This window comes from Tengunoibacter tsumagoiensis, from assembly GCF_003967535.1.
GTDB lineage: Bacteria > Chloroflexota > Ktedonobacteria > Ktedonobacterales > Ktedonobacteraceae > Tengunoibacter > Tengunoibacter tsumagoiensis.
The window spans coordinates 346,029-461,371 of record NZ_BIFR01000002.1; the positions used below are offsets into that span (position 1 = coordinate 346,029).

Consider the following 115,343-nt stretch of genomic DNA (forward strand, 5'->3'; position numbering starts at 1 on the left):
AACAAAATGAATATGACATGCACCGGTTTTTCTATAATCCCGCTCCTCCAGTAGAGTTTGGTGCTCCAGGTATAGAGGTACGTGTTCCCTGGCAGAACCATAGCTGGATTATGGCAACTGGCAATAGTTTTGCTGCCCCTCATATTACGGGTATGATTGCCAGTATTCTGGGCAAACATCCGGGTATAACTCCTTTCCAGGTAAAGAGCCTTTTGCGCTCGCTGTCTGCTAATTCAACTGTCTACAGGCAGAGAGGGCGCTCAGGTGATAGTTAAAGCGCACGAAGAGAAATAAGAAGGTAGCTCAAGGTTGGATTGAAGAAAAGGAGCGTCTATGGATACTATACAGGAGGTTCGCTCTCAGGAGCGTCCAACGAAGTCACCCTGGCTTATTAATCGTAATTACCGCCTATTATTCTTTGGTCAGGCTATTTCACTCATTGGTGATCAGTTGTCTGCCTATACCCTGTTGCTCTGGATTGTCCTTATTATCGCCCGAGACCAATCCTGGGCTCCAGTAGCCACTGGTGCGGTCCTTGTTGCTGGTATGGTGCCCAATCTTACCATTGGTCCGCTGGCAGGGGTATTTGTGGATCGTTGGAATCATCGTCTCACCATGCTGCGTACAGATCTCCTGCGGGCCATCTGCACGCTCTTTCTTCTCCTAGGGACCGGGATCGTCTCCATTCCATTTTTAACGTATAATCGTTATTCTTCTTTTGTACAACTGGCCATCTTGATTGTGGTGGCCTTCTTTATCAGCGCCTTCTCACAATTTTTTGCGCCTGCCTACACAAGCCTTATTGCTGATATTGTTCCGGATAAGCAGCGTCCGCAAGCGGCTGCCTATGGTCAGGCAATGACATCTTTTGCGATGATTATTGGTCCTCCTCTAGCTGCTCCATTGCTTATTACCTTTGGTTTACAATGGGCTCTTTTCATTGATGTCTTATCGTATGTTGTTTCCCTTCTTACGTTATGGGCTATTCGGCCTCCTGTTATGTCAACAGCGCAGGCGGCAAAGCATGGCAGTATCAAGCAAGAATTTGTAGCGGGGCTGCGTTTTTCCTTTGGTCATGAGATCATTCGGATGTTGATTGTGGTCTCGGTCATCACGGCTTTTGGTGTGGGAGCCTTTGAAAACCTGTACCTCTACTTCATTAAGCAGAACTTACATACTGATGTCAAGATGATCGGTTTAATAGGTGCAGTGCTTAGTTTTGGCACAATTATTGGAGCCCTGTTTGCGAGCAGACTATGTACTGCCCTTGGATCGAGCAAGACGCTTTACTCTGCATTGGCTGTGTTAGGCTGTATTATCATGGTGCTTTCGCGTATGACTAATTTTATCAGCGCTGTGATTGTTATTTTTCTGCTGGGCCTGGTTGCTTCATGCTTGCGGGTTGCAGTGGCCCCCCTGATGTTAGAGGTCACGCCAAAGCAACTGATCGGGCGTGTTGTGAGTGTGATGAACCCCCTTGCGGCTGTTGCTTCCTTGCTCTCCGCTGTCATTGCAGGCATTTGTGCAGGCGTATTGCTTGTTCATTTTCAGGCTACTCTATTCTGGTTTCATTTTGGGCCAATTGATACTATTTTTATTGGTGTTGGCCTTCTGTTCCTCATTGCGGCCTGTTACGCTTATCTATCGACACAAAGAAGGAGCAATAGCGATGCTTAGCATGCCGTCTCACACCCCTTCGCCCCAGGGAGATAGCAGACAGACACCCGTCTTACTGATCAGCATGCCGTTTGGCCTCCTTGATTATCCTTCGCTCGCTCTTGGTCTATTGCAAGGATCGTTGCAGCCGTTACAGATACCGACCTCGACACTCTACTTCACGTTTAAATTTGCAGAGATGGTTGGGAGTATCTTTTACCAGCAGATTGCCAAAGGGCGTCCGATGATTCAGGATTTTATTGGCGAATGGATCTTTTCTGCGGCCCTTTTTGCTGAGAACAGCGAGACTGAAGCCTATATTCGCAATGTTGTCTATGGGGATATGGAATGTCATAACACTATCTATAAAACGGGTAAGGGTATCACAGAAGATTTTATTCAGGATATTCTTGCTGCGCGTGCAAAAACAGAGCTTTTTCTAAGTGAATGTGTAGAAGAGATCCTCCAGCATAATCCCGCTATAGTAGGCTTTACCAGTGTGTTTCAGCAGCATGTTGCATCTTTAGCTCTGGCAAAGCGTATTAAGGCCCGCAGTCCTGAGACTTGTATCATGATGGGTGGCGCCAATTGTGAAGGAATTATGGGTGTTGAACTTATAAAACAGTTCTCATTTGTCGATGTCGTGGTCTCTGGCGAGGGAGATCAGATCTTTCCTGATCTGGTTAAGCGCATTCTGGCCGGGCAATCGATCTCTCATTTGCAGGGAGTGTACACCAGGCGGAATGTACAGTTGCTCACAGCAGGGAAGAGCATCATGAATACTCCCTCTATTCGGAATTTAGATGCCCTGCCTTTTCCTCTGTTCGATGATTTTTTTGAGCAGTTGTCTCGTACCAGCATACGGCAGACAATCACGCCAGGCATTACATTTGAAACGTCGCGTGGCTGCTGGTGGGGAGAAAAGCACCATTGTACGTTTTGTGGACTGAATGGTTCTACCATGACCTATCGTAGCAAAACGGCTCAGAGAGCGATGGAAGAATTGCTGTATCTGACCAATAGCTATCCTGATTGCGCTATCAGTGTCGTCGATAATATTCTTGACATGAAATATTTTAAGGATTTTATTCCTTCGCTTGCCGCTCTGCCAGGAAATTTGCGTCTTTACTATGAAGTCAAAGCGAATTTGCGGAAAGAGCAGGTAAAATCTTTACGTGAAGCTGGCATCCTAATGATCCAACCTGGGATTGAAAGTTTAAGCAATCATGTTTTAGATCTGATGCGCAAAGGTGTCAAGGGTTTACAGAATATTCAGCTTCTCAAGTGGTGTAAAGAGTATGAAGTTGATGTGACCTGGAACTTGCTTTGTGGTTTTCCTGGTGAAGATCCCGCTGAATACAGACATATGGGCGAGATTTTGCCGCTTCTGACTCATCTGCGTCCGCCTTCGGGCATTGCTCCGATTCGTCTGGACCGTTTTAGTCCAAATTATGATGAAGCAAAGGAGCATGGCTTTTATAATGTACGCGCCTATCCATCCTATCAGTATATTTATCCTTTTTCGCCAGAAATCATCAACAATCTGGCATACTTTTTTATTTACGATTATGCTGACGAGCGGGATGTTGCCAGTTATACGCTTCCCATTGCTCAGTTTATGGTCATGTGGCATCAACAACATAGAAAGAGCCAGCTTTTTTTCCTGGATTATCAGGAGTATCTCATGATCTGGGACCTTCGTCCGGTGGCCACAGAGGCATTGGTAATTCTTACAGGTTTACAGAGGAGCCTCTATATCTTTTGCGATACGATTCGTAATCATCATCACTTGCAACAATTTGTTACAGAGCATGCAACTCCAGAGGAAGAAGGGAAACCATTTGAAGAGTTCCTTGAGCCACTTATTCAAAAAGGCTTGATGCTTCAGGACGGTCATTCCTATCTGAGCCTGGCTGTTCAACGTCGACGTGAGTCGGAACGGCTGACCCAGCCTGCTGTCAAGCAGCTCCAGGCGTAGCCAGTTTGTGGAGAAGGCAAGAGGTGATCAAAGCGATGCGCGCAATATCTTAATCAAGTATTGCGCGCATCGCCCTCTTGTTTGTCCTCTTCGTCTGGAAATTTTTAAGAAAGAGTGTGATCAGCGAGCATAACAAGTGCCCTTATGGCACAGCGTATCCTTCTTATCCTTGTTGTGCTTCAATTACGACCGCTGTACCATAACAGAGAACCTCTGTGACGCCCTGTGTGAGTTCCGTTGCGTCGTAGCGTACGGCAATAATTGCATTTGCACCCTGTTGGATAGCATGCTGGATCATCCGTTCATAGGCATCACTGCGTGTATGCTCACAGAGCTCAGTGAAAAGAGTAATATCGCCACCGGCTAGCGTTTGTAAGGCTGCCCCTAAAGTTCCAGCAATACTGCGCGAACGGACAACAATGCCGCGTACGATACCCAGTGTTTTGACGATTCGATATCCCTCCAGCTGATTGGCTGTGGTCACGAAATAGTGAATATTATGTTCTGTTGCTTGTTCCTGATACATGCTTTGTGCCTTTCAATGCTTTATAGAGGTGAAAATCACAATACAATTGTAACACTTATAGATACATTTTTGGAGTCTTTTTATGGCCAAATTTAAGAAAAGTGCTGATAACATCCTGTGCTTTATTACTATCTACAGGATCTAAAAGCTCTTCATTATCTTCAGAAGTTTCTTCGTGAGCTTCCCATGTGCCGCAGTAATCAACGATGGCTTGCCAACGTTGTTGTAAGGAGAAGGTGATAGCTCGCACGAATTCAAGATACACAAATCTTTCAAGCCAGCCTGGATGAGCGTGGCTGGTAAGCACAGCTCGTGGTCGAGCATTGGGGATACGGCTAGTTGTGATGCTTAGCATGCCATAATCTGATTGAAACAATGGGGATGGCGGTAGATCGTCTAAGCCAGCGGCATGAATCTTCACAAGATAATCACCATCTGGCGGTATATAGAGCAGATCGGGGGTCACTGCGCGAAATTGTTTCATTGCCCCCAGGCTGTGATCCACTGTGAATGGCTGTGTCAGATATGCTGGCAATCGGTAAGCCCGCCCCAGATACTGCTCAGCGCTCTCTACTTCTTTCCTATCAAAGGCATAATAGAATGTATCTTTCCAGGTTGAGGTAATCTCCTCTTTAAAAACCTGGATCTGAAAGCCGAGTTCTTCAGCAATACCTTTCACCGAAGAAATTTCCCCTAGCGCTCCCTGTCCAATCTGTGCCTTTGGCCCCAGCCATAGCTCTCGTGGTAGAAGTTGTTGGTGTAATTGGGCGAGAAACTGATCGGCTGGCATCACTGCAATCTCTTTTGTAAAATTGAGTGTCCCAACATAATCAATTCCCAACGCTTTAATTAAGCGAATAGTTTCATCTTGCGCAGTTAAATATGGGACGGGGATTGTGCCTCGTGTCTCAACAGGCCTGGGGCGGAAGATAAGTGCTACAGAGACTGTGTTGAGCTCTCTTGCCCGCTTTTGAACGTGTTTAAGGATATTCTGTTGACCTGGAATAAGGCCATCAAAAACGCCAAATGTTAAGATGCAGCCCCCAACCTCTGAAAAAAAAGAGCTATGAGGAAGCCCTTCAATGTCGAAGGAGACTATTTCCACTTCTTTTCCATCCGATTTATCCTGTACTTTAGATACGTCGTTCACAGGCTATCTACTCCTCCCTATGATTATTTTTCGCTCTATGCAAATAATGAATCTAATGGATGGATACTTTTCTGGCACCCTTTTCCTTCTGTTCATAGTGTAATCAAAATCAATAGAAATGTCAATAACTTTGTGTAAGTTTGGATAAGCTTTAGGAAGGTGAGGAAAGTTTTGAAAATGTATGCAAAATTTGCAGGGGGCCAGGGCTTCACTCTCCTGATAACGTGTTCATACCCAGGGTTCACTCCGCAATGTAAAAATGGAGCCTCCAGAAGAGAAGCGTGTGCAGAGATCATCTTCTGCGAGGAAACCTCATGAGAGGCTTCTCATGGAGGTTTTTTTAGTGTAAAATTTTAAAAAGTAAGCTATTTAGCGACATTTACTTACAATATCACAAGGGAAATAGAATATGGCTTTACCAATGAATGAAAAATTATTGGATGAGACTGGCTGGCTGTTGCTGCAAGAATTACAACAGAATGCGCGTCTTTCTTATAGTGAATTGGGACAGCGTGTGGGACTGTCATCACCAGCGGTGGCTGATCGTATGCGTAAGATGGAGGAAGCCGGTATTATTACTGGCTATCGTACTGAGATCAATCTTGGGAAGCTCGGTTTGCCTATGATGGCCATCATTCGCCTGGGAAGCTTTGCGGGTCAGAGTTGCAATAGTGTGGCTGCACAGGTAGGCCAGATTCCTGAAGTACTTGAATGCTATCGGGTGACAGGGAGTGATTCGGTGATTGCGAAGGTTGTAGCAGGTTCGGTCGAGCATCTGGGGAAAGTCGTCGATCAACTCTCTCTCTATGGCTTGCCAACCACATCACTGGTCATCTCCAAAGGCCGCGAATCCCGTTTGATTACTCATGAGATAGTTAAGTGCGTAGAGTGAACTATATCTATACCATAAGACATTGGAAACTTGACAGTGTGATTGTGAAGTGACCTTTGCAGAATAAAGTCTGTGAGCATTGACGAGAAGATCCTTGTTCGCTCTATTTGCCATACACAAAGCCATACAGAAGCTGGGATGCTTCAATTCTAGATCCCGGCTTCTGGCTATCAGACCTGAGTTGCACTCAATCATCCTCATCAAAAAAGCCTCTCAAATTCTAAAGCCATTTCTCGAATTTTCTTTCATAATCAATGTTATTGCCCTGAATTGCTTTCGATTCTCCCTGTATTTTAGCACAAAAAGACGATACACTAGAAGCATCACAATGTTCTCTTATCTCATAAAAAAAAGGCAAGGGCTCGCAATGATTATTCTTCTAACTTCTCTTGGTTTGTTGCTTTTATTGGATATTGCTGCACTACGCTGGGGTGTGGATAGTCGAGATAGTATTGAGAGTAACGAGTGGGAACACCGGTTGGAACAGGTTCGTAAACAACTCTCAGAAGCGTGCTAACTCTGCAAGAGAGAGCTCAATTTGAGCTCTCTCGGGTTCTTGGGTCGGGCCCACTTCCTGATGTTCTTCCGATGCGCAAAGCTCAGGCATCGAGATGGAGAAGATGAGGAGCTACTAATAGACCCATGGGTTTAAGCTGGTATTCATAGGCCCAATCTTTTCCCTCAGAGCGCCAGAATTCAGGACCACACCACTTTGCTTTCTCATTGGTATTGTGCAGACCTCCAAAGGCATTGACGCGATTGCCAAAGGCAGTGATCGCAAGTGTATGCTCTCCTGCGGAGATAAAACCCAGCTCGCATTGAAATGGAGCGAAGGCAATCTTCCCACGAACCTCTCCGTCAAGCGCAATCGAGAGCAGAGGAGTCTTAAATTTGGGCGTAAAGAGAGCCATCTCTGCATCATTGCCAGTAAGTGGGCAATGATACGTCACATTACCGGCGTAGAAAGGCAGCCCCTGCCGCGTCCAGTCGCCAAAGGCAAGCTGTCGCACAGGCTTGATAATTCGTGCCTCACGACCGCGTATCTCAACGCCAAAGTCTCCTAGCAGATAGCACCATTCTAGATTCGTCTGTCGTCCAAATGGCAGTTCGAGGATCAGCTCATGCGTCCCAATTGAAAGATCTGGCAGACGAAGCGTCTGGATTGCTTCATCAACAAACCAGCCATCAATCTGCTTTGAGACAAGCTGACCATTCAGGTAGATTGACACATTCGTGGCATCTTCCAGAGCCAGTTGCGGTGCCGTGACTTCAACTGTGGTCTGAATAGTGAAAGCAAGGCTCACTTGATGTTCGGCTGGTCGATGCTCTTTCTCGATCCAGGGCTGTGCAAAGGCCTCAAATTTTAAAGGATAGCCAAGACGCTGGCGGAGCATATTATCAATGCGGAGGACTTCTTCTACCTCCTGCCAGGGCTCATCGTCTAAGTGATAGCGAGCCTGATCGAGCAAAAGAACATTGGGTTCAGAGAGCGTTACAGGGACCTGACTATGATTATAATCATAGATCTCAGCCTCGTCCCTGGCATGCCAGCGTTTTTGTGCCTGTCGTTCTCCCCCCTGGGTCCAGCCAGGTTCAAGGTGAAGCAGCAGACTTCCATGAGCAGGGAAGTTCCAGGCGATACGCGTTTTTCCATCCTGAAAAGTTGAGGCAAGCGTGAACTGTTCTCCTGTGAGCGTCTCCAGAACAGTGACTGTCCAACTGCCCGCCAGATAAATGTGGGTATTGTCGCACGCCTGAAATTTATCAGTATTACAAATAAAGACAAACCGGTTCTCGCCATCCTGACGTATCTGATGGAGTAAAGTATCGCTGGCTCGTCCATTGGCCAGATGTATCTCTATCTCGCGCACTTTTGAGACGCTTTCCAGCAAGCGTCGACGAGTTAACGGAATATGGACACATCGTGCAGCCAGTTTTTCGGCGCGATCAGATGGTTGAGCATCTACGAGCGAAGGAATCTCTCCTGCAAAGACAATCTTGCCCCCATGAGCGCAGAAGGACTCAAGCCGCTCCAGCGTCGTCGCCCGAATGGTTCGCATAGACGGAACAATTACCACATCATAACGCCCCTCACCAACCGAGAAACGCGCTTCGGTCTGCTGATGAGAAAGAGAGGGTAAAAGCGACTCAGCGATGAAATCAAAATCAATGAGTCCAAAGAGCAGCCAATTTGTCAGATCATCGAAGTTCTGTTCGCGCTCTTCGCGTTCTGCTGCTGTCTGTTCAAGAGGGCCATAACAGAGCCAGAACGACTCAATTGGATGGATCACACCAACACGAACATGAGCCTTACCGCGAGTCAGAGCGGTATTGACGCGTGCAAAATGATTTTCGACAAGAGGGTACTCACGATACCAGGGAGATTGATAATTAATCGATGCGGGGTAATCGCGTTTGGCCTCACCAGCCATCGAGACCCATGAAAGATGATGAACGCGCACAGTGATCCCCAGCGCAGCCTGCCAATCGCCCTGAGCTTTATGACCCACGAAATCAAAATCCCAGTTGGTGACCCCATAGAGCTCACTCAAGACTCCTGGACGTCCATACTGGTGGGCAGCACTTTGAGCCTGTTTGGCAGTTGTATATTCATGAGAATCGCAGAGGATATCAATTCCAGGCAGCTCAAAACCGCGATAAGAGCGCATAGCTTCGCCTAACGCCTGCGTCTGAGATTCAAGCGTCTTCTCCTCCATCATATGCCCGGTCAGAGCCAGATGATGTTCCTGGCACCAGGCTCCCAGCGTATCAGCAAATGCCTGCGAGAAGCGTTCGGCGATATGATCGTGATAGTGGTAGCGTGCAAGTGAGGCTTCTCCCTCTGGCAGCTCCCAGAAGAGCTCAGGCAGACGATCTTCCAGGTGATAACCATAAGCCTGTGCAAAGGTCGCCAGAAAATCGTCTGTCCAGGGTAGATAGAGATCCGTCAGTTCTTCGGCAAAGTGGAAGGCCTCTTTATGTGCAAATTGTGGCTCATCAGTGAAGATTGCAGGGACAACGGAACCAAAAAAATCACCAATGGTCTGGGCATAGCGTTCATGTGTGACGGCAATAAAGCGTTCAATGGCAGCTTTCTGGAGCGTATCGACATAGGATTGATTATTGAACCAGGGAGAATTGCGAGCGATCTCGAGATATGCATACCAGATCACAGCATCCTGGGGTGCAGGCTCATTCTCCTGCAAGCGTTGATAGCTCGTCAGATATCCTCGTTCCAATGTGACCGCATAGCGTGCGAGTAAGCGTCCTTTTTCGGTGCGGGAAGCTCGAGCGCTACTATCCTGTTTCCCAGGAAGGCGACTGGTTGGACTGCCATAAGGAGCATAGGTAAAAAGGAGATGTCTGGCTCGAAACTGTGGATCAACCGTAACCAATCCTCCAGCAGCGCCGGAAGGCCAGCGATCCTCATCATAGAGCCAGGCCAGCATCTGTTCCTGCTGAGCCTTCTCCACGCATGCACGCACTAACGCGAGATATTCTTGACCGAGATATTCTGTCTCCAGGCCAGTACGCACATGGATATGAAAGCCCCCAAGCCCCATCTGTTTAAAAACCTCAATCTGATGGAGGAGTTGATCTCGTTTGAGGGCCGTGTTCCAGGCCCAGAAAGGCGTACCACGATAAGCAGCCGTAGGGTGTTGAAACAGCTCGAAATTGAATTTTTCTGCATTCTTTTGCTGATAAAGTTCCATTAAATCCCCCCTTCATTGGTTGGATATACAACAAATTATAGAACTGATCGAGCTACCTTTTGATTGAATAGATTTCGTAGTGGAGCATTCAATTTCTAAAAGGAAGCAAATGAAAGTATATTGATGCAATTATAACGGAAAGAATCGGTGTTGCCTAGCTTTTGACCTTATCCATCAAGGTACTCCAATGTGGAGCATCAGCGAAGCATTGGAGCAGCAGGCGTCGCTCCGCTGATCCCACACTGGTGCCACCTCTGCACACAGGTGGATAGTCCGTGTAGACCTGATTTGAGAGAGGATGTGTTCCAGGAATATGGTATGCTTAGATGAGATACTGTTTGTAACGACAGCTTTTTGTTGCTGGAGTGCATACTTTCTGCATACTTCAAAGAGGATGTATACCTATGGCACGATCATACCACACCAACCAGGTTTTATCTTCTCCAGAGCCGCTGATTGGTTCAACCTATCTAACCCCGACCTATCGTGTTGACCTTCGTCCAACGCACACCAAAGATGTGTTTTTTGATGCAAGCCCTGTTTCAGATTGGCGTACACTCTCCTGGAAAAAGATTGGGCGTCCTTATCGAGTAGAGCGCTGGTCTAAAGAGAAGAAACAGTGGGAGCGAGAGCATGGTCAGGAATTGCCCCCGCAGACCTCCTGGGAGATGTTCAATCGCTCATTTCAGCAGCTCTTTGACGCCGATGCCCTTGCCAGCCGCAAAGAAGCTTTACGCTCGCTGGGTTATGAGTTGAGCCACGGAGATCTCCATGAAGCCTGGGAGGCTGTAGAAGAGATGGTGCAGGCAACCGTATGGAATAAGATTCATCGGATTGAAGATGCCGTCTGGGACCCTCGTGGCAAGCGAGCACTCTTCGAAGGTCTGGACGTTAAAAAGCCCGAAGTCCTTTTTCTAGGGGCGGCAGATGGCTATGAAGCGATGCAACTTTTAGCGATGTATCCAGGTGGTCATGCAGTATTAGTAGATTATGATGACTATTGTCGTACGCACCGTTTTGGCCAATTTCCTGCGGCCTATCCATTCCTTGGCGTCAATGAAGCGACCGGCGCACCTGCCGTCTGGTATCGAGAAGAGATGAACATCGATTTTGAGGTAGTTGATATTCGAGACCTCAACTATGGACGTGAGTTCGATATTGTCGTGAGTATTGGTCTTATTGAGCACTTCCCTGATGAGTATAAGCCATTAGCATTTGATATGCATCGCCGTTTTCTCAAACCGGGAGGGTATGCGATTATGACCACGCCTCGTTTGCAGTTACAGTCCAGATTGTTTTACACTTTATTTGCAGACATTATGAACTTTGCCTATCGTGAATTGATGGATGTGACCCATCTGGGTCTCTATGCTTATGAGAATGGGTTCGAGATCCTGCGCCATGGGCGTATCAAGGCCCATAATGGCATTATTACCCGCGCACGTTAATACGAGAGAAAGCACAAGGTTTCCCGGTATGGTAGTACAAAGAGATATTGAAAATCGTGAAGATATCGCCAGATTGATTCGTGGCTTTTATACCCATGCAATGCAAGATGAGCTCATTGGCCCTTTCTTTACCGAGATTGCAGCCATCAACCTTGAAGAGCATCTCCCAGTTATGTACGATTTCTGGGAGAACCTCTTATTTCAGACCGGAGCGTATCGAGGAGGAATGATGTATAAACATATACTGCTCGATCGCCAGAAGAAGCTTGAAAAGATCCACTTTGCTCGCTGGCTGGAGCTCTTTGAGCAAGAAGTAGATCAGCATTTTAATGGACCAGTGGCCGAGGATGCGAAGAGTCGAGCTCGCTCGATTGTCCCTTCTCTGTATCTCAAGCTGAACCCGGCTTTTCTGCCAATGACACGAAAAGAGTAGCAGCAAAAGCAATGCTACTCATGTTATGAGTCGATACGTTTCTTGCTACAAGCAAGCCTCGTCTCCGTGTGAAACTGCTTGTCCATTAGCGACCCCAAAAGCTTGACTCTCCCCTTAGAGGATACTCTATACTTCTGATTGTAGAAGGTTCTTGCAGAAAGTTCTCGCGGAAAGTTCTTCTATTTAGAAAGATGTAGCTATGTTTAAGATTGGCGATTTCTCAAAGTTGAGCCAGGTCTCAATCAAAACGTTGCGCTATTACGATGACTTTGGTCTGTTGAAGCCCGCTGCGGTAGATGAAGAGAGTGGCTATCGCTATTACGAGGGAAGCCAATTAGGGCGATTGAATCGTATTCTTGCACTAAAAGATATGGGATTATCACTCACCCAGATCGCACAGGTCTTGAAGGAGAATATCACCCCTGATCATCTCAGAGGAATGTTGCACCTTAAGCAAATGGAATTGGAGCAACACTTACAGGATGAGCAGTTTCGTCTACATCGAATCGAAGCCTGGTTACAACAGTATGGAGGAGAAAGTACAATGCCCCAATATGATGTCGTTATTAAGTCATTGCCAGAGATCCGGGTTCTTCAAAGACAGGCAGTTGCTCCAACTCAGCCTGAGTTGGGTCCAACGCTTGATCGTTCATTTGATAGTGTTATGGATGCTCTGTCTGCTCAGGGAGCGAAACCACTGGAGGCTCCTACAACAGTCTACTACAATGAAGAATACTGTGATATCAATATCCACGTGGGAGCGTGTACCCCCTTTGAAGGGAAGCTTAACCCTGAACTTCTTCCACAGGAATGTGAGATTATCACCCTTCCAGCGGTCAAAGTTGCCTCAACCATCCATCATGGCAGTTTCGCCACAATGCATCAGGCCTATCAAGCGATACTGCAATGGATCGAGAGCAACGGTTATCAGATCTGTGCTCCTAATCGTGAACTTAACCTTGTCTATCAGCGCAATGGAGATCAAGCGAACTTTGTGACGGAGATTCAGTTCCCTGTCCAGATTGGCTAAAAAGGATTGTTTAAACGTAAGTATCGCAGGAGAGGTTAAATCTATGAATCCATCACAGATTGTTTATGTTGGAAACGCACATTATTGTTACGCCAATTCAGCTGCGATGTTACTTGCAGCAAGTGGGGAAACGGTTTCACCAGCTTTGATCGAAGTACTGACAGGCGTTGGTCTGGGAGCTCTTCTGATCCCTGGAGCCCCGCCCTTATTTAGTATGCATGCACCAGATGAGGGGCTTTCGCAGGCGCTTACACTATTGGGATATGACTTCATAGAGCAGACTGCACCGCCAGAAGATCCAATCGCATCATTACGTTCACAACTTCAGCAGGGACCAGTGGTGTTAGGACCATTAGATATGGGACACCTGCGCTATCTCCATGACTATGAATATCTGGGTGGTGTAGATCACTACGTATTGGCGTATGAGCTTAATGAGCAGGATATCCACCTGCACGATCCTCAAGGATGTCCATACATCTCGCTGGATCTGGAATCATTTCAGCAGGCCTGGCTGGCAGAACAGATCTCCTATCGACGAAGTCCCTATCGGTTATGGCATGGACCGGTGCGTCAGCGCGTAGTGCCTCAGGAAGAACTGTATAGTCAAGCAATCTCTGCGTTCCAGAGGATCTATCGCAAGGCTGAGAACTTCACGGTCCAGCGGCACTGGTTGACTGGCGCTACCGCTATACATGCTTTTGCAGAGCAACTGCAAGGTGCAGGCGTGCGCGCTTCTTTGATAAGCTTCTCACTGCCCTTAGGAGCCAAACGAGCTCATGATTATGCAGCCTTTTTTAAGCCCTATCATCCTGAACTGGCCCGTTTAAAAAGTGCCCAGAGCCAGTCATTTGGACATCTTCATTCGCTCGTTGCCCAGAACCGCTGGCCTCAATCTGTATCAGAGCTAAATGTATTAGCAGATCTTGAAGCAGAATTTCAAGATTGTTTGCTGCAAGTCTGATAGGATCAGCGCGTTTAAGGGGATCAAACAGATCATGTGAGCCGGCAGATGACCTCATTCCTGGAGACGAACCAACATATGAAACCGTTGGTCGAGCTAATCCGTGAATGAACTACGATAAAGATAATGAAGATCCAACCCTGTTGGTATCTGATGATTGATAAACTTCATTGCTTTAAAAAGGTTTAATCGGAGAAGTCGAAAGGAATTGCAGATGAGTAAGCCGGCTGCACAGATCTCAAATAAAGTAAACGGTGTTGGACGGAGAGTACACGGAGCTGCGACCAGCCCAGGAATGGTCTTGCTTGCCCGCTGTGGCTATGCGGCCAAAGGTCTGGTCTATGTCATTATTGGCATCCTGGCAGTACAACTTGCCTTTGGCCTGGGGGGATCAGCGATTGACCAGCGTGGAGCGCTTCAGACCCTGAGCGAACAACCATTTGGAAAATACATGCTGATCATCGTCGCCGTTGGCCTTCTGTTATATGCCATCTGGTCTTTTATTCAAGCCATCTTTGATACAGAGCGCAAAGGGAAGCAAGCTAAAGGGATAGTCGCACGTCTTGGATATGCGGGCGTGGGGATCTCCTATGGACTGCTGGCCTGGGGATCATTCCAGGTCATTGCTGGATCGGGAACTGGATCAAAAAACTCAACCGCCTCTGCGCAGGACTGGACTGCTACCCTGCTTAAGCAACCTTTCGGAGTTGGACTGGTAGTCGTACTTGGCTTGATCGTCCTGGCTATTGCAGGGGCATTATTTGCTAAAGCCTATAAAGCGAAGTTCCAGTATCGGCTTAACCTGACCAACGTGAGAGCCTCATTAAGAAAAGTGCTCGTGAACCTGGGGCGTGCGGGATATACCTCGCTTGGTGTCGTGTTTGTCATTGTGGGAATCTTTTTTATCGTTGCCGCCGTCCAACACAATGCGACTGAAGCGAAGGGACTGGATTCCGCTCTTCTGACATTAGCTCAACAGCCCTTTGGTCAGTTTTTGCTGGCCATCGTCGCGCTTGGTCTCGTTGCGTATGGTATCTATTCCTTTGTTGAAGCACGTTATCGTCGCCTGGGATAAACGAGGCAGATCGGCAAAGAACCTGTTAAAGAACCTGTTCTGGTACGTTTTCAAAGAACCTGTCCACACAATCATTGGAGCGCGAATGTGGGCAGGTTCTTTTTGTGCGTGATGAGCACCCAAACAAAACATTAAAGCCTGGATGATTGCTGAAATAACGGTGAATAGGGAGAATATGGAGAATTCATTACTAAGGTCTAAATTTAATAACTTTATCTACACCAAATTATAACCGTATTTAGATGAATAAAATGCCAATATCGTTTATACTTTGTAAAGTTGCACGTATATTGGGGGGATAAAGAAGCGAAATTGAGTGTATTATCAGGATTTCGGTACTCAATGATTTTCAATGAGTGTTATAAACGTTGTTAAGAAATGACGTCAAAAGGTGACAAATACGTAAGAATGTGTTATCATGGTGGTATGAAATTAAGCCAGTACGCGAAACAACAAGGGATTAGTTATCGCACCGCGTTACGCTGGTTTCGAGATGGAACCATTCAAGGGTATCAGGCTCCATCAGGAACGATTATCGTGACGGAAAGCCGCGAACCAGCGCAAGCCGTTCAAAAAGTTGCCATTTATGCGCGAGTTTCATCCTCAGAGCAGCGGGAGGATTTAGAACGGCAAGCCGAACGTTTGAGCCAGTATTGTACCGTACGCGGGTATCACGTGGCGCTGGTTGTCAAAGAAGTGGCTTCTGGGGTCAATGACAGTCGGCCAAAATTGCTGAGTCTTTTAAAAGATGCCAGCATCACGCGGGTGGTTGTCGAACATCGCGACCGTCTCACGCGTTTCGGTTTTCAGTACATTGATGCGCTCTTTTCGGTACAAGGTCGGGTGATTGAAGTGGTCAATCCCGCCCAAAACGATACCGAAGAATTGCTGGCTGACTTGACCAGCATTATCTACTCGTTTTGCGCCAGACTCTATGGACAACGGAGAGCCAAACACAAAACAGAGAAAGTGGTGCAAGAGTTACAGGAACAGGGGGATGCCTGATGCGGCTGGTTGAACGTCATCTCGTTCGCGCAACTGATCCACGCTTTGCTGCCATTGATGCAGCGGCGTTTGCATCCAAAAACCTGTACAATCAGGCGAACTATCAGATCCGGCAAGCCTACATTCCTCATGGGAGGTATTTGCCCTATGCCGAAGTGTTCCACCTCGTCAAGGGCATGGGCTGCTACAAAGCGTTGCCAGCCAAGGTCGCCAATTCCATTTTGATCCTGCTGCATAAAAACTGGGTATCGTTTTTTGAAGCTCTGGAGTCATACAAAGCTGATTGCTCTCGCTTTACCGGACGCCCTAAACTACCAAAGTACAAGGACAAGGAGAAAGGACGCAACATCCTTCTTTATGACACACAAGCTCTGGGCAAACGCGCTTTTAAGAAGACGGGCAAGCTTCTCCCTTCAGGATTACCCATAGAGATTGAGACCTGCATCCCCGAGTGGTGGCAAATTGCTCAGGTACGTATCGTGCCACGCTCCAATGAGTATATGATAGAGGTCGTGTACGAGCAGCCTGAGGAGCAGGCCGATGTGGACAGGAAACTGGTTGCGGCTATTGATGTAGGCGTGAATGTCCTGGCGGCATTGACCTCCAATAAACCAGGATTGGCTCCCCGTCTGGTCAGCGGCAAGCCCATTAAGAGCATCAATCAATACTACAACAAACAACGCGCCGCCCATCAAAGCCATTTGAGTCACGAAAAACGGTTCACCTCTCGCCACCTGGATCGCATAACGACGAAGCGCAATCGCCGTGTTGACAGCTATCTGCACACGGCAAGCCGTCGCATCATTGATCTGCTGGTGCAGGAGGGCATCGGAGTGCTCGTCATTGGCAAAAATCCGCTCTGGAAGCAGGAAGTGAATATGGGAAGCAAAAATAACCAGACTTTTGTGCAGCTTCCTCATGCTCGTTTCATTGAGCAGTTGACCTACAAGGCCAAACTGGTAGGGGTCCAGGTGATTATCCAGGAAGAGAGCTATACCAGCAAAGCGAGTTTTCTGGACGCTGATCCGCTCCCAACCTATCAGGCCGATCGTTCGGAAACGATCGTTTTTTCTGGCAGGCGCATTGCCAGAAGTTGGTATCGAGCCAGTGATGGGACAACTATCCACGCCGATATTAACGGGAGCTTGAACATTCTGCGGAAAAGTAACTCCGACCTTTTGCAATTGGGGCGAGGAGTAGAGGGCGCTGCAGTTCGCCCAAGGCGGCTGGCCGTCTAAACGGATGACCGATAGGCATATTTGTCGTCATTTTAAGAAACTGTAAATCAACGTAAATACTTTCTTGTTGGAAAAAGTTTTGAATGTGAAAAGATGCAAAGTGGTATTGGTGGAAATTCTGTGATGGTTGGAATGGCATCTATCCAATAATCCAGGATTGTGAGAGGTAGAATTAATGAATTTACAGCGTCCCTGTACAACATGTATACCTACTTCCTCTTCAACAAAGGGGTTTTCTCTTCAAAAATGGCGTTTCGGTCTCGGAGTCTTTACCCTTGTGGCCTGTATGGGTGGTATGTTGGCCTGGAGTGGTTTTTCCTTGCGATCTGCTCAGGCAGATACTATTGCGGCGGGAAGCGATAATTTGCAGACGGGCTGGTATGCGAACCAGTCAGGTTTAACGCCGGACCAGGTGGGAGGTGGAACATTTGGGAAACTCTTTAGTGCCAATGTTGTTGGACAGGTCTATGCTCAGCCGTTAGTCTCGCAGGGAACATTACTGGTGGCGACGGAGATGAACAATATCTATGGCTTAGATCCTGGTACAGGAAGCCAGAAATGGACGCGAAATCTCGGAACGCCTTTTAACCCGGCTGATGTGACCTGTTCGGATCTTATCCCCCGGGTTGGGATTACTGCAACGCCAGTCGTTGACTCTAAAACAAATGTCGCATACTTTACCTCAAAATCTTATCTGAATGGAACATCTGGCCCCGCCGTCTGGTATATGCATGCGGTGAGTGTTGCAAACGGGGCAGAGCAGAAAGGTTTTCCTGTTCAGATTCAGGGAGTGGCCGGGAATGATCCCACCATCAAGTTTGATCCTACAAAGCAGTTACAGCGCCCTGGCTTACTGCTCATGAATGGGGTTGTCTATGCTGCCTTTGGAGGACATTGTGATCGCAAGCCTTATGAAGGATGGATTATTGGGGTCTCAACAGCAGGGAAAGTAAAAACGCTCTGGACCAATGAGCCAGGTCAGCCGCTAGCGAATAATCCTCTGGGACCGGGTGGTGGTATCTGGATGCCAAGCAGTCTCTTGTCTGATGCTGATGGTGATATTGTGTTTAGCTCTGGTAATGGGAAAGTTCCCGATGTGACGGCGGGCTCGAATGCGGCTCACCAGACGTTAGCACAATCTATTGTTCGTTTGCATGTACAGGCTGATGGTTCGCTCAAGGCGACTGACTTTTTTGCCCCCTATGATGCGGATCTTTTAAATAAAAATGATTCTGATGTTGGATCTGGAGGAGTTGTAGAACTGCCATCGCAATACTTTGGTACAAAGAAATATCCTCATGTTATTCTTCAGGTAGGGAAACAAGGCTACATTTATCTGCTGAATGCGGACAATCTGGGTGGACGTGGTCAGGGCCCCAATAATTCCGATGCCGTTATTAATCGTGTTGGACCGTTTGGTGGTGTCTGGGGCAAGCCGAGTGTCTGGCCAGGAAATGGCGGCTATGTTTATATCACTACTGCTCAAGGTGGTGGTGGCAGTGGGAAGCTCAAGGTTTTCCATTCCAGCGTTGATGGAGATGGCAAGCCAACTTTAAGCTATGTTGGTGCTACCTCGGACACATTTGGGTTTGGTTCCAGTATTCCAGTGATAACCTCTTCGGGGGTCAGTTCTGGCTCTGCACTGGTCTGGGTGATCTGGTCGCCTGATGGAAGTGGAGTTGGTGGACAGTTGCGCGCGTATGATCCAATTCCTGTGAATGGGGTCTTGCATTTGCGCTATAGCGTTCCTGTCGGGACTGCGACAAAATATTCACCGCCTGGTGTCGATGCCAATCACTTATATGTGGGGACACGCGATGGACATGTTCTGGGATTTGGATCTCCCGTAAATACTCCATTGAGTGGTGAAGCATTGAACCTTGGTCAGGTAGTTATTGGGAAGAAACATACGGAAACATTAACAATCAAGGCGAGTACACATATTATTCTTACTGGCAAAATGATTAGCAACCCTGATTTTAGCATTAAGAAGAGTAAAGTAAAATTCCCCATCACTCTGAATGCAGGCGATAAGCTCTCTATGCCTGTGACTTTCGCACCAACCTCAGTGGGATTAGAGGCAGCAAATGTAACATTTACTACTTCACGTGGTGAGATTCCTTTTAGCCTTTCAGGGACGGGCGAGTCGAAGAAGGGAACGTTGACCGTCTCACCATCTCCCATTAGCTTTGGTGGGACCAGTGTAGGTGGCACTCCACTGACATCAACGACAACTTTGACGAACTCTGGTGCAACTCCAATTAAGCTGGAAGGGTATGATCTTCCAAATGCACCGTTTCATGTGAGTGGATTGCCTGCTTCACACTCAACTCTGGCACCACTGGCAAGTGTAACGGTGACAATAACCTTTTCACCACAGAAGATTGGAAGCTATACAAGCGTCTTTCGTATTTATACGACTGGTGGGGTGGCCACTGTCCCCTTATCAGGGAATGCAGGGTCTCCAGCTAACCTGGTGATCGATGCTACGACAATTCATGTTGGGAATGTCCCTGTAGGAAAAACCGTTGTAGTCTCGTTTACCTTGCAAAATACTGGCGGGAGTCCGTTAGAGATTACAATTTCAAAATCTCCTAGCAGCGACGTTGGCTTCAGTGCAGTTACCGATCTACCAGAAGGAACAGTGATTGCTCCGGGGCAGACGTTGACTGTAAAAGTAGACTTTTCACCAACTATGAAAGGTACCGCTAAGGACACATGGTCGTTTAACTCCAATGATAATACTGGCGAGAAGGTCGTCACGTTTGTTGGGAATGGAGTAGCTGCTTAAGAGCTCCTCTATCTTGACTGAACGAATAACCGTAAAAAGCCCCTCCCTCAGATCTTGAGATCTTGAGAGAGGGGCTTGACAGTTTGCTTTCTTTTCTCTACAATGCGTGTAACAATAGTTACATTAAATGATCGAGCGTTCATCCCTCGATCCAGCTTTGAAGATGGAGTATTGATTAGTATGGTTCACAGTATTCAGCGTCCACCTGCTCCGAGGCCATATGGTTCAGGCTACTATGAGCACAATGATAAAAGATTCATTCAGACAATTCCGCAACGTGCGTCTAGATCTTTGAAGGTGCAAAGCTCCGTTGCTCTCCACCACGATGATCTGAACTATGTAACAAAAGTTACCTCTATTTTGCCTGTTAAGACTATTTCTCTGACCTCAAATGATCTCATCCTCAATCCTCTCTCCATGTGCACCTCCCTTATGTGTACCCCCTATATGCAATATACCTCCTATATGTGTTGTTAGACACTTTTTTTGACAACCAGTAGTAAGAGGCTTCTATTATTCTGCTCCCATGCTCCTAAAAGCTGAGATGCTGTGCTCAAATAATCGTTGAAGCCCCTGATACTTCCCCATTTTGTATGGAAGTGCTTGTTGGTTGCACTTCATTATTAATCGCTTCGTGCTGTTTTGAACTGAAATTTTTTGCATTTATAAAGGATGAGCTTCTATGATTAGTCAGATTGCAACAATCACTCCTCTTCAACCAGATAATTTTCTTGTTCATCATCGTAGTCAAGAGCAGAGAGATCTCGTCATTTTGAAGTACATGGCGCGTAAGGTCTCTCATCACTTCCAACTTTCACCGATCCAGGTAGAAACCTCTTTTCCGCTTCGTCGCACATTAGAAGAGAGACGCGAGCGAGAACATCATACCGTCATTTTTAATCCTGCTGAATTAGTCAAGATACGTGATTTTGCGTTTGTCGGGTTTGTAGGAACTCGTCAGCAAGCCATCAGCAGTAGTGTCTACAATGAGTTGCTTCAGGCTGATCGGCAATTAGTGGCTGAGATCTCACATATGCCGGGTTTTCTTGGCTATGCCTCCTTAGAATTACGGCCAGGACTCTGGTATAATCTTGTTGTCCTTGAGGATTATGAGCTGAAGTCTCATCTTCTTGGAAGCGAGGCTCACAAGTATGCTGCGCACCAGCTGGCTCCTCGCTATTATGATTGGATTCGCTTACACAGTGGTGTGATCCGCAATGGTTTAGCCAGCGGTGATTTTGTGTTACAGCGAACCAAATTTTATCACTTTCCTGGCGGCTTACAAGCGGTTAGTCAGGCTTCAGCAGTGCAGCCGCATAATTAGTAATGAGAGAAAAAGGGAAGATTTATGAAGATCTCTTCGCAGCAACAGAATGGTTTACGATTTGCAAACTTCCTTTCTCCACTCATGCAAGAGACGTATCAGCGGATTGCGGAAGAGGTAGGGAGGCGCCTGGCGATTACCACCTCGCTCCATACAGGCGCTACCCTTGACGAGTTTGAAGCAGGAGAGGCTGATCTTGGTTTCTTATGTGGCTTGCTATATGTTCGTTTACGACAGAGATCTGATTGTCCTGTTGACATTCTCGCTGCTCCTGTACTGTCAGGTGAGCGCTACCAGGGCAGACCAATCTATTTTTCAGATGTGATTGTGCGCAAAGCCAGCGTTTATACATCCTTTGATGATCTTGCTGGCTGTCGCTGGGCCTATAATGAGCGCGCTTCACATTCAGGCTGTAATGTTGTATCTTACAGCCTGCTTGAACGGAAGAAAGATCCCAACTATTTTGGATCCTTGCTTCAGACTGGTTCCCACTTGCAGTCAGTGCAGGCTGTGGTAGAGGGAGAGGCTGATGCCGCAGCGATTGATTCTCATGTCTTAGCGGTATTTTTGCAGCGAAATCCTCAGATTGCAGCAGATTTGCGCACTATAGATGTGATGGGACCCTCAAGCGTTCCACCTGTTGTAATCTCTAAGCGGATAGCTCCTGAGCTGAAAAAGCAGCTACAGACCATTTTCCTGAGGCTCCATCAAGATGAGGGGCTGCGACCTTCTTTACAGGCGGGCTTGATCGAGCAGTTTGTTGCCGTTGAAGATAAGCAATATGGAGATATAGAGAGCATGCTTAAAAAAGTAGAGGCAGTCTCGTTTCCTTTTGTCTAAGCGAAAAGGAAGTCTGATGGAACCAGCGAGAGACTGCCAGACGCCCTGAATTGTGCAAGCAGGCTACGCATGAACATGTCTGTTTGGATGGGATTGGCTGGTAGCAGCAGAAGCCTGGTGTTGTCTGGCTGAGCACTCAACACACAGTGAAAACAGAACATGGCTATGGAGACGTCGTACCCTACAGGCATGGTGATTACAGATAGTTTTGCCGCATTGTGAGCAATTCTGGACGTCCCACCATTTAAGAGTAGCCTGACAACAATCGCATGATTTCTGGTTTTCAAAAAGTTTCATCGCTCGATCCCTCTGCGCATGTAAATGCTTCATTGTTAACCTCTCAAGCTAACCTGGGCAATCTCTTTTCTTGTTGCCTCTGGCTCTTGTTAGCTATGAGTGCAAAGGCGCTGTATATCCTACCAATGCACTCAGATATTAGCACACCCTAATGAAAAAAACAAGGCTGTAATGATGCTGATAATGACCGATATGGTCAAAGAATAGAAATAATATAAAGAGATGCACTTACATAGTGAAATATTTTATTGTAAAATAAGCTCGTCTTTTTTTATAAGAGTATGTCTTAAGATAAACGCAAAGGCCTAGAAAGGAGCCAAACGCGTCAAAAAGAGACGGATCGCAGCGATCTGGATAAGAGCCTCACTGCTCGAAGGGAGACCCTCATAATCGCGCGCCAAGCGACGAAACCGCGTGAGCCAGGCAAAGGTGCGTTCAACAACCCATCGTTTTCGTTGAACCTGAAAACCGCCTTTTGGTTTGGCAATCTTGACCGGTTCCCCATTGACGAGCACCCAATCGCTCTGGGAGTCGTTGTGTTCATGAGGGACAATCTCCGGTTCCCAGCCAAGGTGCTCTTTGATCCAATCAAGAAGCGGCCCAGTGTATCCCCGATCAGCGAACAGATGCGAAACTCGTGGGAAGTATTCTTTTTGCCCGGCCAACAGCAGAGGAGCGCTCTTGCGGTCGGTCAAGCCCGCGGTATGCACTTTGACCGCCAGAACGAAGCCTTGCGTGTCAACGAGAAGATGTCGTTTACGACCCCAGATTTTTTTTTCCCGCATCGAACCCACGCTCGATGCCTCGGACGGGACTGGTTTTGATCGATTGGCTGTCGATGATGACCGCACTGGGTTCCTCTTCTCGGCCAATGGCCTGACGGGTTTGTTTGCGTAAGCTGGTCATGGCAGTCTCCCAAACCCCGCTGTGTTTCCACTGACGCAAATAATGGTGCAGCGTCTTGCCGTTGGGCAAATCGTGGGGTGTCAGTCTCCACGAACAGCCTGTTCGCAACACGTAGAGGATGCCGTTGACGATCTCGCGCCTGGGAATGGTCTCTTGGGTAGCATTGGGCGAGACATCTGGGATGAAGGGAGCCAGCAACTCCCATTGGGCATCCGTCAGATCGGTGGCGTACGGCTTTCGCGTGATGCTTCTTTCCATTGGCTGTGATCCTTTCTGATCGCTTGTTTGACTCCTTTCTTTTTTCTATCGGCTACTTACTGGTTTTAGGACACACTCTAAGAAAGAGGAGATCTTTTATGGTGCGCCATTTTTTTCACTATCTTTTCTCTCATCGTTGGAGTTTGCTGCTCTGCGGATTGCTGTTGTTGACCCTGGGCCTTTTAATTGGCAGTACGTCGCATCAGATAACCTATCAATCGACTCAGTATGAAGCCATGAAGCATTATTTGCATTCAGATAATAATGCTTACCTGCAATTAGAGGATGATTCACTGTATTTCTTGTATCCGGATGATCTCAATCCCACATTTACGCCTGATGTATTACAGGGCTACTCATTGCTTGTCGTAACGTATGATACTCAGGATATGCTGACCATTGATAAAACGGCATTTAATACTGGAACAAACCTGAATGGAAGCGCCTATCATGTCGTACAGATTGCCGTATACGACGAAAATAAGAAGAACCCTCTGATTTTTACAAGTGATGCATACCAGAAGAACCCTCATGGACCATATAAAAATAACTGGTTTGCAGGTGGTTTTTTTATGTTACTGGGGTTAGCCTTTTTCATTCGCATCTTCTTCTTACCCAGGCCTATCAAGAAAAAGGAGGCCGTAGAGGAGGCTATGGAACAACTGGGAATGTCTTTACCTGTCGCAACCTCTCAGTTCTATCAGAAAGCAATGGTGCAGGAATCCTGGCCCCCTCAAGAGCTGCCATCTACTCATGAGTAGACTTTCATGAAAGGGTTTCACCACCCTGTATGCAACCTTTCTTTTCAGAAGAGAAGACAGAGCAACAACGCCTGATTGACCTGAGCAATCTCATCGATACAATGACGTTTGTGCATGTTCAGCACGATTGGCTATCAATCGACCAGAAAGGAAAGAGAGAACTTCTTCTTTCTTCTGGTTGATTGATAGCCAGGCAGGATTAAAGCTGAGCGTTTTTGAATTGGTACCAGAGCCGTTCTGTAAGCTGTCGTGAGTCTCGTTGAATGCCATAGCGGCCAATGTATTTACAGAGATTGTCGATATCACGCGCTAATAGATTGAATGCATGAGGATTGAAGCGTGGATCGACGGCCTGAGGGAAATCAATAATCGTTGCACGTCCCTGCCAATAGAGAATATTATACGCCGATAAGTCACCATGGATAATATTATGTTTGAGAAAGAGCTGTACATTATCCATCAGGCGAGCAAAGACAGCGTAAGCCTCTTGTGGATCAAGCTCTGTATGATGAAGGGATGGAGCAGGAGCTTCCAGGTTACCAAAGTACTCCATCAGAATCGCATTATCCGTTCGAGAGATTGGCCTGGGAATATCGGCTCCCTGAGCATGCAGCAGCGTCAGCGTCTCGTATTCATAGCCAATCCAGAGGCTAAACTGGACCTCGCGACCGAATGTTGACTTATTTTGAACGGCTCGCCGTATGCGATGTGGACCAATCACGCGACCTTCTTGATAGACAGAATCATTTTTGAAGCCGCGATTATTGCGCGAACGATAGACCTTGGCTGCTAAATAGGGAACATTTTGTGAGGGATGTGCTCGACAGCAATAGACCGTCGCTTCTTTGCCACTTTTTACTTCGTCGAGCACCTCTGTAATCAGACCGCCGGCCAGGAAAGGATCTAAGAGAGCTTGAATCGGATCGCCATGTTGACCAGCTAAAGCTGCCAGCGCTTCTTGTTCTTCGATCTCATCCATTGCGCGGGCCAATTTCCGTTTAGACATGAAAAGCTCCTTGTGGGTAGATAGTCACAAACAACAACATTGAAGGTATTCATCGAGTGTTTCATAGAGCACCTCTCTCTCGTATCCTGTGCAGGACAGAAAAAAGGGCCGCAAGCATTGCGACCCTTTTTTGCGTATAAAAAAAGACCACCTCCATTGAGGTAGCCACAGCTTATTTCATGCTAAAACAGGTGAATCGATCTTAGCAGATAGTGTGGACCGTCTGGAGTCGCAATGCATAGTAAACAGAATGTATACTTTTTGTTTGCATTGGACACCTCTCTCTTTATGGCGCAAGTCTTATGAGCTTGTCACCAGCACACTATTTCTATATCCTACTATACCAGAACCTTGTTCGCTTGTCAATAAATTCTTCTTTTTCTGGTCACCAAAAAATACTTGACAATCACGTGTTTTTCATGTCACTCTATACATAAGTTTATCACCTGCAAAAAACAATAGCCTTGCTCTGTGTTCAATTCAAATTTTCCATAGCTCTTTCAAGTGGTGATAAATCAATACGCACCATCGAAATAAGGAGTTTTCTATCAACGATGACAAAGATAACTTTTCTGGGCGCCGGAAGTGCGGTATTTGCCCGCCAGCTCATCACGGATGTCTTGCATATTGATGGGTTAGAGGAAGGGACATTTGCGCTTGTAGACATTGATGCCCCAAGATTAGAGACTGCTCATCAGATCGCCGAATTATTAGTTCAGCGCAGTGGAAAGAAGTGGCAGGTTCAATCTTCAGTTGAGCGTCGCGATGTTCTGGCTGGAAGTGATTTTCTGGTGAATACCATCGAAGTTGCTGGTATGGCGAATGTTCGTCATGACTATGATATTCCTTTAAAGTATGGGGTCGATCAGTGTATTGGCGATACAATTGGACCGGGCGGTATTTTTAAAGCTCTGCGAACAGGCCCGGCCTGGCTTGATATTTTGCGAGATGCCGAAGAGCTGTGTCCAAATGCCTGGGTACTCAATTATACCAATCCTATGTCCATCCTGACATTGACTGCTCTGACTGCAACAAAGATGCGTACCGTTGGGCTCTGTCATAGTGTCCAGGGCAGTTCAAAGCAGCTCTCTCAATATCTGGATGTGCCTTACGAGGAACTGGAATGGAATTGCGCGGGTATCAATCATAATGCCTGGTTCACCGTTCTCCGCCATAAGGGCGAGGATATGTATCCTCGTCTGCGTGAGCGCATGAAATTGAGCGAGGTGTATGAGAAAGATCCTGTTCGTCTCGAGATGATGCTTTACTTTGGCGCATTTGTCACAGAGAGCAGCGGACATTTCTCTGAGTATGTGCCTTACTTCCGTAAACGTCCAGACCTGATTGAAAAATATTGCCGCAAGGGCTATCTGGGTGAAAGTGGTTTCTATGCCACTACCTGGCCTGAATGGCGTGTGAAGAGCCAGCAGACCATACTTGATATGATTGAAGGTCGAACGGAGATTCCTTTCAGCCGTAGCCACGAATATGGATCAGATATTATTGAAGCAGTGACGCAGCATCGCCCAACCGTTATTTATGGAAATGTGCGCAATACAGGGTTAATCGATAACCTTCCTGATGGATGCGTTGAAGTCGCCTGTCTGGTTGATCGCAATGGCGTGCAGCCCACACACTTTGGCCCATTGCCTGAGCAGCTAGCTGGTCTTAACCGCTCTCACATGACGGTTCATACGCTGATGCGAGATGCCATTGTTAATAAAGATAAAGAAGCGGCTCGCTATGCTCTCATGATGGACCCGCTGACGGCCGCCGTCTGCTCGCCCGCTGAGATTCATGCCCTGTTCGATGAAATGTGGGAGACGGAGCGAGAATATCTTCAGCCCTTTGCGTAAAAACTGTCTGTAACAATTGATTGTATCAGGAGATATAAGCATGTCTTGTATCTCCTGATCTTATATGTAGATATGATTGAGGATACAATCGCGTGCGCCCAGATTTTAGCGCAAATGAAGTTCTAGTTGTACTGTTGTAAAAGTGTGACAATAAGTGGATAGAGTAGAATCTCTTTTTGATCTGTCCATGCAATTTCACGTGCCACGCTCAGCGCCTTTTTCTGCGTGTTTTTTGCTATTGCCCTGGTGAGTATGATAGAGAGTGCGGATGGTACGCTTCATCTGATCCATAATTCAGCATGAAGATAGAATCATTCGCCAAAGCTTGCTAGTTGATGATGCGATGCGTTCAACGAAATCTTCCAGAAGGAGGAACTCTCTATGTCCTATCCAGGGAACGAAGATCAGTGGTCACAGCAAGACGACCTGAATTCCCCAGAGCGATTAACACACTCGAGCAATGAACCCTTACAGCCACCCGTTGATCAATCACAGCAGCCTCAGCAGACTGGTTATGTTGACCAATCGCAGCAGGCGGCTAATCCAAAGGATGAGTCCCATTCGATGGATCAGGTCCGCAGCCAGACTGAGCAGCAGATTGACAATGCTATCGACAATCTGGCAAACAAGATACCCGGTGCTGGAAAGTATGTTCAGCAGGCCAAAGACGCTGCCTCGGGCATTCTGGATTCATTAGAAGCGCAGGCAGAGAAGAGACTGGGTGGTCTGGGTGGAATCTTTGGTGGGAATAAGGAGAAGGATAAATAAGCTCCTTTGTGTAGAAGTAGCGTTTGCCCAATAGAGTCAAGCACGTTCATTGTTCACAAGGACGATGTCTGTGCTTGACTCTGTTGCGATTAGAGAGACTGCATCTGTTTTTTGCTGAGAGCAGACTGAAGTACCTGCGCCATAGACTGTATCGTTGCATGCATCTCCTGTTGATTTACCGAGGGATATCCAAAGAGCAGGCCATTGTAAGCAGGCAGAAGAGTTGTGTATGTTTTCACAGCGGGTGCAATGATATCGTGTTGTGCAAGAAGCTGTGATAGGTGGACAGCATCGAGATCATCATTGAGAAGGCCTACAACATGCATTCCTACCTCAGCTGGTCGGAGCGTAATGAAGCCTCCAAGCTCACGTGCGACCTCTTCTTGGAGGCATTGCAGGCGCTCATGATAGAGGGTGCGCATACGCCTGAGATGGCGTGAGAAATGCCCCTGGACCATAAATTCTGTGAGAACGAGTTGATCAAGAATGGGCGGCTGTCGATCGGCAATGGCACGTGCGGCTGTAAAGGCATCAATGAGATCGGGTGGAACAACGAGGTAACCGAGCCGTAGCCCGGGGAAAAGAACTTTGCTCATGGTCCCGACGTAGATCACCCTGCCATTGCAGTCCAACCCCTGTAATGATGAAAGAGGGCGTCCAGTATAGCGATACTCGCTATCATAATCATCTTCAAGAATCCAGGCACCCGACTGGTTGGCCCACTGGAGCAGGGCCAACCTTCGTGAGAGACTCATAGTGACCCCCAGTGGAAACTGGTGTGAAGGGGTAACACTGACCATTTGCGCGCCTGGTGCCCGTCTGATACCTTCCGTTACCACCAGCCCTTCCTCATCGACAGGAATCGGTACAATCTGTGCTGAAGTTGCCTGTAGGGCTCCTCTCGTCCCGAGATAACAAGGATCTTCAAGCCAGACCTGATCATCTGGATCTAAGAGCAACCGAATGGCAAGATCGATACCTTGTTGGGCACCTGAGACAATAATGACCTGTTCGGCAGCACACCGAACGCCTCGAGCCGCCTGAACATACGCAGCGATCTCTGCTCGCAACCCAGGATAGCCAGCTGGATGAGTATAGTTCAGAAGATGAGCGGACAGATTGCGTCCGCACTGCGCCATCAATCGTGCCCAGATATCAAATGGAAAATGTTCCAGAGCTGGAAGCCCGAGACGGAAGGGCTTACTATATTTGTCATCCCAATAGCGCCTGGGCGAGACTCTTGTTCCTGCAATCACCTGGCCTCGTCTGGAGAGACTACGGTGTGTATCGAAGTCAGGGAGAGCATGCTCAATCTGTGCAGGAAGATGGAGGAGCTCATCAGGAAGATCGGGAGCGACATAGGTTCCGCTCCCAACCTTACCATAGATATAGCCCTCTGCATACAACTGCTCAAACGCGGTGAGAACGGTTAGACGTGAAAGATCCAATTTTTGTGCAAGTAAGCGTGTCGAAGGAAGACGCTGGTTAGCGCTTAATTTTCCAGTGAGGATAGCTTGACGGAGCTCTCTATAAAGTTGTTGATAAAGAGGCATTTTGGCGGACGTATCCAGAGTCAAGAACAGATCGCTTTCCGTATATTTTGTCATATATGCTCAATTCGCTGAATTTTGCTGAGATAAAAAATAGTATGAAGATTGTAACGAAAAATAGTCTTATCCGCAAGTTCAATCTTCAATGAGTAAGATTACAGCCTGTCAGGGCCCCTCGCACAAGAAGAAGAGACATAGAAGGGAACAGAATCCCTTCTATAGAAGATTTTCAGAAGATTTTCGGAAGGTTTTCATCTCTACTGATGGGAAGGAAGAGGAGAACAGATAATGACGGCTCTGTCTCCCCTCCTGTTTGGATGTGGAATCAGCCTTTGACGAGTGACGAGGCACCATCAATATAGATCTCGCTACCAGTAATATGGCGAGCAGAGTCAGACATCAAAAACGCAGCCAATTCTGCCACATCATTCGATTCAGCAGGTTTTCCTTCACCAAATGGAATATTCCCAACGGGATAGTGAACAGGAAACTGAATCTCATGCATATTTTTAAGCTCCGTATTGTGCTGAATCTCCGTTCTGGTCTCGCCAGGACAGATCACATTCACCCGAATATGGTGGCGAGCCAGCTCAACTGCCAGCATCTTAGCCATCGCAACCTGCCCTGCTTTCGTTGTCGAATAAGCCGTAGCGCCAGTATTACTAAAGATGCGTGTTCCATTGATGGATGAATTGATGAGGATATTCCCCCCTTGCTTTTTTAGATGAGGGACTGCATATTTGATTGTCAAAAAGGTTCCAGTGAGATTGATTGTTATCGTACGATTCCAATCGTCCAGGCTTAAATTTTCAATAGAGGTCCAGACGCCATTGATGCCAGCGTTGGCGAACACGATATCGAGCCTGCCCCAGGTATCGATAATAGTCTGCATCGCCTGTATGATCTGCGCTTCATTGGCGACATCGGCCACGAGAGCCATCGCCTCACCCCCCTCGTGTTGGATTTCAGTTGCAGTCTTCTCCACTTCTGTGGCTGTTCGGCTAAGAGCTACTATACGGATGCCTTGTTTTGCCAGAAGATGTGCAGTTGCTTTCCCAATGCCGGAGCCTGCGCCTGTAATAAGTGCAACTTTGCTTGTCGATGTCATGATCATCCCTTCCATGAATGATAAGTTGAGTGGAAACCATTTGTGTGTGCAGATTGACGAGATATCCGTGAGTGCTTCCAAGGTACGGCATTGTATGATGCAATGGACGCGCTTTATTATAACCTTTTTTTGCGAAGATTTGTACAAAATACGAGATCCACATAGCTGCCAGAGAGGACAGCCATGTGGACCCCATGCAATCGCTTTGCGCAAAGATCCTTTTCGGGTCAGCTAATTAGAGCACCTGTGTCAATGGAGCATACGTGATCTGAATCTGCTGAACACCGGTTAAAGGCAGTTGGAAATCTACATAATAGGATTGTTCAACCTGTGTTCGCACAAAATCAACCTCCTGACCATTAACCTTGACAGAAATGGCCTGTCCGGTCTCGGCGGGCAAGAGAATATGAGCGTTGCAGCGTTCTCCGCTCCCGGCCACATCAAACGTGAGCAGTCCTCGTTGTTGATCATGGTGGTATGCATAGGCCAGATAACCACCTGACTCAGGATAAGTAATCGTCGTTGAGACCTGCGTAGTAGTAGTAGCAGTCCACCGTGGAGCTAACGTCACCTGTTGATAGGCCTGAGTCTCATCAACAATCCCGACCAGTCCTTCAACCAATGCATAGACGATAGCCGCAGCCCCCCAGCCGTCTGGAATACCAAACGAGATGGGATTTGTTGGGAAAGAGACTGCCTCAGCCCCCAGCGTAATCCCTAGAATGCCCCAGAAGGCACCGGTTTCAGAAGCTTCGAGAACAAGCTCGGCAATTTCACGTTCGGGATGCGGGTTCGCCAGACCATAAGCCAGCAGGCCAATATTTTTGCAGTAAGCATTCTCGCCCCTCCATGCGACGCGCGTGATAGAGGGATCGGTCTGCTCAGGAAGCCACCAACCTTGAGCATTGTAACCGCGCACAATATATTGAGTGAAGGCGCTCCCATCAGCATACTTTATGATCGCCTTGCCACTCACACCGCCACCAATATTGTGTGCAACCGTATGCAAAAAGTAGATTGAGCGGGCGGTTGAATGGACTGGCAGTGTAACCTTTTGTACATAGCCCTGTCGTTGGCTGAGACCAATCGCAGCCCGGCGGTGATTGGTAGCTGGATCAGGAATCAAGAACGGGATCTCCGCCAATGTCTGCTCGCCTGTTGGAACTGTATGGAAGTCGTTATCTCCTTCGCCGGTCCAGCCAGGAACGCCGTCAGCGCCAGCGCCAGCGACATCGATATTAGCAATTGAAGAGATATCAAGAGGCGTAAATGACCGGACGGGCTGCGCAGGCAAGGAGCCAGTATAGGCATTATGATAGCGGCTGCCATGCTTTTTTCCAAGCGCGTGAATGCGCTGTAAAATGTCAACTGCGTATGCTTCATAACCATGTTGGAAGGCACCATGAGCCAGCTCACCGGCAACAATGGTCACAACGCCACCATTCATATATTGCCAGAGGCCATTATGACCGCCAAACCCCTTTAAGAAAGGCGGATAGATAGTGTACCATTCGCCAGGGGAACCTTCAGGGAGCTGCTCTTTTATACCAAGATATGTCTCAATAATTGCAGTCGCCTGATCATGTTCAATATGTCTATTGATAGAATAGGAGTTAGAGAGTGAGACCTGCGTGCTTTCATCAACGCCCAGATCGCGTTTTCGTTCGGGATGTTCGGGGACATGATGTGTAAAGAAACGACCATTCCAACTAACTTCATTTAAGCGTTGGCGGATCGCATCAGCGCGTTGACGGAACCTCTCGGCTTCCTCTAGACGTCCGATATGGGCCAGCATCTCTGCCAGGTAGTCACAACTGGCGGCATAACCAGTATTATCACCAAACATCACGCCAAAATGAGTTTTCTCCAGATCGATCTGCATCGCATCATGTACAGCTGCACTATCTGCCTCCGTCTGGAAATCCCACGTATCAATAGTATATCCTCGTTTAAGCAATTGATATTTGTCGGACCAGCGATAGGGGCTGTTGATTGTATAGTCAAGAGCCTGGATGGCAGCATCAAGAATAGTGCTCATCCAGCCAGAGTCATTTGTCGCTTTCCATGTATAATACAGACCCTCAACAAAAAGATATTCAACATCATTCTCGACAGGGATACGTTTGAGTTCTGAGTGTCCATCATTGATTTGACGAATAAAATCGCCCTTGGCAAAGCGGGTATCCCAGAAATTGGGTTCTGGACTACGATCATAGATATTATCCCAGATCATTCCATCTTCGCGTTGACTGTCGCGATAGAGTTCAATTGCAGATTTTAACCCATTTGCAAAATACTTTTTCCCTTTAAGTACATGGACATGATCGCGGAGCCAGCAGATAAAAAAATGATAGACCTTCCCATTGTAGCGATTATAATCTAAATGGACCTCTTTAAACATAGTATAGTAGAGCATTTGGAGGAGTTCGGTATAGAAACCATCCTGGTCATGAAGCTCTGTGGTGGCTTGCACCAGAAATGTGATCTTCTCTTGTACCTGAGCCAGAGTATTTTCGAACGTAATACTTTGTATACCACCAGCACCAGCGATGGTAAACTCAAGTGTTGGATGCGCTCCCAGACGAGCGTATTCTCTCCCCAACCCATCCCGTACGACGATACTGCCTTCCTGCTCGGTAGGAATATCAATCAGAGTCACACGTTCCAGGGGTTTTAGTGCTTCACCAGGGTATTTATGTGCTAATTTCATAAAACGGTCAGCTCCTTCTCATCTTTGGTCTAGTAACTGTGCTGTACTAGTCCAAGTATAAGCAGAATAAATGCATGAGTCAAGGTTTTTTGAGGTGAAAATGAAATGGTTATTAGTATTTGGGAAAGAAAAAGAAAGAAAGAGAAGGGAATCGAAAGGTTATAGACAAGTTTTGCCAGGGTAGAGTTCAGTGTTGGAGGTAATCACAGACCTTATGAGATGGTCTCTCCACTGGAATCATTCTTCAACAACCTTTTGAAGAGAATGGTTCCGGCGGATACCCCATCTCATAAACGGGATTTTGTGCGAGGATGTAAGGAATTACCTTGTTGTGATCATGAATCAGGCCTTCTGTAATTCCTTAAGGTGCATAAGAGCATCTACCGCCTTCTGTGCTCCGCCAGCCGTACGGACAGTCTCCTGCATAGCCAGTGTCTGCTGCCGATAGGTAGGATCGGCCAGAATCTTTTCCACGCTTGCCCGAAGAACCTCGGCCGTAACAGACGCTGCATTAAGCGCGATACCAAGACCTAATTCCTGAACGCGTTTTGCATTCATCGCCTGTTCGGGCATCTGTGGAATCCCAATCAGGGGCACGCCATAGTAGAGGCTCTCCATCGTACTGTTCATACCACAATGAGAGATAAACACAGAGCTATGAGCCAGCACATCGAGCTGTGGAATATGAGGGGCGACCAGGAAATTTTCAGGGATTGCATCCAGTTCAGAGGGATCGATATTTTTGCCATACGCCATAACTACTTGATAGGGAGAATCTTTAAAGGCAGCAAAACACTGATTGAAGAATTGTGTCTGACTATTAAAGACAGTCCCAAGGGAGATATAGAGCGTTGTTTTGCCATGTAAACGTTCTAAAGGAAAATTGTTATCATGAAGTCGTGGTTGGAGCGCTGGCCCTACAAACACAAAACGCTCATCGAAGCTCTCTGCAAAGGGCTGAAAACTGCGTGGGATAAAGACGATATTGAGAGGTTCTGGCTGAGCAAACATGTCCATCACATTCAGGGTTGGGATATGGTATGTCTCGCAGATCTGCGCCAGGGTGGCATCAAGTTTTTTGAATATCTCGGGTGGGGGGCCTCCGGCCTGTGATTGTTGACTGCGCATTATACTTACGAGATTAAACTGAGCGTTCATCGCATAGGAGGGCCGTAAGGCAATGGCAGGGACATGTAAGATCTGTGCAAGTAGTTTGCCCCACAAGCACATCATATCATAGAGAATATAGTCTGGCTGTTCAGCGCGAATGCGATCAAGCAATTGCGGAATCATGACTTTACTCTCTTCAATCATGCGCAATGGCATCATATTCTGCATTACAGCGGGATCGTTGAGATTCCAATTGGTTGGTGGGCGCATTGCAGGCATAGAAGAAGTATAGGGTTGGAAGACCGCCCCGGTTGCTTCAATCGGAGCACGAAAGTCTTCAGTTAAGTAATAGCTCACTTCTTGTCCGCGGTTCACTAATTCCTGGGCCACTGCCAGCGTAGGATTCACATGCCCATGGGCAGGTACATTCAAGAAAACATATTTTGGCATCTATTTCCTCATGTAGATCATCACTGATAATAGGTATCTTCGCTGAAAAAAAACTGGAGAAGATGGGAACGTTCAAAAGCCTCTCCATCAGAGTCTATTATAACCAAATAGTTTGATGACGTCAAACTATTTAGCAGCATTAGCAGAAACGAAGGTAAAGGAAGAGTCTTTTTACATGAAGCATTGACTTTTCATTTTTGCATATGGTATTCTCTGTTGAGAAGCGAAAATGATTTGTAATAAACGAAAGGAGGCAGAGAATATGGTCACTGTTAAAACTGGTGTAGTGTTGCACAGGATGATCAAAGATATTCCATTTCTGATCGCGAGGGAACAGACAAAATAAGTACCTGCCTGTACTATAGGCAGCAGGTGTCTTTGAGAAAGACCACTCGATATTTTTGTTCGCCCTCAAGCCTCTTCAATGGATCTTCCTCTGATCTTTCTGTTTTGCTCACCACCTCCCAGTGCCAGAATAATTCCCCGACCGTATCTTTGTGCGCCCAATTTAGTACCAACAACGCACCACACCTCCTAAAAGGATGTTTCATGAGCAAAAAGATCGACATTAGCTTTGAAGACGAAGAATCTCTATCCACCCATTTGAAACGAAGAAAAACACGACCTCAAGTAAAGAAGCCAGTAGTAAAGCAGAGTTATGAAGCCAATGCCGATGTTCAGCGTTGGCTGAATACTCAAACGATTGACCAGAAAGATCTCACCAAGCCTCCATTTGCCCCCACCTTTCTTGCAGGGCAACGAGATGCCTCGTGGATTCTCTCATCGCTGAGCAGTTTTTATGAGCAAGATCTTATTACAGATGTCCTGCACGTTGTGAAAAGTGGGAAGGAGGCGACCGTCTATTGTTGTCTCGCCGATCCCTTAACCGGGCTTGAGTATGCAGCGGCCAAAGTGTATCGGCCAAGAATGTTTCGTAGCTTGCGTAATGATGCCGTCTATCGTCAAGGTCGTACCCAGCGAGATGTCGAGGGGCACGTTGTCCGCAATAGTTCACATCACCAGGCTGCCTTCAAAAGTCAGCGTGGGCGAGCCATGCAGGTCTCATCCTGGATCGAATATGAGTTTCAGACGCAACTGCACCTGTTTGCGGCCGGAGCAAATATCCCCCGACCGTTGGCACAGGTAGGCAACTCTGTCTTGATGGAATACATTGGAACTGTTGGTGAACCTGCCCCTTTGCTCCAGAATGTCATTCTGGATCATGAAGAGGCACCTGCTCTGCTTGCAAGCATCTTGAATGACATGGAGCTGTTTCTTGCGCATAATCGTATTCATGGAGACCTATCGGCCTACAATATTGTCTATTGGGAGGGAGAGGTCAAGATCATTGATTTTGCGCAAGCGGTTGATCCTACACAGAGTGAGGGCACCTTCCCCATTTTCCTACGAGATGTTGAGCGAGTAGCCAGCTACTTTGCGCAATATAATCTTGTTATTGATGCTCTTGCCGTCGCAACAGAGATCTGGACCAGACAGCAAGGGGCCTTCTAATCAGATAGTCCTGTTTACCGACAATTGGAAAAAGCGGCCTCCTGTACACTGAGAAAACTGTGGACAGGGGGCTGCTGAAAAATCTCCCCACCTTTATCTATGCGTATAATATCCTGCTGTACCATCTTCTTAAGTAACAGTTATACCAGCAATCCCTGCCGATTCTCAGAAACATAGCCGCCCCTCTCATACGCATCCATGCCCTCTAGCACCTGCATAGTGTACAGAGCAGGCAGAATTTCTCACCTTTGTTTTTGAAAGCGAATGAAGCCTACAGAAGCCAGGTGAAGAAACGCTACCAGATAGCAGCAGGAGAGAGCAAGGCCTGGACAGATTGAGCAGATAGTCCAGGCAACGAATCTGCCAGGAATGATTATGTATCCAGAGGATTATTCAAGGAGAGTAGAGCATATAACAATTACCTCAAACTGAGTGCTGAATCTAAGAGTGCAATGCTCGACAGAAAAAGGCAATGTAAGAATAGAACAATGTTAATACACTGTATAAACAATGTATGTGAGTATTCTCATTCAAAAATTTAGCAAAGAGGAGGATGAAAATGCTTTTCTCTCGCGCCACCTATTGCGGTTTGCCTGCTTTTATAGTAGAATTAAGCTCCAACAGACGTAAAGTAGAAATATATTCATCCAGGAAGAGTCGTATGAAAAGGACCTGCTTCCCATTTGTTTAGGGATGTAGCCCTTTTTCCGCCTCTATGGTTGATTATATAAGTAAGGGCCTGTGACCAAAATGGGTGCCGGGTAGTGATCACATTTCACTGTATGAGAATGAAGGTTCATCTAGCATTTATTCAGTTAATGTGCTGAGAAGGCTAGATGTGAGAGTGAGAGCTATCCTATTTAATGATTAGTGCTAAAGTATGAGGAAAAATTTTAACAGAACATCATCTTTTTAGAAAAAAAGGTTCGTGGAATGTTAGAATTGTTACTCTCTTTTGCGTTTAAATAAAAGGAGAAGAATTCGTTGATTTAGAAAGCAAGAATATTACTATGTATGATGAATGTATATTTTTGCGAGAAAATATGAACGAATTTGTTACTACTCCTGACCATTTTTCTCATTACGTATCTTTACAAATTGACAACATTGTATTACAATATATTGTGTACTAGAGTTCTTTTATAAGGCTTACGCGCTTTATCACGTCTGTTAATCCGAATGCAAAAGTGAATATGCCTGGTTCCCAGAGGAAGGAAATGTCAAATGAGTAATAGCGATCTGTTAACGGTAGCCGAAGTCGCTCGTATCCTGCGTGTTGATGGAACAACTGTTCGTCGGTGGGTCAAGCAGGGTGTGTTAGAAGCAGTTGTGTTGCCCCACGTCAACACACGTCAAGCGTATCGAATTAAGCGTGAGACGCTGAATAAAATGCTTGGTGAAGGCGTTCTTCAATAAGCATCTGGCTTCTGCCATCTTATGCTGACACCGTTTGGTACAGGCAGCTGTTGTCTCCTGCTTTTACACTATATGTCAAATTGACAAAAATGAGTGTACATTGGACGGCAAGTGTGCAGTAAAAGGATTGGCGAAGGAACACTGAGAGGAGATCGGAGCGAACCAGGGTTCGCATATCGATCTCCTTTTTTTGTTGTCCCCTGGCTTCTAGTGTTTCTTCCTTTTTTTTTCTTTTTTTAAGGAAGGCTTTGTAACCATTCCTGTACTTCTTTTGTATAACGATGATGAAGTGTCTCTAGCGTGGTCTGGCTTGTCTGTCCTAATTGTTTGGCCTGTGCAATGTCCCCTCTGCTGGCCGCAATTCGTGCCAGGCCATAATGAGCCAATGCCTCTAGATCCAGGCAACCGGCTGGCATGATCGCCAGCATCTGCTGAAAGATGTCCTGTGCAGTGGTCAATTGGTCTTGAGCCAGAGAGATATTTCCATGCTCATAGAGTGCGTGTGCCGATAGCTGGGGTCTTTGAAGTTGCTGTGCTAGATGGACGCTTTCCTGAATAAACTGTTCTGCTTCAGTATAGCGTTGTTGTTTTCGTGCAATGATGGCACTGTTGATGAGAAGTGCGCTCATCCATTCACGATGATGCAGGGTCTGGGCCAGTTCTACCCCTTCGCGAAAATAGGCTTCTGCTTTTTGATAATCTTCCTGGAGTGAACCTAGATTGGCCAGGAGCGCACAGATGAGCTCTCGATACCCAATCTGACGAGCGAGTTTCAAGCTTTCTAAAAAATAATGTTCAGCTCGTTCGCGCTTTTCTTGTGCAGCAAGAGTGACGCCAAGGTTCATAAGCAGGTTGCAGATCTGTTCGCGATTGCCGATTGTGTAAGCTAATTCAAGGCCTTCTTGAATGTAAATCTCTGCCTGATGATGAATACTGCGGCTCCCAAAAGCTGATCCTAATGTCAGGAGCAGATTACAGATCCTCTCGCTATCACCAATCTGACGAGCCAGGGTGAGCCCTTCTTGAAGTTCTGCCTCGGCTTGAGGATATTCACCACGTTTCCAACTGGCAGTTCCACTGGCGGCCAGAATAGCGCTAATGCATTCGCGATCCTCTAAGTCCCGCGCAATTTTGAGAGCCTGGGGTAAGATTTCCTTCGCCCGGCCATAATCACTCTGTTTCAGGGCAATCTCACCTTGATAGAGGAGCGTGTTCATAATTCCATAATGATCATTAAGACGCTGGGCCGCTGTATGGGCAAGGGCTAGATAGTTGAGCGCTTGCGTATATAAGCCTCGCAAGCGAAGGAAGGGGGTAAAGGCAAGGACGATCCGAATGTATTCTGCCCACATATTTTGAGTGGAGGCCTGTTCTAAGGCTGCTAGAATAGTTGTCCGTTCCATCTCCAACAGTTCATAGTCGCGCTTATGCTCTTCCACATACGTTAAGTAATACTGAATAAAGCGTACAATTCCAGTCGTATCCATGAGTTTTGGACGAGCATAATCTGCGATGGTCTGATGGAGTGTATAGCGATCTGAGCTACTACATTCAAGCAGCCCGGTATCAATTAAGGCATCTAAGATCTCATAGGAGCAATTGGCGATCGTTAGCGCCGCTTCTTCGGAAAAACTGTGGGGTTTGGCAGGAAAGATTGAAAGGGTGTAAAGAGTTGAACGAACATGTGCGGGCAGTTTTTGATCGGTGACTGCAATGACTCCTTCAAGCGAATGATGCAGGTTAGTGGTGAGGCTTGTTGACCAGAAGGTAGTGGGAACATGGTCAGTTTTGTCGTCATTGGATTGAGAACGGAGAGAATGACCGATAAGCGTGAGTGCCAGCGGTAGACCTCCAACGGCACGAATGAGTGCAAGGCTTTTCTCCTCTTCTTGAAGGATAATCTGAGGAGCAAGATGAGAGAGGAGTTGGAGACTATGAGCTTCATTAAGCTCAGGTAAGACGAGAACGCCGTCTGTGGTCAGATGTGTTGCAATCGTTGGCAGGCGCGTCGTGATGAGATGAGCACACTCAGGCCCCCCCGTTTTGAAGGTTAGCGCTGCCTCAACTTGCCAGGCATCATCGATGATCAAGAGCATTTTGCGGCTCCCAATCGTTCTGCGAATGGCTTTTGCCCATTCTTCGTTAGTGGTAAGAGCAGTCATCTGAGCAGAAGAGATGCCAAGTAGTGTTCCCCAGCGGCTCAATACACCGGGAATATCTGGTTGTGGCCCCAGTGCGGCCCATAGTATGCCATCAGTAAAATGTTCACGCACTTCTGGATCGTGCGCAAGTTGAATAGCCAGAGCGGTTTTGCCTACACCTGGAAGCCCACTTAAAGCAGTGAGCGCCGCATTTCCACCTGTGAAGAGGCGTTGTTTCAGCGTTGCAATTTCAGTCTCTCTTCCCACAAGATAATTTGGTGCCGACAAAGGAATAGCTGGATCATAGATACCCTCTGGAATGGTCTGGGGAAGGGCTGAACGCAATAACGTTGCTGTATCAGGTCTGGAAAGAGGATAGTTAAGTGTCGTATGTTGAGAAGAGAGTTGTGGAAAGCCTAGCTTCTCAGGCGTAAGCTGGAAAAAATCGCATAACCGGGTAATGAAGGTTGGTGGAGGTATCGTGATATGGCGCTCCCAGCGTCCAATACTAAAGCGACTTGTTCCAATTCGATCAGCAAGCTGCTTTTGCGATAGGTTCCTGCTGAGCCGTAGTTGCTTAAGCTGATTCTGTGTTTGTGAGATAACCATAAAACGGAACCTTCCTGATGCACCATTGCCACGTGATGCATCTTGTTACGTTACTCCCTGGACGGTCGAGCACCCGCGTAAAAGGAGCTCTGTTTCAGAAGAATGTTTGTTGCTTCAGACTATTTATGAATATTTTAGCCACCTCATTGTAATTGACAGGTAAGATTTTATTCATTAGTATTTTTATGTATAAAATATAGTATACGAAAAATTGTCTAGTTTGCAACCACTAAGGCCGATCTATTTGTTCGCTAGCTCTATCAGTAACGGAAGGTAAATGGTATTCTTATAGTCTAATTGTAAGATATGGGTTTTTTCAAAATAGCAAAGATGATTAAAATCATAAGAGATGTAAATTGTGCAAGTGGTTTTATAATTGTTTTTTTCGTCCGTTAGTCACGGATTGACTATTAAAAGGAAGGAACATGTTCTTGTACCAGACACTCATTGGGCATAGTGATACGCTCTATAATCTCTCTCATTTCCATCCAGATGTTCAGCCTGGCGAGCAGAATAGTTCATTGGATGAGCGGTTGCACACGTATTTTTTTGAGCATGGTCAAGATGGGGATATAGATTATCCCAGGGCGCTCACAGGAGCTCTTATAGGAGCGTTTTTTGCTATTTTTGTGCCCAATCTGGATAAAACCACGGTGCAGACGATTAATCCTGAGGAGATTCCAGAAGATCGTTGGTACGAACGTTATATTGATCCACCCCTGGATTTTTCATATGCACAACAATTTACACTGACCGAGATGGCCTATTTAATCCGTTTAGAGGCTTGCTCGGCAGGGCGATTAAAAATTGTTCGGATGGTTACCGAGATCGAAGCATGTTTCAATCAAGGGGTCTTTAGTGCGATTATGCATATTGAGGGATGTGAGGGGATTGATCCAGAGCTCAATAACCTTCAGATCTTTTATCAGGCGGGTCTTCGCTCGCTTGGTCCAGTCTGGAGTCGACATAATGTATTTGGGTATGGGGTTCCATTAGTGTTTGGTCGGACGCCAGAGGCTGGTCCAGGTTTGACGGATGTGGGAAAGGAGCTTGTGCGAGCGTGTAATCAACTGGGTATTGTCTTAGATCTCTCTCACTTGAATGAGCAGGGTTTCTGGGATGTGGCGCGTCTCTCGACAGCTCCTCTGGTGGCGACCCATTCCAATGCTCATGCGCTCTGTCCTTCATCGCGCAATCTGACTGACAAGCAGTTAGAGGCGATTAGAGAGTCCGATGGATTGGTTGGGGTTAATTTTAATGTTCGCGATCTCCGTTCGGATGGTGCTCGCAATCCAGATGTGCCGCTTGAACTGGTGGTGAAACATATTGATTATCTCGTTGATAAGCTTGGTATTGAGCGCGTTGCATTGGGGACTGACTATGATGGTGCCCTGATGCCTACTTGTTTGAGCGATGTGAGTAAGTTACCTGTATTATACAAAGCTCTCGCTGAACGGGGATATGATGAGCATGCTCTTAACAGGCTGGCGCGAGAAAACTGGCTGCGCGTGTTGAGAAAGATCTGGCGTTAATACTATTCAGTACTTTCATGAGGAGGGCGTCTTGTTTCTCTTATCCTGTAAGAGTGACGCCTCTTCTAGCGTATAAATTAAATAAGATCTCTTTTATGGATAGAAAGCTGAGATCTGTTCCACTGTTCTACGGGCCCATTCTTTTACCAGTGTACAATACTGCTCGGTATCCTGTCCCTCCTGAGAGTTTTGAGCGATATCGATGATGGTTATGTGCCACGCAAGCTTTGGAACTGGTGGGGCATCTTCTGAGGCTTTTATTTTCCATGTCCGATGGTGTCCGTTCATGTTTTGAGACGCTAATTGGCGAAGTTGCTGTACCGTCATCGGTCTCTCCAGATAGGCACGAAGCATCGCCAGTACCTGGACGAGCGCTTCATAACTGTAGCGTCTATGCTGAATCATAAAACAGGAGACGAGGAGGAAGTGAACGTGAATATAGTCCTCGCCGAGGTATTTGAGGGTTATGAATATGTCAAATATCTCCTGACAGGTCCTTCCATCTGGAAGAATGGCTCCACATTCTGGGCACTGTTCTGGCATCTGATCACCTTCTAATAGCCGTATGTTCTGTCTTTAATAATGGGGCGATGTCACTTCACTGTTAAGGCTGGAATGATAGGGAGAATGAGTGCAGAAGGGTGTTCACGATCATGGTAAATCACCTGGTCTGCGGTCATCATCTCGCTCGTTCGCCCCAATGGTGCACCTGTGTTAAGATTGCGATCATACTTGGGAAAGGCACTGGAGCTTATCTGTAGACAGATGCGATGTCCAGGCTTGAAGACCTGAGCAGTGTTCCAGCAATCAATCGTATAGAGATAGATCTGACTTGGTTCGATGAGATCTGGATGATCCATCCCTTCACGGAAGCGTGCACGTACCATGCCATCGCAGAGCCGCTGACGAAAGCCGTTGGGCCAGACGTCGATGAGCATAGCCATAAAATCAGTATCCTGTGCTGATGATGCTGCATAAAGTTGCACACGAATAGGGCCAGTGACCTCAATTTCTTCAGTCAGCGGTTCCGTTTCATAGACGAGAAGATCGTCTCGACGTTGTAGTGAGGCATAATCATCTGGTCCGCCAATCTGGGCAGAGGTGGGATCAGTAATGAAAGGGACCGCCTGTGCAGGATTGTAGCGATAGGTATCTGGCTTTTGGGAAGCGGCTGGTTTATGAAGAGAGAGCAGACCATCTCCAAAGCGGCTGTTGGCGCGACCATCACTGTGAAGATAATAGGGTGTCCACTGAGTACGAGCCAGGGGCCATTCCTGCTCATCTCGCCATATGTTGCTCCCCATAATAAAGATTGTAACTGGTGCACTGATCTCTGATGGTTCGTCTTTAAGCCAGCGATCGTACCAGCGGAGCTGTTCGCCCCTCATATTAATGATTGCCTGTTTCCCAAAGTCGACCTCACCGATTTTTGCACCTTGATTGCTATTATGTCCCCAGGGCCCCATTAAGAGCCGCTGGCTTGAACGTGTCTCTGCACTTGCTCCACGTGTTGTCATTCCTATATAGTTGAGAGGCGTACCAATCTGCTCATCGTCATACCAACCAGAGATATGAAGGACGGGTACATCAATCAGTTCAAACCGGGATTGATAACAGATTGGCTGCCAGTAGTCATCAAGCTGTGGGTGTTCAATCTCTTTTTTCCAGGAGTGAATAAAACGGCCAATCTGTTCATCCATTGTATCGAGGGGCAGATGTTCATAGATCTGTTCCCAATTGACCACATTCATTGGTTGTAGCATACGTCCGCTGACAAAATGCAGCCAGCAAAGATGCATTGGAGATGGCAGCCCGGTGGGCGTCTCCACAAAAGGATCAGAGGGGGTGACAAGTACGATCATCGCCTTCAAGTGAGGCGGGCGTTCCAGAGCGGCCAGCCACTGAATACGCCCATCATAGGAGGCACCAAGTGTCCCAATGTTGCCGTTGGACCAGGGCTGAACGGCACACCATTCAATGGTATCATAGCCATCCTGCCCATCCTGAAAATAGGGGGTAAATGTTCCATCTGAATCCCCACGGCCTCGCACATCGACGCATACAAAGGTATACCCCTGCTTCACAAAATCATAGGCCAGCTCGATTCGATTCGCCGTCATTCTCATGTAGGGAGTGCGTAGCAGAACGACGGGCCGCCTTTCAAGAGGCCTGTTGAGAGGGAGATAGATATCGGCTGCGAGCGTGACGCCATCGCGCATAGGAATGCGTTGATCAAATAACACTTTGACCGGAAGTGGATGCGGCGTAACCATCGTGCTCTCTTCTCCTTATCTCTCTGTGCCAACGGATCTCCTGTATTACACAAGAATACCACAATCAAAGAGGATTAATGAGCCATCTCCATAGACGGTTGGATGCTTTGTGCCAATCTGCCAATCAGTGTGAGGAACAATTGAGCAATGTTTACTAATCCAGGCAATCGTATCTTTATTACTGCCAGTTAAATGGAGCGTCTGCTTATCTTCTACCACTGATTTTGTCGTCGTCTTTTTGTCTTTTTGAGCGCCCTGTATGGTCTTTGTTATCTTTGTTATCGTGGGCGGAGCTGATTGTTGCAAGAGAAAATAGCGCACATTACCGGAGCTGACCTGATCCGAGAGCTGTTGAGCAGTGAGAATAGTATCGCCGCCGCCAAATCCACCAAGATCCATGACCGGTCGCCCTGTCTCGAGAATAAACGGGCTGGCCGTCCCAGCGTTGAGCGTTCCGATTAAGAAGCGTGCCTTATTTTGATGAGCCTCAAGATAGGTCACTAAATGATGAAAAGCCTGTGTCTGAGTTGAGTTCGCTTCATTGGGTTCTGGCATAGGAAAGGTTGGTTCAGCGACAGGTTGAGACGTATAGCGGAACAGGACTGGACTGGCCCCCCAAAATGTCGGTGCAACGAGGAGAGCCAGCATACTTATAGGTAGAGCAGCAAGAAGCATAAATCGCAATTTGGGACTCGCTGCCAACGGTGTAATAGGACGTGTTGGGTGTTGAGAGAGATCACCAGCTGTGAAATTTGATAGCGGGCGTCGTTGTGTCTGCCGTTTGATGATCATAGTAGTCATACGAGCAATAAATAGAAGTATACTTGCAAGTATAGTAGTACAGAGAATAGGGAGCGTTAGTTGACTGAACCATTCAGGATAGACACTTAGAAGGTGAGCCTGCAAAGCGACCGTAGCCAGTAACGCGAATGGGAGGAGCCAGCCACGCCAGCCAGTATGGAGATAATTGTCCGCCATAATAACCAGGCCACCAGCAGCCAGAGCGCAGATAGCAGGTGCAAGCATCACAAGATAATAGATATTAAAAAACTCTGCCCGACTAAAAAAGATCAGCATTGTGATCAGCCAGATGCCCCACAATAGAGCGGCTTGGTGCAAACGATGCAATGGAAGGCGTACGCGCGTCTGCCAGGCAATTGCCAGCAGACCAACCAGAGCTAGTGGAAGGAGCCAGCTAATCTGCCCTCCCAATTGGGGCGTGAGAAAACGAAATGGACCCGGCTGACCAGCTCCTGGCTGTTTCAGTACTTTACTCTGTTCGGCTGGAGACAGGTCAGGCTCAGTTGGAGGATGTGTCTCACGGGTTGTTGTGGTATGTTTGGCAGGTGCAGGTGCAGGATTATTACGTCCAAGCAATCGTTGTACACCATTGTAGCCAATAGCCAGATTGAGCTCAGAATTGGTGCCACTTGACCCAACATATGGCCTTTGATTCGCGGGTGTAAGATCAACAGCCATGACCCAGGAAAGAGAGATGATCGCTAAGACAAGCGTAGTCAGCAGGAGGTTCAGCAGCCGTCTCCACCAGGGAATGGGAGTACTCAGCAGATAGGTGATACTAAATGCAGGAATGACGAGAAAAGATTCAAGCATTTTGATATTAAAGCCTGCGCCAACCAGAGCGCCACAGAGTAAGAGCCATGATAACCGCCCTTTCTCCGTCGCTCGGAATAGGAACCAGGTCGCCAGCAACGTGGTAAACACGAGCAGACTATCGATAGTATTATTGCGATTCGTCACAATACTGAGCGGTGTAAGCGTCAGCATAAGCGCAGCCAGGATACCCGCTACCGGACCAAAACTGCGCCGTACCAGCAGAAAGAGCAACAGGACAGCGCCTGTTCCGGACAGCGCTTCTGGCAGAAAGAGGCTGAAGCCAGTAAAACCAAAGGCCTGAGCGCTGAGCGTCTGAATCCAGAAGCCCAATGGTGGCTTATCAATCGTGACAAAACCGCCTGGATCAAATGAGACAAAGAAGAAATTATGCCAGTTCATCTGCATACTTTTGACGCCGGCTGCATAATAGCTATTGCCTGTACCAAGGTCCCATAACCGATAGAAATTAAGAAACACACTGAGCAGGAAGACCAGCCCAAGGAGCAGCCAATGCCAGCGCCTGGTAGGCTGATTGGCAAGCTGGCGATGGATCAATGATGAGTGTTTATATTGTGGCTCGATAGGAATGGTTGCATCCCCATGAGGCCAGATTGATGTCTGCACTGCATACCCCCTTAGAAGAGAACATAGAGAAAAGATCTTCTTATTAGAGAGAACGAATCTATCGCTCCAACCTGTCCATAGCTTTGAAAAAAGGACCTTCTGGTCATTGTATCTCGCTTTACAGTATCATTCTGAATTCAAGAAATATTCTGCAAATTCTCAAGAAAGGTTCAGACCTGTCCTGTTATGCAAGGACAGTTTACTTTTTATGCTATACTTGAGTAAAGGACGGTAATTTCTCTTTTTATCGCAAGTAGATGTAGACTGAGTCTGAAGAGAGCAGGGTAATTCCTCAATGTAAGCTAGCTTCAGATATATACTTAGATGAGGGATGTCATTTATGATGACGACACTTTCTTCGTTATTTCGTCTTGATGGGCAGACGGCTGTGATCACAGGTGGGAGTGGCGTTTTAGGGAGCGTTATGGCTCAAACGCTGGCCCGGGCAGGTGCCAGCGTTGTCATTTTGAGTCGTCGCCGGGAGGCTTCGCAGGTGGTTGCGCAGCAGATTATAGCTGAAGGTGGGCAAGCCCTGGGACTGGCCTGTGACGTCCTGAAGAAAGAGTCCCTTGAAGAAGCATTGGAGCAGGTAACCAGCGTATCTGGTCCAGTTGATATTTTGGTGAATGCCGCAGGTGGAAATCAGCCAGCAGCTACCACCTCGCAGGAAAGAACCTTTTTTGAACTTGATAATGAAGCCATTGATGCCGTCTTTGACCTGAATTTCTCGGGTACATTGAAGGCCTGCCAGGTCTTTGGCAAGGGTATGGCTGAGCGAAAGCAAGGATGTATCATTAATATTGCCTCAATGAACTCACTCAGGCCATTAACACGTATCCCTGCGTATAGTGCCGCCAAGGCAGCGATTACCAATTTCACGCAGTGGTTAGCGGTCCATATGGCCCAGGAATATGGTCCCAATATTCGCGTGAATGCGCTGGCCCCAGGCTTTTTCCTGACAGAGCAGAACCGTTTCTTATTGACTGATGCTCAGACCGGAGCCTATACACCTCGTGGACAAAAAATTATTGAGCATACCCCTCAGGGTCGTATGGGCGTGCCAGAGGACCTCAGCGGGACCTTACTCTGGTTAGCCAGTCCAGCGGCACACTTTGTGACAGGAATTGTTGTACCAGTTGATGGCGGCTTCTCCGCATATAGTGGCGTGTAAGCGCGATATTCTTGCTTTGATCTCCTATAAACCTGTAGACCTGTTGGGGAGTTTCTTCAGAGTTCACCCTAAACTCATACGTTTATATAGTTAAGCCTATACGTTTATATGCTTGAGACTTTTGTTTACCATTACTCTCTTATCTATCAGGAGGCTGAATTCTGTGTTCAAACCGATACGTTTTAATCAACTATTAAAGGCAGTGCCAGGTCTCACCCATTTGCAGCATACACAGCACTCGACAACCCATAAGTATAGTGAACATATTAAAAAGACTGTTGATATTGATAACGTGCATGTCTCTGCACAGACGGGCAAGGAAGTTCATACCCATGCCCATGTCACAGAGGATGTTGAGCGCAAGCCCGCACATGGTACAACTGGCGCGGTGACCCATGAACATATTCGTGCTGATGTTGATGTGGTTTCTAAATCGGTTCAGGGGACTGCTGGTGAACATGGAATGACCGAAACATTGTCGCATGTTCATGCTACTATAGTTGGTGTGGCAAATATTGAACTAACCCCTCCCCATCCTCCTCGTGAAGAGACTCCTCTGTATGTTCAGACACATCGCCATCTCGTCTTTACGCAAGATTCACCCTGTGCTATCTGTGGTGTGCGCCGTTCGACACTGAATGATCCAAAAGCGAATCCATTTGGAGCCAAAGATCTGGAGACCCATCACTATCCTATTGAGCGCTGTCTGTTAGATGCCTGCGATCCTAAAAAAGTGGGCGTCATTTTTCCACAGGTAAAGGACCGTAAAACCCTCGAAGAATTTATTGATTCAGAGGCGAATATGATGGTCTTATGCGATATCCATCATCGTCACCCATTGCATGGTATCCACCATCTTGTCGGACCTGACTTCTACGTGCAGCCATTCCTGTATGGAGGCTATCAGATCGTAGCCGATGCTGCAGATGAAGCCGCAGCCATTGCCAACAACGAAAAAGTGGTTCATAAACACGTCACTATTGATGAGATTACACATGGTGATCAGGTTGTAGAGAAGAAGGTCGTTAAAGAGACCACAGTGACACGTCCTGTACGCTAAGCTTTACCCCTGTAAGCTTTACCGATTCCGGCAGCCCACGTTTACGACGGCTGCCGGAAAGTCAGGTATCATCCCTGCGAGCTATTGTTGTTGAGGTTGGAGATGAATATTCTCTTCAGGCTCATAGGCAGTGTGCATGACAGGAATCCAATCGGCTTCCAATGAAAGTTCTGCACTTAGTGGTGGCGCTTCAGTCGGGAAAACGCGAACGGAGACAGAGAGGTCGCTATCGGCCTTGCCACGGAAGATCCCATGTGTTGGTGGAACATCAGAATAATCACGACCAACAGCAATACGGATATGACGTTCGCCTGCCAATGTATCATTTGTCGGATCAAAACCGACCCAACCAAGTCCTGGCAACAGAGCTTCTACCCAGGCATGAGTTGCACCAGCCGATGATTGTGCACGTGGATCATTCCCTCGCGCAAAGAGATAGCCACTGACATAGCGGCAAGGAATCTGTAACGAGCGAACCATGGTAATCATAATATGCGCAAAATCTTGACAGACACCGCGACGGATGCGTAGAGCGTCGTCAATTGGCGAGTCCACACGCGTATTTTTTTTGGCATATTCGATCGACGCATAGAGCTTGTGATTGATCTCGTGCAGAGCACTCAGGGGATCATGGCGACGTTGAATATCTAGTTCACGCATAAATGCATAAAAAATTTCACTGGGCTGAGTAAAATGGCTCGGTTTAAGCATATCCCAATATTCATCGTTAGCCGTCAAGGCATCAAGCTCTTCCCATGCACTTGCACTCAGTTCATCAGGAAGTGGTAACGGTGGTAGTACCTCAACAATAGCTTCGGCAGTAATAGTGAGATGTGAATGGCTGTTAGGAATATCAAAGTGATGCACACGATTGCTCAGATCGTCCCGATACGTCAAGATCTGTGTGCGTGGACTGGTTGTCAGACGAAAATCGAGACAATGCTGCTGACCTTCGCTTCGCGGTTGAATCCGAACCTCCATAATACTCTCAGTGATAGGAGCACTATAGCGGAACTTTGTGATATGTTGAACCGTATAATACATCTTTTCTCCAATATATGCATCATGCAAGAAAATATGCACAGAAGCTTTCCTGGTGCGCAGAGAGAACCCTTATCGGTAGATGGATTATTCTTGTGCAGCGCCCCTTCCTGTAAGAGCCACATCAATGGGATAGACAATATACGCCTGATAAATGGCTTTGTGAATTTGCGTACACTGTCGTTGAATATTCTCCAGATAACTATGCATATCATGGAAAATATCCTCCACCTGATCGTACTCCAGACTTGAGCGTAGCCGTCCAGCCAGGCGCTCAACACCTTTTGTCGAGCGTGTTTCAGCGGATCGCGCAATCGCCTGCAATGCACTCTGAATCATCGTAGCAGCAAAGCGAACAGAGCGTGGAGACTCAGCATTTAAGAGCAGAAACTCGGCGATCTTCTCAGGATCGATTGTTGCCGTATATACCTTACAGTATGCCTCAAATGAGGTGCAGGAGCGCAGTAATCCGACCCAACCCATATAATCGAGATAGTCTAAAGGGCTGGTCAGACCCTCTTGTTGATATTTGAGATAAGTACTGAAATGCACATCGAGCAGAGAAGCGGTAGCCTGTGCTCGCTCGATAAAGCGACCAACCCGAATAAAATGCCAGCCCTCACTATGATTCATCGTTGCATCAGTAATGCCTTGAAAGAGCTGAACCCCCTCTTTAATACTTTTCAGAAAACTATAGGGATCGGCATACCAGACCTCATCAATATCTATGCGCTTGATCTGGAGATAGAGACGATTGACCTGTTCCCACATTTCCGTACTGATCTGCTCGCGAACCTGGCGTCCATTCTCGCGTCCTTGAGCAATACAGGAGAGAAGAGAGGCACTATTATTCGCATCGAAGGTCAGCGAACGTGTGAGATCAAAGACCTCATCAGGATTTTCACCAAGCGGAGGAAGATGGAGACTTAAACGGAGCCGTTCCCAACGCTGCTCAGCATGTTCGGCATCTTGATCTAACATCTGGTGGAGCGACTCATCTAGTAAGCGGGCGGTATGTTCCGCACGTTCAAGATAGCGGCTCATCCAATATAGATTATCGGCGACTCGTGACAGCATAGTAGATCCTCATTCACTGCTCAACTAATCATGCAAGACCCAGGTATCCTTGCTACCGCCCCCTTGAGAAGAATTCACGACGAGAGAGCCACGTTTAAGTGCCACACGGGTTAAGCCGCCAGGGACAACTGTAATGCGATCGCCATTGAGGACAAAGGGGCGTAGATCGACATGACGTGGTTCAATCCGATTCTCTAAAAAGCAAGGGGCACGCGAGAGCGCAAGCGTTGGTTGAGCAATATAATTGCGCGGATCGGCAATGATGCGCTGTCGAAAATCTTCGCGTTGTTCAGCCGTACTATAAGGACCAATCAACATGCCATAGCCACCAGATTCGCCAACAGCTTTGACGACCAGTTCATCCAGATGATCAAGCACATAGCGTCGCTCTTTCTCATCCGTGAGCAGAAACGTCTCTACATTAGGGAGAATAGGGTCCTCATTCAAATAGTAGCGGATAATTTTCGGGACATAGGCATAGAGAGCCTTATCATCCGCGATCCCTGTGCCGATCGAGTTTGCCAGTGCGACATTGCCAGCACGATAGGCATTGAGCAGGCCAGGGACGCCGAGCGTTGAGCGAGGATGGAAGGCCAGAGGATCTAAATAATCATCATCAATGCGACGATAAATCACATCAACGCGTTTGAGGCCACCAGTTGTGCGCATATAGATGACATTATTATGCACAATCAGATCGCGCCCCTCAACTAACTCTATGCCCATCTGGCGAGCAAGGAATGTATGCTCAAAATAAGCCGAATTATAGACACCTGGCGTAAGCAGGACAATCGTAGGATCGGGATTGCCAAGGGGAGCCAGGGACGAGAGCGTGCTTAAGAGAGCCTGCCCATAGTGATCGATCGCCCGAACGCCATGACTGACAAAGAGCGAAGGGAAGACGCGCTTCATCACTTCGCGATTAGTGAGCATGTATGAGACACCACTGGGGACACGGAGATTGTCCTCCAGAACGGCAAATTGCCCATCTGGCAGGCGGACAAGGTCTGTTCCCACAATAGAGATATAAATATCATGTGGGATACGAATACCGCGCATCTCACGTCGATAATGGCGACAACTATAGATCAATGAGCGAGGAAGACTGCCATCAGCAAGAATATGCCCCTCATGATAAATATCTTTCAGGAACAGGTTGAGTGCAGTAATGCGTTGAGCTAATCCGCGTTCGATTGTCTCCCATTCCTGTGCAGTAATAATGCGTGGAAGCAGATCATAAGGCCAGATGCGCTCTGTCCCTTCATTGTCTCCATAGACAGTGAAGGTAATACCCTGATTCAGAAAAGCCTGATTAGCTGCTTGCTGACGTTGATGCAGGGTGTCAAAAGGCATCTCGAGCAGGCGATAATAGAGCTTTTGATAGGCTGAGCGAGCCTTCCCCTCTGCGTTGAACATCTCATCATAGGCATGATCAAGCAGGTATTCCGCAAAGGGTGGCGGCAAGGTAATCCGCCCCGAAGTGTCTGGTCGTGGCATGGCAAGGTCCCCGGCTTTCAGACAGTATAAACAAAAAACCCCACACCAGTGTGTGAGGCCTCATCGCCATGGATGGTTTTACCAGGTAGGTATATTTATAATACCCACCCATTGGTTCATTTGTCAAGTTTGAACAAATATTTTCTGGTTTATGCGGAGAGCCTGGCACATATATAAGAATCATGCTTCTAGTAAAGGCAGATTTAAGAGGATATAGAAACAAATGATGCGTTCTCTCGTTTATAGAGAGGCCATGGTATGGAAAAATTTTGTTTCATTTGCCAATTGACAAAGCGAGAGTGAAACAGTATCTCAGGCAGATTCGTATCACTAATGACAAGCAAGGACTTTATAGATTATAATAGTCACAAGAATTCTTGTCTTTTTGTGCAATTTTACGCATCAGAGCAGCAAAGTATGTTGTTGATCGATCCTGTTCTGCACAGAGAGGAAAATCTAACAAGAAGTGTCCTTGACTTTTGTACATGTTTACCTCGTAGAGCGGCAGTTGTCGCTAGTAAGGAATGCAAAAGCCATGCAGATTCGAGTAGGATGCGAATTTCGTTATGAGGCAACGTGGCCGACTCCGACGATACTCCAGGTACAACCTCATCCTGATGGCCCTCTTCAAGTGCTTCACGAAACGTGGCAGCTCACTCCGTCTGTGTCCATGCATGGATACCGCGACATGTATGCCAATCAATGCCAGCGTCTGGTGATGCCTGTTGGGGAGCATGTCTGGTCATACGACGCTGTGGTCGAAGTCGCTGACGGGACAGATGAATATGCTCCCGATGCCATTCAACATCCTGTTGAGTCACTGCCAGATGAGGTTCTTGTCTATCTGCTCCCAAGTCGCTTCTGTCTCTCGGATGTCCTCTCAAATCGAGCCTGGGAGCTCTTTGGGCAGACACAGCCAGGCTGGTCACGGGTACAGGCGATCTGCGATTGGGTGCATACCAATATTCGGTTTCAATATGGCACCAGTCGTCCCACAACCACGGCTGTGGATGTCTGTGAGCAGGGAGTGGGCGTGTGTCGCGACTTTACCCACCTGGGAGTTACCTTTTGCCGGGCTATGAATATTCCAGCGCGCTATGTGTTTGGATATATTCCCGATATTGGTGTCCCGATTGCCGATGCACCGATGGATTTTTGCGCCTGGATGGAGGTGTATCTCTCGAATCGCTGGTGGACCTTTGATCCGCGTAACAATATTCCACGTACTGGACGTGTTCTGGTTGGAAGAGGGCGAGATGCCCTGGATGTGGCTATGGTAACCACATATGGATCGCCTGGTTTAACACAGATGACTGTCTGGGCTGATGACGCTCGTAACCCGGATATCTTGAAGGTCCCTATGATTAGCAGCGATAGCGTAAGAGAGGATAAAGCAAACGCATGACCGAGTGGATTGCTCATCTTGCAACTGATCTGCCACGTTCTCAGGTGATTGATCATCGACAGGTAGATTGGACGAAGATCAAGCGCACTGTCTACTTTTTGCATCAACATCTTCGCTATGAATATCCTGGTCCCATCTATGATCTTCAACAGCGTCTGATGATTGTTCCTCCGGCTGAACATGGTAGCCAGCGCTTAATTAATTATCGAATCAAGGTTTCCAGCACAGACTTTACGCTTATGCAAAGCAGCGATGACTTTGGAAATCATGCGATTCAGCTCCATATTCCGGAGATAGAGAACGCTGTTGATTTTACCATCGAGGCCTGGGTTGAAAGATTGGCTACACCATTTTTTCAATCCGGCCCTTCTTCCTGGCTGCTGAATCGTCATTGGTTGGAGCCTTCAACATTAACATGCTCAAATGCGCTGTTGGAGGAGACTGCTCAAACAATGTTGAAGACGGGCAAGCAAGGTCTGGCGCTGGCTCAGGAGATCAATCACTGGACCTATGAGCGTTTGCTCTATACCCATGATATAACCAGCGTTAAAACGACTGCTGTGGAGGCTCTGGCATTGGGGAAGGGGGTCTGTCAAGACTACGCGCATGTGATGCTGGCCCTCTGTCGTCTCTGTGGTATTGCTGCTCGCTATGTATCTGGACATCTACTGGGTGAGGGAGGGACTCATGCCTGGGTTGAAGTGATCCTCCCAGGTGAGGGTCAGGCGCAGGTTATCCCTTTTGATCCAACGAATGATCGTCAGGCCGACTTAAGCTATGTAACTATTGCCGTTGGGCGCGACTATCTGGATGTCTCACCAACCTCTGGCACCTTTCGTGCAGCTTATGGAGGGCACTTAAAAGCTGAAAAGCAGGTTGGACTTACCTTGTTTGAATATGCAGATACATCTCAGATGAAAGGTGTATAGATGAAGGCAATTCCTCTGGTAAATCTGCCTGATGATTACCGTTATCATTTTGGCCCATTATTGATTGAGGCATATCAGCAGCATGGTCCAATCTTCGCGGCTCATGGTGGGAAGATTGTCTATCTTATAGGGCCTGAGGCCAATCGGCTTGTGCTCGTCTCCCAACGTCATAAGTTTTCCAATCATATTGGCTGGGGAACGATCTTTGACGTCACCGAGACATTTGGCAATGGTCTGTTGACGATGGATGGGGAGGAGCATGACCAGCATCGGAAAGTGATGAATCCCGCGTTTGCAGTAAATTATATGGATAAATATCTTCCGATCATGAATAGACTCATTGGTCTGCATGTAGCTCGATGGGCCGAGCAAGAGGAGATTGACCTGTTCCAGGAGGCACGCAAGCTGACTTTTGATATTGCTGCTCAAGCTCTGACAGGACTTGAGCAGAGCGATCATTTTCGTGAGCTATTTACTCTGCTCTTAAACGGTCCAGCTGTGCGTCTACCAGAGGAGGAGTATCGGCAATGGGTAGCCTCTCTTGAGCAACAATTACAGGACCTTCTGCTTCCCATTATCGAGGAGCGCCGTCATCATCCAACTGATGATCTATTTAGTATTCTTGTACAGCATCGTGATGCTGAAGGTCGCCCCATGAGCGTGGAAAAGCTGATTGCGCATGTGAATATTCTTCTGGTGGCTGGACATGAGACTTCGACAAGCTTAAGTACCTGGCTACTCTATCTATTGATACAACATAAAGATTATACGCAGCGTATTTTGCAAGAGCAATCCGAATTAGTAGGGGAGCGAGCAGATCCCACGCTGGACGAACTCAAGCGTATGAAAGTGTTGGAGAATGCTCTGAACGAGGCTGAACGCCTCTATCCTCCAGTGGCAAATGGGCCTCGTGGCGTTCTGGAAGATTTTGACTTTCACGGTTATCATGTGCCAGCAGGCACATTTGTGTTTTATTCGATTCTGGCATCGCACTATCTCCCTGAGATTTTTGCCAATCCAACCGTGTTTGATCCTGATCGATTTGCTCCCCCACGCGAAGAACACAAAAAAAATCCGTATGCTCTGGTAGGTTTTGGAGGGGGACCACGCATCTGTATTGGCATTAATTTTGCTCAGATTGAGATCAAAGCTCTCGCCTCACATGTGCTGCGTCATTATACACTTGAGGTTGTACCAGATCAGAGAATTGCCCAAGTCTATAGTGTGACAGGCTGGCCCGTCGAAGGTATTCGGATACGTGTAAAGAAAAAAGCCCTCTAAGATGTAGTGTATAGAGGTTAAAATAATAAAAAAGCGTATTGGCGCAAAAAAAGCTTTTGCTAGAAAAAGAAGGTAAATTCCACTTACGCGGGTTACCTTCTTTTTTCGGCGCGAAAGCGGAATCAAACCTCAACTAAAGATTTTTCGACGCGTTTGAGCCAGGCGATATGTTCAGGTAACGCAATCTCCGGATTAGAAAGTTCTAGATGCCAGCGTTTTTCCCATTCGACGGATATATACCCTTTATAGCCATGCTCATAGAGGCGTTGAATCTGTTCTTGAACGGGAACCTCCCCCTCGCCAACCAGAACGAGTTGCCAATTGTCGCTATCAGGCACCTTGAAAGCATCCTTTACATGCACATGGACAATACTCCCATCTAAGGCCTGAAGAACCTCATTCACTGTCTCTCCAACGCGATACGGATGATGGCTATCCCATAGTGCCGCCACTGCTGGTGAGTTTGTTTCCTTTAAAATAGCTGCGACGCGTTGAGCAGAAGAGAAGGCATCATGAGTCTCAATAGCAATCGTCACGCCAGCCGTTTCTGCCTGATGGCTTACCTGATGAAGAGCCTTTACCACGATGGTATTTTCAGCTTCTGGATTACTCTGTGCTTCGGCAGGAGGCTCTCCGCCAAAGACGCGCAAGATGGGAACATGGAGCTCTTCGGCAAGGGCAATCCACGTTCGTAATTCATGAACCTGTTGTGCAAGCTGGTGAGGATCGCTCTGATTTAAACGGCAAGACGTATCGAAGGCGCAGACCTCTAGACCGCGTTCACGGCAGAGCTCTACTGCATCGCGGAGCTTATCAGCATCGGTGACAGGATTAATAACCTCACCATCGATCAGACGCCATTCAACGCCATCATAGCCCATTTCAAGTGCGTTATGCACAATCTCTTCAACTGACCACTGGGGGCAAGCGAGTGTACTAAATGCAAATTTCACGTTTCGCCTCTTTCTCCAGATGACTTATGCTGTCGGAGCGCAGAGCTCTTCCACTTTAAGCGCTCTTCTTCATTATCGCATCTTCTTCTAGTGAAGGATTTTGATCAGGAGCTCTGTCTTTAGTACGTATTGCGGTGCCCGACCGATATGCCTCAATGCCCTTTCTGCCAACACCACGTGTCCACCTTGCGAGCTGAAAAAGGAGAGGTTATAGTGATGAGGTCTCACCAACGTCGATCGGTCCTCAATCAGACAACGTGGATGATGAGGGCTTTTTTTGACCGGTGCTGAGAGCGCTCTTCTCGAAGTCGCTCTCAGCACCTATGCGTGAGTAATTAGAGGTACAAGCTGCCAGGAGTCATTAAAGCACAAGCATCTGGGCTCGATTGGGGGCCAATGCCAATGCTATGAATTTAGAGCACAAGCGTCTGGGCGCGATCGGGACCAACACCAACGCTATGAATGGGGACCTGAACGAGCTCGGCCAGACGTTCCAGATAGAGTCTGGCATTGCGTGGAAGATCCTCTAATGCTCGTGCCTGCTCAGTTGACTCAAGCCAGCCAGGAAGCACCTCATAGACGGGCTCGCAGAGCTCATGGATCTGAGGATCAGGAAGATCATGGATAAGCTCGCCCTGATAACGATAGGCTACGCAGACAGGAATCTCCGCCATCGTATCCAGGACATCCATTTTGGTCACTGAGATAGCTGTACAGCCATTGATCTCAGCAACATAGCGGGTAACGACCGCATCAAACCAGCCAACGCGGCGTGGGCGGCCAGTAGTTGCTCCATATTCCGACCCCAGTTGGCGTAAGTGATCAGCCTCATCTCCTGAGAGCTCTGTCGGCATCGGGCCTGTTCCAACCTGTGTGCTGTATGCTTTAGCGACTCCAATGACCTCTGTGAGATAGCGTGGTGGAATGCCAGAGCCAGCGGCGGCACCAGCGGCTGTGGGAGAAGAGCTGGTCACATAAGGATAGGAGCCCCAATCGATATCTTTCATGGCGCTGAGCTGACCTTCGAGAATGATCTTTCTATTGCTCTGCAGGGCCGTACGGATCATAGGAACTGTATCGACGATGCGTGGCTTAAGTTGTCTGCCCCAGGCAATACACTGAGCCACCAACTGCTCAAGATCAAGAGCTTGTTGATTATAGACATGAGTAAGGAGAGCATTATGTCGTGGCAAAATAACCGATAGCTTCTGGCGTAGCGACTCTTCATGGAGAAGATCATGGAAACGGATGCCAATGCGAGCATATTTATCGGTATAAGCTGGCCCGATACCACGTCCGGTTGTACCAACACGATAAGCTCCGCGTGCCTCGTCCTCGAGTCGATCAAACAACTTGTGATAAGGCATCACCACATGTGCGCGATCGGAGATAAAGAGATTCTCAACGGAGACATTTTGCTCAACAAACGTCTGCATCTCGTCGATAAGATCCTGGGGATCGATCACTGTTCCTGTTCCCATAATACACTGGCAGTCTGGATTAAAGATGCCACAGGGAACCAGATGTAATTTAAATGTTCCAAATTTATTGACGACCGTATGACCAGCATTGCCTCCACCCTGAAAGCGGATACAGAGCTCTGCATCAGTGCTTAACAGATCGACCAGCTTTCCCTTCCCTTCATCCCCCCATTGAGTGCCAACAACAACAGTGATTGATCCAGCCATAATGGCGACTCCTTTTGCTCATAGATACATACGTAGTTTATTGTAAGTCTGATGGCAAGCTGATAGGCTCTGAGCCCATCGTCGTAATCGCCACCAGGCGTTCGGCATCACTTTCCGGCAACAGGCTACGGCGCAACTGTACGAGATGGGGGCCAAAGGCGGCCTCCAGTTCAGGTGCAAAGTGTTCGTAGAGAGCGGCTAGATAAGCTTCATTGCGAATAAATTTCTCGACCACACGGACAAGCGTGCGATTCTGTGTCACTACCCCGGTCACAGGTTGATCGAGTGAAGCGACGAGCACCTCTTCAAAATCAACGGCCAGCGCGATGACATGACCTCCAACGACCTTTTCGGGGCCTTCATGCTGGTAGATCGTCGCATAGTCAGCTTTTGCTTCACCAAAGAGATTGAGAATGACTGTGCAGCCCCGATTGCGCGCTGCATTCAGAGCTTCTGTAAAATGAACAAGATCATCGGCCCAGAGGCTGGCAGCGATCCGGTGTTGCGCCCTGGTGATCATCTCTGATAGACGTGCTTCAATCCTGTTTCGTTCGGTTAATTCCCAGAAATGCCCAACCCCATCGGGACGTTCTAAGGCGGCAAACTGCTTCTCAAGCAAGCGGCAGCGTTCGGCAGTCTCCTCTTGAATCGTTTTGAGCAAGCGTGCTGGTGGGATGGGGGCATAACGAACTGGATCAGCGCTGACAGCGTTCACTCCATGCTTAGCCGTAAGGGTCTCCAGGGCCTGATAGATATTTGCACGAGCAAGGCCAGTCCCTTTACTGATCTCATAACCGGTAGAAAGTGGATGTTGCAGTAAAAAGAGATAGACCTGCGCCTCAGAGCCTGTAAATCCCAGGTGTTTCATCTCTTCGATAGTTGTACCAGCCACAATCGCTTCCTTTTCTCGCTAGTAGTAGCCTTTACTACTACTAATATACCTGCTTCAGAGATCGCTGTCAAGCTGATAGGTAGTAGCAGCGAATGGTATTGAAAACAATGTCATACAATAGAGCAAGAGAAGAAAGGACAGACTATGACTGAGAAGGAAGTGATACAGAATACCCCTGTACCTCGTACGCGTGAGAGCCTGGCGATAGACTTGCGCACGTTGGGGCTACAGGCAGGAATGATTGTCATCATTCATTCTTCACTGCGTTCGATTGGTTGGACTTGTGGAGGACCAGTGGCCGTGGTTCAGGCACTGATGGATGTCATTACTGAAGAGGGAACAATCGTGATGCCCACTCAGACTGGTAATTATTCCGATCCAGCACAGTGGCAAAATCCACCTGTGCCGCCGGAGTGGTTGCCAACATTATATGAAGCTATGCCAGCATTCAACCCATTAACAACCCCTTCTTATAAAATGGGTCAGATTGTAGAAGCCTTCCGAACATGGCCCGGAGTTGTGCGGAGTAACCACCCTCTGGTCTCGTTTGCTGCCTGGGGAAGGCATGCATCAGAAATTGTTGAGCGGCAGAGCCTTGAATATGGACTTGGAGAGGCTTCGCCTCTGGCTCGTATGTATGATCTATCTGGATGGGTTTTGTTGTTAGGCGTTGATTACGATCGTGATACCTCATTGCATCTGGCAGAATATCGTACTCCAGGGGCGAAAGAGGTTCTGTTGGGCTCGCCAATGCTTGAAAACGGACAAAGAGTCTGGAAACAGTACCGCGATATCGAGATCGATTCTGACGTATTCCCTCAACTGGGTGTAGAGTTAGAGAGGCTTCAACTTGTTAGAGTAGGAAAAGTTGGTTCAGCTACCGCGAAGCTTCATCCACAACGGACAGCCATTGATGTGGCCGTCGATTGGTATAAGCAGCAGAGAATGACTGTTTAAAGACAGAAGAGAGATGGCCGATACTGACCATCTCTCTTAAGACCCTTTCAATGAAGGGGCTCAGGAGGCTGAGGAGGACTGAGGAAGAAAAAGGAGGGCCTCAAGCATGGTGCCCATTGCCTCAGTTGTTACCCACGTTTGAGGCGTACCAGCGCGAACTTTGGGCGACCAATCTGGATTGACCTCATAAAGAACCCCATGGCCTTGTGCATAATACGCTTTATTTAACAATACCGCGAGCATCTGTCTCTCCATATCCTGATAGCGATTTCCTGTGACCTGATTGGCAAGATGGAAAGCGATCAGCATTGCAGCCTGACGTCCAGGTTCTTTTTCATCGGCTTTGATGGTTAACGTGCCTGGATTACTGGGGCCAGAACCCGAGAAGATGCCCCCATAGAAGTAGCCCTGGTTATGGATATCCCAGAGCCCAAGGCTATTATTAGGAAGAGACAGAGCATCAAGAAGATCAAGCGCCCGATTCAAGTAGATCTCCTGATGTGTCACCTGATAGACTCGTACTAAAGATGTAGCGATCTGAGCAATGCCCCCCATGCGGAATAGACTGCCCTGTGTATTGTTATCACCCTCTGCCTGACTTTGTGCCAGAAGGAACGTCTCATTGGGATTCACAACAGGATGATCCTTATCGGTATTGAGTAAAACATTATCCATCTGACTGGGGAAGGTGTGATCTCCTGCCACATAGGCATGCTGGTACACAAAATCAACAATACTCTGGCCCTGCTGACTCCATAACGCATTGTTAAACTCAGTACCGGCTTGAAGGAGCGCACAACCTTCTTCAAGTGCGATGTCAACGCGATAATAACCATGTGGGTGCGCCTGTGAAATCCTAAAAATGGTTCCCACCTGGGCATTAAAGTGTTTTGAATAGGCCCGAATCAGGCTAAGTGCATCATTTTTATACTCTTCATCGCCACTTAAGTTGTAGAGACTGATAAATTCCTCATCGTAGAGCCACCCTCTCTCATCATCAGTCTGAGCATAATCAAGCTTGACAATTGGAGTATAGAGAGCAATCTGATCATCAAATTGCGTATCAGTTGGATATTGTGATTTGTACATCCATAAAGCATTAAGGTAACGGATATCCGTTAACGGATCATGACGCAACGGAAGCCCTTGCTGCTGATCAGTTTTTCCATTGGTATCAAAATTGGTTTGTAGAGGAGAGCTACCGTATAGCCAGTTAATCCATAACCCCCCTGGATGATTGTTTGCACCTGCCCCATTGTTAAAACCATTCTGTTTGATATTCATAATAATTGATTGCTCTGTCTGCATAAGTTGAGGTGAGATAGTCCTCGCAGCATACGTTGTGCGCGAGGAAAACACTCCCAGATGGAGCAGATCCGAGACAGGAACAAATTGTAAGAGAAGCGTGAAAAACGTACATAGCAAGATGACATTGCCTGAGAAAGGAACACGAACACATGTTTGATGTGTAGTGAAAACATTTTTAGTAGCCATCTGTTTTCTTTACCTCCAGGTAATAGATCGATCATCTCTGCGAATAGAGAACACACACAGTCTTATCTCAATCAATTTGGAGCCGGTCCTATCGGTAAAACATACAATGACAAACGAAAAAAAGATCAATAATTTTAGAGCTACTCTCCCATCATAGTATTGTAGATTGCGTATAAACTCCTATTTTTAGAAGAATAGCTATAAAATAATAGTGAGATTCAATGCAAGTGATTTTCTCTTTGGCAAGGACAGTATATATACTTAAAAATAAGAAGTAAAGATGAAAAATTTCTATGTTTTTATGCTAATACCAATAAAATATAGAAAAAATTATGTAAAAATATTTGCGGATAGAGAAACGATAAGAGCTATTCTCCAGGGACTAGGGAGCATGGAAGAGCTCCATGAAGCCACAAAGAGTCCAAAAAAGCTGAGTACACATGAAAAAGCGGAGAGTATTCAGCGAAAGAGCCTCTATGAGATAGTAAGTATAGAGACTTTAGCTTGTGTAATAAGAAATACATGCATTTATATTAATGGAAAATTAATAGGGATGTATCGACAAATGTGATACATTGTATTTGTGTTTCATTGATTAACTCTCTTTGATGTTTGATAGATTTCGTGGTGTGTAAATGACATGAGAGAGTTAAACAAGATCAGAGAGGATGAGATGCGAGCGTTCATTGTAAAGAAAAGGTAGTAAGGTGCATCGTGGAGAAAGATGGAATCGATGCGAGTCTCGGCCTTGCATTTAGCCTCAAACTATTTGAGCAATACCATAAGAGCGGTATATTGCAAGCTGACCTTCATCATGTACCCGGTATTCGTGGGAGATGTAGAGGGTATTTGCACCTTGTGGAGGGAAAGGTTGTCTCTTGCACTGTTGAGGATAAGCAGGGGCAGCGTTTTCAGATCAATAAAGAGGTACTTACTCGTTTGGATAGTGAGAAAGGCCCTTTTGAGTGGACCCTGGTGTCATCGTCATCCACACCATCAGCAGTGAGAAGTGAGCCTGCCTCTCCTCATTTGCGGCGGGTGGCACCGCTTGAATTGGAGAAGTTAGATGGTTGGAGTTATCGCCATAAAATGATGCTTTCGCTTGTCTTCGAGCTCATTGATGGTCATCGTACGATTGATGATGTAAAGGCGGCTGCTCCATTGCCAACAAATGTTATTGAAGAGGCTATTCAGATCTTGTTGGCGATGAATGTCATTAACATTTCGTAAAACATGGGTAGGGAGGTTTTTGTCCTATGAATAAATCAAGTCTTCCTGATACACCTTTTCCGCGACCTGTGATAGAGCCAGATGCTCTGGTGGAGTCTGTACATGAAGCTCAAAGAGGTTTTCTGCCCTGGTGGTATAACCTTACAGCGATGCCGGAAGTATCTGTCCAGGCAAGTTTTTTAAAGCGTGAGGAAGTTCGTAAATCGCGACTGCTCAGTAATGTGCTTTTTTTCTATGGTTTAATCCTCTTACTGGCTATTCCAGCCTGTTTGTTTGTGCCGAATAAGATAGATGTCTGGATTGCGCTGGGGATGTTTCTATCGACCGTGTGCGCACTCTATTTGAATCGCTCTGGTCAAGTGACTGTTGCAGGCTTTATCGTGATTGCAGTCTTTGAAGTCGCGCTGACGATCGGCATTTTTACGACCCTGCCTCTTGATGAGCCAACCATTCAGATTTATGATCTCTACATCATTACGGAGCTTTTAGCCGTCTCGCTCTTGCCAGCACGCAGTATTTTCCTGGTGGCTGCGCTCAATTCTGGTATTGTTCTCATCAGCCTGGTTGGTCAACCTCATACGATGGGCCTTGCAGCTGATCTGCATACACAATTTCTTCCAATCATGATTCGTCCTATTATCCTGTTTATCATTGTTGCGGGGGTGGCCTACGTGTGGGTGAGTAGCGTTTCCAGGGCTATTGCTCGAGCTGATCGTGCGGAGATGGTGATGAAGTTGGAGCATGCGCTGGTTGAGCAGAAGCGCGATCTGGAAGAAGGAATTGAGCAGATTTTGCAGACGCACGTTGCGATAGCGAATGGTAATTTGAATGCGCGTGCACCGTTGACTCAGGATAGCTCTTTGTGGCAGATTGCCAGAGCACTTAATACATTATTGGTACGTTTACAAAGAGCTGTGGTGGCTGAGAAGGAGCTCCAACGTGTTGAGCAGGCTGTAACCATCTCTGTACAGAGTATTCAGCGCGCAGAGCAGATGCAAAAAGTCCCCGAATTAGGTTTTACCCAGACCGCCATTGATCCTCTGGTGGCGGCTTTACAGGGAAAAACGATCGCGCAGACGCCGTTACATCAAGCCCAGCCGATGTTTATTCCCTCTTCTCAAGGTGGTGTTATTTCATATCAATCTCAATCGCGTGGTAGTTCCAACGTCTAGCACTTTGCTGAGATGCTCATATGCACACATACGTGTGTAATGATGTCCTGAAGAGGAAGCAGGCCCAATCTGCGGGCCTGCCAGTCTAAACTGATGAGGCGGAGTTGCCCGTCTGTTTTAATCCTCACTCTGATAGTCACTATTCTCGTTATAAGAAAACAAATGTCTGCCGCTTGTACAATAATATTGAAGATCGCCTTCATCATCGGTCTGTGGAAAGATTTCTTCGATATCAGTAAGTAGGATGCCTTCTTGCTGGTCGTATGGGCAGGTCTGGTATTTGATGTGTTCCAACTTCATGCTCGTTTCCCTTTCTCTCAGGTGCTTCCTATCTCTCCTGGCTACGCTACGGGGGGGAGGAAGTCTTGTTCACATTCACGGTTTTATTTCGCTGAAGCTTCCTACTGCTTCTTCCATTGAATGTATAGAATGTTTTGCGAACCCTCAATATTTGGTACTCAGTGGTACATGAAGTACTAGGCTAGACGAATTTTTTTGTGCAGCAAGCCTTAAAACTCTGTCCATGGCTGGAGTGTTTTGAGCCTGATCTCAGGGTCTGGCTCAATGAACAGGGAGAGAAGGAGACTCTTTTGAGCCTGCATATGGACGGCGGCTTTCTAAAATTAAGAGCCCAATTAAGATAAGCTCTATCCCTTTGGTGGCAAAACCTATCGCATCAGATGGCTGCCCAAAGATGAACCAGAGAATAATGGTTAAGGCTGTATAGGCAATGAGAGTATAGCAGAGGGGCCGATGGTAGGCAGCAAGTTGGGGCAGGAAGAGGCTAATCAGAAGAACGATATAGCCAATGCCATTTAGAATAAACCAGGTACGGAGCTCCTCTCCAGGCTGTACTGCTAAATAGATATGGATAAAAGCTGTCATCAGTGTGAAAAACATAACACCAAGCTGGAGTAGCCCAACCTGTCGGCGTGGATGACCTAATTCGCTTGTCCGCATCATTACACCCTTTCTAACACAATCCACTCTTATGTGTAGCAAACGAAGTGTTCCCGTAAAAATCGATAGTAACGGAGAGACAATAGTGTTAGTAAGTATTTCTAAGAATTTTAGTTACTCTTAACTAATTACTACTAACACAGCTTATCTCCTTTCTATTCATCAGTAGAGACGTTGAGATAGCCCAAAAAGGGGCAAAGATCTTTCTGGTAATCTAGATGAATTTGTCAGGATGGGAAGAAATTGGGATTCTTCAGTGTTCTCATACAGTGGAAATCCTCTCACGGTGTGTGAGAGAAATAATTGTAGGAGGATTTATGGCAGACGTAAACGATTGGAATCGTCAGGTTATAGAAGAGTTTCGCGCGAATGGGGGCAAAGTTGGTGGACAGTTTACAGGTTTTCCACTGCTCTTACTAACCACCACGGGCGCTAAAAGTGGTCAGCGCCGTACTGCACCTCTGGCTTATCTGCCTGATGGTGATCGTTTTGTTATTTTTGCTTCAAAGGCTGGTGCACCCACCAACCCTGATTGGTATTATAATCTGGTCGCTAATCCACAGGTTACCTTAGAGGTAGGTGGCGAGACATTCGAAGCGATTGCTCATATTGCCACTGGAGAAGAGCGCGATCGACTGTATAATGCTCAAGCAACTAAATATAACAACTTTGCTGAATACCAGGCAAAAACGACGCGGTTGATCCCTGTTGTTGTGCTGGAGCGCAAAGCAAACTAAAAAAACGTTTTCATGGCTCTAGAGGGGATCAGAGTGGCCTCCACTCTGATCCCTTTTGGCTATCGAAACCTTCCTCTATGTCTTTCCTTTACGCAATCTGTGCTGTCTCTTTTAAGATAAAATCTACTACATCGATCATACTGCTATTCTTCTGGTAGATCTGTCGTTGGCGTGTTGCTCCATTTCCCATTTGGAGCACTGTCTGAACGGAAGTAGAGATCTCTTCCCATTCCCCATTTTCCTCCAGGGCAGGACGCACAAAATCCAGCAGCTTTTTAATTAAGAGGGGGGCTGCTACAAGGCTATTTGTCGAAACATCAATCAGCTCTCCCTCCAGGCCATACCGCGCTGCTCTCCAGTGAGCGTTACGAAGTATCTCTGTCGGCGTTTGAGCATAGCAGCTTTGCAGGTGTATCTGTTGATAGCAGGTCTGTACGAGGGCTCGGATAATGCCTGTTAGCATGACTGTTTCTTGAACAGTGAGACAGACATCCATGATACGGAATTCGATAGTGGGAAAACGCTCTGAGAGACGAATATCCCAATAGATATGAGTGGAATCATCAATACTTCGATTGGAGACAAGAGCCTGCACTAATGTTTGATAATCGGCATAGGTAGTAAAATGTGCTGGTGGTCCTGCCATGGGCCAGCGCCACCAGAGTTCCGTACGGAAGCTGGTATAGCCTGTATCCTTTCCCTGCCAATAGGGAGAATTAGCGGTTAGCGCTAAGAGGGGTGCCAGCCAGATACGGGCGCGGTTCGCGATCTGGATGGCATCGTCACGATCTCTACAGCCAACATGAATATGGCAGCCAAAGATCACTTGTTCGCGTGTCAATTGTTGATATTTTTGCTCCATAACAGTGTAACGGGATGAGGGCGAAAGGATCTGTTCATCCCAGGGAGAGAAAGGATGTGTTCCAGCTGCTGCAATACCCAGGTTCATCGTCCTGGCTTGCTGGATTAGATTCTGGCGCGCATAGCATAAAGCAGTACGTACTTCACTAAGATTCTGGCAGATAGGAGTAGAGATTTCAATCTGAGAACGTTGTAGCTCTGTTTGAACAGTAATATTTGGGTGGGCTTTCATTGCTTTGAGCAAAGCTTCTGCATCACTAGATAAAGCGCGAGTGTGCAGATCAATAATCTGATACTCTTCTTCGACTCCAATAGTCCAGACTCCTGAATGTGATGACAAGCGTTTTCCTCCTTTGTATTCAGGTTCACGACGCTTGTGCAAGAGGCACAGTACAGATGCTAAGGCAGGTATACAGGGGCCCCTGAAAGGCTGATCAAAAAAAGCTCTCCTGATGCAAAGTAGCCATCATTCGCACTGTGATCTGCACATTGTGGATTCCATCGCTGGACATATAGTATATAGCATATATCGCCTTTGATCTGCTATTCTTGTGCCATTACAAGTTTGCCTGTTCTTGATGCTCAAAAGAGCTTTTTTTGCACAGGTTTTTTGGGCGTACGTCCACCATCTGAGAGATATTCGTCGCAAAATACCAGGATCTTTATTAATCGATAGTCAGAATAGGAAAGGCGGGAACCATTGCTGATTCCCGCCCTTAAAGCAGAGGTTGAAAGTATATAGGTATAAAATGTCTATCTCAATAGTATTTAGATGACGCGCTACGGTTTACAAGCCCACTCTCTCCAACTATTGCCATCGCGGACAAATATTTCGTGTGCTGCCTGAATATTAGCCTGTGCATTATAGGGAGACTGTCCAGATTGAGAGGTCCCATTCCAGGTACTTGGATAGAGAATCTGGAATAGCCCCGCAGGATGGCTCCCTGCAATAGGATTGGGATTGATCGCATTTGGATTTAATCCCGATTCACACGTGGCAACGCGGACCGCTCCTGGTCCATAGGAGCCAAAGGTCGCGTTAATCATATCTACAATGCCTCCACTGGGAGCCGGTGGCGCAGGTGGCGCAGGTGGTGCCGGCGGAGTGGTTGGTTGTGGCACTGGTGTTGGTGTTGGAACCAGTTTCCGAAGCACAACTTGTGTCGGTTCTGGTGTAGGTGATGGTGTGGCAATGGGTGTCGGCGTTGGTGTCGCCGCTGGTTTCTGTCCATCCACGTGTATGGGTGCGGATGAGAGTGAGAGTCCTAATACGATTGGAAGTGCAAACTTACCACAAACTACTTCAACACATCCCTGTAAAAATTTCAAAATTGACGATTGTATTTTAGGTCCAACCTTTCAACATCTATAACTTCCATGCTCCTCTGCTGGAATATCCTTCATTGCTCGAATACAAATAGCATAACTATGTGCATCTAATAGAGAAGGATAGGTATATCCTATCACGTCATAGTGGTAATTGCAATGATACACGCTGATGTGAAAAGAATCATAGGTAAAATAGGCTATCTCCCTATTTCTGAGAAACAAGAAATAGGGAGATGTATGCCTGTTCTTTTATTCTTTTAGTGCTCCCGCAGCGATATCCCCAATGAACTGACGGCTACCTACCAGGAAGATGCAGATGAGCGGGAGGGTTGCCAGTGCCGTACCAGCCATGACCATGCCGTAATCGGTGTTATAGATGCCACTGAGCTGCGAGAGGGCCACCTGGAGCGTGACTTTCTGTGGATTCGTGAGAATAATCAGGGGCCACATATAATCATTCCAGGCATGAATAAAGGTAAAAACACCAAGGAAAGCGAGTGCTGGTCGCAAAAATGGTAGCGCTACTACCCAATACATGCGTAGATAACTACAGCCATCCACGCGCGCTGCGTCAATCAGATCTTGATGAATGGCATTTTGTGCGTACTGACGCATCCAGAAGATGCTAAAGGCAGTGACAGCGCCTGGAATCACAAGCGCCTTAAAAGATCCAACCCAGCCGAGATGAGCCATAATGACAAAAGATGGCACGACGGAGAGGTGAGCTGGCAACATCATCGTTGCCAGCAGGGTTACAAACAGAGCGTTTCGTCCTGGAAATGAAAATTTTGCAAAGGCAAAACCGGCAATTGAGCTAAAGAACAGGATCAAGATGGTTGATGAGAGGGCAACAAGGAGCGTGTTAAAGAAAGAGCCAATGAAATCAATACTTTGTAAGACATTGGTAATATTGACAAAGAGTTCTTGTCCAAATGTCAGCCTGGGTGGGAAGTGGAAGATGTCACTGGATGTATTGGTTGCCATGACCAGTAACCAGTAAAATGGGAAAATTGAGAGCCCCACTCCACCAAGTAAGAGCACATGGATGGGGAGCTCTTTCCCATAGCGGAAGAGTGCTCTCTGTCGAGCAAGCCTTTTTCGATTCTGCACTACCATTGTTCTGTCTCCTTTGCTTGCTACCTGTCTCTTAGCGTGTTCCTGCCCGTTGCACAATTTTCCAATTCAAGATGGAGAAGGCGACAATGATCACAAACATGCCCCAGCCAACCGCAGAGCCATAGCCAAAGCGATCGCGCGAAAATGCTTGTTGATAGAGATAGAGAACCATCGTCATGCCGCTTGCTCCGGGTCCGCCATTCGGGCCCACCAGGACCTGTGGTTCTGTGAAAACCTGGAGCCCACTGATCGTCGATGTAATGACTGTAAACAGAATAATGGGGCGTAGCAAGGGAAGGGTGATGTTTTTGAAGATCTGGAGGCTATGGGCTCCATCGATGCGAGCCGCTTCATAGAGCACTTTGGGGATACTCTGCAGGCCCGCTAGATAGATAATCGCATTATAGCCAGTAGCACGCCAGATAATCATGCAGGCAATCGCAAACTTGATTCCAAGTGGATTAAGGAGCCATGGAATACGGCCTCCTCCCAGAGCGGTGATCAGGGCATTGAGCAGGCCAAACTGGTTGCCAAACAGGGTACTGAAGATAATTGCAATTGCGACAACCGAGGTGACATGTGGCAAAAAGAAGGCCAGCTTATAGAGTGTTGTGTGGCGAATCGATGTATTGAGCAGGAAGGCACTGATAAGCGCCAGGCCCAGTGTTGGAATAGTTGCCATAAGCCAGATGAGAATGGTATTGCCAATCGCCTGCCAGAAATGGGTATCGGTCAGCAGGTAGCTAAAATTGTTGAACCCGATATATCTCATGGAGGAGATGCCGTCCCATTTCTGAAATGCCAGGTAGAGAGAGAACAGCACAGGGGTCAGTCCAAAGACCAGGAACAAGAGATAGAATGGTGCGATAGACAGGTAGAGCGGCAGATGGCGGCTTCTGCGAGGTCGCCGTCGCTGTGCGGGTACTGGTGAGTGCGCCAGCACTTCGCGTTGTGGTGATAAGAGAGTGCTATCCATCTGGCTACTCGCTTTCATTAGTGAAAAGAATTAGTGAGTAAGTTCGCGTGCAATTTGTTGTTGAACATCGTTCCACGCGGTCTGTGAGTCGCTATTCTGTGTTTCAATCAAGCTCAGTTCTTGCTGAAAGAGCGTGCTGACAAGATCATTGTTGGGTCCAATGTAGCCAGGAACTACATTCTTTGCAGATTCAGTAAAGATCTTTGTTGTGATCTGTCCGCCATAAAAGGTTTCAGGTCGGAACATCTTTGTGCTCGTGAGATCCGCTGGCGCTGACGGGAAGATCCCCAGATCCAGATAGGCTTGAAGCTGACTGGCAGGGGAGAGAAGCCAGCTCAGAACCTGGAATGCTTCGCGTGGATGAGGTGAAGCTTTTGTAATGGCTAGAAATGATCCGCCATCGTTGCCATCACCACCGGGGGCTCGCGCTACTCTCCAGAGCCCCTTCGTATTTTTGGCCGAGTCAAGCAAGCGTTTTTTTGTCCAGACGGCCCCCACAAAAGAGGCAAGCGTCCCATTGCTGACGGCTGCACTCCAATCTGTTGTGCCATTGCTAATTTTTGCGCTGAGGTCTAGTTGATGGACCCGTAGCGCCAGATCCCAGGCGGTACGGATATGCTCCTGGTCTCCGATATATTGACCTGAGGGAGCAAAGAAGCGCTTTCCCATCTGTCCCAGGATCAGATTAAAAGTGGAGCCAATATCATTAAACATAAATGACTGACCATGTGTGCTCTGTTGCATCTTTTGGGCAGCCTGGATATAGTCATCCCAGGATGCCATCCGGGCTGAGACCTGAGTGGGATCTGTGGGTAGTCCAGCCTTTTGAAAGAGATCGGTGCGATAGAAAAGAGCGGTAGGCCCGGTATCCATGGGAAAACCAATCAGATGCCCGCTGGGCGTCTCGCCCTGTTTCCACTTCCATGTAAGGTATTGTGATGCCAGCCTGCCCGCGCCGAGGGTATAGAGATCGACAAACTGATCGTCATCAGGAAAGTAGGTTGCAATATTTGAGTTGATGGCGACAATATCGGGAACAGCCGTCTGACCAGCCAGGACCGTTCGTAATTTGGTATCAAATGGTCCTCCAATCTTAATGGCTTGCAGATGGATCTGGGGAAAGTGCTGTTCGACCCTTGCCAGGAGCGCATCATCAATCGAGCGTGTCCAATACCAGAGCGTTAGTGGAATCTTTCCCGAAGATGGTGCTGGAGGAAAAGGAGTGCAGCTCGCCAGAAAAAGCATCAGGAGAGCCAGAGAGGCAGTGAGCTTTCTTTTGTCGTGTGCTGGCCGTATCATGAGCGTTTTCTCCTTTGAAACACCTATCAATGAGAAATTATATGCATCTTCTCCTTTCTTTATCGGATCGAATGGCTGAGAAAATAAATGTTGGTACGGTTATGCTGTGCTTTCTATAGAACCTTTTCTATGGTATGCAGATATGATGAGATTGGCCGCATCGTCAATCTTTTCAGCTTTATTTTTGCAATCCAGCCGTTTCTTTTAGTACCGCTTCTAGCTGGCTTGCCTCCTCCACACGCCCCAGACGCATGAGCAGGGCCATCAAGTGCTGGTGAATATCAAGTGTGAGAGCATGGGTGAAGCGCCGACCCTGGATGCAGCTATTCAGTGCCTGGGTGTAGAGATGATAGGCCTGCTCATCTTTTCCTTGAGCCTCTTGTAGGAGCGCAAACTGATAGAGATTTTTGGCAACCTGGGGGTCCACGTCTGCAAACGTTTGCGCATTAATCTCCAGGGCTCGCTGAAAGAGTGGCTCAGCCTCGGCATACCTGCCCTGTTTGCGGTAGAGAATACCGAGCATCATTAGATCATCCCCCACATGCGGGAAAACAGGACCAAGATGTTTTTCATGCAGCTCTAAAGCTTCCTGAAGCAAGGCCTCTGCCTGCTCCAGGGAGCCCTGGTGGAGTAAAATTATAGCCAGCCCGTTTAAACAATCCGCTGTCTGCATATGGTGCCGACCAAGATGTTGCTCATAGAGGGCCAGAGCTTGCCGGGAGTATGGCTCAGCCTCCTCATAACGGCCTTGATCGATGTAGACACACGAAAGATTAAAGATAGCTGTTGCTGTCTGAAAATGAGATGGCCCCAGTTGTTTCTGGCGGCTGGCCAGTACGCGCTTATAACACTGTTCTGCCTCTTTGTCGCGTCCCTGGTGAGAATAAAGAATGCCCAGATTATTCAGAACTCTGGTAGTCAAAGGATGTTCTGCTCCAAGCTCGCGCTCGCGAATTGCCAGATTTTGGAGATGCATAGCCTCTGTTTTGTCGTAATGTCCCTGTCGCTCAATCAAGCTGGCTAACATGTGTCGGGCGTTAGTAGTGTTGAGATGATCTGTTCCCAATTGCCGTTCATAGATAACCAGAGCCTGACGAGCCAGCGTTTCTCCCAGGGGATATTTTTGCTGAGCCAGGCAGAACTCGGCCAATCTGCACAGGCTGGCCGCATCCTCCAGAGGGTCTGGTCCCAACTGGTGCTCGCGAATAGCCAGTGCCCGCTCAAATGACACTTCCGCTTGTATGTACTGACCATTATTGCGTTGTAGGACTGCCAGATATTCCAGACTGTAGCCTGTGAGAAAATGTGCTGTTCCCCAGTAACTTTCGCGCAGGGTGAGTGCTCGCTGGTACAGGATCTCTGCCTGACTAAACATCTGATGTTCAAAGAAATATCTTCCAGCGCGCAACAGTACATCTGCCGCCTCTGGTAGTTGCAGGTTCTGTTGCTGGACCAGTGCGTCACAAGCCTGCACCTGTTCTAGATAGCGCTGACACTGAGGCCAGAATTCTGCTCTGGTCGGATCCTGAGGAAAGATCATCTCGACTGCTTTAATCGCCCGTTCACTCCAATCCTGTTGCGTCTGTCTGTCCATGCGATCCCACTGGACCGCCTGAACCAGTCGATGGATGCTCACCATACGATCTTTTGAGAGCCGTTTGATCAGAGAAAAGTCCAGCAACGTTTTCAGGAGCAGATTGAATGAGAAGAGATCAGATACGGCCTCACGCAACTGTGCATGCCAGTGTGGGGCTCCTTTTTGCAGCAGTTCTTCTGGAATGTGATCAGGAGCTAGAACAGCGCATAATTGCAACAGTTCAGTCGCTGCGGGATGGGTGCGTGCAACTTGCTCAAAGGAGAGCGACCAGGTCGTGGCTACTGAATCAGGGTAGCCAGTCATCTGCATTCCTCGTTGTTTGAGCAAGGCATGACGATAGGTCTGATAAATCTGGAGATAGGACTGAAGGCCGCACCCTGTCTCTTCAATATATGCTCCGGCTTGATCAATAGCGAGAGGAAAATGTCCTAGCTCAATAACAATATTCATGGCCTCTTCCATCTCTTCAGGCGTCACTGAATCCAACAGATGTGCCCGACGCAGCAAGAGCGAAGCACCTTCAATGGTTCCCATGGTCTCGACTTCGAGCGAAGAGGCAAAGGCTCCGATCGCACTGGCACGTGTAGTGATCAGTAGATGTCCCCGTCCCTGAACCGGGAAATAAGGGTGTGCCATCTCCAGATCATCCGCATTATCGAAGATCAGTAGCCAGGGCTGCGTGCGTTGTTCCAGCCAGCGGAGAATGGCCGCGACAATCTTATGTTGATCCGTCTCATCTGCACTGACTACCTCTGGCAAGAGGTGGCCCAATTCGACAAAACTGGTTAGAAGGGTTTCTTCATTAACTGCCGTGATCCAGAAGACATCGTGATAGAGTCCCTGCTGACGCGAACGATAGGCATATTCAATAGCTGTTTGCGTTTTGCCAATGCCTCCCAATCCTTTGATCGCCTGGGCTTGCGTCAACGCGACCGGTTGTAGACCCACGGAAAGATCGGTTTCTGGCTGGGAGAAGTGCTGCTCCAGGGCGCTCAACAGTTCTTCGCGCCCGGTAAAATGAGGATTGCGGGCATAAGGAACCGTCCAGATCGCGTGATCACTGACGGGAGTCTTCTCTGAAGGTGAGGCCTTTATGATCTCAGGCTCTGAAGAAGGCTCGTTCTCTTCCACTAATCCCAGTTCCTGAGTACTCAGGCCGAAGAGGGCACAGAGCTTGACACGGTAATAGGCGCCTGGTTGCTGAATACCCCTTTCCCAGCGCTGAATCGTGAGTACAGCCGTTCCTAGCTTGTCTGCTACGTCTTGCTGTCGCCAATTACGTAGAATGCGCTGCCGTCGTAAACGCTCATTTCTGGCCATGAAACTCTCCCCTACCTTCTTCCTTCCGCCATCTAGGGGTATATGTATTATGAACAAAACAGACTGTGCCTGCCTGATCTCTTTCAAGAAAGAACGTCATTGTTCTGGTTTCACATTCATGGAATCGGTGCAGATCTTCAAAATTGCCTGGGAATGTCTGAGGTGGCTCTCTACATTTTCCTCTAGAAAGGAATGCATCAGTATCTCTATAATAATATGTAACTCTTAAGTATCATAGCATAAGCCCAACCATACAAGCAAGCATATATTTGTATCATAGGGTAGCTTTCTAAATCTGGAAAGCATAGAAGATGCAATTTATTGCATAAAGATTTTTTTTGAATGAAAGTTGAGAAAAGATACGCTTAATTGACTTTACTGGCTTGTGCATTCGCTGACACTGTTTTACAATTTTGTGAACGTAAGGAGGCAAGTTGCGTAAGCTTTAAAGTGGGTCTCAAAGAGGGTTTTTATTTTTTTATAACTGAAAAATGGGAGAAAAAAGAGTGTTGGATCTCTCGAGTATAGGTATGACCGGTCTGATTGGGATCGCGGGAGCATGTGGGGCAGTTGCCCGTTATCTGCTTGGACGATTTGTGGCGGAGCGCGTGGGCACGCGTTTTCCTGTAGGGACATTCTGTATCAATCTAACTGGCGCTTTTTTGATCGGAATAATCTTTGCCCTGGCGACACGACATGTCATCTCTGCTGCGCTTCAGAGCGTTCTGGCCACCGGCTTCCTGGGTGGCTATACAACCTTTAGCACGATGTCCTGGGAAGGGGTGCAGCTCTTTCGGGGGAGTAGCTATCGTTATAGCCTACTGTATCTGGGTGGAAGCGTCATTTGTGGCCTGCTTGCAGTTCTCCTTGGCTTATTGATAGGAGGGCATCTCGCATGACAAAAACGCAACCATTACCTGGGAGAAGGCGCATCACCGCAGTCTTTGCAGGAGGTTTTCTGGGTGCGATTGCGCGAGCGCTTGTGAGTTCGTTTCTGCAGGCAGAATTAGGGAAAGCATGGCCTTATGATATTCTGTTGATTAATCTGACTGGAGCGTTCGTACTGGCTTTTGTGACGACATTGGCGGATGCTCGCTTATGGATTGGCCCGACGCGCCGACTCTTTATCAATGTTGGTTTCCTTGGTGCTTATACAACGTTTAGCAGCTTGATGCTAGGCGATGTCCTGCTTGCGCAAGGAGGGCATTGGTGGGGGGCGGCAAGCTATCTTCTCATAAGCCTTGTGGGAGGTCTGCTTGCAGTCTTACTGGGAGATCTTGGAGCTCAATTTTTTATTGCCCGACAGCAAAAACGTCTGCTCCCAACAAAACGCATCAGCACACAAGAGCTCTTTGCCCCACTGCTGCACGAGAAACGAGAGCACCTGGACATGCAAGATGATGTCTTAGTATCAGAACAAGAGCTCTCTGAAGATTAATAATTCAGATGGAAGAAGCACAAAAGCGTCTCTTTTATAAGGCATGAAGAAAACGGAAGGCATGGAAGCCGAAGTATACATCTTTTTAGAGATACACGGTGTTCTTGTTAATGGCAGAATATATTTATTCTGGTTGCAAGAAGCAAATCAATTCTGTAGGAGATGTAGGATGCCTCGTAAAACATATTTTTTTGTTCTCTTTATTCTTAGTTGTTTTTTCTGTTTAAGTGGATTGACTGGATGTATGGGAGGTGGGAATGAGCAGAGCGCTGTTGCTACCCCATCTTCAGCGGTAAATGGAGATAGTATTAAAAAGATCAAAGATCTTCTTAAGAGCGAAGGTAGTACTGAGAAATTTACTGGTACAGTTTTAATTGAGCAGGATGGTAAAGTCCTCCTTCGTGAGGGCTATGGGATGGCTGATCAGGCTCAGAAGATTGCCAATACACCCGAGACGCGTTTCCGTATTGCAACCCTTTCAGAGCAATTTAATGCATTGAGCCTTCTTTTGTTGCAGGACCAGGGAAAACTTACATTGAATGATCCCATCTGCACATACATACCAGACTGCCCTGCAACCTGGAAGGCTATCACGATCCAGCAGCTCTTCGTACATACCTCAAGCATTCCAGATTACCTCTCTTTAGGTGATTATCTGGCGATGAAAGCCAAGCCCACCACACCTGAACAGTTGATAGGACTCTTCAAAGATAGGCCGCTTCTGGAATTTACGCAATATCGGACTGCTTATAATGCTGCAAACCAAGTCTTAGCAGGGTATATTATCGAGAAAGCATCCGGTCAGAGTTATGGAGAGTATCTACAAAGCACTATTTTTAATCCACTGCATTTGACACATACGAGCTATGTGAAAAATGATGAGCCATTGCCAGCTTATGCAACAGGGTATGAGCAGCCAGGCATTGTGAGCGATCCAATTGATGCCTCAGCTCTTTATGCCGCTGGCGGCATCTCCTCAACTGTTGATGATCTCTATACGTTTGATCAAGCTATTATCCAGCACAAAATAGGCTCAAAGGCAGTAGGGGACTCATTATTGACGATTCATTATACTTACTGTTCTCTTTCTCAATCATGTGGTCCAAGCTATGTCAGTCTGGGAGTCGGATATGGCTGGTTTATTGGCAGAGAGAAAGGTGAAAACGGTTTAACGCGTCAAATTTATTATGATAATGGTAGTTATGAAGGCTTCTCAGCTGCCAACATTTATTACCCGGAGCAGAAGTTGAGCATTATTATCCTTAGTAATGTGAAGCGAAATCCAATTACAATCGGCAATGAAGAGAATTTCATCGAAAATGACCTTTTTGCCTCTGCGTAATTTTCACCATTCTCATACCTGCGTATGTGCTAATGCAGAACAGTCTTTTTAAGTTGTATATGACGGATCTTCTCTACAAAGCCATCGATGCTAAAAGGGTCTGCATATATAGTCTCATTATTATTGCCAGCATAAGCAATAACCTGAGGAGCCTCGAGGTAGCGGTCCATGCAAAATAAGACTGCTATCTCGGTGTGCTCTTGTAGCCATTGAAACAATGCAGGGCCGATCTGGCAGTGCACTTTTGTCACATCCACTAAGACAATATGTGGCATTAAGGTATTCATTATCTGGATGTTTGCCTCATTCGGATAGAGCAGGTAGACGTCATACCCCTCATCTTTGAGGATAGAACCATACAAATCAATTCGGTCGCGTTCATAACCGAGTAAGACTACACGTGTCTGTTCCATATCTTGCTCCTCCTTTGTCTGCAATGATCTCAGGACTTTTCATTCCAGTGTTTTTGCCTGCATGTGTACGATATCATTACCTTTCTTTGCTCGCAAGCTCAAACCGTTTGGATAACCAGGACCGTTTACTTCTGTGTTATATCTGTGATCTCCTAAGAGGAGACTGGATAACTTTGTAATAGAAAAAAAGTCTTTAGATCCCTGATCTTCAAAACAAGAGAAATGCAGCCAACAACGAGAAATCAGGAGCAAGAAAAGATGGAATACAAGTCGAATCTAAGAGAAATTGTCAATAGTGCTTCTTTTGATGTCTATGGTATTGTGAATACTTCATATGATTTCTTATATTCTAAATGCCAGTGCGTTCGCATGCCAGAGAAGCTATTGTCTGTGACACTTGGATATTATAGCCCGACGTATTCACAGCAAGACCGCCCTCCCTATGCCTTCCCTGATCTGAAAGATATATTATCTTCTTCTTCCATGGTTGGGGTACAGAAAGTCAAAAGCACCCATTTTTCTGTCACTTCTCTTGATATTCAACAACAACCAGATCCAGACTACTATTCTGAGTTTAGAAGTTTCCAGGAAGCGACACAAGTAAGACGAGCTAGCTCTCTCTTCAAAGAATATGGCTTTACCGCTGAAGAACGAATACAGGCAGGCTCTCCATCGCTCTGGGAAGAGACGCTTCATCTTCAGGAGCGATCCTTCTCGACAAAGATTTACCAATGGTCAGCACCAGATACTCTTTCGTCGTTCCAACTTAGATGCAACAATATACTCATAATGGGACAGGCTCATGGGCCATCTCAATCGGAATTAGTCCAGACCTTACTGGAATTGCAAGTTATAAACCAGCAACAGGAGATACTTAAACAGTATGAAGTAGAGGAAAGATACAAAGGATGGTTCTAATTAAAATAGAGCTATATTCTGTTGGACGCTTTCCTGAAGGGCATTTGATACAGACTTACTCTTTGCGTTCGCAGCATGATGGATCTGCTCGATAACGTCGTCAAGACGAAAGAATAGAGATCGGCCAGGATCTGTCGTTTCGTCGTCAGATCCTGGCCGATCTCTGCAAAGGGTAGTGAAAGCATGTTCGTTCTACTCGTCACAACCGCAAAGAACTTGATCTCAGGCTTCCGCTGTGATTGACTCGGCTTGCTGGCTATTGTCTCCATAGAGGAAGCAGTGGGTCCAGTGACCATTGCCAAGATTGGTGCGCTGCGGGAAGCGCTCTTTGCAGACAGGCATCGCATGGGGGCAGCGTGGATGAAAGCGGCAGCCAGTGGGAGGATTGATCAGGCTAGGGATCTCTCCTCGTGTTCGTACTTGAGTGTCTTCCGCGCCTCTGATGCGATCAGGATTTGGAGCGGCTGAGAGCAAGAGCTGGGTATAGGGATGCTTTGGTGCTTGAATCACCTCATCGCTGGGACCACCTTCAACCATCTGGCCCGCATACATCACCTGTGTATTCTCTGCAAAGTAGCGTGCACTGGCGATATCATGCGTGATAAAGAGAATCGCCAGCTTCTCCTCCTCCTTTAGACGCAGCAAGAGATTCAAAATATCCAGACGAATTGAGACATCCAGCATCGAGACTGGCTCATCGGCCAACAAGACTTCTGGACGAACAGCTAAGGCCCGAGCGATGGCGACACGCTGCCTCTGACCGCCACTGAGCTGATGAGGATATTTCTCTAAAAACTGCTCGGCTGGTGTCAGGCTCACACGGCGTAAGAGCGCCAGCACCTGTTCCGTCACCTCCTGCTCGCTCTTTGCATGCCCATAGACCCTGAGAGGACGGCTCAGATGATAGCGAATATCATGGACCGCATTGAGAGAGCTAAAAGGATCTTGAAAGACGAGCTGCACATGACGCCGATAGGCTCGCATCGCCGCTGAACTCTTCTCAAGCCGAAGTGGCTCGCCACGGAAGCGGACCGTACCGCTCGTGGGATCATAGAGGCGTGCAAGCATACGTGCCACAGTCGTCTTGCCACTGCCGCTTTCACCAACCAGAGCCGTAGCCTGACCAGGAAAGAGATCCAGAGAGGCATCCTCAACTGCCTGGACCGCCTGGGGCTTTGCAAAAGGATTCATCTTGCGCACAGGAAAATATTTTTTGAGATGTTCGACAGAGAGAACCGGCTCTACAGGTCCACTCTTTACAGAGGATACCTCTCCCTGCAAAGAGGAATGTACTTGAAAAGAAGAATCATTGCTGGTCATCGAACCTCTCTCCCTTCTGCAAGCGCCTCATAGCCAGCGGCCAGAGTAGCAACCGTTGGTAGTTGTTGGGTATATGTCTGATCATAGAGGTGGCAGGCAACCTGCTGATCTGGCTGGGAAGCATCTACGACACTCAGTTGCGGCTGAACTGTTGTACAGGCCTCAAAAGCAAAGGGGCAGCGAGCATGGAAAGGGCAGCCAGCAGGCAGAGCGCGCAGATCAGGCGGCGAACCAGGGATGCCGACCATCTTCCGCCGTGGCCCATGCAGCGTTGGGAAAGAGTTTAGTAGTCCATAACTATAAGGATGACGCGACTGCTGATAGATGGCCTGACTGGTGGAACGCTCAATCATCTTCCCGGCATACATAATCGCAATTCGATCTGCCAGCTCAATTAAAAGTGATAAATCGTGAGTAATAAAGATCAGCGCAGTTGACGTCTCTTTGCAGATCTTGCTAATCAGCTCCAGAATCTCGCGCTGTACAACCACATCCAGCGCCGTAGTTGGCTCGTCCATAATAATTAATTCAGGATTCAGAGCCAGCGCAATAGCAATCACAGCGCGCTGGCGCATACCACCACTGAGCTCATGAGGATAGCTTTTCAAACGATCAGGAGCGATGCCGACCATTTTAAAGAGTTCGGCTGCCCGTTCTTGACGCTGTTGAGCCGTCATATCGGGTCGGTGCGTCTCCAGGACATCGGTAATCTGCCGACCAACCGTCATCACAGGATTCAGCGCATTCATCGCGCTCTGGAAGACGATAGCCAGCTCATTCCAGCGAAAAGCCTGTAACTGCTTCGGCGTCAACTGAAGAATATCGAACGAGCTTCCTTCTGCAAATTGGCGCTGTTTTCGATTTCGGCGAGCAGCTCGCAGTTCATCTTCTGGCTGTTTGCGTGGATAGTACAGCACTTCTCCACCAGCGATCACAGCGGGTGGGCGAAGCAGGCGAGCGATACCAAAGGCCAGCGTTGACTTCCCACAGCCGCTTTCACCGGCCAGGCCCAGAATCTCGCCACGTTTGAGCGAGAAACTGACATCGCGCACCGCATGCACAGCCCCATTGGCGGCATAATAATCAATGTTCAGATTATTCACCTCGAGCAGCGTCGGAGCAGGGACACCTGTTGCCATAATACAATCTTCTTTCTCTTACTTGGTGACGAGACTGGAGGCGGTTGGAGTTGCCCCTTTGCTCATGAGTCTGGTTGCTTTTTTGCTACGAAGAGGTTTAGGTAGACGTTCAGTGCGTAGACGGGGATCTGCGATCTCATCGATGCCAAAGTTGATCAGCGAGAGAGCGGCACCCAGGAGCGCAATACAGAGTCCGGGGGGAATAAACCACCACCACAGACCAGAGAAAATACTATCTGATTGCTGTGCCCAATAGAGGATATAGCCCCAGCTTACCGTATTGGAATCGCCCAGGCCCAGGAACTCCAGCGAGGCCCAGGTCAAGACCACCCAGACCGTCGTACTGACAAAGCCAGCAGCCACGATAGAGATCTCATTTGGTAGAATCTCAAAGAAGATAATGCGCCAGGTATACTCGCCGGAAGCGCGGGCTGCACTCACAAACTCGCGACTGCGCAGAGAAAGCGTCTGGGAACGGAGCACACGGGCTCCCCAGGCCCAGTTGGTAAGTGTAATAACGATACAGATCGTCAGCGGGCCGCGTGGAAAATATGCGGCCAGCACAATCGCCAGAGGCAACGATGGGAGAACCAGGGCCACATTGGTCAGAAGCGAGAGAAACTCATCAATTGCGCCCCCAAAGTAGCCACCAACCAGTCCCACCACCACAGAAATAATCGTCACCGCTACGCCCGTCACCAGAGCCCAGAAGATCGAATCGCGCGTTCCCACCATCAACTGGCTAAACACATCCTGCCCCGTCGTTGTTGTTCCAAGCCAGTGAGTAGCCGAGGGAGGAACATGTGACGCTTTAGAAAAAGCCAGCGGATCATATTGAGCAATCAAGGGCCCAAACAGTCCTACCAGGATATAGATGCCAACGATCGTCACGCCAATCGTCACCTTCTTATTGGCGGTAATCGCACTCCAGATCTGTCGCACGCCTTTCTGGAAGCGTTGCGGCCAGGAGTGTTTTAACAATTGAGCATTGACCACATCAGCAGTCGTTGGCGAGCTGATCTTTTCATTGACCGTCATAATCAGGCACTCCTTTCCTGACGAACACGTGGATCGAGGAACGTATACAGAAGATCCGCGAGGAAATTTGCCAGCAGAACTGAGAAAGCAATAATCAAGAAGATCCCCTGCATCAACGAATAATCTTGCGCCTGTACAGCCTGTAGCAACGAATAGCCGATCCCTGGATACGAAAAGACCATCTCCGTCAAAAGCTGTCCACCAACGACAAAACCGATAGAGATAGCGAAGCCAGTGATATTTGGGAGAATCGCATTGCGGGCCGCATAGGCAAACATCACGCGACGGGAGGCCAGGCCTTTCGCTTTTGCCATCAATACATAATCCTCAGACAGCGTAGTAATCATCGAATTGCGCATCGTCAGCATCCAACCGGCCATCGAAGCAATCACAATTGTACAGGCAGGTAAGACGGCATGGAGAATCACACTCCCAATAAAATCGGTGCTCCAGCCTGGATCAACATTCAAGGCATCATAGCCGCCAGCGAGAGGGAACCAGCCAAGGATAAAGCCAAAGGTATAGAGGATCAGAAGAGCCATCCAGAAATAGGGGATGCCAGACAAGAAATTGACCATGGGGGCAAGAATCGAATCAAAGGCCGAGCCACGCTTCCAGGCCTGAAAAATACCGAGGAGACAGCCAAGAGTAAAACTAATCAAGACCGAGACCCCAACCAGTCCGAGCGTCCAGAAAAGATCTTTGGCAATGATATCGTGGACCGAGACAGGAAAATACGTCACCGAGACGCCCAGTTGACCATGCAGCAGATCGTTAAGATACTTTACATATTGGACCCAGAGCGGATCGCCTGTATTCACACCGAAAGCGGATTCTAGCGCCTTCACATAGGTTGGATCCACATGCCCGCCACGTCGTTCCAGTTTTCCCAGGAGCGTCTGTGCGGGATTGCCAGGAGCCAGGCGAGGGATAAAGAAATTGAGCGTAACCGAGGCCCAGATGGCAGCGAGGTAGAAGAGAATGCGACGAATCAAGTGACGCATTTCAGTACTCCTTCAGAAAAGATACCAGGATAACCGCTGTCCTTCAGCGCACAGTGGCTTGTATGCCTGGCTGCGAATAACTATGAAAGAGAGTATGAACAAAAGGGAGCTTCATACAGATGGGGATGGCTCGCTGTGAGCCATCCCCATGGATGTGTCACCTGATTGTGCGAGGGGACACTGAGATGATTGTTACTTTACTGGAGTCAGATGCAGGATCACGACCGCCAGATCTGAGCCAATATTTGGTGAGCCGGATGCATAGGGATTCGACTCAGTCGGCCAGCCAGTAAACGCATTGGTGCGATACTCAAACCAGTCAGGACCAGTTACCAGAGGAATCGTTGGCAGTTGCTCAACGTAGATCTTCTCAAGACCCTGAATCGCCTGTTTCTGGACGGCTGGATCAGTCGTCGAAGCAAACTGTTTCAGCAGGGCATCCGTCTGAGGATCTTTCCACTGACTAAAGTTGGTCACACCAATGTTGGCGCTATTGAGATACTGATTGTACATGTAGTAAGGGTTCGGACCACCCACCATACCGCCGATCATCAGATCGAACTTGCCATCGGTACGGGAAGGATAATACGCATCCTCAGACATCTCATCCAGCTTGCTGATCTCAATACCAACATCCTTCAGATTGCCCTTAATGATCTGAGCCATCACTTCCCAGTCAGAGTAAGGCTGAACGGTGCGCAGAACAAACGAGAGACGTTTGCCATCTTTCTGATAGATGCCATCAGTTCCCTTCGTATAACCAGCATCGGTCAAGAACTTCTCAGCTTTGGCTTTATCAGGAGCATTAGAGAGATTTGCATACGCAGGGTCCAGGTACTGCTTTGCATTGGGAAGAATCAATCCAGTTGCATTTGCGGGACCGGCCAGACCAGACTCACCCTGTTCCGAGAGAGCAGTGCGATCCAGAGCGGCATTGATTGCCTGACGTACAGCCACCTGGCTGAGCAGAGGGTTCTGCTGATTCACATTCAACGTAAAGATGTTGATTGGAGCCATCCAGTAGTGGTTGTTGGTAGGATCTTTGTCAACGAAGGCCGTTTTGAGATCCGCCTGGAAATAGCCAGCCCAGTCGATCTGACCCTTTGGTAGAGCCAGCTTAAAGGCATCATTATCCTTATAGACGGGGAAGCGAACTTCATCAACATGCAGCTTATCTGCCTGCCAGTAAGACGTATTTTTCTGGAAGACTGAGAGAGCCGTGTCATATTTCTTCAGCGTATAAGGGCCTGTACCAACCGGGGTATCAGGAGTATACTTCGAAGGGTCACCCTTATCTCCAAAGATATGTTTTGGAATGATGTAGGTCTGTGCAATATTATAGAAGGCGGGTGGATAAGCCTGAGTGAAGGTCATCTTCACAGTATTGGCATCGGATGACGAAACATCCTTCAGATAGCTCCAGACGCCCTGGAGATCAGTGCCCGAGGCTTTGTATTGTTTGATTGTATTGAACGTGTAGACGACATCGTCTGCCGTAAAGTCTTTGCCATCGCTCCATTTTACATTGGGGCGAATAGTAAAGGTCAGCTCAGTATTGTCAGGGCTCCACTGGTAGCTGCTAGCCAGCCAGGGAGTATACTCACCTGTGATACGGTTGGCGAAATAGAGCGTCTCATAAACCAATCCAAAGACACCTTTGTTAGGTTGAGGATTGTAGGGATTAAAGGCCGCCTGTACGACATCATAGGACTGGGCTCCAATGGTAAGAGTCGATTTATTCGCCGCTTTGTTACCACTATCACCACCACATGCGCTCAAAATTAAGCTGAAGAGCGTCAAGAGTGTGAAAAGGACCAGACCACTTTGTACTTTTTTGCGGGATAAGGCTGAGCGCGAGTTGGGAGTCAAGAGAAACCTCCTAACAAATAAAAAAGCGTATCAAAAAAGATAGACGCGAGAAACCATGTACCCACTGGTCACCAGAACAACAGCAGTGTTCAGTTCTTGTTTGATACTGTACAGTCTTTTGGTCTATTTGTCAAGTCATCTAGACCACTAGACCATAATCCATTAGAAACTCGCACCGGGAGGGAGAAGGACCCTGAAAATAAGCTCCATACGGGAAAGCATAGCCAGCGAACATAGTACAAGTAAAAGAGCATAGGATCAAGAACCAACAAAAGATATGGTAGACAGGTCTATACATACAGACAACTATCTGTAATTCTATACGTTGACTTTTTGGCAGTCCTCACACAACTCCTTACCAGGAGTATCATAGAGATAAGACCCTCAAGAGCGATTTATCGCAAAAACCCGGAGGGCCCATCATTCATGATGGCCGTATCGAACGGCTTCGTCTCTGTACACACGCAAGAGATAAGACCCATCATTCATGATGGCCGTACCGAACGGCTTCGCTCTGTGCACACACAAGAGATAAGACCCATCATTCATGATGGCCGCACCGAGCGGCTTCACCTATCACTTCTTCAAGAAGCAAACGCAGGCCTTATCTCTGTCCCCCTCCTGCTTACCTGATGAAACAACCACCATACTAGCAGCCGCTGAAAAGGCAATAGATATCCTTCAAATAAATACATTACCCCTTCAGGGATTGGAGCCGTTGCGACCATTCTTCGGTGGCGAAGGCAACCTCTCCACGGCAGATAGTAGCCTGGAGGTGAAGCGACTGGTCAAATATCAAGAGGTCAGCGTCATAGCCAGCCGCCAGGAGCCCTTTGCGCTTATCCACCTGAGCTGTGCGAGCGGGATTATACGTTAACATACCGACGGCCTCAGATAATGAGACATGGGTATACTGCAAGATATTCCGTAGTGCTTGATCCATCGTCAGGACGCTGCCAGCCAGGGTGCCATCGGAGAGAAAGGCCGCTCCATTGATCACACTGGCGGCCTGTCCAGCAAAATCGAACTCCCCCTCTGGATTGCCTGCACAGGATTGGGCATCAGTAATGATCACTGTGCGTTGTGGGCTTAGAACTTTGACCAGGAGATCCATCATCGCGGGATGGACATGGACGCCATCAGCGATCAACTCGCCCATTGTCTCTGCATGTTGGGCCAGCGCTGCCAGGGGACCGGGCTTGCGATGGTGCAAAGGGCGCATCGCGTTAAAGCAATGGGTCATATGTCTGGCCCCTTGCTGAATAGCCTGTTGAGCCTGCTCATAGTCGGCGTCGGTATGGCCAATGCTCACAGTAACGCCAGCTTCAATGAGCCGTTGGAGCATCGCCTGGGCTCCTGGGAGCTCAGGAGCGATAGTAATGAGCTTTAAATAACCCTTCGTCAAAGCCAACACCTGCTCAGTCTCGGACTCATCGGGCGTGCGTAGCCAGATCGGCGGATGAGCGCCTCGCCTTTTCTCATTGATGTAGGGGCCTTCAAGGAAGATCCCTACAGGCTCAGCCTCAAGGTGCGAATGCCGCTGCTCAATAAAGTCGACCGCCGTAGCCAGTTGAGCTTCTGGAAGTGAGGCTGGCGTCCCTACCACGGCCACAAGAAAAGAAGTCACTCCCGTACTGGTAATCCATTGCGCGTAGGATTGTAGCTCCTCGACATGAGTTGTATGCAGGCTAAAGCCACCACCACCATGGGTATGAACTTCAATAAAACCTGGCATGATCACTGCATCTGAGGCATCAATGATCACCCCCTCTGGTTCATCCACTGGTCCCACCGACCGGATGGTTCCTTCCGTTACACAGACCGAGCCCGTTCTCTGATCTCTCTGTGCATCGACAAGATGAGCGCCGTGTAATGTAAACTGCATAAAATGACTTTCTCCTTACCAACTAGTGCCGATAGATAGCCATTACGTTGAGCTGCCACTGTTCCGTTTACGATGAAAAAATCTGGCGTATATCAACACATACCTTATTGAAGGTAAAACTCTGACTTGACTTTTGCGAAAAGATATGGGATGATCTTTTTTATTAACTGGTATATACAATATACCAAGTATACCACCTAAATTACTAGTCCCCTTTTTGAGGAGGTGCAAGATTTCTGAGTGCCAGTCATACAAAAGGCAGGAGAGACTGCGTCTACTAGATAACGGTGCAGCTTTATTTGCTTTGTCGTAGTAGTATAGTCATAACCTTTTTGGCGCCTGCCCAGAGCAATAGGCAATAAGGCTCGAAGCCCTACATAGAAACGCAGTTGAAGACCAAGGAAGAAAGACTGGAAAGAGAAAACTATGAGTACTATTTTTAGAAAAGGGCCCCTGCCACGCTATTATCAATTAAAAGAGATTATGCGTGAAAAGATGAGGATTGGCGAGTGGAAACCAGGGGATCTTATCCCTTCGGAACGTGAGTTAGGTGAAGTCTATGGCATCAGTCGTATGACTGCCCGCCAGGCCATTACCGAACTGGTGAATGAGGGACTCTTCTATCGCGAGCAGGGAAAAGGGACATTTGTTAGCCAGCACAAAATTACGCAGCAGCTTATTCATTTGACTGGTTTTACCGAAGATATCGGGGCCCGTGGTCAGCGTCCAGGCACAAAAGTTCTCTCAGCGAAGATGGTGCCAGCCGACGAGAAGATTGCTCAGATTCTTCGCCTGGAGCCAGGCGAGCTTATCTTCTGTCTCCAACGTCTACGCCTGGCTGATGAGGAGCCTCTGGCGGTCGAGCAGTCGCATCTGCACTTTAAGGGCTGCGAACGCCTGCTAGAAGAAGATCTTGAGAAGAACTCTCTCTACCGCTTGCTAGAGACAAAATATGGGCAACCCTTAATGTTTGCCGAACAGGAACTGGAAGCGGGATTGGTAAGTGAAGAGAATACACTGCTGTTAAATGTGCCATTAGGGAGCCCTGCCCTGTTTACGCGCCGCACAACCTATAGCGAGCGCGATATCCCCATTGAATACGCGCGATCTGTCTATTGTGGCAGCAAATATACCTTCTATACGAGCTTGAAACGCGATCAACTTGTTCCATAATTCGTTGTGTTGCAACGGTTGAAGCGCTTTTGAAAAGAGACCTGCTTCAGTTAATACTGTGGTTGTCTGTAAGCAGGTTTCACGCTAAAGGAGAGAGGCTATGGCAACCGAGCCAGAGACCAGTGTGGCTGTAAGCGAGCTGGTAACCGAACAGGTGAACCCCGCTACAGTCGCCATCGACCAGATGAATGGGCATGAGATTGCCCGTGTGATGAACGACGAAGATGCCCAGGTAGCGCTGGCCATTAAGCAGGAGCTATCACAGATTGGCTTAGCCATCGAAGCTATAGCGGCTCGGATGAGGTCTGGTGGTCGTCTGCTCTATCTGGGAGCGGGGACTTCAGGTCGTCTCGGCGTGCTTGATGCCTCAGAATGTCCTCCAACGTTTAACGTTCCTTCTTCACTGGTCGTTGGGTGTCTGGCAGGAGGCGATGAAGCGATTGCCCATGCAAGTGAGCAGGTGGAAGATAGCTATGAGTCTGGACTGGCTGATTGCCAGAGATTAGCGATTACTGCCCAGGATAGTGTGGTCGCTCTGGCGGCAAGTGGGCGGACTCCGTATGCGCTGGCCGCAGCCGCATACGCGCGAGAGCAGGGAGCACTCAGCATTGGTCTGGCCTGTAATTCACCTTCCCCCCTGGCTGAACTGGTGGAGATTATGATTGCACCGGTGGTCGGGCCAGAAGTCATTACGGGTTCGACGCGACTGAAAGCGGGCACTGCCCAGAAGATGGTGCTTAATATGCTTAGCACAGGCGTCATGGTTCTGCTGGGCAAGACCTATGGCAACCTGATGGTAGATGTGCAGGCCACAAATTATAAACTTCATCAACGCGCTCTCAAGATTGTGCAGCTAGCGACCGGCTTCGATCCACAGCGTTCCGAAGAACTGCTTCAGCAAGCGGATGGAGAGACAAAGACCGCGATCGTCATGGGGAGAGCTCAGGTCTCTGCCCAGATAGCGCGTGAGCAGCTTGCGACCCATAATGCGATTCTTCGCACGACATTGGAAGCGCTAAACGTATGAGTACGACCTTCCCACAAGAACCCCCCGAGGGCCTCTCGCACCAGTATTATCTAGGGATTGATGGCGGTGGAAGCAAGACCCTGGCAGTGATCGTGAATGCCCAGGGTACAGAGGTTGGGCGAGGGTCAGCTGGCGGAGCTAACTATATGGCAATGGGGCTCGAAACGGCCCTCTCACACCTGCGATCTGCGGTTGAAGCCGCTTGCCAACAGGCACAGATTCAGCTTCCTGTTCGTATAGCCTGGTTAGGGTTGGCTGGTATTGATCGTCCTCAGGATCGAGAGCTGCTTTTGCCCCATTTGCAATTTCTGGCTCACCATATTGAGCTGACTAACGATGCGAATCTGGCATTGAGCGCCCTTGACCAGGCGATGGGGGTGGTTTTAATTGCGGGCACAGGTTCGATTGCCGTTGGCCGTAATGCGCAAGGTGTTGAAGCTCGTGCGGGTGGCTGGGGTCATCTGTTAGGCGATGAAGGGAGCGGCTATACATTGGGTCAGCAAGCGCTACAGGCAGCGGTTCGTGCTGCTGATGGACGTGCTCCACAGACCCTGCTCCTCAATGTCATCTTACAGCATTGGAGACTGGCCTGTGCCGATGATCTGCTTCCACAGGTCTATACCAACCAGAATAAAGCCGAGATTGCCCAGCTCTCGACCTGTGTCTTCCAGGCCTGGCAGCAAGGCGATAGTAGCGCCGCACAGATTGTTTGGGAGGGAGCAAAAGAGCTTGCTCTGGCGGTACATACCGTGAGTCGAAAGCTTGGTCTTGAGGCCCAACCGCTCCCACTGGCTTTAGTCGGCGGACTGTTACTGCATCAACCAGAGTATCGTCAGCTCGTATTAAACTTTTTACAAGAGTGGCAGACGCCTGGACAGGTTGTGCTGGTGGCTGAGCCAGCTCTTAGCGCTGCACGAGGTGCTCTCACGCTTTCAACGTTGCTATAGGCTCACGCTTTCAACTTTGTCATAGGAAGGAACTACTCATGTTGGATACGTCAAAAACCACTCAGGCTGCACCCTTAACCGAAGGTATGTCCCTGGAAGAGCTGATAGGCCAGGTACTCATGTTTGGCTTTGAGGGGACGACGGTCCCTGCTCATTTCGCCGAACTGCTCCGCACCAATCATATTGGCAATGTGATCTTCTTTGCTCGCAATGTTCACGATGTCGAGCAGATTCAGGCGTTGACCGCTGAACTCCAGCGCATTGCTCAAGAAGCTGGTCAGCGCTATCCGCTGCTGATTAGTATCGATCAAGAAAATGGTATGGTTCGTCGCTTCGGTGACAGCACCACCACCTTTCCAGGGAATATGGCGCTGGGAGCTATTGGTTCAGAAGAGATGGCGCGCGCGATCGCCACAGCAACGGGACGTGAGCTCAGAGCTCTGGGCATTAACATGAACCTTGCTCCTGTTGTGGATATCAACAATAATCCCTTGAATCCTGTTATCGGAGTCCGCTCGTTTGGCGAAGATCCGCAGATGGTCGGGCGATTGGGTGTGGCAATGCTTGAGGGCTACCGCGATGCAGGTGTCGTAACCTGTCTGAAGCATTTTCCTGGACATGGTGATACCGCAGTAGATTCCCATGAAGCCCTTCCATCTATCCCTTACGAACAGGAGCGCTTAGATGCCATTGAATTGATCCCGTTTAAACAGGGGATCGCAGCAGGAGCGGACAGTATTATGGTCGCTCATCTGGCCCTCCCTGCTCTTATAACTGATAGCTCGCTTCCAGCCAGCCTCTCACCAGAGATTATTCGCAACCTTCTGCGTCAACAACTCGGCTATCAGGGAATGATTATCACCGATTGCCTGGAGATGAATGCAGTCTCGGAGACATTGGGGACTGAATCAGGCGCTCTCCGAGCCCTTCAAGCGGGCGCTGATATCGCATTGGTCTCACATACCTACCAGCGGCAGCTTGGGAGTATTCAAGCGATCAAAGCCGCACTTGAAGCGGGCACGCTCTCACTGGAGACCATACGAGAGGCCGCTGAGCACGTCCTTCAACTGAAGGCTCGCCTCCCGTCCTGGGAAGATCAGACAGCGCCAGCAACTGACGTTATCGGCAGCGCTGCTCATCAACAACTGCGTGATCAAGCTTATGAGCAGGCAATCACTGTCGTGAAAAATGAACAACAGTTAATCCCCTTGCATATAAATGCAGATCAGCGTCTGCTCGTCCTTTTCAGCGAGATGGGGAGTCAGACGCAGGCGGTCGATGCCTTCCAGCCAGAAGAAGCCCTCCTGTCCTGTCTGAAGAAGCACTATCCCCAGCTCACGAGTTATACCGTTTTACGAACTGCAAATGAGCACGAGCAGGCACAATTCCAGCAGCGATTGGCAGAGGCTGATATTATCCTCGTTGTGACCATTAATGCCAGCTTAGATCCCTTTCAGGCAGAGGTCATGCAGCAGGTACTCAGAACAGGAAAAGCCACCATTGGGCTGGCGATCTATAATCCCTATGATCTCCTGGCTTTTCCAGAATTGAAGACATATCTTGTCACCTATGAAGTAACTGAACCCGCTTTGCAAGCTGCTGCCCGTGTCATCAGTGGCGATATTGTGGCGCTGGGGAAGTTACCTGTAAGCCTGGCCCAGTAACTGTTGGAACGGATTGTAGTATGAAAAAGCAAGAGATCGATATTCAAGCGTATAGCTCTCAGCATGATGTGGCAGCCGTTGCAGCACTCTGGCAAGAGCTCCTTGGGCAGACCTGGCCGTTGAACCAGTACCGGCTGGAGCTTGTGCTGGCTGGATCGCAGCCACAGCACTTTGTGGCGCGTTCCGAGAGTGGTCGTGTGCTTGGATTTGTCGCGACCTTTCGACGTCAGCGTGAGGGTGAGACCATAGGGCATATAGGAGCGCTATTGGTTGCTTCAGATCAACAGCGACGGGGACTGGGCAGCCAGCTTCATGCAACCGCTCTCGCATATCTGTACGGTACAGGCGTTACCGCCGTTCAGCTTGGGAGTATTACACCACGTTTCTGGTGTGGCGTGCCGGAGAACCTTCCCACCGCCACCGCCTTTTTTCGCAAGCAAGGTTGGGCGCTTGGGGAAGCCGAACATGGGGACGGGGTAGTCTATGATCTCGTACAGGATCTGAGTACCTATGAGATTCCTCCGCGTATCGTCCAGCGCATGCAGCAGGAACGGATCACATTGGAGACGTGCACAGACGCCAACGTTGCCGATGTGCTGGCCTTTGAAGGGCACCATTTTCCGCATTGGCTTCCCGCCTATCAGGAAGCTGTGGCCATGGGCGATAGACAGGATCTGCTGGCAGCTCGCGATGAACAGGGCCAGGTTATTGGTACACTATTGCTCTACGCTCCCAATTCTCATAGTCATCGTACAGAATTGATCTGGCAGGGACTTCTGGGAGAAGATGCAGGTGCGATGGGCTCAGTTGGAGTAGCCGAGAGCGAGCGTGGAAGAGGGATTGGGATTGCGCTCGTCGCATATGGTAGTGCCATTCAGCGGGCGCGTGGAGTGCGTAACTGCCTGATCGATTGGGTTGAGCTGACCGACTTCTATGCTAAGGATGGCTATACTAGATGGCGTAAATACGCCACAAGCTGGCGTGTACTCCCAAAATAATGCAAGAACAAGCCGCCTTTCGGCATATGCGCGAAGGCGGCCTGTTCGTTCACGAGTCGAGTCGTAGTGATTGTGCGGTCTTTTGCCTATTGGGCCTGTTTGTTAACGAACCGTATTGATTTTGATCGTGCGAGCTTTCGCATGCTCAGCTTTTGGCAGGGTCAGAGTCAGAATGCCATCGGTATAGCGGGCCTCCACACCCTCTGAGTTAATAGGAGCTGGGAGCGTAAACGACTGCTGATATTTACCGGACTGGAAGCCGTTCCAGTGAACGTGAGCGCCCTCAGGGGCTTGCCACTTTGTCTCCCATTTCAGGCTCACAACCTCTTGCTGAACCGTAATCTCCACATCTTCAGCCTTGACGCCAGGCATAGGAATCTGAAGCGTAAAACCTTCGCTGGTCTCATATAGATTTGCGCCAGTTGCGCGAGTGCCACCACGAGGAGCAATGACGCTCTCCTCAAAAAGACGATCCATCGCATCACGCAGAGAGACAACCTCAGAGAAGGGATTGTACCGAGTCACATTTGTCATTGCTATTCTCCTTTATGCATAGAGTGTTTATCTACTATTTGATAAGAAGGAAGCTGTTCTGTCTTCACTTCTCGTCGTTCATTTTTCTTTCTGTGGATACTATACATCGGGATCTGTTAGAGCAACGTAAGCGAACTGTTAGAGGAATATTAGAAAGTTTGATACTGATGCTATCAAGGTGATCTGTTGAAGATGTGAATAGCTTATCTGGCCGCTTTGCTGACTCCAGCTCTTCTGCTCTATCATATATTAAGAAGGCCGAAAGAGCTGGAGTGCATGCGCCTGATTAATTGAAAACAGGGGTATCTGAAGTTGACAAAAAGAGCAAATCATGCTATACTTTACTTGGTATCACTACAGGAGGTATCATCAGTTGAAAGCGCAAAGCTTGTCATTCCCCATTCGGTTGCCCGAAGCCATACAGGCTGAGGCGTTGCGTTTGCTTGATGCTTCCCATGGTGCAATCAATGCCATTGTATGCGAGTTGTGGCCTCAACTTGATCTGTTTGCAGCTGATCGGCGAGGACCCGCCTGGAAGCAGGTCGAGAAACATCTTATTACTCGTAATGGGCATGGCAGCCGCCAGCAACGCAATGAATGGGAGAGCGCTGGCAGAATTCTCCGGGCCCAGGCCACTCGCAAGCAGATCTTTGAAACGGTGGTGCCTCTGCTCACCGATGCCTTGATCCGTCCCGCTGATGAGAAACGGCCTGCTCGCAAAGACCACCGCGCCATCAGTGATCAGGTTCGTGCTTTACGCACCCAACTCCGTGACGAGGGTGAGGATGTTGATGCCTTTATGGCGATGACCAATGTTTTGGAGCAGGCGTGCAACGTCTTTTTGCGAACCGGCACGTTCCCCCAAACCTATTCAGAGCTTCAACCCGTTCCCGTTCACTCCGCCGGACAGATCACCTTTGCGGGTGATGATGGTATGCTCAAAGGGCAAACGTATCGTGCCCGCATCGAACACCGTCTCTTTTGCGATCTTGCCAGCCATGAAGAGTGCACGAACGCGAGCCTGTGGCTACGCTTGAAAGCTCCCGATGAGCAGCACAAGTGGGCGTGGGGAGCATGGAGCGTCGAGATCCCCTTGCCAGAGGTGGTCTGCGGGTATCTTGATCAAGGAGCTACGACACAGGCACCGACCTTGCGCGAGGTGCGAGGCGATGACGGGCAACGTCTAGTCGTGCTCGATCTGATCCTCGAAGTTCCCGCAAAATACGTCTCCGATCTGGTACAGGAAAAACGAATTCTAGGTTTTGATTGGGGGGTGCGCTCGCTCATCACCGTCTCCATCCTCGAAAAGCCTGATGTCGATGGCGAGCCTCCCAGGCAGATGAGCCGTCCTGTGTTTCTTGATACTGGAGCCCTCGATGGCAAACAGGCGAGACTGCGCCGGGAAATCGATAGGCTCAAATCCTGTAAACAACGCTACGATACACTCATTGAACAGGCTCAGCAGGCGTCTAAGAAGCAGCGCATACCACTCCCCCCACACTTTGCAGAGTGGCAAACACGTACAGAGGGATACGAGAAGCGCATTGGGCAGTGTTGGGACATGTATGCCCGTCGGAACCAGGAAGTGGCCCACCTGGCGGCAAATCTGCTGATCCTGCTGGCGCTCCTCTTTGATTGCCGCATTATCTGTGGCGAGAACCTGACCACCCTCAAAACGATTGGACGGGGCAGAGGCGTGCGTGGGCGATTCCGCAACTGGCGGAACAACACGACGGTGCGGGGAGAATTGTGGCGCGTACTGAAATACAAGTGCTACCTTGCTGGGATACGGACGCGCACGGTGGAACCTCGCGGCACAACGCACACGTGCCCACGGTGTCACGAGCCCGCTCGAACGTTTGCCTCGCCAGCGTCAGCAGATCGGCGCAAGGCCATCGACTGGGGAGCGTGGCTGTGCTGTGAAAACCCGGCATGTGGCTGGAACGGGGCACGCGACTATGCAGCGAGCCTCAACATTGCCGCATTAGGCATCGCTTTTCTTCGGACCTATTGCGAAACCGGAACCTATCGAGGGTTTCGCATGACCTCTCAGGAGGTTAAGCCTTGCTCATACATTGGGCAAGGTGCGACACAACTGTTGCTGTCGCAGGGTTTCACTACCCGCCCTATCAAGGGAAAACACGTTTACTATGCTGGTTGGTCCTATTCCATTCGTCTTTGCACTTCTCATCCCGCAACAACGCTTGCCATTCTTTCAACCTCTCAACTCAGGAAGAATGTGCTCAGAAGTGCGTAATGTTCGCATAGTATCGTGTTTTGGCAACGGTCCAATTGCCTGTAAACAATTCTTTTCAGATGAGAACCTCGGGATTGACAATATTGGGCGGACGTTCTCCCTGTGTGTGAGCAATAATATTGTCACAGGCCATCAGTGCCATCCGTGTGCGTGTTTCTTGAGTTGCACTTCCAACATGGGGAAGAAGCACAACATTCTCCATTGCCAGTAAGTCAGGCTCAACAGCAGGCTCATGCTCAAAAACATCGAGCCCCGCGCCAGCAATCACCCCTTGCTTGAGGGCCTTCACCAGTGCTTTTTCATCGACCAGAGGACCACGTGCCGTATTAATCAAGATGCCCGTTGGTTTCATAAGGGCCAACTGCTGTTCTCCAATCAGATGATGGCTGGTAGCTGAATATGGGAGATGAAGACTTACAAAATCTGCCTGCTGCAAGAGCTCTTGAAATGGAGTATATGTCAGATGATAGAGCTGTTCTTGTTCTTGCGCCAGGCGCTGGCGATTGTAGTACAGGATCTTCATATCAAATCCACTGGCTCGTCGGGCCATGGTCAGTCCAATGCGACCAGCGCCAATAATGCCCAGCGTTGCATGATGGACATCCGCGCCACAGAGAAGTTGAGGGCGAATCCCCACAAAGCGGCCAGCTCGTAAAAAGCGTTCAGCCTCTCCCATCCGGCGAGCTGTGGCCAGGAGAAGGCCAAAGGCGAGATCAGCAGTCGTATCAGAGAGCACTCCAGGCGTATTGGTTATGATGATACCCAGGCGAGTAGCAGCAGCCACATCAATATTGTTATAACCAACGGCCATATTGGCAACCAATTGGAGCGCTGGTTGTTGTGCAATACAGGCCTTTAAGAAGGCTTCATCAATGCTATCAACAGGTGTGCTCAGAAGATAGGTATGGGAGGGTCCACGCCGTAGTAATTCGGCGTGAGACCAGATGCTCTCCTCAGCAGTTGCACTCTCAACAATGCCAACCTGTTCCAGTCTGGGATAGGCAACATCGGCTATGCGTTGTGTTACGAGAATGGTTGGTCGTACAGTCATCACATTTTCCTTATTAAAACGTTTCGTGAAGATATGGCAGCAAGGGAGGGAACATCTGCCGTAGCGTCTCCTGAGCATTCGAATCTGGAGAGCCCCACTCGCGTAGAGCAAAGCTTGCAGGATCATGCGTGCCAAAGAGAAGAGCTGAAAGTCCTTGAATACTCAACTCAAAATCGGCTCGCTCAGATCTGGTCACCTTGAGAACTCCCTCTGCATTCTCAAAGCGAAAGTTCCCCTCATTCCAGGGACAATACAGGTCACGGATCTGGGCCGAAAAAGCTCCGGGTCCAATGGGGATACCATCAAGCCCCAACACATTGACCACACGAGCCAGCGGAGCATCCTTCGAGCTCAGTTGAACGTTGAGATCAGGATACCATGTCTCGGGAAGTTCACCAGGATGCAATCTCATCTCAATCGTTTTAGCCTGATCCACGTGACGCGCCAGCCATTCCAGCAAGAGATACTTGGTAGATTGATTGTCATAGTAAAAGACCATCACATTCATCACACCAGTGATTGGATCGAGCTTATAACGCATGAGCCCGCATGGTTCCTCATTGAGATAGGCGGTTGCCAGCCAGAACTCATTTTTTTTCAAAAGTTCGACTCTGCCCACATTACTGAAAACGCCCATTCCATGTGTTGTAAGCTGGCGTTTTCGCATATAATCTTGATAGATAGTAAAACCTTCGGAGATGGTTGAGAGCCGCACCTGCCCTTCAAGCTTCTGTTTGAGCAGAGGAAGAAGGGCTTGTGGAGAGAAGGTCGCGATATGACGCAGTGGAAAAGTCACATAGCCGAGCCGAACATAGAACGATTCGCGAAAGGCATACAGCGTTGTAATAGGTATCCCCTCTTCATACATCACCCGAAACAGTTCAGTAATCACCTGTCGTGCGTAGCCTTTGCGCCTGGCTTCGGGATGAGAAGCGACTCCCCAGACAGCAGCCGTTGTGGGATAGATCCGACCGCGAATATTCTGACTCATTGGTGAATACGAGGCAGTAGCCTGTGGTTGCTCATTTTCAAACAGGACATAGGTTGTTGCCTCCTGTAGCATCTCACGGGTAGGAATAACCAGATCATCCTGCTTAGCGGGAAGAGGAGTCGGCCAGAAAGCATAGCTGAGTTGTTGATGGAGAATTGTATCCTGCTCATCATCCTGAACGCGGCGAATCTGCGACATAGAATGCCTCCTTTAAGAGAAGACTAAAAGAATACATTTGATCGAATAACGTCATAAATAGTAAGCATCGAATGCATATGTTCGAGTAAATTGTACACTATATTCTCGATCTAGCGTTATTTCGACAGCGTATTGGAACATGATTTAAGTCTGGACATGGTCTGGTCGCAGCTAGACCAGGATCAAAAAAATGCTCTTTCCGAAGATGGCTTTGTAGACAGTAGGCGAAGAGTAATCCTTAGAAACAAAGATGGGTTGAGAAAGAGAAGGGATTCGTCATGGATGACGCCGACATTGTGTCAAATTTAGAAGAACCTGAAAAAATATTCCAGTCAGATGATATTGTCAAGATCTGCCAGACACTGGTACACCTTGCTTTGCATGATTCTGATTGGAAAAAGGTTGAAGGCTATTGTTTAGAATTATTGGAACATCCAGATGCAGGAGTAAGGATGGTGGCAGCCACTTGCATTGGCCACCTAGCACGCATCCACCAGCAGCTCGACCTGGATCTTGTCTTGCCCGCTCTCTATCGTCATCAATCTGATACCGGAAAATATGTCGCAGGGAATGTTAATAATGCTCTTGACGATATTGAGATTTTTATGAAGGTACCAGTGAAACATGATCCTTCAATGGTACGTAATAGACCTCCAGAAGAAGATAGTGAAGAAGAGGAGGAGGACGAAGAAAGACGCCTTCTTACTCCCGAGGAAGTTGAACAAGCTTTTCGGTCAGGAGAAGCTTTAAAGATCGAACGGACGCTCATGAATCTGGCTTTCCTGGATCCTGACTGGAGAAGAACTGAAGGCTATTGTTTACAATTCTTAGAGCATTCGGATAGTAGCGTACGGGGAGTTGCCGCCCAGTGTATTAGCCAAATTATTTATAATCAACATCATATAGATGTGGAGCCTGCTCGAAGGGCTCTTTTAAGTCACCAGACCGATGCAAGTAAATATGTTGTGCGTATGGTTAGAAACGCCTTGATTGCTATTGACCATTTCGAGGAAAAATCTAAAGAGACCTCTTCCACAGAAGAAAGCCAGATGAAGCATCCAATAGATCAAAATGAAGCTGGAATGAAAGAGACAGGCATGAACGAGATTGATATAACCCCTAAAAATGGGCAGTTAGCCTTGAATAATTCGGTTAGCATCCAGGGCAATAAGGAACATCGGATTGGAATAGATCCTGAAGTGGGCGAGCTGGTAGAGTTTGAGAAAGGAGAAGGTGGCAAGTTTCAAGGGCGGGTGCGCACCTGGTTACAATTAACAGAACCAATGAGGACTGCCCTCATAGATTCAGGCATTATTACCGAGCAAGGAGATATTATCCAGCGAGATAAACGAGGCAATATCACAGGGTATGGAAAAAATGTGATCTCATCTTTATGATCACCAGATCATCTCTCTGCACATGGTACTGAGCACCAGCATCGCTAGAGACAGCGCCAACTTTTCCATTGCGTCCACTCAGAAGCGGGATATCATAGCTTCTAATATCGAGCTTCTGAGTCCCCGCGCCATATTTTGATCACTATCAGCAAATTTTTTCACCCTGTCCTTGTGGGTGAAATGAGATAAGGGGTAGGAAGAAAAAAAGCGTATCATTCGTTGACTTGGTAAGAATAAAAAACAGTCATAATAAAATATGCTATAATTTGTTCGCCTTTGAGTGACAAAGTGAGCGTATAAATTGTGTTTTTTTTGAGGATTTTGAGCAAATGAAATATTATAAAAAAATTACTGGTGATCGTGTATATCTCTCACCTATAAATACCGATGACGCAGAGAAATACATAAAATGGCTGAACGATAAGGCAGTAGCCAAAACATACGCTCAGTATTCATCGGTAGTATCATCGAAAAATGATTTGAAATGGCTTTTTGAGCCTGCAAATGGGGTACATCGTTATGCTATAGTGCTCCTTGACGGTGATGTATTGATTGGTAGCATCAGCCTACATGACATCAACCACCTAAACCGTAATGCTTTCATTGGTATTTTTATAGGTGAGGAGGAGCAAGGCAAAGGTTATGGTACTGAAGCGATTCGGTTAATACTTGGCTATGGATTCAATACAATGAATCTTCACAACATCATGCTTTCCGTCCATTCTGACAATTATGCGGGTATCGCTTCTTTCAAAAAGGCGGGTTTACGGGAAACAGGACGACGGCGCGAGTGGGTATTCAAAGATGGAAAGTACATAGATGTGATTTACATGGATATATTGGAACGCGAGTTTGAAGAATAATGTGTGCCTGGATAATAAACACACAGTACAAGTATTATCTCCATTCACATTTTATTCCAAAGGTGAGCATTGGCTCTATCAAGCTCATCGTTTCCCTAAAGGATGCAGGACCAATTTTTTCTCCTACACAACTGCTACTGCAAATAGCACCTCCTGTCTTGGATAAAACATCAACAAAATCTTATTAGAGAACTTCTATTATTTTACCAAATATATACTTTATATAGATTTGCGAGAAGCAAGTTTATGAAAAATTTGTGTAAAGGTCGTGATGTACATGAATCGGATCAAAGTTCTTGTGAGAAGCCTGAGCATTGGTTTCGTTCTTACCTTGTTTGCACTCATTGTGAGTGTGCAGCCAGTATTCGCCGATGGTCCCCTTGTGACCGGAGCTATTATTGCTGGCCTTCTGACTGAAGTTGCACCTGTGGCTGAGGCCTTCACTGGAAGTCCAGGCTCTACTGCAACCTACACTATTCCCATCACCGTGAGCGATCTGACTGGTGGCAGTAGTGGGTGGAAATTAAGTATTACCTCAACAACTTTTGCTACTGCGGTTGGTGGGAATACCTTACCTACAACTGCATCAACTATTACAGGCGTGACTGCAACCTGTACAGTTCTGGGGTCGTGCTCCCTTAATACCCCTACAAACACTGTATCAACTTTGCCAGCCGTTCCCGCTGGTACAACACCACCTACACCTGTAGTGTTCTTTGACACAACCACTGCTCGAGGTATCTTTACGGTCACTCCGACTATTGCTGTTGCTATTCCATCAACGGCAAATCTGGGCACGTATCTGAGTACAGTGACGTTATCGATTGCTACTGGACCGTAGTTTTGCCTCTCTACAGACAGAAGAAAAAGGCGAGAAACTACCTTCTTCTGTCTGTACATAGGTTGTTTACATAGTTGATTAGCACGTATGGAAGCGTTCGATAGATGTATTGTCGTGAGGGGAGGATAGAGGTGTACGAGCAGATCTACTGTCATTCTTTCTATCGGCGGTTGATAGTCGCCTTTACATTAAATATTATGCTGGTGATAGGGACTTGTTCCTTCATGTTCAATCAGACCCTGGCTTCTGGTGGCACTGCTACCATTGCCCTCAAGCCACTTCTGCCTCATTCTTCTTCGGTTCACACCTATTTTGTTTTTGATAGCCAGCCTGGCAAGCAGATACAAGGGCGCGTTCTCGTTGTGAATGCAGGAACCGCAATCGGTCTCGTTACCCTTTATACTGTGGATGGGATGACTGGTGAGGATAGCGGGGTTGTGTATCCCGATCGATCTGTCACCAGACAGGATGTGGGAAGTTGGCTGCATCTCACTACAACCAGATTGACGTTGAAGCCATCGCAGTCGCAGATCGTAGATTTTACGGTGGATATTCCAGCGAATGTGCGCCCTGGCAATCACGTTGGAGGCATTGTGGCTGCACTCGATTCTCCGACGGGTACTACGACTACCCAGACCAGTGCACAGAATGCACCATTTGGTGTGCAATTAAGGCATCTTACCATCGTGGCTGTACAGGTTAACCTCCCAGGTGTGCTACAAGAGGATCTTCAGGCAACCGATGTTCACGAGGGCGGTGCCAATGGATTTCAGACGGTTGTGATTGGTTTGCACAATATGGGAAATGTGATGCTGAAACCCCAGGGGACACTGGTGATTCGCAATGATCAGGGGCAGCCATTGCAGAATGTACCAGTAAAGATGGGGACATTTTTACCCCAGACTGCCATTAACTACCCGTTTCAGATTCAGAAGCAAGCATTAGGAGCTGGAACCTATCAGGCAGATCTAACCCTCCAGTATGGAGAGAACCATACGTTAAAATTCACAAAAGATTTTACTATTACTAAAGATGAGGTACGTAAGACCTTTTCGCCGCAAAACACTCCGTTACAGCCTCCTACAGAGAGTGGGTTTTCGATGCAACCGTTCTGGTTGGTTGGGGGGATAAGCATCAGCATACTTTTTGCTGGTGTGCTTGCGGTGGCCTTCTATCTGGGGCGTCGGAGCTCAAAACGAAGATCTTGAGTATGTGGCAGTAAAAAAAACTGATCAAAGCTTTTCTTGCCAGCTGTGATAGCATAGGTAGTAAGGTAGTATAAAGGCTCAGGTTGTGCTGCCTGGAGCGTTATTGAGTCAGGAGAAGTGTGCATTGGAAGCGTAAGAAGGAGAGAGTCATCTATGGAAGGTACATCAACTGACTTGACTGCGATGACAAAAACAATCTAGTGCCTGTCTATCTTACTCTTCGTTGTCCCAGATTTGTGGGTCGCTTTATCTTTGCTTTACTCTTAATAAGAGACGAGCGAGCCAGTGAGGAGCGCAGCAGGTTATGCAGTATAGATGCCCTGAACCGAATCAATCGAGATCATATCAACCAATAGAAGATTATGCCATCATTGGGGATCTCCATACCGTTGCATTAGTAGGGAAAAATGGTTCGATTGACTGGTGTTGCCTTCCTCGCTTTGATTCGCCAAGCGTGTTTGGTGCACTACTGGATGCCCATAAGGGAGGAAGCTTCCGCATCTCGCCAACAATCGATAGTACGACGCGTATGGGAGATCGACAGATCTACTTTCCTGAGACAAATATTCTGATTACCCGTTTCCTGACCAGCGATGGGGTGGGCGAGGTCATTGATTTTATGCCGATCCAGACCTCGGATTGTGAGACGCATCAGCATAATATCATTCGTTCGGTCCAGGTTGTACGAGGCTCGCTTTCATTTGATATAGTCTGCCGACCAGCCTTTAACTACGCTCGCGACGAACATACTGTTCGATTGACAGAGCATGGTGCCATCTTCTGTAGTCAGAATATGTGCCTGGGTCTTTCCTCATCGATTCCTCTGGAGCAGAATGGGCTGGGTGGTGTGCATGCGACATTTACGCTCTCAGAAGGCCAGGTGGTGTACTTTGTATTGGAAAGCGCAAGTCATGATCAAATGCAGCTGGCCCCAATGAGTGATTGTGACTACAACGAACACTTCCAGGAGACAATGACCTATTGGCAGAGATGGTTGTCACAGTGTAAATATCAGGGGCGCTGGCGAGAGATGGTTCAGCGCTCGGCACTGGTTCTCAAACTCCTGACCTATGCGCCGACAGGGGCCATCGTTGCTGCCCCAACGACCAGCCTTCCAGAGGCATTGGGCAAAGACCGGAATTGGGATTATCGTTTTACCTGGTTACGGGATGCCTCTTTCACCCTTTATGGTCTGCTTACCCTTGGCTTTACGCAGGAGGCCGAGGCATTTATGGGGTGGCTGGATGCGCGTTGCCATGAATTGGAAGAGAATGGATCGTTACAGCCAATCTATGGCATTGATGGTGAACATGAGCTTCCCGAATCGATTCTAGAGCATCTGGAAGGGTATCGCCAGAGTGCGCCTGTGCGTATTGGAAATGGAGCATATCAGCAAAAACAGCTAGACATTTATGGTGAACTGATAGATTCTATCTACATCTTTGATCGTCACCAGGATATTTCTTATGATCTGTGGCGTCATATACGCCAGTTGTTAGGCTGGCTTGGAGAGCATTGGGACGAGCCTGACGAGGGGATCTGGGAAGTACGGGGAGGTCCGCGACAGTTTCTGCATTCGCGTGTGATGAGCTGGGTGGCTTTTGATCGAGCTCTGCGTATTGCACGTCATCGCGGCCTGCCAGCACCAATCCATGAGTGGGAGCGTATCAGCTCAGAGATTTATGAGCAGATTATGCAGAATGGATGGAATTCTGAGCTAAAAAGTTTTGTGCAGTATTATGGCAGCGATGCAGTAGATGCGAGCTCACTGCTCATGGTCCTGACACGTTTTACTGGCCCGACCGACCCACAGATGCTTTCAACGATTGAACGGATCATGCGGGTTCTCACCAGTGATTCGCACGTGTTTCGCTACGATCCTCAAGCGGCGGCCAATGACGGTCTTGGGAGCGTAGAGGGGACTTTTAGCCCCTGTAGCTTCTGGCTGGCTGAGTCCCTTGCTCGGGCGGGACGGTTGGATGAAGCTCGTCTGATGTTGGAGAAGATGCTTAGTTATGCCAATCATGTGGGGCTTTATGCGGAAGAGTTTGGCCCGGCAGGTGAAGCACTGGGAAATTTTCCACAGGCATTTACCCACCTTGCGCTTATTAGCACCTGCTATAACATGGATCGTGCTCTCAATGGCGATCTGCTCGGCTAAGGGCCTGAGGAATATGCTAAGATAAGCCAGGCCCCTGTACTTACTCCCTGACGAGCAAGAGTGGCTGCCAATTATCATACTGTATGCAAGGATGGAAAGAGCTATGAGTAGAGCCGAATTTCAGCAGAGTGAGCTCTGGGAGATCTCGCGACAACTGATCAGTTTTAATACGGTCAGCGCACTCAGCAATCTCAATATTGCTGAATTTCTTGCTAACTACCTTGAGTCATCAGGTATGTCTGTACAAATAGTCACTGAAACAATCGCAGGTGTGCCTAAAGCGAATGTAGTAGCATGGGTAGGCCCGGCAGAGCCAGGGGGGCTGATCCTCTCCGGTCATATGGATATTGTGCCCTTTGAGGGTCAGCCAGGCTGGAAGACCGATCCTTTAAAGATGCAGACCGATGGCAAGCGTATCTTTGGCCGTGGCGTCTCGGATATGAAGATCTTTCTGGCTCAGTCACTCCTGGCTGCCAGACAGCAACCGCTCCATCAGCTCAAGCGGCCCCTGGTATTTATCTTCACCTGTGATGAGGAGGTTGCCGGTCAGGGATCGGCCCGCCTGGTACAGACTCTCCCTGAAGTCATCAAAGGATGCCCCCTGCCAGAGATTGCCTTAATTGGAGAGCCAACAAATTTTGCGATCTTTCCCGCTCATAAAGGCTATGCCAGTTTTGATCTGCGCGTTCAGGGCAAAGGGGGACATAGCAGCCTGCCCAGCAACGGTCTGAATGCCATCGATATTATGGGACAGATTTTGCAAGTGATCAAGCAGGTAGGGAAGCAACTGGAAAAACAGAGCCTGCCTGAGAATATCCAGCTCTTTCCAGAGGTGCCCTACTCCACATTCAATAATGGCCTCATTAGTGGTGGACTGGCTCCAAATATGATTGCAGAGACCTGTCGCCTGACCGCAAGCCTCCGCGTTGCGCCTGGAGATACTGCCGACGAGATTTTGCAGCAGGTCCAACAACAGATTGAACAGAAGATCCTGCCAGAGGTGCGTTTGCAAGCGCCGGATGGAGGTATTTTTCTAGAGAACCTGGTTGCTGTGCCTCCTTTAAAATCGCCGTTAGAAGGGCCATTTGTCGAGCTCCTTGGCAGGATTATAGGTCAGAGTATCACCAGAGGAGCACCTTATGCGACTGACGGTGGGCAGTTTCAGAGCCTGGGCATCAATTCCTATATCTGTGGTCCGGGTGAGCTTGCTGAAGCCCATCAGCCCAATGAGAGCCTTGCCGTAGAAAACTTTTTTGGGGGCCTTGAAAAGCTCGAGCGCATTATTCATGCGTGGTGTATCGAGTAACGTGAACGTTATGGAAGAAGTGATCCTGGTCCGCTGACCTGTTGCAGGGCCCAGACCAGGACCTCTTGCTGTTCAGCATAATGGAAGAGCGGCTGCGTATCGGGTAGAACAATCCCCTGTGCCAGAGCCATCGTATTCTGAAGTATTTCTGCCTCAGCAAGCTGTAATGGCCACTGGATATGATGAATATCTCCGCGATAGAGCTTTGTACCAGAGAATGTGTAGAGAGCATAGCGTTCTGTGAGCCAGTATTCAATAGAATGTACCTGCGCGAGCGCGACAGGGGCCAGAGGACGATAGAATGCCTCATACTCAGCTCTGGCAGCACCACGATGGGTGCGATGACTACAATAATGCAGCCTCTCTCCCTCCCACTGATTTCTCATGATCGCATTGAAATAGGGTAGATGAAAGACCGAGCGAGCAATCGCCACTGCGATTGGATTACCTGCATCCAGACTAAAGAAGTAGACGCCGGGGACTCCATGGGCACGCACATAGGTGCGAACATTGAGTTCTGGAAAAGCAGAGAGCCCTTTTACAGCAGGCAGACCGCGTGGATGGACATTACTCATATTGAAAGGCACCACGCCCACCCAGGCCTCACCCTCAAAGAGATCAATCTCCAGCAGTTCAGGAATCAGTGGGCGCAAGATCGATGGATTGACGGGCCAATGGGCAAAAAGCAGCTCTTGCCAGGTCTGAGTCATCACCCAGGGCTGAGTTGGAAGTGGTAAACTGCGATGAGCAATCTCTTGTAGAAGTGCTGATGCGTTCATAAAATTCATCCTTAGAGCAGCGTAAGAAAAAGATATCGCAAGGATATAGCAAGTACATAGCAAGTACATAGCAAGTATAAAATTTGCAGGAATATCTATGCAACTTTTAACCATGAGCGGACTCATGAAAAGGTATGAAGAGGGTCAGAATATTTTGCATTGTTCGGCTAATGAGCATACAATAAAGGAGAAAAATGATTATAATCGGAGGCAAATTATGCATCCACTGATCCAGAAAATCCTCTCTAGCTTAGAGAATATTCAAAGGCATCAAAGCATTCAAAAACATTATCAGGTCATTGACCTGTTGGCTAGCGGTGGAAAAGTTGAGATGCTCTATGATCTGGCCGTTGCGTTGGAAGAGAACCAGTGGGAGCTCTCTGATCTATGGGCGGTAGATAGTCTATTTGATTACCTCGAGCGTGTACTTGCGCTTAATGCTGGTCAGATCTATGCGGAGACGCTGGTCAAAGTATTAGCGCTTCCTCGCACAAAGAGGCTGCGCAATCCCGATTTTGCAACTGAACGGGTCTGCTATCTGGCCGCATTACTGGCAAGCAAACAGGATATGATAGTCTTACAGGCTCTGGTACAGAAGGAGCAAGAGAATCCAGCCATCCAGGAGTTTCTCTGTGCCTTAATTCAAGAGATGATTCTTCGTGGCCTGCCCTGCGCTGAGGATCTGCTTATTGTTGCATTTATCGAAAAGATGCGTGAACTGGCCCATCCCCTGGCTATGTTGCCATTAGAGTTGACAAATCTTGAAGCCAACCTTCCCCTTGCAACCTATGGCTTGCGCTACACCAATTCGCCCTTACCTTCCAGTCAGGTGCCCGAAGGATTGAGCCCTACTTTGTATCCACATGCGTTACGAGATGTTCATGTGACCGATATTTCTTCTCAGGCGGTGATCGATAAGATGCGGGCCGCTGTCTGGGACTGGTCGCATGGAACGTGGGAGGCCAGAGCCGTTCAGCTTGACCAGACCATCTCAACAGACCATCTTTCCGGGCGTCTCTTGCGTCAACTGGGCGTGAGCTGTGTACAGAACACTGAAGGCGATAAGATCTTTCTATCGATTATCACTGGCGAGGATGCGCTGCGTATTCTCTTTGCTGCGGCCTCTGCCGGCGGGTCCTACGATCAAGGACATTATGGGGCCTATGGTCGGTTGGATGCCTGGAATTCTCTTGGAGGACTGGTGGGAGCTCATGAACAGGCCTCGGTGATAGAGATTGCAAAGCTAGTACGAGAGAGCCTCTGGTGTTATTTTCGAGCTGACAATGAATGGTTTTATCAACAACCATGGGATATTGGATTGCTTGCCATTCGCCCAGATCGTAGCTCGCTTGGTATTATCGCTGCGACTGCAACCTATTAGCCAGAGTAAAGAACTTGTCGCACAAACGTGGTAGAATAAAAGCAAGCCATCGTTGGTATTGCAATGAGTTATGAGAGGAATATTTGTATTATGACAGCTGATAGTCGCAAAGGGAAGAGTCCTTACAGCGCCCATATTGCTCAAGATCCAGAGATTGCATCGACTGTAATCTCCCTCCATTACGAACAGGCGGACGACCCAACTCGTAGCCTTACCGTAGGAATTGCACCGGAATTAGGGAGCAATCTGTTTCGTTTGCGACTTGGAGAGAAAAATCTTCTCTACTATGATGCCGCAGGTCTCCAGAGAAAAGATTTTACGGGGAATTTTGTGCTCTGGCCTTTTCCCAATCGCGTTCGCGAGAGACGTTATAGCTATCAAGGGCAGGATTATTCTCTGGAAGAGGTCGTGCGTGTCCCTGGAGACAAAGCACTTGTCCATGGCCTTGTCTTTGATCAGGCCTGGAATTATGAGCAGCCTATCATTACAGACGAATCTGCCAGCGTGACAACCTTTATTGACCTGGCCCCTGGCAAGAAATTTTTTACCGCATATCCATTTGAGAGCCGGCTCTCTCTGACCTATACATTGACACAGCATGGAGTCTCGATTCACTATACTGTAGAGAACAAAGGCGAGAAAGATCTTCCATTTGGTTTTGCCCTCCACCCTTATTTTACCACCCTTACTGGCGCCGAACATACAACAGTAAGTATACCTGCCAACTCTGTTATGGAGGCTGATGGAGCCCTGTTGCCAACGGGTCGTCTATTAGATGTCAATACCGTGATGTATAAGATGTTTGATCTGCGCGAGCCGGTTCCTGTAAGCCATCTTAAACTTGATCATGTCTACACAGACCTGACCCCAGGCGCCCCTGTGATCCTGGATTATGGCGATCTTGATTTTAAGCTTCATATTTCGGGCAGCGATGATTTCACCCACTGCGTCATCTATACCCTATCTCATGGTGCGCCATTCCTCTGTGTTGAGCATCAGACCTGCTCTACCGATGCGATCAATCTTCATCATCAAGGTCCTGAGCGTCAGCAAATGGCCCATCTATTGGAAGTCAAGCCAGGTGAAAGCAGCACTGGAAGCCTGCACTACACCATCAAATTTGACGAAAAATAGGTATCGTACTGGCAGCATTCAGACGAGAAAGAAGATGAGGCAGCTTCTTTTCGGTCGCCTCATCTTCTTTCTAGAGCGCACGCTGAGTATTATGATTAGCCACCAGCATTCCTAGAGCGCTACTGGCCTTTCGAGCCAGCTCACTATCTGCTCGGCTGGTTAACACAATTGGCACCTTCGCGCCCAGGACGATACCAGCGGCAAGTGCATCGGCCAGATAGACGAGCTGTTTGAACAGCATATTGCCGCTCTCCAGATCGGGAACGACCAGGATATCCACTTCACCAGAGACGGGCGAGGTCATATGTTTGATCTGCGCAGCATGAGCTGAAATGGCATTATCGAAGGCCATCGGACCATCGATGATCCCGCCAGTAATCTGTCCTCGGTCGGCCATCTTACACAGGGCCGCAGCATCGAGTGTTGAAGGAATCGCCTGATTAATCGTCTCAACAGCCGATAAGATCGCTACTTTTGGAGAGTGGATGCCCAGAATATGGACAAAATCGATGGCATTCTGAACAATATCGGTCTTTGTAATCAGATCGGGCTGAATATTGATGGCAGCATCGGTAATGAAGAGCGGCTTACTATATTCGGGGACATCCATTGCAAAGACGTGAGTAATGCGACGTCCAGTGCGGAGTCCACCCTCGCGAGCGACGACCGCATGCATCAGTTCATCAGTATGCAGGGAGCCCTTCATGAGCATCTGAACAACATTCGTGCGAGCCAGTTCAGCAGCTTTGATCGCAGCAGCATGGCTATGGGGTGCATCAATAATTTCGATTCCAGAGAGATCCGCGCCCATTTTTTCAGCAGTAGCCTGAATTTTGGCCAGTGGACCTACAAGTACCGGAATAATCAGGTTCTCCTGCATCGCTTCTAGAGCGCCTCCCAGCGAAACGTCGTCAGTGGGATGAACAACAGCAGTGCGTACTGCGGGCTTGCCAGTAGTGAGCGCAATCAATTGTCGATAGTGCCGATAGGGATCATGAAGCTCGACATTGGGCAAGTGGATCGCCGCCCGGCGGATCTTATCCGTGGGAGCCTTTACCGTTGCATTGCCGCGAAATACTTCTCGCCCTTCTTGATTGGTTGCATAGCAATCAAGCGTCACCTGTTGATTGGCAATATCCTTTTCTCGGACACAGACTTCGACGTGTAAGCGATCACCCAGGTGGACTGAGCCATTAAAAGAGAGATTCTGGCTCAAGTACGTTGTGCCAGGACCAGGAAGCTTGGTGCCCAGGAGAGCGGAAACGAGGGATGCGCCCCACATAGAATGGCCAACGAACTGGGCCGCCCCCGTAGTGCTCAAAAAATCCTGATCGACATGAAGTGGATTGATATTTCCGGATACAACGGCAAACAATTGAATATCTCGTTGTGTGAGCACGCGTTCCAGGGACGCCGTCTCACCGACCTTTATCTCATCAATGGTGCGATTTTCTAGCATCTGATCCATTTGTTCGCTCCTACATAATTCTTCTTCTCTCATTATTATACTACTGATAGAAGCTCTTTATTGATAGTAGAAGACCAATTATTGCATCTTGAGACGTCATTGTGATGAACGATAGGGTATCAAAGCTGTAACATTTTGTTCTGCTATAGTGAATATAAGGTGAGGAAGAAATCTTTCCTCCCTTGTCGCTAGCAACAAGAGTATATGTCTCGCAAGAGATAGACTTCAGACAACCCATTAAAGAGATAGACTTTAAACAACCTGTTAAGGAAGGGACGCAGATGAAACTGAGTCGGCAACAGCCTGCGGCTCCCCATGTGACGCCAGCCGCCAGAGAACTGGCCAGGCAGCAATTGCTGGATTTTTTAACCGAGCAGACGCCAGCGCTGCTAGGCACATTACGTAGTTACGTGCAAAGGATGGGCCTGGCACAGAATGGAGAGATCAGCGCGGTTGCTGCTGACGTCCTCCAGGAGGTCGTTGTAGAGGCGCTTGAGCATAGCGAGCGTTTTGATCCCACGCGCCAGCCTATGGCCTGGCTCCTTGGGATTGCGCTCAATGTCATTAAGCGCAAACGGACTGAGGTAGCGAAACGTTCCCAGCGGGAGCTCTCATTCGCTCACTTAACGGTGCTTCGTTCAGAGCATCAGGAAAGCTCAGCCGCAGAGAACCTTCTGGAACAATTGGTATCGTGTTCAATCGAAGGGCCAGAGAGAAAACTTGAGTCTGACGAGCAGGCTCAATTCATTCTCTCTCTGGTCTCTGATGAAGATCGTAAGGTCCTGCAACTGGCTATTGTACATGATTTTGAGCGAGACGTGCTGGCGCAGGCTCTGGGCATTACCGCCGTAGCGGCCCGCGTCCGTCTACATCGAGCTCTGGCTCGTTTACGCATAGCCTGGCAAGCTTTACAACAGCAACAGCAAGTAGGAGAGCAACAGATAACGTCTCTAGAAAGGAAAACCAGATGAAGAAGCAAGGAGATGTTCTCAACCAGCAGCGTCTGCGCGCTTTTTACCGATACAATCAAGCCATGGAGGCTGGCGATGCTCAAGTACTTGCTGCTGTGCTTGCTGAGGCCGAGCAGGATAGCGTCCTTGAACGAATGATCATGGAGCTCAATGAAGTCTATCAGATAGAGGATCGTGCCGTACCTCATGTTGATGAAGTGGCAGAGGTACAGGCCATGATCGTAGCGCAATTTGGAGAGAACACTATGTCTGAGAAGATTCAAACACCTCTTGTTGCTACGCTAGGCCAACAAGATGAGCAGACACGCAGTAAACGGCCATTGATAGTTGCTCAGTGGTATCAGAAGCGTGCCACCTGGGTCGCCGCAGCGGTCGCTGGCCTATTGATCTGTCTGGCTATCCTTCCCGGAACCAGCGTTGTTGCTGCCCAATTTTTAGCGCTGTTCCGTCCACAGCAATTTCAGGCTCAGCCCGTACTTAATCCGCAGCAGTTGCGGCGCGACTTCCTTTTGTATGTCCAGAACTTTGGCACCGTCGATATACAGCCCATTGAAAAGACAGCTGCCGGCGATGATTATAACACTCTCCCCGAATCGAGGATGACCCGGGCAGATGTCGAGAGCGCCCTTGGGCATCATATCAGCCTGCCCAGCCAGTTGCCCGCAGGTGCTGGACCTCAGCTACAGTTTTCGCTGTTTCGTGGTGAGCAAGGAACCTTCGTTTTTCATAGCGATCAGGTGCGAGCCTATCTAACCCAGACGGGCCAGAGTAGCGTCCAGATTCCAGCCCAGTTAGATGGAGCGACGTTTACCATCAACATGGATTCGGGCGTCATTGCCAACTATTATGCGAGCTGTCAGATCAATACGCAGAATGATCGTGTCTGTAGAGGTGGAACACCATTTCTGTTAACAGAGCTGCCCACCCCGATTGTGAAGGCAACTGGTAGAGCCTCTCTCAACGACCTGCGAAGCTTTATGCTCTCATTGCCCAAACTTTCAACGGATATGCGCAGTCTAATCCAGCACCTTGACGTTAATAGCGGAGTAATCCCCATTCCCATTCCTGAGACCATTGCTGCCCAGCAGGTAAAAGTTCAGGGCGCATCTGGCCTCCTGCTTTCTGATAGTACTATGAATGTGCTGCTCTGGCAGAGCAATAATATCATCTACGCCATTGGCACAACTGGTGGTGATAGTGCAAAAATTATGGATGCTGCCAACTCACTTCGTTAAAAGAGACAGTATGGAGGTGTGACTGGTGATAGAATCAGGATTGCCCGCCAGGCATCCTGATTCTATCTATCGATCTATGAAGGACATGAGGAATGAGTGAAGCTGTCATTGAAGTAGAGGGACTCTGGAAGATCTATCATCAACTGGTAGCTGTGGAAGACGTCCATTTTACTATGTATCGTGGCGAAGCCTTTGGTTTTTTGGGCCCCAATGGCGCGGGTAAGAGCACTATTGTGAAAATGCTCCTGGGATTAGTGGAACCCACCGCCGGTCGTATTCGCGTATTGGGCGAACCGGTCTCGCACCTGCCCACCCGGCGGCGAATTGGCTATCTGCCCGAGCTACCACACTTTCATCGCTGGCTGAAGGCCGGAGAATTTTTGCAGTTTCATGGTCAATTGTATGGCCTGCGAGGCCAACAGTTGCGGAGTAGGAGCTCAGAGGCACTTGAACTGGTAGGACTGAGTGGAAGAGAGAAGCAGAAGCTCGGCACCTTTTCGAAAGGAATGTTGCAGCGCATAGGTCTGGCTCAAGCGCTCCTGAATCGGCCCGAGCTCTTGATCCTGGATGAACTTGTCTCAGGTCTGGACCCGGTAGGCGTTCGGGACATGCGCGAACTGCTACTTCAACTGAAAAGAGAAGGGATCAGCATCTTTCTTAATTCTCATCAGCTTGCAGATGTTGAGGCTCTCTGTGATCGTGTCGCAATCATTAATCAAGGTCAAATTATCAAAATAGGCGTCCCTGCTCAGCTATTTGTTGAGACCATTGCACTAGATATTCGCGTCGATACCATCACAGATGAATTGCTTGAACGTCTCAGGGCTGTCACCCTGGCAATTCAGACGCATCCGGCTGATCCTGGAGCACTGACAGTGGAGATTGAACGAGAGGAGATAGCGGCTGATATAGCTGAGATCATCCATCAAAATGGCCGTCGGCTCTATCTCTTAGCACCTCAGAAAGCCTCACTCGAACATTTATTTTTACAGACTATTGATTCTGCGCGGCAGAGAGCAAAAACAGCCCTGTCTGAGCAACTGCATGTCTGAGAGGAACACCCATGGGCTTACTATTGATGACTCGTTTTACCATTCAGGAAGTTTTGCGCAAACGCCTGTTTTTAGCTGTTCTGATCTTGAGCCTGATCTTTATTACTGGATTTGCGCTTCTCTTGCACACTGCAATGACAAGTATATTCTACACAGGAACCAATAAAGAAAGTGTTTCGCAGTTTGATCTCTGGTCTATTGGCGTTTTTATGAGTATTCCTGCGTCATGGTTTGTGCATCTTCTGAGCTGCATATTAACGATCTTTGCGGCAGTCAATATGATCTCAGGTGAGATTGAGGCAGGAACCTTTGTCATTATTGTTCCCAAGCCGCTGCACCGCTATGAGATTGTGCTGGGCAAATGGCTGGGCTATGCCTTACTGCTGACGGCTTATACAGCAGGGATCTTTTTTGGTTTTCTGAGTGTCATCTACTGGTCAACGGGGTATTGGCCGTCTCAGAGCTTGAGCGCTTTGGGAACTCTGGAATTGAGCGTCCTCTCACTCTTAGGCCTGACCACTTTAGGAAGCGTGCTCTTTCCAACGGTCGTTAATGGGGCAATTATGCTCATCCTCTTTATAGGGGCACCCGTAGCCAGTTTTGTTGCAGGCATTGTCCAATTTACTGCTACCATACAAAATCATGTGAATGTCTCAGATGGTGCATTACAGAACATGTCAACAGTTGTAAATTTGATCATTCCTACAGATGCTCTCTGGCATGGAACTTCTTACTATCTGCTTCCCACTGTCGCGATGACCCTGCTTGGACCAACCTCCTCCTTCTTTTCTTTGCCGATCATCTCCGCCCAACAGGTCACGACCGCATTGTTGGTCTGGATTGCCTGCTATATTATCCTCTTCCCCCTGCTTGCAGCCTGGAGGTTTCAAAAGCGAGATCTTTAAGGCACATGCAGCAAGCGACATTCCCACAAGCGTAGCTTCCAGCCATGCTGCTGATACTCAGATGTGGGCCTGTAGATCCAGGCTTGAATGAGAGAGAAGTGAGTCATTGAAAACGGGCGCTTCTCTCTTGCTTCAGAGAGAGTCGCCCGCTTCATTTGTGAAGGCCGAGAATATATCGTGTGGCCGCATTGCTGGGTAAAGGGTTATTGTGTATTATTCTCGCCCTGTACAATCTCGAAGAGGAACCACTTGCGACGCTCTGCTTGATCGAGCAGATCCTGTAAGACATTGCTGGTAGCAGCATCGCGATTTTTATCACAGATCTCAATGGCGGCTCGGTACTTCGTCGCTGAACTGACATTATCTTGCATCAGATTATGAAGCATCTGGGCCGGTGGCACAAAGTCATCATTATCATCCTGAACGCTTTGAAGTTGATGGATATGACTGATACTGCGGATCGTCGTTCCACCAATACGGCGTACGCGCTCAGCCATCAAGTCAATTGAAGCAAGAATCTCCTCGGCATGTGTGTCAAAGAGAAGGTGATATTCGCGAAAATGCGAGCCTGACAGATGCCAATGATAATTTTTTGTTTTGACGTAAAGGGCAAAACTATCAGCGATAAGCGGATTCACTGTATCCGTAATGGCCCTTACCTCTTCCGGCTTAAGATCTGTTACCGTCGCAAGTTGTGAGGCCGATCTGGTTGTTTTTGTTGAACTGGAAACTCTCTCTTTTGTCGTCATAATAGGAGACTCCTTCTGCAATGGAAGTTGAGGAACACCTCTTCAATAGATGAGCCAGGAGTAGCTTTTCTCTGGATG

94 protein-coding genes (1 of these 94 only partly in view) are annotated in these 115,343 nt (G+C 48.1%); 53 read left to right on the forward strand and 41 right to left on the reverse strand.

Annotated features, from left to right (window positions below):
- The 3 genes in view from EL628_RS22200 to EL628_RS22210 are tightly spaced (at most 58 nt apart) and all read left to right on the forward strand, a layout consistent with a single transcriptional unit that may run on beyond the window.
- Positions 1-275, forward strand: partial view of a S8 family serine peptidase gene (locus EL628_RS22200; protein ID WP_126582203.1) — the 3' end only. It extends 577 nt beyond the left edge of the window; 275 of the gene's 852 nt are visible here — the last part of the coding sequence; its start codon lies off the left edge, out of view; its stop codon occupies positions 273-275.
- A 58-nt stretch (positions 276-333) separates the two neighbouring features.
- The gene (locus tag EL628_RS22205) at positions 334-1,677 is read left to right on the forward strand and encodes an MFS transporter (protein ID WP_126582204.1); all 1,344 of its coding nucleotides are present in this window, start codon (positions 334-336) and stop codon (positions 1,675-1,677) included.
- The gene (locus EL628_RS22210; protein ID WP_126582205.1) at positions 1,670-3,634 is read left to right on the forward strand and encodes a RiPP maturation radical SAM C-methyltransferase; all 1,965 of its coding nucleotides are present in this window, start codon (positions 1,670-1,672) and stop codon (positions 3,632-3,634) included. The genes EL628_RS22205 and EL628_RS22210 overlap by 8 nt, the downstream gene beginning before the upstream one ends.
- Positions 3,635-3,797: 163 nt before the next feature.
- Here the strand turns inward: EL628_RS22210 and EL628_RS22215 are convergent, their stop codons facing one another.
- Both EL628_RS22215 and EL628_RS22220 read right to left on the reverse strand, forming a co-directional pair.
- Positions 3,798-4,160, reverse strand: a complete 363-nt coding sequence (locus EL628_RS22215) for a YbjQ family protein (protein WP_126582206.1) — start codon at positions 4,158-4,160, stop codon at positions 3,798-3,800.
- 55 nt (positions 4,161-4,215) lie between these two features.
- The gene (locus EL628_RS22220; RefSeq protein ID WP_126582207.1) at positions 4,216-5,310 is read right to left on the reverse strand and encodes a nucleotidyl transferase family protein; all 1,095 of its coding nucleotides are present in this window, start codon (positions 5,308-5,310) and stop codon (positions 4,216-4,218) included.
- A gap of 409 nt (positions 5,311-5,719) precedes the next feature.
- Between EL628_RS22220 and EL628_RS22225 the strand changes: the two genes are divergently transcribed.
- Both EL628_RS22225 and EL628_RS29930 read left to right on the forward strand, forming a co-directional pair.
- Positions 5,720-6,202 carry an Lrp/AsnC family transcriptional regulator gene (locus EL628_RS22225; protein WP_126582208.1) on the forward strand — a complete coding sequence of 161 codons (483 nt, stop codon included), beginning with the start codon at positions 5,720-5,722 and terminating at the stop codon, positions 6,200-6,202.
- Between the two features lie 367 nt (positions 6,203-6,569).
- Positions 6,570-6,719, forward strand: a complete 150-nt coding sequence (locus EL628_RS29930) for a hypothetical protein (RefSeq protein WP_161975676.1) — start codon at positions 6,570-6,572, stop codon at positions 6,717-6,719.
- Between the two features lie 82 nt (positions 6,720-6,801).
- Here the strand turns inward: EL628_RS29930 and EL628_RS22230 are convergent, their stop codons facing one another.
- Complete coding sequence (locus EL628_RS22230; RefSeq protein ID WP_126582209.1) at positions 6,802-9,915, reverse strand: glycosyl hydrolase; 3,114 nt, start codon at positions 9,913-9,915, stop codon at positions 6,802-6,804.
- Positions 9,916-10,319: 404 nt separating this feature from the next.
- On the opposite strand from EL628_RS22230, the gene EL628_RS22235 reads away from it, so the two are divergent.
- From EL628_RS22235 to EL628_RS22280, 10 genes are all read left to right on the forward strand, one after another.
- Entirely contained in the window at positions 10,320-11,363 is a 1,044-nt protein-coding gene (locus EL628_RS22235; protein ID WP_126582210.1) for a class I SAM-dependent methyltransferase, read from the forward strand.
- Positions 11,364-11,391: 28 nt separating this feature from the next.
- Positions 11,392-11,796: a group III truncated hemoglobin gene (locus tag EL628_RS22240; protein WP_126582211.1), complete on the forward strand. Its 405-nt coding sequence runs from the start codon at positions 11,392-11,394 to the stop codon at positions 11,794-11,796.
- 199 nt (positions 11,797-11,995) lie between these two features.
- Entirely contained in the window at positions 11,996-12,826 is an 831-nt protein-coding gene (locus tag EL628_RS22245; RefSeq protein WP_126582212.1) for a MerR family transcriptional regulator, read from the forward strand.
- 43 nt (positions 12,827-12,869) lie between these two features.
- Entirely contained in the window at positions 12,870-13,790 is a 921-nt protein-coding gene (locus EL628_RS22250) for a YobF C-terminal domain-containing protein (protein ID WP_126582213.1), read from the forward strand.
- Between the two features lie 214 nt (positions 13,791-14,004).
- Entirely contained in the window at positions 14,005-14,865 is an 861-nt protein-coding gene (locus EL628_RS22255) for a DUF1206 domain-containing protein (RefSeq protein ID WP_218028979.1), read from the forward strand.
- Positions 14,866-15,291: 426 nt separating this feature from the next.
- Positions 15,292-15,870 carry an IS607 family transposase gene (locus tag EL628_RS22260; protein WP_218028980.1) on the forward strand — a complete coding sequence of 193 codons (579 nt, stop codon included), beginning with the start codon at positions 15,292-15,294 and terminating at the stop codon, positions 15,868-15,870.
- Entirely contained in the window at positions 15,870-17,108 is a 1,239-nt protein-coding gene (locus EL628_RS22265; protein WP_126582215.1) for an RNA-guided endonuclease InsQ/TnpB family protein, read from the forward strand. Before EL628_RS22260 ends, EL628_RS22265 begins: the two co-directional genes overlap by 1 nt.
- Before the next feature lie 175 nt (positions 17,109-17,283).
- The gene (locus tag EL628_RS22270; RefSeq protein ID WP_126582216.1) at positions 17,284-19,899 is read left to right on the forward strand and encodes a choice-of-anchor D domain-containing protein; all 2,616 of its coding nucleotides are present in this window, start codon (positions 17,284-17,286) and stop codon (positions 19,897-19,899) included.
- Between the two features lie 682 nt (positions 19,900-20,581).
- Entirely contained in the window at positions 20,582-21,223 is a 642-nt protein-coding gene (locus EL628_RS22275) for a hypothetical protein (RefSeq protein WP_126582217.1), read from the forward strand.
- Positions 21,224-21,247: 24 nt separating this feature from the next.
- Positions 21,248-22,063 (forward strand): PhnD/SsuA/transferrin family substrate-binding protein, encoded by an 816-nt coding sequence (locus EL628_RS22280; protein WP_126582218.1) that lies wholly within the window; start codon positions 21,248-21,250, stop codon positions 22,061-22,063.
- A 602-nt stretch (positions 22,064-22,665) separates the two neighbouring features.
- Here the strand turns inward: EL628_RS22280 and EL628_RS31050 are convergent.
- Positions 22,666-23,524 (reverse strand): IS5 family transposase gene (locus EL628_RS31050; protein ID WP_371859636.1). Its coding sequence is split into 2 segments (ribosomal slippage): positions 22,666-23,136 and positions 23,138-23,524, totalling 858 coding nucleotides; the frame shifts between segments, so codons are not numbered across the junction.
- A gap of 98 nt (positions 23,525-23,622) precedes the next feature.
- On the opposite strand from EL628_RS31050, the gene EL628_RS22290 reads away from it, so the two are divergent.
- A complete protein-coding gene (locus tag EL628_RS22290; protein WP_126582219.1) occupies positions 23,623-24,285 on the forward strand; it encodes a hypothetical protein in 663 nt (220 codons plus the stop codon).
- A 29-nt stretch (positions 24,286-24,314) separates the two neighbouring features.
- Positions 24,315-24,467: a hypothetical protein gene (locus EL628_RS29935; protein ID WP_161975677.1), complete on the forward strand. Its 153-nt coding sequence runs from the start codon at positions 24,315-24,317 to the stop codon at positions 24,465-24,467.
- Between the two features lie 17 nt (positions 24,468-24,484).
- Here the strand turns inward: EL628_RS29935 and EL628_RS22295 are convergent, their stop codons facing one another.
- Complete coding sequence (locus tag EL628_RS22295) at positions 24,485-25,291, reverse strand: RIO1 family regulatory kinase/ATPase domain-containing protein (protein ID WP_126582220.1); 807 nt, start codon at positions 25,289-25,291, stop codon at positions 24,485-24,487.
- A 554-nt stretch (positions 25,292-25,845) separates the two neighbouring features.
- On the opposite strand from EL628_RS22295, the gene melA reads away from it, so the two are divergent.
- Together melA and EL628_RS22305 are read left to right on the forward strand one after the other, a co-directional pair.
- On the forward strand, positions 25,846-27,147 hold the full coding sequence (melA, locus tag EL628_RS22300) for an alpha-galactosidase (protein ID WP_126582221.1): 1,302 nt from the start codon (positions 25,846-25,848) through the stop codon (positions 27,145-27,147).
- 381 nt (positions 27,148-27,528) lie between these two features.
- The gene (locus tag EL628_RS22305; RefSeq protein ID WP_126582222.1) at positions 27,529-27,915 is read left to right on the forward strand and encodes a hypothetical protein; all 387 of its coding nucleotides are present in this window, start codon (positions 27,529-27,531) and stop codon (positions 27,913-27,915) included.
- A gap of 89 nt (positions 27,916-28,004) precedes the next feature.
- On the opposite strand, the gene pdxR is transcribed toward EL628_RS22305, so the two are convergent.
- The 4 genes from pdxR to EL628_RS22325 form a co-directional block, all read right to left on the reverse strand.
- Positions 28,005-29,522 (reverse strand): MocR-like pyridoxine biosynthesis transcription factor PdxR, encoded by a 1,518-nt coding sequence (pdxR, locus tag EL628_RS22310; RefSeq protein WP_126582223.1) that lies wholly within the window; start codon positions 29,520-29,522, stop codon positions 28,005-28,007.
- Positions 29,523-29,790: 268 nt separating this feature from the next.
- Positions 29,791-30,573, reverse strand: coding sequence for an SDR family oxidoreductase (locus EL628_RS22315; protein ID WP_126582224.1), 783 nt, complete (start codon positions 30,571-30,573; stop codon positions 29,791-29,793).
- Between the two features lie 235 nt (positions 30,574-30,808).
- A complete protein-coding gene (locus EL628_RS22320; RefSeq protein WP_126582225.1) occupies positions 30,809-33,283 on the reverse strand; it encodes a glucosidase family protein in 2,475 nt (824 codons plus the stop codon).
- Positions 33,284-33,625: 342 nt separating this feature from the next.
- Positions 33,626-34,843, reverse strand: a complete 1,218-nt coding sequence (locus EL628_RS22325; RefSeq protein ID WP_126582226.1) for a macrolide family glycosyltransferase — start codon at positions 34,841-34,843, stop codon at positions 33,626-33,628.
- Between the two features lie 549 nt (positions 34,844-35,392).
- On the opposite strand from EL628_RS22325, the gene EL628_RS22330 reads away from it, so the two are divergent.
- Both EL628_RS22330 and EL628_RS22335 read left to right on the forward strand, forming a co-directional pair.
- Positions 35,393-36,355: an RIO1 family regulatory kinase/ATPase domain-containing protein gene (locus EL628_RS22330; protein WP_126582227.1), complete on the forward strand. Its 963-nt coding sequence runs from the start codon at positions 35,393-35,395 to the stop codon at positions 36,353-36,355.
- Positions 36,356-37,579: 1,224 nt separating this feature from the next.
- A complete protein-coding gene (locus tag EL628_RS22335; protein WP_126582228.1) occupies positions 37,580-37,771 on the forward strand; it encodes a helix-turn-helix domain-containing protein in 192 nt (63 codons plus the stop codon).
- 236 nt (positions 37,772-38,007) lie between these two features.
- Here EL628_RS22335 and EL628_RS22340 read toward each other — a convergent pair whose 3' ends face one another.
- Positions 38,008-40,521 (reverse strand): tetratricopeptide repeat protein, encoded by a 2,514-nt coding sequence (locus tag EL628_RS22340; protein WP_126582229.1) that lies wholly within the window; start codon positions 40,519-40,521, stop codon positions 38,008-38,010.
- Positions 40,522-40,946: 425 nt separating this feature from the next.
- Here EL628_RS22340 and EL628_RS22345 point away from each other — a divergent pair, with 425 nt between their 5' ends.
- The gene (locus EL628_RS22345; RefSeq protein WP_126582230.1) at positions 40,947-42,053 is read left to right on the forward strand and encodes a dipeptidase; all 1,107 of its coding nucleotides are present in this window, start codon (positions 40,947-40,949) and stop codon (positions 42,051-42,053) included.
- A 93-nt stretch (positions 42,054-42,146) separates the two neighbouring features.
- Here the strand turns inward: EL628_RS22345 and EL628_RS22350 are convergent, their stop codons facing one another.
- Genes EL628_RS22350 through EL628_RS22360 form a run of 3 tightly spaced genes read right to left on the reverse strand, consistent with a single transcriptional unit; the run spans position 42,147 to position 46,567 of the window.
- Positions 42,147-42,596: a DUF5946 family protein gene (locus EL628_RS22350; protein WP_126582231.1), complete on the reverse strand. Its 450-nt coding sequence runs from the start codon at positions 42,594-42,596 to the stop codon at positions 42,147-42,149.
- Positions 42,597-42,646: 50 nt separating this feature from the next.
- A complete protein-coding gene (locus tag EL628_RS22355; protein WP_126582232.1) occupies positions 42,647-44,326 on the reverse strand; it encodes a CocE/NonD family hydrolase in 1,680 nt (559 codons plus the stop codon).
- Positions 44,327-44,371: 45 nt separating this feature from the next.
- Positions 44,372-46,567 carry a glycosyltransferase family 39 protein gene (locus EL628_RS22360; RefSeq protein ID WP_161975678.1) on the reverse strand — a complete coding sequence of 732 codons (2,196 nt, stop codon included), beginning with the start codon at positions 46,565-46,567 and terminating at the stop codon, positions 44,372-44,374.
- Between the two features lie 340 nt (positions 46,568-46,907).
- Between EL628_RS22360 and EL628_RS22365 the strand changes: the two genes are divergently transcribed.
- The gene (locus tag EL628_RS22365; protein WP_245994370.1) at positions 46,908-47,738 is read left to right on the forward strand and encodes an SDR family oxidoreductase; all 831 of its coding nucleotides are present in this window, start codon (positions 46,908-46,910) and stop codon (positions 47,736-47,738) included.
- Between the two features lie 163 nt (positions 47,739-47,901).
- Positions 47,902-48,798, forward strand: coding sequence for a hypothetical protein (locus EL628_RS22370; protein ID WP_126582234.1), 897 nt, complete (start codon positions 47,902-47,904; stop codon positions 48,796-48,798).
- An 81-nt stretch (positions 48,799-48,879) separates the two neighbouring features.
- Here the strand turns inward: EL628_RS22370 and EL628_RS22375 are convergent, their stop codons facing one another.
- Genes EL628_RS22375 through EL628_RS22385 form a run of 3 tightly spaced genes read right to left on the reverse strand, consistent with a single transcriptional unit; the run spans position 48,880 to position 52,413 of the window.
- A complete protein-coding gene (locus EL628_RS22375) occupies positions 48,880-49,881 on the reverse strand; it encodes a transglutaminase family protein (protein WP_218028981.1) in 1,002 nt (333 codons plus the stop codon).
- A 45-nt stretch (positions 49,882-49,926) separates the two neighbouring features.
- Complete coding sequence (locus tag EL628_RS22380) at positions 49,927-50,916, reverse strand: alpha-E domain-containing protein (protein ID WP_126582235.1); 990 nt, start codon at positions 50,914-50,916, stop codon at positions 49,927-49,929.
- A 24-nt stretch (positions 50,917-50,940) separates the two neighbouring features.
- Positions 50,941-52,413, reverse strand: coding sequence for a circularly permuted type 2 ATP-grasp protein (locus EL628_RS22385; RefSeq protein ID WP_126582236.1), 1,473 nt, complete (start codon positions 52,411-52,413; stop codon positions 50,941-50,943).
- 535 nt (positions 52,414-52,948) lie between these two features.
- Here EL628_RS22385 and EL628_RS22390 point away from each other — a divergent pair.
- The 3 genes from EL628_RS22390 to EL628_RS22400 are packed head-to-tail and all read left to right on the forward strand — an operon-like array spanning position 52,949 to position 56,028.
- A complete protein-coding gene (locus EL628_RS22390; RefSeq protein ID WP_126582237.1) occupies positions 52,949-53,818 on the forward strand; it encodes a transglutaminase-like domain-containing protein in 870 nt (289 codons plus the stop codon).
- Positions 53,815-54,747: a transglutaminase family protein gene (locus EL628_RS22395; protein WP_126582238.1), complete on the forward strand. Its 933-nt coding sequence runs from the start codon at positions 53,815-53,817 to the stop codon at positions 54,745-54,747. The genes EL628_RS22390 and EL628_RS22395 overlap by 4 nt, the downstream gene beginning before the upstream one ends.
- A complete protein-coding gene (locus EL628_RS22400) occupies positions 54,748-56,028 on the forward strand; it encodes a cytochrome P450 (RefSeq protein ID WP_126582239.1) in 1,281 nt (426 codons plus the stop codon).
- A 122-nt stretch (positions 56,029-56,150) separates the two neighbouring features.
- Here the strand turns inward: EL628_RS22400 and EL628_RS22405 are convergent, their stop codons facing one another.
- The 3 genes from EL628_RS22405 to EL628_RS22415 all read right to left on the reverse strand — a co-directional run bounded on the left by EL628_RS22405 (position 56,151) and on the right by EL628_RS22415 (position 59,561).
- A complete protein-coding gene (locus EL628_RS22405) occupies positions 56,151-56,981 on the reverse strand; it encodes a sugar phosphate isomerase/epimerase family protein (RefSeq protein ID WP_126582240.1) in 831 nt (276 codons plus the stop codon).
- A gap of 413 nt (positions 56,982-57,394) precedes the next feature.
- Entirely contained in the window at positions 57,395-58,669 is a 1,275-nt protein-coding gene (locus tag EL628_RS22410) for an adenylosuccinate synthase (protein ID WP_126582241.1), read from the reverse strand.
- A 37-nt stretch (positions 58,670-58,706) separates the two neighbouring features.
- Positions 58,707-59,561: a TrmB family transcriptional regulator gene (locus EL628_RS22415; RefSeq protein ID WP_126582242.1), complete on the reverse strand. Its 855-nt coding sequence runs from the start codon at positions 59,559-59,561 to the stop codon at positions 58,707-58,709.
- A 144-nt stretch (positions 59,562-59,705) separates the two neighbouring features.
- Here EL628_RS22415 and EL628_RS22420 point away from each other — a divergent pair, with 144 nt between their 5' ends.
- Positions 59,706-60,518 (forward strand): AAC(3) family N-acetyltransferase, encoded by an 813-nt coding sequence (locus EL628_RS22420; RefSeq protein ID WP_126582243.1) that lies wholly within the window; start codon positions 59,706-59,708, stop codon positions 60,516-60,518.
- 60 nt (positions 60,519-60,578) lie between these two features.
- On the opposite strand, the gene EL628_RS22425 is transcribed toward EL628_RS22420, so the two are convergent.
- Entirely contained in the window at positions 60,579-62,012 is a 1,434-nt protein-coding gene (locus tag EL628_RS22425; protein WP_126582244.1) for a hypothetical protein, read from the reverse strand.
- Positions 62,013-62,726: 714 nt separating this feature from the next.
- On the opposite strand from EL628_RS22425, the gene EL628_RS22430 reads away from it, so the two are divergent.
- Positions 62,727-63,242 (forward strand): hypothetical protein, encoded by a 516-nt coding sequence (locus tag EL628_RS22430; protein ID WP_503827291.1) that lies wholly within the window; start codon positions 62,727-62,729, stop codon positions 63,240-63,242.
- A 26-nt stretch (positions 63,243-63,268) separates the two neighbouring features.
- A complete protein-coding gene (locus EL628_RS22435; protein ID WP_126582246.1) occupies positions 63,269-64,414 on the forward strand; it encodes a methyl-accepting chemotaxis protein in 1,146 nt (381 codons plus the stop codon).
- A 117-nt stretch (positions 64,415-64,531) separates the two neighbouring features.
- Here the strand turns inward: EL628_RS22435 and EL628_RS22440 are convergent, their stop codons facing one another.
- Positions 64,532-64,714 carry a hypothetical protein gene (locus tag EL628_RS22440; protein WP_126582247.1) on the reverse strand — a complete coding sequence of 61 codons (183 nt, stop codon included), beginning with the start codon at positions 64,712-64,714 and terminating at the stop codon, positions 64,532-64,534.
- 261 nt (positions 64,715-64,975) lie between these two features.
- On the reverse strand, positions 64,976-65,377 hold the full coding sequence (locus EL628_RS22445; RefSeq protein WP_126582248.1) for a hypothetical protein: 402 nt from the start codon (positions 65,375-65,377) through the stop codon (positions 64,976-64,978).
- Between the two features lie 314 nt (positions 65,378-65,691).
- Between EL628_RS22445 and EL628_RS22450 the strand changes: the two genes are divergently transcribed.
- Positions 65,692-66,111: a nitroreductase family deazaflavin-dependent oxidoreductase gene (locus EL628_RS22450; protein ID WP_126582249.1), complete on the forward strand. Its 420-nt coding sequence runs from the start codon at positions 65,692-65,694 to the stop codon at positions 66,109-66,111.
- A gap of 88 nt (positions 66,112-66,199) precedes the next feature.
- On the opposite strand, the gene EL628_RS22455 is transcribed toward EL628_RS22450, so the two are convergent.
- The 6 genes from EL628_RS22455 to fxsT form a co-directional block, all read right to left on the reverse strand.
- A complete protein-coding gene (locus EL628_RS22455; protein WP_126582250.1) occupies positions 66,200-67,312 on the reverse strand; it encodes a carboxylate-amine ligase in 1,113 nt (370 codons plus the stop codon).
- 440 nt (positions 67,313-67,752) lie between these two features.
- On the reverse strand, positions 67,753-68,301 hold the full coding sequence (locus EL628_RS22460) for a transglycosylase SLT domain-containing protein (RefSeq protein ID WP_126582251.1): 549 nt from the start codon (positions 68,299-68,301) through the stop codon (positions 67,753-67,755).
- 249 nt (positions 68,302-68,550) lie between these two features.
- The gene (locus tag EL628_RS22465; protein WP_126582252.1) at positions 68,551-69,417 is read right to left on the reverse strand and encodes a carbohydrate ABC transporter permease; all 867 of its coding nucleotides are present in this window, start codon (positions 69,415-69,417) and stop codon (positions 68,551-68,553) included.
- A gap of 31 nt (positions 69,418-69,448) precedes the next feature.
- A complete protein-coding gene (locus EL628_RS22470; protein ID WP_126582253.1) occupies positions 69,449-70,393 on the reverse strand; it encodes a carbohydrate ABC transporter permease in 945 nt (314 codons plus the stop codon).
- A 30-nt stretch (positions 70,394-70,423) separates the two neighbouring features.
- Positions 70,424-71,692: an ABC transporter substrate-binding protein gene (locus tag EL628_RS22475; RefSeq protein ID WP_126582254.1), complete on the reverse strand. Its 1,269-nt coding sequence runs from the start codon at positions 71,690-71,692 to the stop codon at positions 70,424-70,426.
- A 178-nt stretch (positions 71,693-71,870) separates the two neighbouring features.
- A complete protein-coding gene (gene fxsT, locus EL628_RS22480) occupies positions 71,871-74,609 on the reverse strand; it encodes an FxSxx-COOH system tetratricopeptide repeat protein (RefSeq protein ID WP_126582255.1) in 2,739 nt (912 codons plus the stop codon).
- A 506-nt stretch (positions 74,610-75,115) separates the two neighbouring features.
- Here fxsT and crcB point away from each other — a divergent pair.
- The 3 genes from crcB to EL628_RS22495 all read left to right on the forward strand — a co-directional run bounded on the left by crcB (position 75,116) and on the right by EL628_RS22495 (position 77,389).
- Positions 75,116-75,508, forward strand: a complete 393-nt coding sequence (gene crcB / locus EL628_RS22485) for a fluoride efflux transporter CrcB (protein ID WP_161975679.1) — start codon at positions 75,116-75,118, stop codon at positions 75,506-75,508.
- Positions 75,505-76,047, forward strand: coding sequence for a fluoride efflux transporter FluC (locus EL628_RS22490; RefSeq protein WP_126582257.1), 543 nt, complete (start codon positions 75,505-75,507; stop codon positions 76,045-76,047). Before crcB ends, EL628_RS22490 begins: the two co-directional genes overlap by 4 nt.
- 169 nt (positions 76,048-76,216) lie before the next feature.
- Entirely contained in the window at positions 76,217-77,389 is a 1,173-nt protein-coding gene (locus EL628_RS22495; RefSeq protein ID WP_161975680.1) for a serine hydrolase domain-containing protein, read from the forward strand.
- Between the two features lie 29 nt (positions 77,390-77,418).
- Here the strand turns inward: EL628_RS22495 and EL628_RS22500 are convergent, their stop codons facing one another.
- Entirely contained in the window at positions 77,419-77,802 is a 384-nt protein-coding gene (locus EL628_RS22500; protein ID WP_126582259.1) for a hypothetical protein, read from the reverse strand.
- A gap of 258 nt (positions 77,803-78,060) precedes the next feature.
- Between EL628_RS22500 and EL628_RS22505 the strand changes: the two genes are divergently transcribed.
- Positions 78,061-78,720: a hypothetical protein gene (locus EL628_RS22505; protein WP_126582260.1), complete on the forward strand. Its 660-nt coding sequence runs from the start codon at positions 78,061-78,063 to the stop codon at positions 78,718-78,720.
- Between the two features lie 222 nt (positions 78,721-78,942).
- Here EL628_RS22505 and EL628_RS22510 read toward each other — a convergent pair whose 3' ends face one another.
- The 6 genes from EL628_RS22510 to nagA all read right to left on the reverse strand — a co-directional run bounded on the left by EL628_RS22510 (position 78,943) and on the right by nagA (position 86,975).
- Positions 78,943-80,040: an ABC transporter ATP-binding protein gene (locus tag EL628_RS22510; protein ID WP_126582261.1), complete on the reverse strand. Its 1,098-nt coding sequence runs from the start codon at positions 80,038-80,040 to the stop codon at positions 78,943-78,945.
- Positions 80,037-81,179, reverse strand: a complete 1,143-nt coding sequence (locus EL628_RS22515) for an ABC transporter ATP-binding protein (protein ID WP_126582262.1) — start codon at positions 81,177-81,179, stop codon at positions 80,037-80,039. Before EL628_RS22515 ends, EL628_RS22510 begins: the two co-directional genes overlap by 4 nt.
- Before the next feature lie 18 nt (positions 81,180-81,197).
- Positions 81,198-82,217 carry an ABC transporter permease gene (locus EL628_RS22520; RefSeq protein WP_126582263.1) on the reverse strand — a complete coding sequence of 340 codons (1,020 nt, stop codon included), beginning with the start codon at positions 82,215-82,217 and terminating at the stop codon, positions 81,198-81,200.
- Positions 82,218-82,219: 2 nt separating this feature from the next.
- Entirely contained in the window at positions 82,220-83,221 is a 1,002-nt protein-coding gene (locus EL628_RS22525; RefSeq protein ID WP_126582264.1) for an ABC transporter permease, read from the reverse strand.
- A 192-nt stretch (positions 83,222-83,413) separates the two neighbouring features.
- Positions 83,414-85,090: an ABC transporter substrate-binding protein gene (locus EL628_RS22530; protein WP_126582265.1), complete on the reverse strand. Its 1,677-nt coding sequence runs from the start codon at positions 85,088-85,090 to the stop codon at positions 83,414-83,416.
- Positions 85,091-85,784: 694 nt separating this feature from the next.
- Positions 85,785-86,975 carry an N-acetylglucosamine-6-phosphate deacetylase gene (gene nagA, locus EL628_RS22535; protein WP_126582266.1) on the reverse strand — a complete coding sequence of 397 codons (1,191 nt, stop codon included), beginning with the start codon at positions 86,973-86,975 and terminating at the stop codon, positions 85,785-85,787.
- Positions 86,976-87,401: 426 nt separating this feature from the next.
- Between nagA and EL628_RS22540 the strand changes: the two genes are divergently transcribed.
- From EL628_RS22540 to EL628_RS22560, 5 genes are all read left to right on the forward strand, one after another.
- Positions 87,402-88,148, forward strand: a complete 747-nt coding sequence (locus EL628_RS22540) for a GntR family transcriptional regulator (protein WP_126582267.1) — start codon at positions 87,402-87,404, stop codon at positions 88,146-88,148.
- Between the two features lie 100 nt (positions 88,149-88,248).
- Positions 88,249-89,175 carry an N-acetylmuramic acid 6-phosphate etherase gene (murQ, locus tag EL628_RS22545; protein ID WP_126582268.1) on the forward strand — a complete coding sequence of 309 codons (927 nt, stop codon included), beginning with the start codon at positions 88,249-88,251 and terminating at the stop codon, positions 89,173-89,175.
- The gene (locus tag EL628_RS22550; RefSeq protein WP_126582269.1) at positions 89,172-90,122 is read left to right on the forward strand and encodes an N-acetylglucosamine kinase; all 951 of its coding nucleotides are present in this window, start codon (positions 89,172-89,174) and stop codon (positions 90,120-90,122) included. Before murQ ends, EL628_RS22550 begins: the two co-directional genes overlap by 4 nt.
- Positions 90,123-90,160: 38 nt before the next feature.
- Positions 90,161-91,786, forward strand: a complete 1,626-nt coding sequence (gene nagZ, locus EL628_RS22555; protein ID WP_126582270.1) for a beta-N-acetylhexosaminidase — start codon at positions 90,161-90,163, stop codon at positions 91,784-91,786.
- Between the two features lie 20 nt (positions 91,787-91,806).
- The gene (locus tag EL628_RS22560) at positions 91,807-92,784 is read left to right on the forward strand and encodes a GNAT family N-acetyltransferase (RefSeq protein WP_126582271.1); all 978 of its coding nucleotides are present in this window, start codon (positions 91,807-91,809) and stop codon (positions 92,782-92,784) included.
- Between the two features lie 102 nt (positions 92,785-92,886).
- Here the strand turns inward: EL628_RS22560 and EL628_RS22565 are convergent, their stop codons facing one another.
- On the reverse strand, positions 92,887-93,318 hold the full coding sequence (locus EL628_RS22565) for an Hsp20/alpha crystallin family protein (protein WP_126582272.1): 432 nt from the start codon (positions 93,316-93,318) through the stop codon (positions 92,887-92,889).
- Between the two features lie 373 nt (positions 93,319-93,691).
- Here EL628_RS22565 and EL628_RS22570 point away from each other — a divergent pair, with 373 nt between their 5' ends.
- A complete protein-coding gene (locus EL628_RS22570) occupies positions 93,692-95,575 on the forward strand; it encodes a zinc ribbon domain-containing protein (RefSeq protein ID WP_245994377.1) in 1,884 nt (627 codons plus the stop codon).
- Between the two features lie 55 nt (positions 95,576-95,630).
- On the opposite strand, the gene EL628_RS22575 is transcribed toward EL628_RS22570, so the two are convergent.
- Positions 95,631-96,626 (reverse strand): 2-hydroxyacid dehydrogenase, encoded by a 996-nt coding sequence (locus EL628_RS22575; RefSeq protein ID WP_126582274.1) that lies wholly within the window; start codon positions 96,624-96,626, stop codon positions 95,631-95,633.
- Between the two features lie 13 nt (positions 96,627-96,639).
- On the reverse strand, positions 96,640-97,815 hold the full coding sequence (locus EL628_RS22580) for a GNAT family N-acetyltransferase (protein ID WP_126582275.1): 1,176 nt from the start codon (positions 97,813-97,815) through the stop codon (positions 96,640-96,642).
- A 278-nt stretch (positions 97,816-98,093) separates the two neighbouring features.
- Here EL628_RS22580 and EL628_RS22585 point away from each other — a divergent pair, with 278 nt between their 5' ends.
- From EL628_RS22585 to argE, 6 genes are all read left to right on the forward strand, one after another.
- A complete protein-coding gene (locus EL628_RS22585; protein ID WP_126582276.1) occupies positions 98,094-99,212 on the forward strand; it encodes a hypothetical protein in 1,119 nt (372 codons plus the stop codon).
- Between the two features lie 329 nt (positions 99,213-99,541).
- Complete coding sequence (locus EL628_RS22590; protein ID WP_126582277.1) at positions 99,542-100,075, forward strand: GNAT family N-acetyltransferase; 534 nt, start codon at positions 99,542-99,544, stop codon at positions 100,073-100,075.
- Positions 100,076-100,352: 277 nt separating this feature from the next.
- Positions 100,353-100,916, forward strand: coding sequence for a hypothetical protein (locus EL628_RS22595; RefSeq protein WP_126582278.1), 564 nt, complete (start codon positions 100,353-100,355; stop codon positions 100,914-100,916).
- 224 nt (positions 100,917-101,140) lie between these two features.
- A complete protein-coding gene (locus EL628_RS22600; RefSeq protein ID WP_161975681.1) occupies positions 101,141-102,124 on the forward strand; it encodes a WxL protein host-binding domain-containing protein in 984 nt (327 codons plus the stop codon).
- Positions 102,125-102,428: 304 nt separating this feature from the next.
- Positions 102,429-104,285: a glycoside hydrolase family 15 protein gene (locus EL628_RS22605; RefSeq protein ID WP_126582280.1), complete on the forward strand. Its 1,857-nt coding sequence runs from the start codon at positions 102,429-102,431 to the stop codon at positions 104,283-104,285.
- A 103-nt stretch (positions 104,286-104,388) separates the two neighbouring features.
- Positions 104,389-105,591, forward strand: coding sequence for an acetylornithine deacetylase (gene argE, locus EL628_RS22610; protein ID WP_161975682.1), 1,203 nt, complete (start codon positions 104,389-104,391; stop codon positions 105,589-105,591).
- Between the two features lie 8 nt (positions 105,592-105,599).
- Here argE and EL628_RS22615 read toward each other — a convergent pair whose 3' ends face one another.
- Positions 105,600-106,370, reverse strand: coding sequence for a YqjF family protein (locus EL628_RS22615; protein WP_126582282.1), 771 nt, complete (start codon positions 106,368-106,370; stop codon positions 105,600-105,602).
- 97 nt (positions 106,371-106,467) lie between these two features.
- Here EL628_RS22615 and EL628_RS22620 point away from each other — a divergent pair, with 97 nt between their 5' ends.
- Both EL628_RS22620 and EL628_RS22625 read left to right on the forward strand, forming a co-directional pair.
- On the forward strand, positions 106,468-107,751 hold the full coding sequence (locus EL628_RS22620; protein WP_126582283.1) for a DUF6183 family protein: 1,284 nt from the start codon (positions 106,468-106,470) through the stop codon (positions 107,749-107,751).
- Between the two features lie 90 nt (positions 107,752-107,841).
- Positions 107,842-108,885 carry an aldose 1-epimerase gene (locus tag EL628_RS22625; protein WP_161975683.1) on the forward strand — a complete coding sequence of 348 codons (1,044 nt, stop codon included), beginning with the start codon at positions 107,842-107,844 and terminating at the stop codon, positions 108,883-108,885.
- Positions 108,886-108,955: 70 nt separating this feature from the next.
- Here EL628_RS22625 and EL628_RS22630 read toward each other — a convergent pair whose 3' ends face one another.
- Entirely contained in the window at positions 108,956-110,353 is a 1,398-nt protein-coding gene (locus EL628_RS22630; RefSeq protein ID WP_126582285.1) for a bifunctional enoyl-CoA hydratase/phosphate acetyltransferase, read from the reverse strand.
- Positions 110,354-110,634: 281 nt separating this feature from the next.
- Between EL628_RS22630 and EL628_RS22635 the strand changes: the two genes are divergently transcribed.
- The 4 genes from EL628_RS22635 to EL628_RS22650 all read left to right on the forward strand — a co-directional run bounded on the left by EL628_RS22635 (position 110,635) and on the right by EL628_RS22650 (position 114,516).
- A complete protein-coding gene (locus EL628_RS22635) occupies positions 110,635-111,324 on the forward strand; it encodes an RNA polymerase sigma factor (protein ID WP_126582286.1) in 690 nt (229 codons plus the stop codon).
- Positions 111,321-112,559, forward strand: coding sequence for a hypothetical protein (locus tag EL628_RS22640; RefSeq protein ID WP_126582287.1), 1,239 nt, complete (start codon positions 111,321-111,323; stop codon positions 112,557-112,559). The genes EL628_RS22635 and EL628_RS22640 overlap by 4 nt, the downstream gene beginning before the upstream one ends.
- Before the next feature lie 92 nt (positions 112,560-112,651).
- On the forward strand, positions 112,652-113,611 hold the full coding sequence (locus tag EL628_RS22645; protein WP_126582288.1) for an ABC transporter ATP-binding protein: 960 nt from the start codon (positions 112,652-112,654) through the stop codon (positions 113,609-113,611).
- 11 nt (positions 113,612-113,622) lie between these two features.
- Complete coding sequence (locus EL628_RS22650; protein ID WP_126582289.1) at positions 113,623-114,516, forward strand: ABC transporter permease subunit; 894 nt, start codon at positions 113,623-113,625, stop codon at positions 114,514-114,516.
- A 203-nt stretch (positions 114,517-114,719) separates the two neighbouring features.
- Here the strand turns inward: EL628_RS22650 and EL628_RS22655 are convergent, their stop codons facing one another.
- Positions 114,720-115,265, reverse strand: a complete 546-nt coding sequence (locus EL628_RS22655) for a Dps family protein (protein WP_126582290.1) — start codon at positions 115,263-115,265, stop codon at positions 114,720-114,722.
- Between the last annotated feature and the right edge of the window lie 78 nt (positions 115,266-115,343).

Excerpts from the sequence above, each read along its gene's own strand:
- fxsT (WP_126582255.1), bottom strand. The coding sequence starts at position 74,609 with ATGGCCAGAAATGAGCGTTTACGACGGCAGCGCATTCTACGTAATTGG.
- EL628_RS22315 (WP_126582224.1), bottom strand. The coding sequence starts at position 30,573 with ATGACATCGACAAGCAAAGTTGCACTTATTACAGGCGCAGGCTCCGGC.
- EL628_RS22250 (WP_126582213.1), top strand. The coding sequence starts at position 12,870 with ATGAATCCATCACAGATTGTTTATGTTGGAAACGCACATTATTGTTAC.
- EL628_RS22595 (WP_126582278.1), top strand. The coding sequence starts at position 100,353 with ATGAATCGGATCAAAGTTCTTGTGAGAAGCCTGAGCATTGGTTTCGTT.
- EL628_RS22280 (WP_126582218.1), top strand. The coding sequence starts at position 21,248 with ATGAAGATCTCTTCGCAGCAACAGAATGGTTTACGATTTGCAAACTTC.
- pdxR (WP_126582223.1), bottom strand. The coding sequence starts at position 29,522 with ATGACAAAATATACGGAAAGCGATCTGTTCTTGACTCTGGATACGTCC.
- EL628_RS22475 (WP_126582254.1), bottom strand. The coding sequence starts at position 71,692 with ATGATACGGCCAGCACACGACAAAAGAAAGCTCACTGCCTCTCTGGCT.
- EL628_RS22325 (WP_126582226.1), bottom strand. The coding sequence starts at position 34,843 with ATGCCAAAATATGTTTTCTTGAATGTACCTGCCCATGGGCATGTGAAT.
- EL628_RS22380 (WP_126582235.1), bottom strand. The coding sequence starts at position 50,916 with ATGCTGTCACGAGTCGCCGATAATCTATATTGGATGAGCCGCTATCTT.
- EL628_RS22580 (WP_126582275.1), bottom strand. The coding sequence starts at position 97,815 with ATGTCGCAGATTCGCCGCGTTCAGGATGATGAGCAGGATACAATTCTC.
- EL628_RS22230 (WP_126582209.1), bottom strand. The coding sequence starts at position 9,915 with ATGGAACTTTATCAGCAAAAGAATGCAGAAAAATTCAATTTCGAGCTG.
- EL628_RS22605 (WP_126582280.1), top strand. The coding sequence starts at position 102,429 with ATGCAGTATAGATGCCCTGAACCGAATCAATCGAGATCATATCAACCA.
- EL628_RS22210 (WP_126582205.1), top strand. The coding sequence starts at position 1,670 with ATGCTTAGCATGCCGTCTCACACCCCTTCGCCCCAGGGAGATAGCAGA.
- EL628_RS22435 (WP_126582246.1), top strand. The coding sequence starts at position 63,269 with ATGAATAAATCAAGTCTTCCTGATACACCTTTTCCGCGACCTGTGATA.
- EL628_RS22295 (WP_126582220.1), bottom strand. The coding sequence starts at position 25,291 with ATGTCTAAACGGAAATTGGCCCGCGCAATGGATGAGATCGAAGAACAA.
- EL628_RS22275 (WP_126582217.1), top strand. The coding sequence starts at position 20,582 with ATGATTAGTCAGATTGCAACAATCACTCCTCTTCAACCAGATAATTTT.
- EL628_RS22400 (WP_126582239.1), top strand. The coding sequence starts at position 54,748 with ATGAAGGCAATTCCTCTGGTAAATCTGCCTGATGATTACCGTTATCAT.
- EL628_RS22450 (WP_126582249.1), top strand. The coding sequence starts at position 65,692 with ATGGCAGACGTAAACGATTGGAATCGTCAGGTTATAGAAGAGTTTCGC.
- EL628_RS22445 (WP_126582248.1), bottom strand. The coding sequence starts at position 65,377 with ATGATGCGGACAAGCGAATTAGGTCATCCACGCCGACAGGTTGGGCTA.
- EL628_RS22320 (WP_126582225.1), bottom strand. The coding sequence starts at position 33,283 with ATGAAATTAGCACATAAATACCCTGGTGAAGCACTAAAACCCCTGGAA.
- EL628_RS22260 (WP_218028980.1), top strand. The coding sequence starts at position 15,292 with ATGAAATTAAGCCAGTACGCGAAACAACAAGGGATTAGTTATCGCACC.
- EL628_RS22600 (WP_161975681.1), top strand. The coding sequence starts at position 101,141 with ATGTTCAATCAGACCCTGGCTTCTGGTGGCACTGCTACCATTGCCCTC.
- EL628_RS22465 (WP_126582252.1), bottom strand. The coding sequence starts at position 69,417 with ATGGTAGTGCAGAATCGAAAAAGGCTTGCTCGACAGAGAGCACTCTTC.
- EL628_RS22255 (WP_218028979.1), top strand. The coding sequence starts at position 14,005 with ATGAGTAAGCCGGCTGCACAGATCTCAAATAAAGTAAACGGTGTTGGA.
- EL628_RS22215 (WP_126582206.1), bottom strand. The coding sequence starts at position 4,160 with ATGTATCAGGAACAAGCAACAGAACATAATATTCACTATTTCGTGACC.
- EL628_RS22410 (WP_126582241.1), bottom strand. The coding sequence starts at position 58,669 with ATGGCTGGATCAATCACTGTTGTTGTTGGCACTCAATGGGGGGATGAA.
- nagA (WP_126582266.1), bottom strand. The coding sequence starts at position 86,975 with ATGCAGTTTACATTACACGGCGCTCATCTTGTCGATGCACAGAGAGAT.
- EL628_RS22585 (WP_126582276.1), top strand. The coding sequence starts at position 98,094 with ATGGATGACGCCGACATTGTGTCAAATTTAGAAGAACCTGAAAAAATA.
- EL628_RS22560 (WP_126582271.1), top strand. The coding sequence starts at position 91,807 with ATGAAAAAGCAAGAGATCGATATTCAAGCGTATAGCTCTCAGCATGAT.
- EL628_RS22615 (WP_126582282.1), bottom strand. The coding sequence starts at position 106,370 with ATGAACGCATCAGCACTTCTACAAGAGATTGCTCATCGCAGTTTACCA.
- EL628_RS22340 (WP_126582229.1), bottom strand. The coding sequence starts at position 40,521 with ATGGTTATCTCACAAACACAGAATCAGCTTAAGCAACTACGGCTCAGC.
- EL628_RS22635 (WP_126582286.1), top strand. The coding sequence starts at position 110,635 with ATGAAACTGAGTCGGCAACAGCCTGCGGCTCCCCATGTGACGCCAGCC.
- EL628_RS22355 (WP_126582232.1), bottom strand. The coding sequence starts at position 44,326 with ATGGTTACGCCGCATCCACTTCCGGTCAAAGTGTTATTTGATCAACGC.
- EL628_RS22495 (WP_161975680.1), top strand. The coding sequence starts at position 76,217 with ATGCCTCGTAAAACATATTTTTTTGTTCTCTTTATTCTTAGTTGTTTT.
- EL628_RS22330 (WP_126582227.1), top strand. The coding sequence starts at position 35,393 with ATGAGCAAAAAGATCGACATTAGCTTTGAAGACGAAGAATCTCTATCC.
- EL628_RS22625 (WP_161975683.1), top strand. The coding sequence starts at position 107,842 with ATGACAGCTGATAGTCGCAAAGGGAAGAGTCCTTACAGCGCCCATATT.
- EL628_RS22385 (WP_126582236.1), bottom strand. The coding sequence starts at position 52,413 with ATGCCACGACCAGACACTTCGGGGCGGATTACCTTGCCGCCACCCTTT.
- EL628_RS22270 (WP_126582216.1), top strand. The coding sequence starts at position 17,284 with ATGAATTTACAGCGTCCCTGTACAACATGTATACCTACTTCCTCTTCA.
- EL628_RS22470 (WP_126582253.1), bottom strand. The coding sequence starts at position 70,393 with ATGGATAGCACTCTCTTATCACCACAACGCGAAGTGCTGGCGCACTCA.
- EL628_RS22620 (WP_126582283.1), top strand. The coding sequence starts at position 106,468 with ATGCAACTTTTAACCATGAGCGGACTCATGAAAAGGTATGAAGAGGGT.
- argE (WP_161975682.1), top strand. The coding sequence starts at position 104,389 with ATGAGTAGAGCCGAATTTCAGCAGAGTGAGCTCTGGGAGATCTCGCGA.
- EL628_RS22565 (WP_126582272.1), bottom strand. The coding sequence starts at position 93,318 with ATGACAAATGTGACTCGGTACAATCCCTTCTCTGAGGTTGTCTCTCTG.
- EL628_RS22505 (WP_126582260.1), top strand. The coding sequence starts at position 78,061 with ATGGAATACAAGTCGAATCTAAGAGAAATTGTCAATAGTGCTTCTTTT.
- EL628_RS22335 (WP_126582228.1), top strand. The coding sequence starts at position 37,580 with ATGAGTAATAGCGATCTGTTAACGGTAGCCGAAGTCGCTCGTATCCTG.
- EL628_RS22520 (WP_126582263.1), bottom strand. The coding sequence starts at position 82,217 with ATGACGGTCAATGAAAAGATCAGCTCGCCAACGACTGCTGATGTGGTC.
- EL628_RS22350 (WP_126582231.1), bottom strand. The coding sequence starts at position 42,596 with ATGCCAGAACAGTGCCCAGAATGTGGAGCCATTCTTCCAGATGGAAGG.
- EL628_RS22265 (WP_126582215.1), top strand. The coding sequence starts at position 15,870 with ATGCGGCTGGTTGAACGTCATCTCGTTCGCGCAACTGATCCACGCTTT.
- EL628_RS22425 (WP_126582244.1), bottom strand. The coding sequence starts at position 62,012 with ATGGCTACTAAAAATGTTTTCACTACACATCAAACATGTGTTCGTGTT.
- melA (WP_126582221.1), top strand. The coding sequence starts at position 25,846 with ATGACAAAGATAACTTTTCTGGGCGCCGGAAGTGCGGTATTTGCCCGC.
- EL628_RS22490 (WP_126582257.1), top strand. The coding sequence starts at position 75,505 with ATGACAAAAACGCAACCATTACCTGGGAGAAGGCGCATCACCGCAGTC.
- EL628_RS22525 (WP_126582264.1), bottom strand. The coding sequence starts at position 83,221 with ATGCGTCACTTGATTCGTCGCATTCTCTTCTACCTCGCTGCCATCTGG.
- EL628_RS22655 (WP_126582290.1), bottom strand. The coding sequence starts at position 115,265 with ATGACGACAAAAGAGAGAGTTTCCAGTTCAACAAAAACAACCAGATCG.
- EL628_RS29930 (WP_161975676.1), top strand. The coding sequence starts at position 6,570 with ATGATTATTCTTCTAACTTCTCTTGGTTTGTTGCTTTTATTGGATATT.
- EL628_RS22650 (WP_126582289.1), top strand. The coding sequence starts at position 113,623 with ATGGGCTTACTATTGATGACTCGTTTTACCATTCAGGAAGTTTTGCGC.
- EL628_RS22500 (WP_126582259.1), bottom strand. The coding sequence starts at position 77,802 with ATGGAACAGACACGTGTAGTCTTACTCGGTTATGAACGCGACCGAATT.
- EL628_RS22225 (WP_126582208.1), top strand. The coding sequence starts at position 5,720 with ATGGCTTTACCAATGAATGAAAAATTATTGGATGAGACTGGCTGGCTG.
- murQ (WP_126582268.1), top strand. The coding sequence starts at position 88,249 with ATGGCAACCGAGCCAGAGACCAGTGTGGCTGTAAGCGAGCTGGTAACC.
- EL628_RS22345 (WP_126582230.1), top strand. The coding sequence starts at position 40,947 with ATGTTCTTGTACCAGACACTCATTGGGCATAGTGATACGCTCTATAAT.
- nagZ (WP_126582270.1), top strand. The coding sequence starts at position 90,161 with ATGTTGGATACGTCAAAAACCACTCAGGCTGCACCCTTAACCGAAGGT.
- EL628_RS22640 (WP_126582287.1), top strand. The coding sequence starts at position 111,321 with ATGAAGAAGCAAGGAGATGTTCTCAACCAGCAGCGTCTGCGCGCTTTT.
- EL628_RS22510 (WP_126582261.1), bottom strand. The coding sequence starts at position 80,040 with ATGACCAGCAATGATTCTTCTTTTCAAGTACATTCCTCTTTGCAGGGA.
- EL628_RS22630 (WP_126582285.1), bottom strand. The coding sequence starts at position 110,353 with ATGGATCAGATGCTAGAAAATCGCACCATTGATGAGATAAAGGTCGGT.
- EL628_RS22515 (WP_126582262.1), bottom strand. The coding sequence starts at position 81,179 with ATGGCAACAGGTGTCCCTGCTCCGACGCTGCTCGAGGTGAATAATCTG.
- EL628_RS22240 (WP_126582211.1), top strand. The coding sequence starts at position 11,392 with ATGGTAGTACAAAGAGATATTGAAAATCGTGAAGATATCGCCAGATTG.
- EL628_RS22205 (WP_126582204.1), top strand. The coding sequence starts at position 334 with ATGGATACTATACAGGAGGTTCGCTCTCAGGAGCGTCCAACGAAGTCA.
- EL628_RS22420 (WP_126582243.1), top strand. The coding sequence starts at position 59,706 with ATGACTGAGAAGGAAGTGATACAGAATACCCCTGTACCTCGTACGCGT.
- EL628_RS22305 (WP_126582222.1), top strand. The coding sequence starts at position 27,529 with ATGTCCTATCCAGGGAACGAAGATCAGTGGTCACAGCAAGACGACCTG.
- EL628_RS22590 (WP_126582277.1), top strand. The coding sequence starts at position 99,542 with ATGAAATATTATAAAAAAATTACTGGTGATCGTGTATATCTCTCACCT.
- EL628_RS22440 (WP_126582247.1), bottom strand. The coding sequence starts at position 64,714 with ATGAAGTTGGAACACATCAAATACCAGACCTGCCCATACGACCAGCAA.
- EL628_RS22395 (WP_126582238.1), top strand. The coding sequence starts at position 53,815 with ATGACCGAGTGGATTGCTCATCTTGCAACTGATCTGCCACGTTCTCAG.
- EL628_RS22645 (WP_126582288.1), top strand. The coding sequence starts at position 112,652 with ATGAGTGAAGCTGTCATTGAAGTAGAGGGACTCTGGAAGATCTATCAT.
- EL628_RS22550 (WP_126582269.1), top strand. The coding sequence starts at position 89,172 with ATGAGTACGACCTTCCCACAAGAACCCCCCGAGGGCCTCTCGCACCAG.
- EL628_RS22575 (WP_126582274.1), bottom strand. The coding sequence starts at position 96,626 with ATGACTGTACGACCAACCATTCTCGTAACACAACGCATAGCCGATGTT.
- EL628_RS22290 (WP_126582219.1), top strand. The coding sequence starts at position 23,623 with ATGGTGCGCCATTTTTTTCACTATCTTTTCTCTCATCGTTGGAGTTTG.
- EL628_RS22235 (WP_126582210.1), top strand. The coding sequence starts at position 10,320 with ATGGCACGATCATACCACACCAACCAGGTTTTATCTTCTCCAGAGCCG.
- EL628_RS22245 (WP_126582212.1), top strand. The coding sequence starts at position 11,996 with ATGTTTAAGATTGGCGATTTCTCAAAGTTGAGCCAGGTCTCAATCAAA.
- EL628_RS29935 (WP_161975677.1), top strand. The coding sequence starts at position 24,315 with ATGCAACCTTTCTTTTCAGAAGAGAAGACAGAGCAACAACGCCTGATT.
- EL628_RS22365 (WP_245994370.1), top strand. The coding sequence starts at position 46,908 with ATGATGACGACACTTTCTTCGTTATTTCGTCTTGATGGGCAGACGGCT.
- EL628_RS22540 (WP_126582267.1), top strand. The coding sequence starts at position 87,402 with ATGAGTACTATTTTTAGAAAAGGGCCCCTGCCACGCTATTATCAATTA.
- EL628_RS22390 (WP_126582237.1), top strand. The coding sequence starts at position 52,949 with ATGCAGATTCGAGTAGGATGCGAATTTCGTTATGAGGCAACGTGGCCG.